The sequence below is a fragment of the Candidatus Accumulibacter necessarius genome (assembly GCF_036625085.1).
On sequence record NZ_JAZKUM010000005.1, the window covers coordinates 401,751 to 515,228 of the forward strand.

The 113,478-nt window shown below is 63.3% G+C and carries 101 protein-coding genes, 1 tRNA gene and 10 pseudogenes (2 of these 112 running past the window's edge); 72 read left to right on the top strand and 40 right to left on the bottom strand.

Features of this window, described 5'->3' with window-relative positions; all coding sequences use genetic code 11:
* From istA to V5B44_RS15720, 3 genes are all read right to left on the bottom strand, one after another.
* Window positions 1-1,369, bottom strand: partial view of an IS21 family transposase gene (istA, locus tag V5B44_RS15710; protein ID WP_332357315.1) — the 5' portion only. The gene continues 107 nt to the left of window position 1, outside the view; 1,369 of the gene's 1,476 nt are visible here — the first part of the coding sequence; its start codon is at window positions 1,367-1,369; its stop codon lies off the left edge, out of view.
* Complete coding sequence (locus V5B44_RS15715; RefSeq protein WP_332357314.1) at window positions 1,366-1,743, bottom strand: hypothetical protein; 378 nt, start codon at window positions 1,741-1,743, stop codon at window positions 1,366-1,368. Before V5B44_RS15715 ends, istA begins: the two co-directional genes overlap by 4 nt.
* Before the next feature lie 923 nt (window positions 1,744-2,666).
* A complete protein-coding gene (locus V5B44_RS15720) occupies window positions 2,667-2,939 on the bottom strand; it encodes a BrnA antitoxin family protein (protein ID WP_332359942.1) in 273 nt (90 codons plus the stop codon).
* A 471-nt stretch (window positions 2,940-3,410) separates the two neighbouring features.
* Here V5B44_RS15720 and V5B44_RS15725 point away from each other — a divergent pair.
* The 6 genes and pseudogenes from V5B44_RS15725 to V5B44_RS15750 form a co-directional block, all read left to right on the top strand.
* Window positions 3,411-4,331: pseudogene (locus V5B44_RS15725) on the top strand (ISAs1 family transposase); the annotation flags it as partial.
* Window positions 4,332-4,887: 556 nt separating this feature from the next.
* Window positions 4,888-6,138, top strand: coding sequence for a group II intron reverse transcriptase/maturase (gene ltrA / locus V5B44_RS15730; protein ID WP_332358461.1), 1,251 nt, complete (start codon window positions 4,888-4,890; stop codon window positions 6,136-6,138).
* 82 nt (window positions 6,139-6,220) lie between these two features.
* A pseudogene (locus V5B44_RS15735) lies at window positions 6,221-6,427 on the top strand (ISAs1 family transposase); the annotation flags it as partial.
* 73 nt (window positions 6,428-6,500) lie between these two features.
* Window positions 6,501-8,123 carry a type IIL restriction-modification enzyme MmeI gene (locus V5B44_RS15740; protein WP_332359943.1) on the top strand — a complete coding sequence of 541 codons (1,623 nt, stop codon included), beginning with the start codon at window positions 6,501-6,503 and terminating at the stop codon, window positions 8,121-8,123.
* Window positions 8,051-8,638, top strand: a complete 588-nt coding sequence (locus V5B44_RS15745) for a DNA methyltransferase (protein WP_332359944.1) — start codon at window positions 8,051-8,053, stop codon at window positions 8,636-8,638. The genes V5B44_RS15740 and V5B44_RS15745 overlap by 73 nt, the downstream gene beginning before the upstream one ends.
* Before the next feature lie 446 nt (window positions 8,639-9,084).
* Window positions 9,085-10,092, top strand: coding sequence for a type IIL restriction-modification enzyme MmeI (locus V5B44_RS15750; RefSeq protein WP_332359945.1), 1,008 nt, complete (start codon window positions 9,085-9,087; stop codon window positions 10,090-10,092).
* Here V5B44_RS15750 and V5B44_RS15755 read toward each other — a convergent pair.
* A complete protein-coding gene (locus V5B44_RS15755; RefSeq protein ID WP_332360070.1) occupies window positions 10,056-10,268 on the bottom strand; it encodes a hypothetical protein in 213 nt (70 codons plus the stop codon). The genes V5B44_RS15750 and V5B44_RS15755 overlap by 37 nt on opposite strands.
* On the opposite strand from V5B44_RS15755, the gene V5B44_RS15760 reads away from it, so the two are divergent.
* The 12 genes and pseudogenes from V5B44_RS15760 (at window position 10,267) to V5B44_RS15820 (ending at window position 23,381) form a co-directional block, all read left to right on the top strand.
* Window positions 10,267-11,361: an efflux RND transporter periplasmic adaptor subunit gene (locus tag V5B44_RS15760; RefSeq protein ID WP_332359946.1), complete on the top strand. Its 1,095-nt coding sequence runs from the start codon at window positions 10,267-10,269 to the stop codon at window positions 11,359-11,361. The two genes, V5B44_RS15755 and V5B44_RS15760, sit on opposite strands and share 2 nt — an antisense overlap.
* A pseudogene (locus V5B44_RS15765) lies at window positions 11,358-14,419 on the top strand (efflux RND transporter permease subunit). The gene V5B44_RS15760 and the pseudogene V5B44_RS15765 overlap by 4 nt, the downstream one beginning before the upstream one ends.
* 72 nt (window positions 14,420-14,491) lie before the next feature.
* Window positions 14,492-14,578, top strand: a pseudogene (locus V5B44_RS15770) (cupin); the annotation flags it as partial.
* Window positions 14,579-14,821: 243 nt separating this feature from the next.
* Window positions 14,822-15,571 carry an aconitase family protein gene (locus V5B44_RS15775; RefSeq protein WP_332359947.1) on the top strand — a complete coding sequence of 250 codons (750 nt, stop codon included), beginning with the start codon at window positions 14,822-14,824 and terminating at the stop codon, window positions 15,569-15,571.
* The gene (locus V5B44_RS26750; RefSeq protein ID WP_434735462.1) at window positions 15,513-16,226 is read left to right on the top strand and encodes an aconitase family protein; all 714 of its coding nucleotides are present in this window, start codon (window positions 15,513-15,515) and stop codon (window positions 16,224-16,226) included. The genes V5B44_RS15775 and V5B44_RS26750 overlap by 59 nt, the downstream gene beginning before the upstream one ends.
* Window position 16,227: 1 nt before the next feature.
* Window positions 16,228-16,807, top strand: a pseudogene (gene leuD, locus V5B44_RS15790) (3-isopropylmalate dehydratase small subunit).
* Window positions 16,808-16,811: 4 nt separating this feature from the next.
* Window positions 16,812-18,367, top strand: a pseudogene (gene cimA, locus V5B44_RS15795) (citramalate synthase).
* A 67-nt stretch (window positions 18,368-18,434) separates the two neighbouring features.
* Window positions 18,435-19,510, top strand: a pseudogene (gene leuB, locus V5B44_RS15800) (3-isopropylmalate dehydrogenase).
* A 668-nt stretch (window positions 19,511-20,178) separates the two neighbouring features.
* On the top strand, window positions 20,179-21,459 hold the full coding sequence (locus V5B44_RS15805) for an NfeD family protein (protein WP_332359948.1): 1,281 nt from the start codon (window positions 20,179-20,181) through the stop codon (window positions 21,457-21,459).
* A 15-nt stretch (window positions 21,460-21,474) separates the two neighbouring features.
* Window positions 21,475-22,431 (top strand): flotillin-like protein FloA, encoded by a 957-nt coding sequence (floA, locus tag V5B44_RS15810; protein WP_434735472.1) that lies wholly within the window; start codon window positions 21,475-21,477, stop codon window positions 22,429-22,431.
* 11 nt (window positions 22,432-22,442) lie between these two features.
* Entirely contained in the window at window positions 22,443-22,802 is a 360-nt protein-coding gene (locus V5B44_RS15815; RefSeq protein ID WP_332359950.1) for a hypothetical protein, read from the top strand.
* A 375-nt stretch (window positions 22,803-23,177) separates the two neighbouring features.
* Entirely contained in the window at window positions 23,178-23,381 is a 204-nt protein-coding gene (locus tag V5B44_RS15820; protein ID WP_332359951.1) for a hypothetical protein, read from the top strand.
* Window positions 23,382-23,500: 119 nt separating this feature from the next.
* On the opposite strand, the gene V5B44_RS15825 is transcribed toward V5B44_RS15820, so the two are convergent.
* The 6 genes from V5B44_RS15825 to V5B44_RS15850 all read right to left on the bottom strand — a co-directional run bounded on the left by V5B44_RS15825 (window position 23,501) and on the right by V5B44_RS15850 (window position 28,789).
* Entirely contained in the window at window positions 23,501-24,259 is a 759-nt protein-coding gene (locus V5B44_RS15825; protein ID WP_332359952.1) for a cytochrome c3 family protein, read from the bottom strand.
* The gene (locus V5B44_RS15830; protein WP_332359953.1) at window positions 24,256-24,834 is read right to left on the bottom strand and encodes a hypothetical protein; all 579 of its coding nucleotides are present in this window, start codon (window positions 24,832-24,834) and stop codon (window positions 24,256-24,258) included. The genes V5B44_RS15825 and V5B44_RS15830 overlap by 4 nt, the downstream gene beginning before the upstream one ends.
* Window positions 24,835-26,109: a 2Fe-2S iron-sulfur cluster-binding protein gene (locus tag V5B44_RS15835; protein WP_332359954.1), complete on the bottom strand. Its 1,275-nt coding sequence runs from the start codon at window positions 26,107-26,109 to the stop codon at window positions 24,835-24,837.
* A 96-nt stretch (window positions 26,110-26,205) separates the two neighbouring features.
* Window positions 26,206-27,609, bottom strand: coding sequence for a sensor histidine kinase (locus V5B44_RS15840; protein ID WP_332359955.1), 1,404 nt, complete (start codon window positions 27,607-27,609; stop codon window positions 26,206-26,208).
* 32 nt (window positions 27,610-27,641) lie between these two features.
* Window positions 27,642-28,304, bottom strand: coding sequence for a response regulator transcription factor (locus V5B44_RS15845; RefSeq protein ID WP_332359956.1), 663 nt, complete (start codon window positions 28,302-28,304; stop codon window positions 27,642-27,644).
* Window positions 28,304-28,789, bottom strand: a complete 486-nt coding sequence (locus V5B44_RS15850) for a PepSY domain-containing protein (RefSeq protein WP_332359957.1) — start codon at window positions 28,787-28,789, stop codon at window positions 28,304-28,306. The genes V5B44_RS15845 and V5B44_RS15850 overlap by 1 nt, the downstream gene beginning before the upstream one ends.
* Before the next feature lie 57 nt (window positions 28,790-28,846).
* Between V5B44_RS15850 and V5B44_RS15855 the strand changes: the two genes are divergently transcribed.
* From V5B44_RS15855 to V5B44_RS15865, 3 genes are all read left to right on the top strand, one after another.
* Complete coding sequence (locus V5B44_RS15855) at window positions 28,847-29,269, top strand: DUF1924 domain-containing protein (protein WP_332359958.1); 423 nt, start codon at window positions 28,847-28,849, stop codon at window positions 29,267-29,269.
* Window positions 29,270-29,295: 26 nt separating this feature from the next.
* Complete coding sequence (locus tag V5B44_RS15860; RefSeq protein ID WP_332359959.1) at window positions 29,296-29,787, top strand: diheme cytochrome c; 492 nt, start codon at window positions 29,296-29,298, stop codon at window positions 29,785-29,787.
* Window positions 29,788-29,992: 205 nt separating this feature from the next.
* A complete protein-coding gene (locus V5B44_RS15865) occupies window positions 29,993-31,312 on the top strand; it encodes a ferredoxin reductase family protein (RefSeq protein ID WP_332359960.1) in 1,320 nt (439 codons plus the stop codon).
* A 184-nt stretch (window positions 31,313-31,496) separates the two neighbouring features.
* Here the strand turns inward: V5B44_RS15865 and V5B44_RS15870 are convergent, their stop codons facing one another.
* The 3 genes from V5B44_RS15870 to V5B44_RS15880 are packed head-to-tail and all read right to left on the bottom strand — an operon-like array spanning window position 31,497 to window position 35,251.
* Complete coding sequence (locus V5B44_RS15870; protein WP_332359961.1) at window positions 31,497-32,789, bottom strand: APC family permease; 1,293 nt, start codon at window positions 32,787-32,789, stop codon at window positions 31,497-31,499.
* On the bottom strand, window positions 32,786-34,045 hold the full coding sequence (locus V5B44_RS15875; protein ID WP_332359962.1) for a protein-L-isoaspartate(D-aspartate) O-methyltransferase: 1,260 nt from the start codon (window positions 34,043-34,045) through the stop codon (window positions 32,786-32,788). The genes V5B44_RS15870 and V5B44_RS15875 overlap by 4 nt, the downstream gene beginning before the upstream one ends.
* Before the next feature lie 33 nt (window positions 34,046-34,078).
* Complete coding sequence (locus V5B44_RS15880; protein WP_332359963.1) at window positions 34,079-35,251, bottom strand: PQQ-dependent sugar dehydrogenase; 1,173 nt, start codon at window positions 35,249-35,251, stop codon at window positions 34,079-34,081.
* 217 nt (window positions 35,252-35,468) lie between these two features.
* Here V5B44_RS15880 and V5B44_RS15885 point away from each other — a divergent pair, with 217 nt between their 5' ends.
* Together V5B44_RS15885 and V5B44_RS15890 are read left to right on the top strand one after the other, a co-directional pair.
* On the top strand, window positions 35,469-35,981 hold the full coding sequence (locus tag V5B44_RS15885) for a phosphatase domain-containing putative toxin (protein ID WP_332359964.1): 513 nt from the start codon (window positions 35,469-35,471) through the stop codon (window positions 35,979-35,981).
* Between the two features lie 117 nt (window positions 35,982-36,098).
* Window positions 36,099-36,389, top strand: a complete 291-nt coding sequence (locus V5B44_RS15890) for a DUF2502 domain-containing protein (RefSeq protein ID WP_332359965.1) — start codon at window positions 36,099-36,101, stop codon at window positions 36,387-36,389.
* A 52-nt stretch (window positions 36,390-36,441) separates the two neighbouring features.
* On the opposite strand, the gene V5B44_RS15895 is transcribed toward V5B44_RS15890, so the two are convergent.
* The 3 genes and pseudogenes from V5B44_RS15895 to V5B44_RS15905 form a co-directional block, all read right to left on the bottom strand.
* The gene (locus V5B44_RS15895) at window positions 36,442-36,897 is read right to left on the bottom strand and encodes a bacteriohemerythrin (protein WP_332359966.1); all 456 of its coding nucleotides are present in this window, start codon (window positions 36,895-36,897) and stop codon (window positions 36,442-36,444) included.
* Window positions 36,898-37,077: 180 nt separating this feature from the next.
* A pseudogene (locus V5B44_RS15900) lies at window positions 37,078-37,269 on the bottom strand (anion transporter); the annotation flags it as partial.
* Window positions 37,235-37,540, bottom strand: a complete 306-nt coding sequence (locus V5B44_RS15905) for a hypothetical protein (RefSeq protein WP_332359969.1) — start codon at window positions 37,538-37,540, stop codon at window positions 37,235-37,237. The pseudogene V5B44_RS15900 and the gene V5B44_RS15905, both read right to left, overlap by 35 nt.
* Before the next feature lie 197 nt (window positions 37,541-37,737).
* On the opposite strand from V5B44_RS15905, the gene V5B44_RS15910 reads away from it, so the two are divergent.
* Window positions 37,738-39,135 carry an aspartate ammonia-lyase gene (locus V5B44_RS15910; protein WP_332359970.1) on the top strand — a complete coding sequence of 466 codons (1,398 nt, stop codon included), beginning with the start codon at window positions 37,738-37,740 and terminating at the stop codon, window positions 39,133-39,135.
* A 106-nt stretch (window positions 39,136-39,241) separates the two neighbouring features.
* Complete coding sequence (locus V5B44_RS15915; protein ID WP_434735473.1) at window positions 39,242-40,555, top strand: anaerobic C4-dicarboxylate transporter family protein; 1,314 nt, start codon at window positions 39,242-39,244, stop codon at window positions 40,553-40,555.
* Between the two features lie 69 nt (window positions 40,556-40,624).
* On the opposite strand, the gene V5B44_RS15920 is transcribed toward V5B44_RS15915, so the two are convergent.
* The 3 genes from V5B44_RS15920 to V5B44_RS15930 form a co-directional block, all read right to left on the bottom strand.
* Window positions 40,625-42,157: a DUF2235 domain-containing protein gene (locus V5B44_RS15920; protein ID WP_332359972.1), complete on the bottom strand. Its 1,533-nt coding sequence runs from the start codon at window positions 42,155-42,157 to the stop codon at window positions 40,625-40,627.
* Between the two features lie 4 nt (window positions 42,158-42,161).
* Entirely contained in the window at window positions 42,162-45,896 is a 3,735-nt protein-coding gene (locus V5B44_RS15925) for an EAL domain-containing protein (protein ID WP_332359973.1), read from the bottom strand.
* A 78-nt stretch (window positions 45,897-45,974) separates the two neighbouring features.
* Entirely contained in the window at window positions 45,975-47,117 is a 1,143-nt protein-coding gene (locus V5B44_RS15930; protein ID WP_332359974.1) for an ABC transporter substrate-binding protein, read from the bottom strand.
* A gap of 317 nt (window positions 47,118-47,434) precedes the next feature.
* Here V5B44_RS15930 and ppk2 point away from each other — a divergent pair, with 317 nt between their 5' ends.
* From ppk2 to V5B44_RS15945, 3 genes are all read left to right on the top strand, one after another.
* A complete protein-coding gene (gene ppk2, locus V5B44_RS15935) occupies window positions 47,435-48,700 on the top strand; it encodes a polyphosphate kinase 2 (RefSeq protein ID WP_332359975.1) in 1,266 nt (421 codons plus the stop codon).
* A 158-nt stretch (window positions 48,701-48,858) separates the two neighbouring features.
* A complete protein-coding gene (locus tag V5B44_RS15940) occupies window positions 48,859-49,464 on the top strand; it encodes an ABC transporter ATP-binding protein (protein WP_434735474.1) in 606 nt (201 codons plus the stop codon).
* A complete protein-coding gene (locus V5B44_RS15945) occupies window positions 49,461-50,261 on the top strand; it encodes an ABC transporter permease (protein ID WP_332359976.1) in 801 nt (266 codons plus the stop codon). The genes V5B44_RS15940 and V5B44_RS15945 overlap by 4 nt, the downstream gene beginning before the upstream one ends.
* A 159-nt stretch (window positions 50,262-50,420) precedes the next feature.
* Here V5B44_RS15945 and V5B44_RS15950 read toward each other — a convergent pair whose 3' ends face one another.
* From V5B44_RS15950 to mutL, 3 genes are all read right to left on the bottom strand, one after another.
* A complete protein-coding gene (locus tag V5B44_RS15950) occupies window positions 50,421-51,224 on the bottom strand; it encodes a PEP-CTERM sorting domain-containing protein (RefSeq protein ID WP_332359977.1) in 804 nt (267 codons plus the stop codon).
* Between the two features lie 145 nt (window positions 51,225-51,369).
* Window positions 51,370-52,362, bottom strand: coding sequence for a tRNA (adenosine(37)-N6)-dimethylallyltransferase MiaA (gene miaA / locus V5B44_RS15955; protein WP_332359978.1), 993 nt, complete (start codon window positions 52,360-52,362; stop codon window positions 51,370-51,372).
* A complete protein-coding gene (mutL, locus tag V5B44_RS15960; protein ID WP_332359979.1) occupies window positions 52,359-54,209 on the bottom strand; it encodes a DNA mismatch repair endonuclease MutL in 1,851 nt (616 codons plus the stop codon). Before mutL ends, miaA begins: the two co-directional genes overlap by 4 nt.
* Before the next feature lie 67 nt (window positions 54,210-54,276).
* Here mutL and V5B44_RS15965 point away from each other — a divergent pair, with 67 nt between their 5' ends.
* Genes V5B44_RS15965 through V5B44_RS15985 form a run of 5 tightly spaced genes read left to right on the top strand, consistent with a single transcriptional unit; the run spans window position 54,277 to window position 59,161 of the window.
* Window positions 54,277-54,912 (top strand): DedA family protein, encoded by a 636-nt coding sequence (locus V5B44_RS15965; RefSeq protein ID WP_332359980.1) that lies wholly within the window; start codon window positions 54,277-54,279, stop codon window positions 54,910-54,912.
* A gap of 3 nt (window positions 54,913-54,915) precedes the next feature.
* A complete protein-coding gene (gene purN, locus V5B44_RS15970; protein WP_332359981.1) occupies window positions 54,916-55,569 on the top strand; it encodes a phosphoribosylglycinamide formyltransferase in 654 nt (217 codons plus the stop codon).
* A gap of 12 nt (window positions 55,570-55,581) precedes the next feature.
* Window positions 55,582-56,604 carry a DUF3108 domain-containing protein gene (locus V5B44_RS15975; protein WP_332359982.1) on the top strand — a complete coding sequence of 341 codons (1,023 nt, stop codon included), beginning with the start codon at window positions 55,582-55,584 and terminating at the stop codon, window positions 56,602-56,604.
* Window positions 56,601-57,863 (top strand): RsmB/NOP family class I SAM-dependent RNA methyltransferase, encoded by a 1,263-nt coding sequence (locus V5B44_RS15980; RefSeq protein ID WP_434735463.1) that lies wholly within the window; start codon window positions 56,601-56,603, stop codon window positions 57,861-57,863. The genes V5B44_RS15975 and V5B44_RS15980 overlap by 4 nt, the downstream gene beginning before the upstream one ends.
* Window positions 57,860-59,161 carry a mechanosensitive ion channel family protein gene (locus V5B44_RS15985; protein ID WP_332359984.1) on the top strand — a complete coding sequence of 434 codons (1,302 nt, stop codon included), beginning with the start codon at window positions 57,860-57,862 and terminating at the stop codon, window positions 59,159-59,161. Before V5B44_RS15980 ends, V5B44_RS15985 begins: the two co-directional genes overlap by 4 nt.
* A 128-nt stretch (window positions 59,162-59,289) precedes the next feature.
* On the opposite strand, the gene V5B44_RS15990 is transcribed toward V5B44_RS15985, so the two are convergent.
* From V5B44_RS15990 to V5B44_RS16005, 4 genes are all read right to left on the bottom strand, one after another.
* Entirely contained in the window at window positions 59,290-59,475 is a 186-nt protein-coding gene (locus V5B44_RS15990) for a hypothetical protein (protein ID WP_332359985.1), read from the bottom strand.
* Window positions 59,476-59,480: 5 nt separating this feature from the next.
* Window positions 59,481-59,639 (bottom strand): hypothetical protein, encoded by a 159-nt coding sequence (locus V5B44_RS15995; RefSeq protein WP_332359986.1) that lies wholly within the window; start codon window positions 59,637-59,639, stop codon window positions 59,481-59,483.
* 77 nt (window positions 59,640-59,716) lie between these two features.
* Window positions 59,717-61,123, bottom strand: a complete 1,407-nt coding sequence (locus V5B44_RS16000) for an ATP-binding protein (protein WP_332359987.1) — start codon at window positions 61,121-61,123, stop codon at window positions 59,717-59,719.
* Complete coding sequence (locus V5B44_RS16005) at window positions 61,110-61,832, bottom strand: winged helix-turn-helix domain-containing protein (protein ID WP_332359988.1); 723 nt, start codon at window positions 61,830-61,832, stop codon at window positions 61,110-61,112. The genes V5B44_RS16000 and V5B44_RS16005 overlap by 14 nt, the downstream gene beginning before the upstream one ends.
* Window positions 61,833-62,008: 176 nt before the next feature.
* On the opposite strand from V5B44_RS16005, the gene V5B44_RS16010 reads away from it, so the two are divergent.
* Together V5B44_RS16010 and V5B44_RS16015 are read left to right on the top strand one after the other, a co-directional pair.
* Window positions 62,009-63,172 carry a DesA family fatty acid desaturase gene (locus V5B44_RS16010; RefSeq protein WP_332359989.1) on the top strand — a complete coding sequence of 388 codons (1,164 nt, stop codon included), beginning with the start codon at window positions 62,009-62,011 and terminating at the stop codon, window positions 63,170-63,172.
* Window positions 63,173-63,181: 9 nt separating this feature from the next.
* A complete protein-coding gene (locus V5B44_RS16015) occupies window positions 63,182-63,703 on the top strand; it encodes a disulfide bond formation protein B (protein ID WP_332359990.1) in 522 nt (173 codons plus the stop codon).
* Window positions 63,704-63,735: 32 nt separating this feature from the next.
* Here the strand turns inward: V5B44_RS16015 and dut are convergent, their stop codons facing one another.
* Together dut and coaBC are read right to left on the bottom strand one after the other, a co-directional pair.
* Window positions 63,736-64,188 carry a dUTP diphosphatase gene (dut, locus tag V5B44_RS16020; protein WP_332359991.1) on the bottom strand — a complete coding sequence of 151 codons (453 nt, stop codon included), beginning with the start codon at window positions 64,186-64,188 and terminating at the stop codon, window positions 63,736-63,738.
* Window positions 64,189-64,196: 8 nt separating this feature from the next.
* Window positions 64,197-65,393, bottom strand: coding sequence for a bifunctional phosphopantothenoylcysteine decarboxylase/phosphopantothenate--cysteine ligase CoaBC (gene coaBC, locus V5B44_RS16025; RefSeq protein ID WP_332359992.1), 1,197 nt, complete (start codon window positions 65,391-65,393; stop codon window positions 64,197-64,199).
* 60 nt (window positions 65,394-65,453) lie between these two features.
* Here coaBC and radC point away from each other — a divergent pair, with 60 nt between their 5' ends.
* Complete coding sequence (radC, locus tag V5B44_RS16030) at window positions 65,454-66,131, top strand: RadC family protein (protein WP_332359993.1); 678 nt, start codon at window positions 65,454-65,456, stop codon at window positions 66,129-66,131.
* A gap of 88 nt (window positions 66,132-66,219) precedes the next feature.
* Here the strand turns inward: radC and V5B44_RS16035 are convergent, their stop codons facing one another.
* A complete protein-coding gene (locus V5B44_RS16035) occupies window positions 66,220-67,104 on the bottom strand; it encodes a hypothetical protein (RefSeq protein WP_332359994.1) in 885 nt (294 codons plus the stop codon).
* A gap of 295 nt (window positions 67,105-67,399) precedes the next feature.
* Here V5B44_RS16035 and rpmB point away from each other — a divergent pair, with 295 nt between their 5' ends.
* The gene (rpmB, locus tag V5B44_RS16040) at window positions 67,400-67,633 is read left to right on the top strand and encodes a 50S ribosomal protein L28 (protein WP_287460652.1); all 234 of its coding nucleotides are present in this window, start codon (window positions 67,400-67,402) and stop codon (window positions 67,631-67,633) included.
* 14 nt (window positions 67,634-67,647) lie between these two features.
* Window positions 67,648-67,803, top strand: coding sequence for a 50S ribosomal protein L33 (gene rpmG / locus V5B44_RS16045; protein WP_015767232.1), 156 nt, complete (start codon window positions 67,648-67,650; stop codon window positions 67,801-67,803).
* An 84-nt stretch (window positions 67,804-67,887) separates the two neighbouring features.
* On the opposite strand, the gene aroG is transcribed toward rpmG, so the two are convergent.
* Window positions 67,888-68,967: a 3-deoxy-7-phosphoheptulonate synthase AroG gene (aroG, locus tag V5B44_RS16050; RefSeq protein ID WP_332359995.1), complete on the bottom strand. Its 1,080-nt coding sequence runs from the start codon at window positions 68,965-68,967 to the stop codon at window positions 67,888-67,890.
* Between the two features lie 66 nt (window positions 68,968-69,033).
* Between aroG and V5B44_RS16055 the strand changes: the two genes are divergently transcribed.
* Both V5B44_RS16055 and V5B44_RS16060 read left to right on the top strand, forming a co-directional pair.
* Window positions 69,034-69,243 (top strand): hypothetical protein, encoded by a 210-nt coding sequence (locus V5B44_RS16055; protein ID WP_332359997.1) that lies wholly within the window; start codon window positions 69,034-69,036, stop codon window positions 69,241-69,243.
* A gap of 86 nt (window positions 69,244-69,329) precedes the next feature.
* A tRNA-Asn gene (locus V5B44_RS16060) sits at window positions 69,330-69,405 on the top strand.
* Between the two features lie 615 nt (window positions 69,406-70,020).
* Here the strand turns inward: V5B44_RS16060 and V5B44_RS16065 are convergent.
* Window positions 70,021-71,670, bottom strand: coding sequence for an IS630 family transposase (locus tag V5B44_RS16065; protein WP_332359998.1), 1,650 nt, complete (start codon window positions 71,668-71,670; stop codon window positions 70,021-70,023).
* A gap of 472 nt (window positions 71,671-72,142) precedes the next feature.
* Window positions 72,143-74,389, bottom strand: coding sequence for an autotransporter domain-containing protein (locus V5B44_RS16070; RefSeq protein WP_332359999.1), 2,247 nt, complete (start codon window positions 74,387-74,389; stop codon window positions 72,143-72,145).
* Window positions 74,390-75,560: 1,171 nt separating this feature from the next.
* Here V5B44_RS16070 and V5B44_RS16075 point away from each other — a divergent pair.
* The 10 genes and pseudogenes from V5B44_RS16075 (at window position 75,561) to purT (ending at window position 88,404) form a co-directional block, all read left to right on the top strand.
* Window positions 75,561-77,015, top strand: coding sequence for an N-6 DNA methylase (locus V5B44_RS16075; protein ID WP_332360000.1), 1,455 nt, complete (start codon window positions 75,561-75,563; stop codon window positions 77,013-77,015).
* On the top strand, window positions 77,012-78,136 hold the full coding sequence (locus V5B44_RS16080) for a restriction endonuclease subunit S (RefSeq protein WP_332360001.1): 1,125 nt from the start codon (window positions 77,012-77,014) through the stop codon (window positions 78,134-78,136). The genes V5B44_RS16075 and V5B44_RS16080 overlap by 4 nt, the downstream gene beginning before the upstream one ends.
* 127 nt (window positions 78,137-78,263) lie before the next feature.
* Window positions 78,264-78,515 carry a type II toxin-antitoxin system Phd/YefM family antitoxin gene (locus V5B44_RS16085; protein WP_332360002.1) on the top strand — a complete coding sequence of 84 codons (252 nt, stop codon included), beginning with the start codon at window positions 78,264-78,266 and terminating at the stop codon, window positions 78,513-78,515.
* 31 nt (window positions 78,516-78,546) lie between these two features.
* Window positions 78,547-78,954 carry a putative toxin-antitoxin system toxin component, PIN family gene (locus V5B44_RS16090; protein WP_332360003.1) on the top strand — a complete coding sequence of 136 codons (408 nt, stop codon included), beginning with the start codon at window positions 78,547-78,549 and terminating at the stop codon, window positions 78,952-78,954.
* A gap of 13 nt (window positions 78,955-78,967) precedes the next feature.
* Window positions 78,968-81,367: an EcoAI/FtnUII family type I restriction enzme subunit R gene (gene hsdR / locus V5B44_RS16095; protein ID WP_332360004.1), complete on the top strand. Its 2,400-nt coding sequence runs from the start codon at window positions 78,968-78,970 to the stop codon at window positions 81,365-81,367.
* A gap of 104 nt (window positions 81,368-81,471) precedes the next feature.
* Window positions 81,472-81,573: pseudogene (locus V5B44_RS16100) on the top strand (IS30 family transposase); the annotation flags it as partial.
* A 377-nt stretch (window positions 81,574-81,950) separates the two neighbouring features.
* Window positions 81,951-82,499: a hypothetical protein gene (locus V5B44_RS16105; protein WP_332360005.1), complete on the top strand. Its 549-nt coding sequence runs from the start codon at window positions 81,951-81,953 to the stop codon at window positions 82,497-82,499.
* Between the two features lie 727 nt (window positions 82,500-83,226).
* Window positions 83,227-85,761 carry a sensor domain-containing protein gene (locus V5B44_RS16110; protein ID WP_332360006.1) on the top strand — a complete coding sequence of 845 codons (2,535 nt, stop codon included), beginning with the start codon at window positions 83,227-83,229 and terminating at the stop codon, window positions 85,759-85,761.
* 696 nt (window positions 85,762-86,457) lie between these two features.
* Window positions 86,458-87,021: a cyclic nucleotide-binding domain-containing protein gene (locus tag V5B44_RS16115; RefSeq protein WP_332360007.1), complete on the top strand. Its 564-nt coding sequence runs from the start codon at window positions 86,458-86,460 to the stop codon at window positions 87,019-87,021.
* 183 nt (window positions 87,022-87,204) lie between these two features.
* A complete protein-coding gene (purT, locus tag V5B44_RS16120) occupies window positions 87,205-88,404 on the top strand; it encodes a formate-dependent phosphoribosylglycinamide formyltransferase (RefSeq protein WP_332360008.1) in 1,200 nt (399 codons plus the stop codon).
* Window positions 88,405-88,462: 58 nt separating this feature from the next.
* Here purT and V5B44_RS16125 read toward each other — a convergent pair whose 3' ends face one another.
* Window positions 88,463-88,825: a hypothetical protein gene (locus V5B44_RS16125; protein ID WP_332360010.1), complete on the bottom strand. Its 363-nt coding sequence runs from the start codon at window positions 88,823-88,825 to the stop codon at window positions 88,463-88,465.
* 221 nt (window positions 88,826-89,046) lie between these two features.
* On the opposite strand from V5B44_RS16125, the gene V5B44_RS16130 reads away from it, so the two are divergent.
* The 3 genes from V5B44_RS16130 (at window position 89,047) to V5B44_RS16140 (ending at window position 90,645) form a co-directional block, all read left to right on the top strand.
* Window positions 89,047-89,628 (top strand): SCO family protein, encoded by a 582-nt coding sequence (locus V5B44_RS16130; protein ID WP_332360011.1) that lies wholly within the window; start codon window positions 89,047-89,049, stop codon window positions 89,626-89,628.
* Window positions 89,629-89,646: 18 nt separating this feature from the next.
* On the top strand, window positions 89,647-90,069 hold the full coding sequence (locus V5B44_RS16135; RefSeq protein WP_332360012.1) for a DUF1318 domain-containing protein: 423 nt from the start codon (window positions 89,647-89,649) through the stop codon (window positions 90,067-90,069).
* 105 nt (window positions 90,070-90,174) lie between these two features.
* On the top strand, window positions 90,175-90,645 hold the full coding sequence (locus V5B44_RS16140; protein ID WP_332360013.1) for a copper chaperone PCu(A)C: 471 nt from the start codon (window positions 90,175-90,177) through the stop codon (window positions 90,643-90,645).
* A 100-nt stretch (window positions 90,646-90,745) separates the two neighbouring features.
* Here V5B44_RS16140 and V5B44_RS16145 read toward each other — a convergent pair whose 3' ends face one another.
* On the bottom strand, window positions 90,746-91,843 hold the full coding sequence (locus tag V5B44_RS16145; RefSeq protein WP_332360014.1) for a calcium/sodium antiporter: 1,098 nt from the start codon (window positions 91,841-91,843) through the stop codon (window positions 90,746-90,748).
* Between the two features lie 191 nt (window positions 91,844-92,034).
* Here V5B44_RS16145 and V5B44_RS16150 point away from each other — a divergent pair, with 191 nt between their 5' ends.
* The 6 genes from V5B44_RS16150 (at window position 92,035) to V5B44_RS16175 (ending at window position 96,936) form a co-directional block, all read left to right on the top strand.
* Window positions 92,035-92,766, top strand: a complete 732-nt coding sequence (locus V5B44_RS16150; protein WP_332360063.1) for a queuosine precursor transporter — start codon at window positions 92,035-92,037, stop codon at window positions 92,764-92,766.
* Window positions 92,767-92,871: 105 nt separating this feature from the next.
* Window positions 92,872-93,222, top strand: coding sequence for a CidA/LrgA family protein (locus V5B44_RS16155; RefSeq protein ID WP_332360015.1), 351 nt, complete (start codon window positions 92,872-92,874; stop codon window positions 93,220-93,222).
* A gap of 1 nt (window position 93,223) precedes the next feature.
* Window positions 93,224-93,943, top strand: coding sequence for an LrgB family protein (locus V5B44_RS16160; protein WP_332360016.1), 720 nt, complete (start codon window positions 93,224-93,226; stop codon window positions 93,941-93,943).
* Window positions 93,944-93,951: 8 nt separating this feature from the next.
* Complete coding sequence (locus V5B44_RS16165; RefSeq protein ID WP_332360017.1) at window positions 93,952-94,851, top strand: DMT family transporter; 900 nt, start codon at window positions 93,952-93,954, stop codon at window positions 94,849-94,851.
* 154 nt (window positions 94,852-95,005) lie between these two features.
* A complete protein-coding gene (locus tag V5B44_RS16170) occupies window positions 95,006-96,355 on the top strand; it encodes a cbb3-type cytochrome c oxidase subunit I (protein WP_332360018.1) in 1,350 nt (449 codons plus the stop codon).
* Entirely contained in the window at window positions 96,352-96,936 is a 585-nt protein-coding gene (locus V5B44_RS16175; RefSeq protein ID WP_332360019.1) for a TlpA family protein disulfide reductase, read from the top strand. Before V5B44_RS16170 ends, V5B44_RS16175 begins: the two co-directional genes overlap by 4 nt.
* 162 nt (window positions 96,937-97,098) lie before the next feature.
* Here the strand turns inward: V5B44_RS16175 and V5B44_RS16180 are convergent, their stop codons facing one another.
* From V5B44_RS16180 to V5B44_RS16190, 3 genes are all read right to left on the bottom strand, one after another.
* Window positions 97,099-99,015 carry an FAD-binding oxidoreductase gene (locus tag V5B44_RS16180; protein ID WP_332360020.1) on the bottom strand — a complete coding sequence of 639 codons (1,917 nt, stop codon included), beginning with the start codon at window positions 99,013-99,015 and terminating at the stop codon, window positions 97,099-97,101.
* A gap of 96 nt (window positions 99,016-99,111) precedes the next feature.
* Window positions 99,112-99,609, bottom strand: coding sequence for a hypothetical protein (locus tag V5B44_RS16185; protein WP_332360021.1), 498 nt, complete (start codon window positions 99,607-99,609; stop codon window positions 99,112-99,114).
* The gene (locus V5B44_RS16190; RefSeq protein ID WP_332360022.1) at window positions 99,602-101,173 is read right to left on the bottom strand and encodes a hydrogenase iron-sulfur subunit; all 1,572 of its coding nucleotides are present in this window, start codon (window positions 101,171-101,173) and stop codon (window positions 99,602-99,604) included. The genes V5B44_RS16185 and V5B44_RS16190 overlap by 8 nt, the downstream gene beginning before the upstream one ends.
* A 237-nt stretch (window positions 101,174-101,410) precedes the next feature.
* On the opposite strand from V5B44_RS16190, the gene V5B44_RS16195 reads away from it, so the two are divergent.
* On the top strand, window positions 101,411-101,686 hold the full coding sequence (locus V5B44_RS16195; RefSeq protein WP_332360023.1) for a hypothetical protein: 276 nt from the start codon (window positions 101,411-101,413) through the stop codon (window positions 101,684-101,686).
* Here V5B44_RS16195 and V5B44_RS16200 read toward each other — a convergent pair.
* Entirely contained in the window at window positions 101,658-101,816 is a 159-nt protein-coding gene (locus tag V5B44_RS16200) for a hypothetical protein (protein WP_332360024.1), read from the bottom strand. The genes V5B44_RS16195 and V5B44_RS16200 overlap by 29 nt on opposite strands.
* A 723-nt stretch (window positions 101,817-102,539) precedes the next feature.
* Between V5B44_RS16200 and V5B44_RS26755 the strand changes: the two are divergent.
* The 4 genes and pseudogenes from V5B44_RS26755 to V5B44_RS16215 all read left to right on the top strand — a co-directional run.
* A pseudogene (locus V5B44_RS26755) lies at window positions 102,540-102,650 on the top strand (transposase family protein); the annotation flags it as partial.
* Complete coding sequence (locus V5B44_RS16205; protein WP_332360064.1) at window positions 102,638-103,204, top strand: ISAs1 family transposase; 567 nt, start codon at window positions 102,638-102,640, stop codon at window positions 103,202-103,204. The pseudogene V5B44_RS26755 and the gene V5B44_RS16205, both read left to right, overlap by 13 nt.
* Before the next feature lie 24 nt (window positions 103,205-103,228).
* Complete coding sequence (locus tag V5B44_RS16210) at window positions 103,229-103,393, top strand: hypothetical protein (RefSeq protein ID WP_332360025.1); 165 nt, start codon at window positions 103,229-103,231, stop codon at window positions 103,391-103,393.
* 481 nt (window positions 103,394-103,874) lie between these two features.
* Window positions 103,875-104,141 carry a hypothetical protein gene (locus V5B44_RS16215; RefSeq protein WP_332360026.1) on the top strand — a complete coding sequence of 89 codons (267 nt, stop codon included), beginning with the start codon at window positions 103,875-103,877 and terminating at the stop codon, window positions 104,139-104,141.
* A gap of 42 nt (window positions 104,142-104,183) precedes the next feature.
* Here V5B44_RS16215 and V5B44_RS16220 read toward each other — a convergent pair whose 3' ends face one another.
* Window positions 104,184-104,369, bottom strand: a complete 186-nt coding sequence (locus V5B44_RS16220; RefSeq protein ID WP_332360027.1) for a hypothetical protein — start codon at window positions 104,367-104,369, stop codon at window positions 104,184-104,186.
* Between the two features lie 59 nt (window positions 104,370-104,428).
* Here V5B44_RS16220 and V5B44_RS16225 point away from each other — a divergent pair, with 59 nt between their 5' ends.
* The 7 genes from V5B44_RS16225 (at window position 104,429) to V5B44_RS16255 (ending at window position 110,343) form a co-directional block, all read left to right on the top strand.
* The gene (locus tag V5B44_RS16225; protein WP_332360028.1) at window positions 104,429-104,863 is read left to right on the top strand and encodes a helix-turn-helix domain-containing protein; all 435 of its coding nucleotides are present in this window, start codon (window positions 104,429-104,431) and stop codon (window positions 104,861-104,863) included.
* Window positions 104,864-105,015: 152 nt separating this feature from the next.
* Entirely contained in the window at window positions 105,016-106,149 is a 1,134-nt protein-coding gene (locus tag V5B44_RS16230; protein ID WP_332360029.1) for an AI-2E family transporter, read from the top strand.
* 4 nt (window positions 106,150-106,153) lie between these two features.
* Window positions 106,154-107,719, top strand: coding sequence for an efflux transporter outer membrane subunit (locus tag V5B44_RS16235; RefSeq protein ID WP_332360030.1), 1,566 nt, complete (start codon window positions 106,154-106,156; stop codon window positions 107,717-107,719).
* On the top strand, window positions 107,716-108,849 hold the full coding sequence (locus tag V5B44_RS16240; protein WP_332360031.1) for an HlyD family secretion protein: 1,134 nt from the start codon (window positions 107,716-107,718) through the stop codon (window positions 108,847-108,849). The genes V5B44_RS16235 and V5B44_RS16240 overlap by 4 nt, the downstream gene beginning before the upstream one ends.
* Window positions 108,850-109,034: 185 nt before the next feature.
* On the top strand, window positions 109,035-109,235 hold the full coding sequence (locus V5B44_RS16245) for a hypothetical protein (RefSeq protein WP_332360032.1): 201 nt from the start codon (window positions 109,035-109,037) through the stop codon (window positions 109,233-109,235).
* A complete protein-coding gene (locus tag V5B44_RS16250) occupies window positions 109,232-109,951 on the top strand; it encodes a hypothetical protein (protein ID WP_332360033.1) in 720 nt (239 codons plus the stop codon). The genes V5B44_RS16245 and V5B44_RS16250 overlap by 4 nt, the downstream gene beginning before the upstream one ends.
* The gene (locus V5B44_RS16255) at window positions 109,903-110,343 is read left to right on the top strand and encodes an ion channel (protein ID WP_332360034.1); all 441 of its coding nucleotides are present in this window, start codon (window positions 109,903-109,905) and stop codon (window positions 110,341-110,343) included. The genes V5B44_RS16250 and V5B44_RS16255 overlap by 49 nt, the downstream gene beginning before the upstream one ends.
* 483 nt (window positions 110,344-110,826) lie before the next feature.
* On the opposite strand, the gene fabI is transcribed toward V5B44_RS16255, so the two are convergent.
* Window positions 110,827-111,627, bottom strand: a complete 801-nt coding sequence (gene fabI, locus V5B44_RS16260; RefSeq protein ID WP_332360035.1) for an enoyl-ACP reductase FabI — start codon at window positions 111,625-111,627, stop codon at window positions 110,827-110,829.
* A gap of 174 nt (window positions 111,628-111,801) precedes the next feature.
* On the opposite strand from fabI, the gene V5B44_RS16265 reads away from it, so the two are divergent.
* On the top strand, window positions 111,802-113,478 hold the 5' portion of the coding sequence (locus tag V5B44_RS16265; protein WP_332360036.1) for an ABC transporter substrate-binding protein. 486 nt of this gene lie beyond the right edge of the window; the window shows 1,677 of its 2,163 coding nt (coding positions 1-1,677); it begins with the start codon at window positions 111,802-111,804; the stop codon falls past the right edge of the window.

The window sequence follows — 113,478 nt, forward strand, 5'->3', positions numbered from 1 at the left end:
CTTCCGGCAACTGGCGCTGGCGAGCCTCGACCAGGTGCGCGATGTACTCGCTGCTAAACGCCTGGAAAGCCAGCGCATCGGCGATTGCCCGCAGCACCGGTGCTTCCCCGTGGATCTCGAGCAGCGCCAGAATCTTCTGCACGTGCGCGTCGGCATGAGCCCGCCGTTCGAGCAAACCGGCGTGATACGCCCTGGCTTCGGCGGATAGCGCCAGAAAGCGCGTCAGCGCGTGTTGCGCCCGCGCATGTCGGCGCTGCGCAAGCAGGGGCTTGGCATGATCCGGGTCCGCCTGCTCCTGATGGCGATCGAAGCAGCGGGCATGCCGTGCGATCAACTGCTCCTCGCGATAAACGCAGAGTCGATCCGGATACGCCTTGAGCACCACGGGACAACCGGCAAAGCGCGCCGGCACCGAATAACGATTGCCCTCGAAGGTCACCCGGAACTGGCGATCGGCGCGCGCCGTCATCACCCTTCCGACATCAAAGGGACGCGGATTCACCGCCTGCAGGAAGGCGCGTTCCTCGGTCCACAGATCGACCGGACGGCGATGCGTCTCCCCATGCACGCGCACATTCGCCACCGTCTCCAGCCACAGCGCCGCCGCCGAGTTGAGCGCCGCGAACTCGGGCAGTTCGCGGCCTTGCAGGAAATTATGCTTGACGTACCCCACGCCGCGTTCGGCACGCCCCTTCTCATTGCCTCGGCAAACATTGCAGGCAACGATCTCGAAGCCGTAGTGGCGGGCGAAATCCAGATAGCGCGGGTTGAACACCGGCGGCTCGCCGCGCCGGTGCTGCACAACCCCGCAGCGCAGGTTGTCGATCATCACTTTCTTCGGGACACCGCCAAAGGCGTTGAAGGCATTGATCTGCGCCCCGAGGAAGAACTCCATCGTCTGCGCCAGGCTGAACTCGACGTACAACTGTCGGCTATAGGCGAGGACCATGACAAAGAACGACAGGCGACGCTGGGCCGAACCCACTGCCAAGGTGCCGAACTCGCCCCAATCGGCTTGTGCACATTCGCCGGGGGCGAAGGAGAGCGTCAGAAACGCTTCGCGTGGACGCGGGCGAACCAGGCGCACGTAGTCCTTGACGATGCTGATCCCGCCGGCGAACCCTTCCTCGCCCAAGCGCTGAAAGACCTGCTGGGCGGATAAGGGGTGCGCTTCCAGCCAGCGCACGATGCGGCCCTTGAACGGATCGAGCTGACTTGCACGTCTGGCGGTTTGCCGAGGGGCATACGGCCGGTCGATCCAGCGCCGGACAGTCTTGATATCGAGACCCAGTTCCTCGGCCAGTTGCGCGGGGGTGAGATGACGGGCCGCACCGTCGCGGATGGCACACCAGGTGGCGTAATCGATCATGGCTGCGCTCCCGTCGATCCCTGCAGTACCGCCCGCAGATGCGCGAAGCGGTCAGCGATCGGCACCGGCGTTTCCAGGCTCAGGACCTGAACCAGCGGCGGCTCAAACGCGATCAGGTCGAGTCCCAGCAGCGCCTTGCGCGCGCGCACCAGACGCGAAAGATCCAGGCCCAGCCGTCGCGCCAGTGCGGCGTCCGAGTAGTAGCTCAGGCCGTCGGCATCACCGACAGTGACCAGGAAGAGATACAGCGCCCAGGCGCTGACCTCAGCCCGCTCGATGTGATGCTCCTGCACCAGCCGGTGGTCGAGCCAGCTGAAATGTGCCGGCAACTCCCGCCGACGTTCCGGAACCAGCAAGCGTTTGCGAATGTTCATGGCGTCCTCCTTCGATATCCTCGCCTAGTTGTAGCAGACGATGGAGGATCGCCGCGATGTCCTCTTGCAACGGGCTATCCCACAAATGGGCAATAAGCCCAATGATTACAGTCGGTTGCCGGCTCAAGACATCTTGTAACGGTGCTGTGACGGGTTCCGGGGCGTTACAAGAAATCATCGAGGATTCAGAGGGTTGGGCCGGCAAGACTTCTTGTAACGCTTCAGAGCTCGGGGGCGGTTGCTCCCCCGTCGGCCCTCGCCGGCTGTAGCCCGGGTGTGCCGCACGCCACACCTGTACCCGGGCGACGGCTTGCGCGCCCATGAAATAGCCCCGATTCTCGGCTTTGGCCAGCCAACGCGCCTGGCTGGCCCGCTTGCTCGCCCCTTGGCACAAGGTGGCCGAGCAATACTGCTGGTGCCGCACGTTCCGCGCGTCCGGTTTGAACGACTTACCGCAATTCAGGCACTTACGCTCCGCTTCTCGACCCATCCCGAACCTCGCGACAGGAATTCATCCCGGCTATGGTGCGGCGTTGCCAAGCAATAACGAAGAAAACCGAAGAAGACGGAGGGAGCGGAAGAAGCGACAGCGGCGATAAGAAAAGCAGGAAGAAGATGCACGGCAACAGGGCGCTTCTTCACCAGATTCAAATCGTCAGGTTCAGACCACTTTCAGGTCGGCGGCGACACCGTCGGCCTGGCCGACAGCTGCGGATCACTCTCACCCTGCAAATCACCGAGCATGAAATCCTGCTGTTCAAAATCGGCAGCCACGACGAGGTGTATGGCTGAAGCGCGTCAGCCGGATGCCGTCTTCGACCAGAACTGAGCGAAAGCCGGGCGCTTCGGGCATTCGCTTTAGGCCAGCCTGCCGTTTCTCTTTCGATGAATTTAGTATACCGTCCCCGAAATTGTGGAGCCGATCAGTGATGTTCCACCTTTTCCTGCAACCACACCTTGATAAGCGACTGATAGGGCACGTCGCGGGCGTTTGCTGCCGCCTTGATCGAGTCGAGCAGATGTTGCGGCAGGCGCAGCGATATTGTCTTTGTCGATGGTTTCAGGTTCGGTAGCACGACGCTTTGGGCCTGTCTCCAGTCCAGATATTCCGTCGAGTCGCTTCCCGTGCTCTCCCAGAAAGCGCGTTCTTCGGCCTCGCTCTGGAACTTGGGCAGCGGTTTAGACTGCTTGCTCATAGATGCTCCTTTCCTTCCGGTAAAAAAAGGGGGCAAAAAAAAGGGGGACAGTATAGTAAATACCTTGAGACTCGAAATGGCCTCGTCCTCGTTTCTGATGGAGGCAACTGTCGGACGAACGTCAGCAACGACTATTGTTGGAAGAAGCTTGTTCGGGCATTCGCTTTGGGCCAGTCTGCCGTGTCTCTTTTGATAAATTTAGTATACCGTCCCCGAAATTGCCGTCCCCGAAATTGCCGTCCCCGAAATTGCGTCCCTGAAATTGACCGTCCCCGAAATTGAGGCGGGACGGTGTTCCTGCAGCGCCGGGCAGTCAATGGTCATGGTGGCAGGTCGAGTGCAGGATCAGGGCAATCGCATGAATGCCATCGTCGTGAACCCTCCGAAATAATCGTTTACGCTCAACGAGTTACAAAGGGGCTGTTCACAGCCCCCTGATTTGTGTAGTTTTCTGTCTTTTTGGGGTTTTCCATGAGGGCAGAAAGCAAGTTCCGGTTGGTCGACGTCTGGGTGGGCGTGCGCGATCCGAGGCAGAGTACGAAGGTCGAGCACGACCTGATCGAGTTGCTGGTGGTTGCAGTCAGTGCGGTCCTGTCAGGGGCCGACACCTTTGTCGAAATCGAGGCTTGGGCGAAAGAGAAGCTGGAGTGGTTGCGGGAGTATCTGAAACTCGAACAGGGCATCCCCTCGCACGACACCTTTGGCCGGGTCTTTGCGGCGATTGATCCCGACGAATTCGGGGCGGCCTTCGTGCGCTGGGTGGGCCAGGTGTTGCCCGTGCTGGCAAACGGCGACGTGGTGGCCATCGACGGCAAGACCAGTCGTCGGTCGGGAAAGGTGGGCGCCACACCCCTTCACCTGGTCAGCGCCTTTGCGGCCCAAGCGGGTGTGGTGCTCGGGCAGCGCGCGACCGCCAAGAAGTCGAACGAGAAGACCGCCATCCCTGAACTGCTGGCGACCTTGGCACTGCAAGGCAGCATCGTCACCATCGATGCGATGGGCACCCAGCCCAACATTGCGCAGGCCATTCGTGACCGCGGCGCGGACTACCTCCTGGCCGTCAAGGACAATCAGCCCAGGCTGGCCGAATCGATCGACGACTTCTTCGGCGCTTTCGTGGCGGCACCAGCCAAGACGCCCCACCAGTTCCACGAAGTCATCAAGAAGGATCATGGCCGGATCGAAGTGCGTCGCTGCTACGTCTTCAACCAGCTGGACTGTCTGCACGCCCCCGAGCGCTGGCCAGACCTGAAATCGTTTGCGGTGATCACCAGCGAACGGACCATCAGGGGGAAAGCGACTTCGACTGAACGGCGCGTGTATCTCAGTAGCTTGCCACCTGACGCTCAGCGCATGAATCAGAGCGTCCGCCAGCACTGGCGTGTCGAGAGTGTGCCGCAGGCACACAGAAAGGAAGTTCGTAATGGACTGACGAACTGTGTAGAAGCTACACGGAAGATGAGGGTAGGTCCCTCGGGGTCGGCTTTCAGGAGCGGGCCTCAAACCACCCCAAGCTGCTGCGGTCAAGAGCCGTGGTGGTGAGCGTTGGGGTCAAAGCGTCGAGGACGTACCTCGAGCAGGTAAGGATCAGAGAGACGAACGAAAGTGAACCTTCGCTGACGCGTCGTAATCCAGAGACTTGTCGTCAAAACCAGGGGCGTTTCTATCTTCTGGGACAAGCTTGCCGGGCACCTGACTACTGGGCAAGCGGCGGCCGGCGTATAGGAGGCGTGAAGCTGATCCAGGCTTTTGTGTGGAACTGCGGGAACCAGTCGTTCCGATGTCAAGGGAGAAGCACAAGTGGCAGAAACCACGAGGCGAGAGTACCGATGCGGAGCACTGGGACGGACCGACCCGTACGAGCGATGAAGGCTGGTAATGCGGCTGGAGCAAAGGGGTCGGATCAAGCGGTTGCACTTGGCGTTCAACTGGCAACAGGAGGAAACGGATGAGTGCAACAAAACCATTTGCCATTGACAAATGGCTGGTGTACGAAGCGTATCAAGCGGTCAAAGCCAATGCGGGATCGGCAGGGGTGGATAAGGAATCGATCGGCGACTTCGAGAAGGATCTGAAGGGTAACCTGTACAAGATCTGGAACCGGATGTCGTCGGGAAGCTACTTTCCGCCGCCGGTCAAAGCGGTTGCCATTCCCAAGAAGAATGGCGGGGAGCGCATATTGGGTGTTCCAACGGTGGCAGATCGTGTGGCGCAGACGGTTGTCAAGCGGGTGATAGAGCCCGGGATTGAAGCCAAGTTTCTACCGGATTCCTACGGTTATCGGCCCGGAAGGTCGGCGCTGGATGCCGTGGGGGTAACGCGGGAACGATGCTGGAAGTATTCTTGGGTTCTAGAGTTTGATATCAAAGGCCTGTTTGACAACATCGACCATGCATTGCTGGAGAAGGCGCTCGAGAAGCACGTGGAGTGTGAATGGGCCATGCTGTATATCAGGCGCTGGCTAACTGCGCCGCTGCAACAGGCGGACGGAACCCGGGTAGAACGTACCCGGGGGACACCGCAAGGCGGCGTCGTCAGTCCGGTGTTGGCCAACCTGTTCCTTCACTACACGTTTGACGTCTGGATGACGAAACACTATCCGGACAACCCCTGGTGCCGGTATGCGGATGATGGGTTGGTCCATTGTCGGACCGAGCAGGAGGCGCAGGCCCTGATGGCGGCGCTCGATGCAAGGTTTGCGCAATGCGCCCTGCAGATGCATCCGGACAAGACCAAGATCGTGTACTGCAAAGACGGTAGTCGCAAGGGGAGGTATCCGGTCACGCAGTTTGATTTCCTCGGATATACCTTCCGGCCAAGGGTGGTGAAGAACAGCAAGCGCAACAGCCTGTTTGTGAGCTTCACCCCGGCGGTCAGCAACAAAGCGATTACGGCGATGCGGGCAACGACACGCAAACTGAGCTACCGAAATCGGACGGAGCTGAGCCTAGCCGACATTTCCCGACTGCACAATCCAGTCCTGAGGGGCTGGCTCGCGTATTACGGAAGATTCTATCGGTCGGCAATGTACCCCGTCTTCAGGCACTTCAACAAGACGTTGGTGGCTTGGGCGATGAGGAAGTACAGACGGCTGAAGGGCCACAAGATACGGGCGAGCAGGTTTCTCGAACAGCTTTCCGAGACGCAGCCGTATCTCTTCGTGCATTGGCAGAAAGGAATGGTCGGTGCGTTTGCTTGATGGGAGCGGTGTGAATCGAGAGGTTCACGCACCGTTCTGTGAGAGGCCGGGGGTGCAACTCCTCCGGCCGACTTGCCACAGTCTGCACTGGTGCATGGACGTGGTCTTTGGCGACGACCAGATGCGGGCCCGTACCGATCATGCCGCTCACAACCTCGCTGTCGTACGCCAGTTCGTCTTGAATCTCATCCGCCTCTCCCCGACCAAGCGCAAGGGCGGTCTCAAGGTTCAGCGCCTCATCGCCGCTACCTCCGATACCTTCCGCGCGGAACTGCTCGGTCTTGTATAAGATTCATGCAATTGCCCTGAGTGCAGGATGGGCAGGGCGCCGTCGCCGGTGTCTCCGTGTCATACTCCCGGGCATGACCGAACCACCTTGCCCGAATGCCATCGCCAGCGCCGCAGCCCTTTCGCTCGATGCCTTCATCAGCCGCTGGCAGGATGCCGACGGGTGCGAACTGGCCAATTACCAGCTCTTCATCACCGACCTCTGCCAGCTGCTGGGTGTGCCGGCGCCCGATCCGGCGCGCGACGACACGCGCGACAACGCCTACGTCTTCGAGCGGCGGGTCACTTTTCGCCATGGCGACGGCAGTGAGTCGACGGGCCGCATTGATTGCTACAAGCGCAGCGCCTACGTCCTCGAAGCCAAGAAGGTCCGACTCGGCGTCGGCAGCAAGGTGTTCGACGACGCGATGCAGCGCGCCCGTGGCCAAGCCGAAGGCTACGCCCGCGCGTTGCCGGCCGAGGAAGGCCGGCCACCCTTCCTGATCGTCATCGACGTCGGGCGGGTGATTGAACTCTACGCCGACTTTACCCGCTCCGGCGCCACCTACACGCCGTTCCCCGACCCGCGCTCGCATCGTATCCGGCTCGCCGATCTGGCCGACGAAGCGATCCGCATCCGCCTGCGAACGCTGTGGCTCGACCCGCTGGCGCTTGACCCGACGCGCGCCTCGGCGAGAGTCACGCGCGACATTGCCGGACACCTGGCGAAGATCGCCAAGACGCTCGAAGGCGTCGGTCACCACCCCGAACTCGTCGCCGGTTTCCTCACCCGTTGCCTGTTCTCGATGTTTGCCGAAGATGTCGGCCTGCTGCCGAAGCAGGATGGCAAGGGCGCGTTCAGCGCGCTGCTCGCCACGCTACAGGCCAACCCGCAGCAGTTCGTGCCGCTGCTCGCCGCCCTCTGGCGCGAGATGGACAGCGGCGGCTTTTCCGTTGTCCTGCGCGCGACGCTGCCGCGCTTCAATGGCAAGCTCTTCAAGCAGCCCGTGGTGATCGCGCTCGACCGCGACCAGATCGGCCTGCTGATCGAAGCCGCGAACGCCGACTGGACGCAGGTCGAACCGGCGATCTTCGGTACCCTGCTCGAACGCGCGCTGTCGACCAGCGAACGCCACGCCCTTGGTGCCCACTACACGCCACGTGCGTACGTCGAGCGGCTGGTGCTGCCGACCGTCGTCGAACCGCTGCGCAGCGACTGGCGCAACGTCCAGGCGGCGGCGCTCCTGCTCGCCAACGAGGGCCGGCTGGATGCTGCGCGCGCCGAGGTCGATGCTTTCCATCACCGCCTGTGCCAAGTGCGCGTGCTCGATCCCGCCTGCGGCTCGGCGAATTTCCTCTACGTCACGCTCGAACACCTGAAGCGCCTCGAAGGCGAGGTGCTCGATCAGCTGCACGCCTTCGGCCGGGCCGCTGGCGGTTCCCAGCAGCGTCTCGAAGCCGAAGGCCTGACCGTCGACCCGCACCAGTTCCTCGGTCTCGAGCTCAACCCGCGCGCCGCGGCGATCGCCGAACTCGTCCTCTGGATCGGTTACCTGCAGTGGCACTTCCGCACCAACGGCAGCGGCCTGCCGCCGCAACCGATCCTCAAGGCAAGGACGTCCGCAACATCGAATGCCGTGACGCCGTGCTGGCCTGCGATGCGGTCGAAACCGTCCTCGACGAGCGCGGCCAACCGGTCAGCCGCTGGGACGGGGTAACGACCAAGCCCCATCCGGTGACCGGCGAACCCGTGCCGGACGAGAATGAGCGCCTGCCGCTGCAGCGCTACCTCAATCCTCGTCAGGCGGAGTGGCCGCAGGCAAACTTCATCGTCGGCAATCCGCCGTTCATCGGTAACAAGCGGATGCGTGATGCGCTCGGTGACGGGTATGTCGAAGCACTGCGCGGCGTGTGGAAAGACATGCCCGAATTGGCCGATCTCGTGATGTTCTGGTGGCATCATGCTGCGCAGTTCGTGGCGACGGGGAAGACGCAGCGCTTTGGCCTGATCACGACCAACAGCCTGACGCAGACCTTCAACCGTCGTGTCGTGCAGGGCGCGCTCGACAAAGGCATTTCGCTGGCTTTCGCCATCCCTGACCATCCGTGGGTTGACAGTGCCGACGGCGCCGCCGTGCGCACCGCCATGACTGTCGGCACAGTGGCCGGTGGCGAAGGCCGGCTGCTGAGCGTGATCGACGAGCGTGAAGGCAAGGCGAAGGGCTGGGAGTGACGCTGCAGGAGCAGGTCGGGCTGCTGCACGCCGACTTGCGGATTGGAGCGAACGTCGCAGCTGCAAGACCTATGCTTGGGAACTTCGGTCTCAGTAGTCGAGGGGTTATCCCCCATGGTGCAGGGATGGTCCTCACCAATGAACAGCGTGCTTCTCTCGAACCGGACGCGCCCGTGCGGCCTTATCGTAACAGAAGAGACCTCACGGACATTCCCCGTGGCGTCTGGGTTGTGAACTGCTTTGGCCTCGGAATTGACGTCATACGTCAGGATTATCCGAAACTGTATCAATGGCTGGCTGATCGGGTAAAACCCGACCGTGACGCGCACCGCGACAAGGACTTGCGAGAGAGATGGTGGCTTCATCGTCGCAACAATGACGAAATGCGCCGCTCTCTTTGCGGGCTTCGACGCTGCATCGCCACTGGCCAAACGGCCGAGCATCGGTTGTTCCAATTCCTCTACGCAGCCATCCTGCCCGACGACAAGCTGATTGCCATTGCGCTCGGCGTGCTCTCGAGCCGCCTGCATGTCGTGTGGGCACTCGCGACTGGGGCAACCCTGGAGGATCGTCCGGTCTACAACAAGACATCTTGTTTCGACGCTTTCCCCTTCCCCACCCCAACCGCCGAACAAACCACCCGCATCCCCGACCTCGCCGAACAACTCGACGCGCACCGCAAGCGCCAGCAGGCCGTGCATCCGGCGCTGACGCTGACCGGCATGTACAACGTGCTCGAAAAGCTCCGCCGCGGCGAGGCGCTCAACGCGAAGGACAAGGCCATCCACGAGCAGGGGCTGGTGAGCGTGTTGAAATCGCTGCACGACGAACTCGACGCCGCCGTGCTCGATGCCTATGGCTGGAGCGACCTGGCGCCGCAGCTGGCTGCACACGCCGACGCGGCGCAGAAGGCGGTCGCTGAGGAAGCGGTGCTCGTCCGCCTGGTCGCGCTCAACGCCGAACGCGCGGCGGAAGAGGCGAAAGGCCACATCCGCTGGCTGCGTCCCGATTACCAGCAGCCGACCGCACAGCCGCGGCAAGCGGACATGGTCCTCGACGACGGCCGGCAGGGTGCGCTCCCCGGCGACGCTGCCGGCGCAGGTCGCGGCAGTCGCCCGTCTGCTCGCCGCTTCGCCGCTGCCGCTCTCCGAGGGCGAACTCGCGGCGCGCTTTACCGGCAAGGGCTCGTGGAAGAAACGCCTGCCGCAGATCGTCGACACGCTGGAAGCGCTGGGCCGCGTGCGCCGGCAGGGCGCGCGGGTGGCTGGCGTCGGCGAGGTGTCAGGAGCGTTGTGACCGGTCTCTCTCGCCACCCCGGAGAGCGTAGCGCGAAACGCCGCCGCAGCGATTCCCTGGCGACCGGCTTGCGGCGCGTCAGCGGGGTCAAGTTCAACATCCCAAGATCGGGCGAAACATGCTACGCTTGGCCAAAGCGTTGGGTGTTGGAAGGGTAGATCTGACCTCGCCAGCGTACCTCGAAGACGGCAACACCCAGGCAGCGTTCGACGGCGGCCTCGACGGCTTCATCGCGGCCAGCCTCAAGCAGGGCGTCTGGGCGATCGGAAAACGCCGGGGAACCATCCGGCGCCGGGGTTTTCAATGCTGACTCTTCGGTCAACAATATCAACATGCTGAAGCCAGCCGCCCACCTCCTCCTCCTCGTACTTGCCCTCGCCGCCTGCGGCGAGGCACCCGCGCCCAAGGCCGCGGCGCTGGCCGGCAAGCCGGCGCTGACGGTGACTGCCGTCGCCCCGCAGAACGAAGACTGGCCTCGCACGCTGGCCGCCAACGGCAACATCGTCGCCTGGCAGGAAGCGGTGATCGGTGCCGAGATCGCCAACTACCGCATCACCGCCGTCGAGGCCGACGTTGGCGACATCGTCAAGAAAGGCCAGGTGCTCGCCCGCATTGCCGACGATACGGTGGCCAGCGAAGCGGCCGAGGCGCGCGCCGCCGTCGCCGAACTGGCGGCGAGCGCCTCCGAGGCCAGCGCCAACGCCGTGCGTGCGAGGGAACTGCGCGAGAAGGGCTTCTACAGCGCCCAGTTGCAAACCCAGTACCAGACCGCCGAGCACACTGCCAGTTCGCGCCTTGCCGCTGCCCGCGCCCGCCAGCAGGCGGCCGAGCTGAAGCTGGGCAAGACGCGCGTGCTGGCCCCTGACGACGGCGTGATCTCGGCACGCGGCGCGACGGTCGGCTCACTGACCGAAGCCGGGCAGGAACTGTTCCGCCTGATCCGCGGCGGGCGCCTGGAATGGCGCGCCGAGGTGCCGGCCGCCGACCTCGCCCGCGTGGCACCGGGCGGAGCGGCGACGCTGACCGGGCCGGATGGCGCGGCGGTGCGTGGCACCGTGCGTCTCGTCGCACCGAGCGTTGACCCGCAGACGCGCAACGGACTGGTTTTCGTCGATATTCCGGCGTCAGCCGCAGCCGTGCGCGCCGGCATGTTCGCGCGCGGCGAGTTCGAGCTGGGACGCGCCCCGGCGCTGACCCTGCCTCAGTCGGCAGTCGTCCTGCGCGACGGTTTCGCCTACGTCTTCCGCCTCGAGGGCGACGGCGAACAGGCGCGCGTCGCCCAGGCCAAGGTAGCGACCGGGCGACGCCTCGGCGAGCGCATCGAGATTGTTTCCGGCCTCGACCCGCAGGCACGCGTGGTGGCCACCGGCGGCGGTTTCCTCGCCGACGGCGACCCGGTGCGTGTCGTCGCGGCCGCCGCGAAATGAACGTTTCGGCCTGGTCGATCCGTAACCCGATTCCGGCGATACTCCTCTTCGTCCTGCTCACGCTGGCCGGCATCTTTGCCTTCCGGGCGATGAAGATCCAGCAGTTCATGGACATCGACCTGCCGACGGTGACCGTCACCGCTACGCTGCCTGGCGCCGCGCCGGCGCAGATGGAGACCGAGGTCGCACGCAAGATCGAGAACTCGGTCGCCACCGTGCAGGGCATCAAGCACATCTATACCAAGGTCCAGGACGGCACGGCGACGGTGACCGTCGAGTTCCGCCTCGAGAAACCGGTGCAGGAGGCGGTCGACGACGTGCGCGATGCCGTCTCGCGCATCCGCTCCGACCTGCCGGGTGACCTGCGCGACCCGGTGATCGGCCGCATCAGTGTGTCCGGGGCGCCGATCCTGACCTATACGGTGGCCTCGCAGCGGATGGACGACGAGGCACTCTCCTGGTTCGTGGACAACACGGTGACCAAGGCCATGCTCGCCGTGCGCGGGGTCGGCGCGGTGGCCCGCGTCGGCGGCGTCACCCGCGAAATACGGGTCGAACTCGATCCGGCCCGCCTGCTGGCGCTCAACGCCACCGCCGCCGACATCTCGCGCCAGTTGCGCCGCATCCAGCAGGAGGCCTCGGGCGGACGCGCCGACGTCGGCGGCATCGAGCAGTCGGTGCGCACCATCGCCACCGTGCAGTCGGCCGAGGAACTGGCGGCGATGGACATCGTGCTCTCGGACGGCCGGCGCGTCCGTCTCGACCAGGTGGCGACGGTGTCCGACACGGTCGGCGAACCGCGCTCGGCGGCGCTGCTCGATGGTCGGCCGGTGGTCGGCTTCGAGATCACGCGCAGCCGCGGTGCCGGCGAGGTCGAGGTGGCGGAGGTGGTGCGCAGCGCGCTTGAAAAGCTGAACGCCGAGCACCCGGACATCACGATTACCGAGGCCTTCAACTTCGTCGACCCGGTGATCGAGAACTACGAAGGGTCGATGGTGCTGCTGATCGAGGGCGCCATTCTCGCCGTCATCGTCGTCTGGCTCTTCCTGCGCGACTGGCGGGCGACCTTCGTTTCGGCCACGGCGCTGCCGCTGTCGGCGATCCCGACCTTCGCGGTGATGTACCTGATGGGCTTCACATTCAATGTGGTGACGGCGTTGTCGCTGTCGCTGGTGGTCGGCATCCTGGTCGATGACGCCATCGTCGAGATCGAGAACATCATGCGCCATCTGCGCATGGGCAAGGCGCCGTTCCAGGCCGCGATGGAGGCGGCCGACGAGATCGGCCTCGCGGTCATCGCCACCACCTTCACGCTGATCGCCGTCTTCCTGCCGACCGCCTTCATGAGCGGGGTGGCCGGCAAGTTCTTCGTCCAGTTCGGGTGGACCGCGGCGATCGCGGTGTTCTTCTCGCTGGTCGTCGCCCGCCTCCTGACGCCGATGATGGCGGCCTACCTGATGAAGCCGGTGGCCGACAAGCCAACGCCCGGCTGGCTGGTGCGCTACGAGGGCTGGGCGGCCTGGTGCCTCAGGCACCGGCTGGCGACGCTGTCCGCCACGGCTGTTTTCTTCTTCGGTTCCTTCGCGCTGGTGCCGCTGCTGCCGACCGGCTTCCTGCCGGCCGACGACCTCTCGCAGACGCAGGTGCACGTGACCCTGCCGCCCGGCGCGACACTCGCCGAGACGGTCGCCGCAGCCGAGCAGGCGCGCGCCATCGTCAATGCCAACCCGTACGTGAAGATGGTCTATACGGCGGTGGGCGGCGGCGCCTCGGGCAGCGACCCCTTCATGCCGCGCGGCGCCGCCGAGGTGCGCAAGGCGACGCTGACGCTGAACCTGACCCCGCGCGGCGAGCGTTCGGGCACCACCAAGCAGGACGTCGAGCGCCAGCTGCGCGAGGCGCTCGCCGTCTTGCCCGGGGTTCAGGTCAAGGTCGGCTTCGGCGGCTCGAGCGGCGAGAAGTACATCCTGGTGCTGGCGAGCGAGGACGGCGCCGTGCTCACCGAACACGCCCGCATCGTCGAGCGCGAGTTGCGCACCCTGCCCGGCATCGGCGCGGTGACCACAACCGCCAGCCTGGTCCGCCCGGAACTGGTCATCCGCCCCGATTTCGCGCGCATGGCCGACCTCGGCATCACCTCGGAGGCCATCGCCGACACGCTGCGCATCGCCACCGCCGGCGACTACGACCAGGGGCTGGCGAAGCTCAACCTCGCCCAGCGCCAGGTGCCCATCGTCGTCAAGCTGCCGCCCGGCGCCCGCCAGGATCTCGCCCTGATCGAACGCATGGCGGTTCCTGGCAAGCACGGGCCGGTGGCCATCGGCAACGTCGCGACGCTGGCCATCGCCGGCGGGCCGGCCGAGATCGACCGCTACGACCGCCTGCGCAACGTCAATTTCGAGATCGAGCTGAATGGCCAGCCGCTCGGCGAGATCGAGCAGCGGGCGCTGGCCCTGCCCAGCCTGAAGAACCTGCCGCCGGGCGTGCTGCAGACCACGATCGGCGACGCCGAATCGATGGCCGAGCTGTTCCAGAGCTTCGGCCTCGCCATGGCGACCGGCGTGCTCTGCATCTACATCGTGCTGGTCCTGCTGTTCAAGGATTTCGTGCAGCCGGTGACCATCCTCGCCGCCCTCGTCCTCTCGATACCCGGCGCCTTCCTTGCGTTGTTCGTGACCGGCAAGGCGATCTCGATGTCGTCGATGATCGGCCTCATCATGCTGATGGGCATCGCCACCAAGAACTCGATCCTGCTCGTCGACTACGTCATCCTCGCCCGCCGCGACCACGGCCTCGACCGCTGGAACGCCTGCTCGACGCGTGCCGCAAGCGGGCGCGGCCGATCGTCATGACCACCATTGCGATGGGTGCCGGCATGCTGCCGATCGCCATCGGCATCGGCACCGACCCGAGCTTCCGCGCGCCGATGGCCATCGTCGTCATCGGCGGCCTGGTCACCTCGACCTTCCTCAGCCTGCTGGTCATCCCGGTCGTCTTCACCTACGTGGACGACGCCATCGTCTGGATCCGCCAGCACCTGCCGAAGCCGCACCGATGAGCGACAACCTGTTCGCCGGCCGGTCCCGGTCGACGCTCGAAAACGGGCAATTTCTGAGATGGTTGTCCAGCCGGCCTGCGCATCGAGCGCAGTGTGTCAACCGGTCAGGCCAGTCCGGAAAGCTTCTGGTACGACCAGCCGGGAGGGGAATGGGTGCTGCAGCCCCGGCAGGACCCCCAGTCGGGCGGTAAACAATGAGGATTCGATCGGTTTCATGAGTGTCGCCTTGCCGGCGCCGGGAGATGTCAGGTGGGGGCGGAAGCCGCCGCAGCGCACGATCCAAGTATCCTCAGTCAGGAAGCCGGCGTCAAACCGGAATTGCCGGCTATCGCCAATCCGGAAACCGTGGGAAAATCCGAATCCGCGCCGACACGCGTAGCGGGTGCCAGGAATGGCAGCCTCATGCCTAAAACACTCTTTGAAAAAGTCTGGGAGTCGCATGTCGTTGCCGAACGACCCGATTCCCCGGCCATCCTGTATATCGACCTCCACCTCGTGCACGAGGTGACTTCGCCGCAGGCCTTTCACCGGCCTGCGTCAGCGCGGTCTGAAGGTCCGTCGTCCGGAGCGTACCGTCGCCACGATGGATCACTCGATCCCGACGACGCCGCTCAGCGTGCCGATCGCCGACCCGCTGGCCGCTGCGCAAATCCGGCAGATGGAGGCAATGCCGCCGAGTTCGGCATCACGCTGCACGGCATGGCCAGCGCCCATCGCGGCATCGTGCATGTCATCGGCCCGGAACTGGGTCTGACCCAGCCGGGCATGACCATCGTCTGCGGCGACAGCCACACCGCCACCCACGGCGCGTTTGGCGCGCTGGCCTTCGGCATCGGCACCAGCGAAGTCGAGCACGTCCTCGCCACCCAGTGCCTGCTGCAGACCCGGCCGAAAACCTGTGAAGTCCGCGTCGATGGCGCTGCCGGCCGGCGTCTCGGCCAAGGACCTGATCCTGGCGCTGATCGCCGCATCGGCGTCGGCGGCGGCACCGGCTACGTCTTTGAATATACCGGCTCCGCCATCCGCGGGCTGACGATGGAGCAGCGCATGACGGTCTGCAACATGTCGATCGAAGCCGGGCGCGCGCGCCGGCATGATTGCCCCCGACGACATCACCTTCGACTATCTCGCCGGCCGCGAACACGCCCCTAAGGGCGCCGAATGGGACCAGGCCGTCGCCCGCTGGCGAACGCTCGCCAGCGATCCGGGCGCGACCTACGACCACACCATCACCCTCGACGCGTCGGCGCTCGAACCGATGATCACCTTCGGCACCAATCCCGGCATGGGCATGGCATCAGCGGGCGGGTCCCTGACCCTGCCAGCCTCGCTGACGCCAACCAGAAGCCGCGCTCGACAAGGCATTGCGCTACATGGGCCTGCAGCCCGGCCAGGCCTTGCTGGGACAGAAAGTCGATGTGGTGTTCATCGGCAGTTGCACCAACTCGCGCATCTCCGACCTGCGCGAGGCGGCCTCGCTGCTGCCGGCCGCAAGGTCGCCGGCAACGTGCGGGTGATGGTCGTCCCGGGTTCGCAGGTGATCAAGCAGCAGGCCGAAGCCGAAGGACTCGATCAGGTGTTCAAGGCGGCCGGCGCCGAATGGCGCGAACCCGGGTGCAGCATGTGCATCGCCATGAACGGCGACCAGCTGCAGCCCGGCCAGTACGCCGTCAGCACCAGCAACCGCAATTTTGAAGGTCGCCAGGGGCAGGGCGGGCGCACTTTCCTCGCCTCGCCGCTGACCGCCGCTGCCAGCGCGTTGGCCGGCGCGGTGGCCGACCCGCGTACCGTCGCAGGAGACCGGTAAGATGGCTCAGTTTACTTCCCTCACCTCCCGGGTTGTCGCGCTGCCGGTCAACGACATCGACACCGACCAGATCATCCCCGCCCGTTTCCTGAAGGCGACCGACAAGATGGGCATGGGCGACAACCTGTTCGCCGACTGGCGTATCGGGGCGATGGTTCGCCGAAACCCGAGTTCGTGCTCAACCAGCCCAGGCGGCGGGCTGCCAGATCCTGCTGGCCGGCGACAATTTCGGCTGTGGCTCCTCGCGCGAGCACGCGCCCTGGGCGCTGACCGGGTTCGGTTTCCGGGCGGTGATCAGCACCTCGTTCGCCGACATTTTCCGCAACAACGCGCTCAAGAACGGCCTGCTGCCGATCATCGTCGATGCGCCGACGCATCAGGCGCTGTTGGCGCTGGCGGAGGAAAATCCCGGGGTCGAACTGACCCTTGACCTGGCGTCGCAGACGCTTTCCTTCCCGGGTGGATCGGTGACCTTTCCGATTGACCCGTTCAACAAGACCTGCCTCCTCAACGGTGTCGACGAACTGGGTTACATCCTGAGCTTCGAAAAGGAAATCGCCGCCTTTGAAGCGCGAAGATAAGCCGATGGCAGCCGTTCAGATTTACGACACCACCCTGCGCGACGGGACCCAGAGCGAAGGCTTCTGCCTTTCCGGTCACAGCAAGATCCGCCTCGCCCAGCGGCTGGACGATCTCGGCGTGGCCTTCATCGAAGGCGGCTGGCCCGGCTCCAATCCCGAAGATGCCGAGTTTTTCGAGCGCGCCCGCGACATCGAGTGGAAAACCGCGCTGATCACCGCCTTTGGTTCCACCTGCCGGGTCAAGGGCGGCCCCGACGAGGATGCCAACATCCAGGCGCTGCTCGGGGCGCGGACACCGGTGTGCACGATTTTCGGCAAGACCTGGACCCTGCATGTCACCGACGTCCTGCTCACCACGCTGGAAGACAACCTGCGCATCATCGAGCAGTCGGTGGCCTGTCTGCGCGCCGCGGGCCGTCGGGTCATTTACGACGCCGAGCATTTCTTCGACGGTTACCGGGCCGATCCGCTGTACGCGCTGGAAACGCTGCAGGCGGCCATTCGCGGCGGCGCCGAGACGGTGGTGCTCTGCGACACCAACGGCGGCACCATGCCCTGGGAAGTCGAAAGCATCATCCGCGAGATGAAGGCGTCGATCACCACCCGTTTGGCATCCACACGCACAACGACGGCGACTGCGCCGTGATCAACGCGCTGACCGCCGTGCGCCAGGGGGCGATTCAGGTGCAGGGCACGATCAATGGCGTCGGCGAACGCTGTGGCAACGCCAATCTGTGCTCGGTCATGGCTAACCTGGAGCTCAAGATGGGCCACCGTGCCTGCCGGAAGGCCGCCTGCACAAATTGTACGAGTTGTCGCATGTGGTCGATGAGGTGGCCAACGTCACCCCCAACGACCACCTGCCTTACGTCGGCCGGAGCGCCTTCGCCCACAAGGGCGGCGTCCATGTGGCGGCCATGCGCCGCTCGGAGCAGTCCTACCAGCATGTGGTTCCGGAGCGCGTCGGCAACAAGATGCGCGTGGTGGTCTCGGCGCTGTCGGGGCGGGCCAACATCCTCAGCAAGGCCGAGGAGCACGGTCTCGATGTCGGCAGCGTGGCGGACGTGGTCGGCGTGCTCAACGATGTCAAGGAACTCGAAGCGCGCGGTTTCTCGTTCGAGGCCGCCGAGGCATCGGTGGCCATGATGCTCAAGCGGCAGCAGCCGGATTACCAGGCGCCGTTCGAGCTGGTCGATTTCCTGGTCAACGTGGAGCATCGCCAGGGACGCGGCATCTTCTCCGAAGCGATGGTCAAGGTGAAGGTCAAGGGTGAGTGCTGCACACCGCCGCCGAGGGCAACGGCCCGGTGAACGCGCTGGATATCGCCCTGCGCAAGGCACTGATCGGGCACTACCCGGAAATCGCCTCCTTCCATCTGGCCGATTACAAGGTCCGTATCCTGGATGGTCGGACGGCACGCATGCCATCACCCGCGTGTTGATCGATACCCGCAGCCCGACCCAGCTCTGGAGTACCGTCGGCGCCAGCGCCAACATCATCGAAGCCTCCTGGCAGGCGCTGGTCGATGCCGTCGAGTACGGACTGTCGGTAGCGCACTGATGGCGCATGCTTCGGATCAATCGTGTACCCGCGCAGCCTGGCTGCGCACCTGTCGAATGGAACAATCATGAAAGCAAATATCGTCTTGCTCCCCGGTGACGGCATCGGTCCCGAAGTGGTCCGCGAGGCCGTTCGCGTTCTCGATGCGATTGCCGGCAAGTACCAGCACCAATGGGTCTATCAGGAATGCCTGATGGGCGGCTGTTCGATCGACCGTTTCGGTTCGTCACTGACCGACGAAACCCTGGCCGATTGCCAGGCGGCGGATGCCGTGCTGCTGGGCGCCGTCGGCGGACCGAAATGGGATGATCCGAACGCCAAGGATCGCCCCGAGCGCGGCCTCCTTGCCTTGCGCAAGGGGCTGGGCGTCTTCGCCAACCTGCGGCCGGTCAAGGTTCACCCGGCGCTGATCGATTCATCGCCGCTCAAGCCGGAAAAACTCGCGGGGTGGATATTCTCGTCATCCGCGAGTTGACCGGCGGCCTGTATTTCGGCTGGCCCAAGGGCCGCGACGTCAAGGATGGCCGCGAGCGCGCCGTCGATACGCTCGAGTATTACGATTACGAAATCCGTCGGGTGGTCGAGCTGGCCTTCGACCTGGCCAAGGGTCGCCAGCGCAAGGTCACCTCGGTGGACAAGGCCAACGTGCTCGAATCTTCGCGGCTATGGCGACAGATTGCCACCCAGATCGGCGCGGCGAATCCGGACGTTGCCCTTGAGCACGTTCTGGTCGATACCGCCGCCATGCGCCTGATCACCGGTCCCGCTTCGATGGATGTGGTGGTGACCGAAAACATGTTCGGCGACATCCTGACCGACGAGGCCTCGGTGCTGGCCGGTTCGATGGGGATGCTGCCCTCGGCCAGTCTCGGCCAGGGCCGCGTTGGCCTCTATGAGCCGATCCATGGTTCGGCCCCCGACATCGCCGGCAAGGGCATTGCCAATCCGATCGGGATGATCCTGTCCACCGCCATGCTGCTGCGCCACTCGCTGGGACTGGAGGCGGAAGCTGCCGCAGTCGAGCAGGCCGTCGATGCCACGATCAGCGCCGGCGCCCGCACCGCCGATCTCGGCGGCAAGCTGAGCACGACGCAGATGGCGGACGAGATCATCAGCCGCCTGCAGGGCCCGGCGGCGTCCTGATCCGGTCGCGGGCTGGCGCTGCCAGCCCGACCCTTGGCCGACCTCTCGCGACGAAGTGCAGGCCAAGGTTCGCCGCGGTCTGCTGCGCGCGCTGACCCCGTCTACTTGCGCCGGAAGACGCCGAGACGATGGCGAACCGGGATCACGGTGGCGGCTTGTCGCTCGACGCCAGCGTCCGCATCGAAGGCGCCGGCCGCCCACGCCTGGAGCGTCTGCTGCGGATGGCGCCCGCCCGGCTGTCGCGCGGGATGTTCGGCGTGAAAGCGGCGCCGAAGATCCGGTCCATGAGAGCACCAAGCCGGATCCTGGCGCCAAAGCCAGCATCAGGGCGATTGCAAAGAAGATTTAGCACAAAAAAACTTTAGCGCTACAACAAGGGAGAGGGGTCAAGAGAGAGGGGTCAAGTCTTTCCTTTTTCCTGGCGGATGACCCAAGGCTCTGAGCGGGGCGGGATTCGGAGAACTTTTCAGGCGCTCCAGGAACAAACCTGGAGAATTGACGCCGCTTGGTGGGCGCTCCTATACTCACTCTGGTGCGGTTGGTTTCCCTATCATTCACGGACGAGATCGATGCCCCGGCCTATTTTGACGCTGGCACTCGGCTTGCTGCTCCTGGCTTGCGGCCTGCTCGGCGATGTCGCTCGTGCGCAGCCGCAGCCACCGCGACAGGTGGTCTACGTGCTGCCCATCGAGGGCGTCATCGATCTCGGGCTGGCGCCTTTCGTGGCGCGCGTGCTGGACGAGGCTACCCAGGCCGGCGCGGCGGCGCTGATTCTGGACATCGACACCTTCGGCGGGCGCGTGGATGCGGCCGTGCAGATCCGCGACACGCTGCTCGATGCAAACATCAGAACGGTGGCCTTCGTCAACAAGCGCGCCATCTCGGCCGGCGCGCTGATCGCGCTGTCCGCCGAGACCATCGCGATGGCCAACGGCGGCACCATCGGTGCGGCCGCGCCGGTGCAGGTCGGCATGCCCGGTGCCCAGGCGCTGCCGGTGCAGGAAAAGACGGCGTCCTACGTGCGCAAGGAATTCGGCGCCACCGCCGAGGCGCGCAAGCGGCCACAGAACCTGGCCGAGGCGATGGTGGATGCCGACGTCGAGGTGGCGGGCATCATCGAAAAGGGCAAGTTGCTGACGCTGACCACTGAAGAGGCGCTGAAGCACAGAGTGGCGGACTTCCGCGCTGACAAGCTGGACGGCGTACTCAAGCAACTGGGCCTGGCCGAAGCGCAGGTGCGCACCGCCTCGCCTCACTGGGCCGAGGAGTTGGTGCGTTTCCTGACGCACCCGGTCGTCAGCTCGCTGCTGATCAGTGTGGGCATGCTGGGCATCATGGTCGAGTTGCGCACGCCGGGCTTCGGCGTGGCTGGGGGCCTGGGCATCGGCAGCCTGGCGCTGTTCTTCTACGGCCACTGGCTGGTGCAGCTGGCGGGCTGGGAGGAACTGCTGCTGGCCGCCGTCGGCCTGGTGTTGCTGGCCATCGAGATCTTCGTCACGCCGGGCTTCGGCGTGGTCGGTGCGCTGGGCATCGCGGCGCTGCTCGGCGGCCTGGCGCTGAGCATGGTCGGGGCCGGCGATACGGCCGCCACGATCGTCGCGGCAGGATCGCGCATCGTCATCTCTCTCGTGGTCGCGCTGCTGGCCGGTCTGGTGCTGCTGCGCTTCTTTCCACGCCTGCCCTTTGCACGGCGGCTGGTGCTTGACGCCAACCTGGGCACCGGCCCAGCGCATGGCTCGGCACCGGAAAGCGACCAGCGCTGGCTGGGTAGGCAAGGCATTGCCGCGTCGATGCTGCGGCCAGCGGGCATCGCGGAGATCGACAACCAGCGCGTCGATGTCGTTGCCGACGGCGTGCTGATCGACGCAGGGGAGCGCATCGAGGTGATGCGCGTCGATGGCAACCGGATTGTCGTGCGCCGCATCGGGCACATCAACAAGGAGAAGTGATCGATGTACGAAATGATCGGGAGTGTGGGCGCGCTGGTGATCGTCGTCGCGGTACTGGCTTTTGTGCTCTATCTGGTGCCGATCCCACTGTGGATCGCTGCCTGGGCCTCGGGCGCGTACGTAGGGCTGTTCACGCTGATCGCGATGCGACTTCGCCGCGTGCCGCCCACCACGATCGTCACCGCGCGCATCAGCGCGGTCAAAGCGGGCATCGACATCTCGCTCAACGACCTGGAGGCGCATTTCCTGGCCGGCGGCAACGTGGTGCGCGTGGTGAATGCGATGATCTCGGCCGACAAGGCCAACATCCCGCTGCCCTTCAAGCGTGCCGCGGCCATCGACCTGGCCGGGCGCAACGTGCTGGAAGCGGTACAGATGTCGGTGCTGCCCAAGGTGATCGAGACACCGCGCATCGCTGCGGTGGCCAAGGACGGGATCCAGCTGATTGTCGTCTCGCGCGTCACGGTGCGCACCAACATCGACCGGCTGGTGGGCGGTGCGGGCGAAGAGACGATCATCGCGCGCGTTGGCGAAGGCATGGTCAGCACCATCGGCTCGGCGCACAGCCACAAGAACGTGCTGGAGAACCCGGACCACATTTCCAAGCACATCCTGTCCAAAGGTCTGGATGCAGGCACGGCCTACGAGATCCTGTCGATCGACATCGCCGACGTGGACGTGGGTGAGAACATCGGCGCCAAGCTGCAGATCGACCAGGCCAATGCCGACAAGCAGATCGCCCAGGCCAAGGCCGAGGAGCGCCGCGCCATGGCCGTCGCGCTCGAGCAGGAGATGCGCGCGCGCGTGGTCGAGGCCGAGGCCGAAGTGCCACGCGCCATGGCCGAGGCCTTCCGCCAGGGCAATCTGGGCGTAATGGACTACTACCGCATGCAGAACCTGCAGGCCGACACCTCTATGCGTGAGGAAATCGCCAACCCCTCGGATGACGCGGCCGGCGGCCGGAAAAAGTAGCGGAGGCTGCGATGAATGGCATTCCGCAGGACCTGATCTTCTTCCTCATCTTCGGTGCGATCGTGCTGTTCCAGATCCTGCGCGCGCAGTGGCGGAGGCGCACGGCGCACCCACCTGCAGCAACCGCAACTGCGCTCCAGGTAGAAGAAGCCGAACCCGAGCCTGCCCCCTGGCTGCAGACGGCGAGCCTGCCTGAAGTGTCGCGCGCGACAACGGAGCGTGCCCGAACGCTGCCGGCGTCTGTGTCTGGTGAGGCGCATCGCTTCTCGCGTTGGGCTCTGCTGGGCAATCGTCGCTCGATGCAGAACGCGATCGTCATTGCGGCCATCCTCCAGCCCTGTCGCGCGAAGCGGCCGCACGAGGTCGAATGACCCAGGGCACCACCTCTGTCTCATGGCCGCACGGACCGGTCCAAGCGGCGCATCTAACGCGCCGGCGCCTCTTCTACGCTTCGCAGCCAGCTATCGGCGGTTCTTGACCGCCACTGCCACGCGCTGGAACGTTCGCGTGAAAGCGACGCCGAAGATCCTGTCCATTAGAGCACCAAGCCGGATCCCGGCGCCAAGGCCACCACCAGGGCAAGTGCAAAGAAAATTTAGCGATATGATTTTTTTGCACTCAACCTCATAGATGGTCGCCCCGGTATGTCAAGCAGTCAGTCGATGATGAGAAGTGTGAGATTGCAGCCATAGGGCATCGCCACCATTTTGGTCAGCGAGTACTTCGTTGAAGGCTTCCTTGCACTCGTGTTGGCAGACTGCCACGGCACGGCCGTGCTTGCCGTGTTGCGCGAGCTGGGCTTCGAGAGACACGCCCGGCCGCTACTGCTGGCCCTCGAGGCCGCGATAGAAAGCCGCGCCGACAAACTGGCCGAACTCGAACCCGAAATCCGCGCCGCCGCGCAGCAAATGTTCGAGCGACTTACTGTCGCGAGGGAGAAGGGAAAGTGATCGACCAAGCGGCTGGCGGGCCGGAGTGCGGCCACTGACCGGGGTCATACTGCATTGCATGGCGATGGCCAGTCATGGCACGCGCGGCCGGCGCCCTGAACACGCGTGGCAGCTTGCCCTCAGTCGTCATGCTCCTTCTTCCTGTCGTTTTTCTCTTCCCGCTTGCCCGACTGCTTCGCGTAGGGGCCGCGAATGTCATGCTCATCGGCATTGCGGTGGCATTCCACGCAATTGCTGTACTCGCGGATACCTTCCTTGATGTGCTCGCGACGGATCTTTTCCGGCGTGTGCTCGTGGCAGCCGTAGCACGTGTAGTTCCGGTAGTCGTTGCGCACGTGGCATGTTGCACAACTGACGTTATGGTCGCGGTCCAGTTCGAACAGCTTGAAGTGATCGAAGGTCGCGGGCTTCCATTTCTCCTGGCTGTGGCACTGGGCGCAATTGCCGGTGATCTGCTGGTGCAGCGAATCTGTCGGTGTCTTGTGGCAGCTTTGACATTGGTCTCGTGTTTCCTTCTGCAGCAGGGCGTGGTTGAAACGCCCCTGCAGCCGGTAGCGCTTGGCGCCGGCATGGTCGCTGTGGCAGGCCATGCAATCCTGATTGATCAGCTTCTGGTGGAAAGGCGTAGTGGTCAGGGGCTGCGTCACCGGCAGCCCGGTCGTGGTCAGGCGGCCGATGTCCGCCGTCTTGTGACAGGAGACACAGCGTGCCGAGTCGGCTCCCGTCAGCGGCGCATGGCAGGCGAAGCAGTCCTCGTTCAACTGCTGGTGGCCTGGGATCAATTTTCCCGGTCCAACCATCAGATGCGGGTAGACGAAAACCAGGATGGCAATGGCGATCAGGTTAACGGCGAGGATGGCCTTGAGGATTGGGTTCATGACCAACCCCAGAACAGGAAGATGCTGAAAATGTGACCGAGCGCCAGGGTGGCGAAGACAATGAAGATCGGGATGTGCACCTTCCGCCACATCTTCATTGCATCGACCGCCACAGCGTCCCAGAAAACCGCCTGCTCCACGTCCGGCAGCGACAGCCCGCGCAATGCGAAGTGCTCGCGCTTGCCCTGCACGTGGCGGCGCGAGCGATCGAGCAGCAACTTGCCAACCATGCCGCTGATTACGTTGACCCCCATCGCCACTGTCGCCAGCCACGGCAGGATGGCGTTGAAATGGATGCCCGCATGGAGTAGAACCATCAGCGAGCCGAGCCAGGTGCCGATCTCGTGCAGGTTGAGCAGCGTCTTCGGATTCCCCGTCGAAATGAACTTGCGCTTGCGCAGCGAATAAACCAGCGAGGCAATGATCAGGATGGTGCCCGGAATGCCGAGATAGCGGCCAACCCAGACCAGATTCAGCCGGTGCAGAAAGTAATCGCCGATCAGGGTCGCGGCTGCCAAAAGCCCGAGCAGCAGGGTGAAGGGCAGTACATGCCGGCGCCAGAGCGAGCTGATCATTCAGGCCTCCAGAATCACGCTGGTTTTAGGGGTGCAAACACAGAGCAGGCAGGTGCCCGCTTCCGGGTCGAAATCCGGCGCCTGCCGATAGGCTACCTCGCCGAGATTGATCCTGGTCTGACAGGTGCCGCAGCCACCGACACGGCAGCCGGAATCGACGGTGATGCCATTAGCCTCGGCGAATTCCAGCAGGCTGCCAGCGGCCGGCCGCCATGGAATCTGTTTCCCCGATTTGGCAAAACTCACGATGATTTCGCTGCCGCTGGCAGTAGCCTCATCAACCGGTGCAGCAACGGCTGCCGAAGACTGGCGCTTGATCGATGCCGGACCGAAGGCCTCGAAGTGGATATGACTGTCTGGAACCCCCCACTCCGCCAGCGCCGGTACCAGGCTTTCCATCATTGGCGTGGGACCGCAGATGTAGTAGCGGTATGGCTTGAGTGGCAACTGCATGCGCAGCAGCGGGACATCGACACGGCCGTTGATCTGGAACTTTTCTTCGGCCAGACCTTCGGGCAAGGGGTCGCTCAGGCAGAAGCGCAACTGGAAGTTCGGGTGTTTCTCTGCCAGCGTCGCAAGTTGCGATTGCATGACCAGTTCGCGGCCATTACGCACACCGTAGAACAGCCACAGTTCCCGCCCCGGCTGCTCGTTCAGGCACCAGTTCAGCATGCTCAGCATGGGCGTAATGCCAATACCCCCGCCGATGAGGACGACGGGCGCGTCGCTGCGGTCGATATGAAAATGGCCGCTCGGCGCACGCACCGACAAGACATCGCCGACGGCGACCTGGTCGTGGAGGAAGCTGGATGAACGCCCCGGCGGGAGATCACTGCCCGGTGGTGCCGGTACGCGCTTGACGGAGATGCGGTAGTAATCCGGCCGTGGCGCATCCGACAGCGAATAACAGCGGACGATTTTCTGTTGCCCACCCGGTACCGGAATGCCGAGGGTGAAGGTGATGAACTGGCCGGGCTTGAATGGCGGCAGCGCCTGTCCATCCTCCGGCACGAGGTAAAAGGAGCAGATCGACTGTGCGACATCTTCGAAGACCTTGCGGTCAACACGGAAGCTGCGGAGCCCGGACCAGCAAGCCACATTGGGTACGAATTCCTCGTCGGGTGTTTCTTCTAGCGCCGGCAGGTTCAATTCATCGGCACGATGCCGCAAGGCCCGATACTCCAGCCAGTGATTCCAGAATCCGATGGCGAGATAGACCGCGATCTGCAGCAGGATAGCTGCCGCGATCCAGAGTGCCAAGGCCAGCGAGGTCATCCCGGTTCCCTCCCTTTTTTCGTGTTTTTCGCCAGCCTACGCCGCTCCGGATCAACTGCAGGCTAACAACCACGGCACGCGCAGGCAGCCGCCGAACTATCGAGCGAGCGGGAGAACAAGGACCGAGCGCAAGCCGCCGAGCGGCGAATCAGCGAGCACGATCTGGCCGCCATACAGGCGTACCAGATCATCGACAATTGCCAGCCCGAGACCTGATCCCGGTACTTGCTCGTCGGCGCGAGCACCCCGACGGATGACGGCATTGCGCTGTTTGACGGCCAAGCCGGCGCCATCGTCGTCAACGACGATGCGTAGCTGATCGTCCTCGCTGCAGGTGCTGATTTCGACCCGATGCGAAGCCCATTTACAGGCGTTATCGAGCAAATTGCCCAGCATTTCCTGCAAATCCTGCGCTTCGCCGCGAAAACTCAGCGACGTCGACGCTGGCATTGCGGTCAACACCAGCTGTCGATCGGCATGGATACGCCGCATGGTCCGCGCCAGCCCCTCGATGATCGGCGATACCGGCGTGCGGGTACCGGGGATACGGGCGCTTGCCGCCGCCTGCGCCCGGGCCAGGTGGTAGTCCACCTGCCTTCTGGCGATGCCGACCTGATCCATCACCAGGCCGGAGAGTTCCCTGTCTTTGGTGTCCGGGCTCTGGGCGGCGTTGAACAGCACGGAGAGTGGTGTTTTCAACGCATGCGCGAGGTTGCCTGCCTGCGTGCGGGCGCGCTCGACGACTTCGGCGTTCTGCGCCAGGACGGTATTGAATTCGGCAACCAGGGGCATGATTTCCGCCGGAAATTCGCCATCCAGCCGCTGCATTTCGCCGCTGCGCACCTTGCCCAGCGCAGCGCGCAGCTTTTGCAGCGGCGCCAGTCCGACAAGAACCTGGACCATGGCGGCAATGACAAGGCCGGCCCCGAGGGCACCAAGCGCCAGCCACAGTGCGCCACTGAAGCGCGAGACCGGTTCGGACATCTGGCGCTCGTCGGCGGCGGCGATCAGGCGAAAGGTGCGTGGCTTGCCATCGGGGGTGTCGTCGATGCGCACGCTGCGTTCGATCACGCCAAGCACGCCGCCTTCCGGGCCGGTGACGCGGTGCCGGTGGAGTTCGCCGTCGGCCGGCGTATCCGCCGGCACGGTGAGTACATGATCCCACATCGAACGCGAGCGCAGCAGCCCGACGCCTGCGGCTGCGCCGCGATTGTTTTCATCATTGTCCTTATCGATGCGGTCGATCTGCCAGTAGCAGCCGGAATAGGGGCGGCTCAGGCGCGGGTCGCTCAGGGGCAGCGCGAGCACCGGGAGTCCGCGTGCATCCAGCGTGAGATTGGCGGTCAGCTGGTCGAGCTGCGTTTGCAGTTCGGCGTAAAACTGGGCTTCCACATGCCGGTGGAAGAGGTTGCTCAAGCCCCAGCCGGCAACGACGATCGATGCGGCGATCCAGACCAGGGTGCCGGACAGCAGGCGCAAGCGCAGCGAGCCTCGTGGCAAGGCAGATGCGCCATCCCTGGTCGCTGCAGCCGTCATTGCGGCGCGCTGAGACGATAACCCAGGCCACGCACGGTCTCGATCAGCCCTGGCGGCAGTTTCTTGCGCAGGCGGGCAATGAAGACCTCGACCGTGTTCGAGTCGCGATCGAAGTCCTGAGCGTAGATGTGCTCGACCAGATCGCTGCGCGAAACAACTTCGTCGCGGTGGTGCATCAGGTAGGTGAGCACCCGGTATTCGTGGCTGGTCAGCGTCAGCGCCTGGCCATCGACCGTGGCGCGGTTATTGCGGGTATCCAGGGTCAGCGGCCCGCAGATCAATTCAGCGCTGGCATGGCCGCCGGCACGGCGGATCAGCGCGCGTAGGCGGGCCAGCAGTTCTTCCATGTGGAAGGGCTTGGTCAGGTAATCGTCGGCGCCGGCGTCGATGCCGGCGACCTTCTCGTGCCAGCCATCGCGCGCCGTGAGGATCAGCACCGGCATCGTGCGACCGGCGCTGCGCCATTTCTTCAGGACGGTGATGCCGTCCATCTGCGGCAGCCCAAGATCGAGAATCACCGCGTCGTAAGGCTCCGTGTCGCCCAGGTAGTGGGCGTCCACCCCGTTTCCGGCAGCATCCACCGCGTAGCCCGCCGCCCCCAGACCGTCGGCCAGCTGTGCCTGCAGGGTTGGTTCGTCTTCAACAATCAGGATGCGCATCAGTGGTCTTCTCCGCCGCGTCGATTTCTTTGCTGTTCCCGTTCGCGCTCATGCCCGCCCGCGGCCTTTTTGCCAATGATGCTTCCATCGCGCGCATCCACCTTGAGTTTCATCAGCGCGCCGCCGCTGCGCAGCAGCTTGATCTTGTATATCCAGCGCTCCTGGCTGCTTTCACGCTCGCGCTCCAGTTCGACATCGACTACCTGCCCCGGATAGTCGCGTTCGACCCGTTCGAGGATGCTGCGCAGCGGCAGTACTTCGCCGGCTTCCACCGCCTGCCGGGCGCGGTCGTGATCCTCACTGGCCATGCTGGCGCCGCTGCCCATGACCAGACACAGCGCAAGAAGCGCACCTGCGGCCATGCCGCGGCAGCGGCAGCGGCCCGAGGGGCGATTGACGATGTTGTCCTGTTTCAGCATGCGCCAGTTATAGCCGGGAATTGATGAACGCAGGATGAACGCCGGGTTCAGCTGGCGTTCAGTCACCTGCCTGCACTATGGCTCCCATACCGCCAAACGCCAAACGAAAGCGACGAGAGACTCATGAGCAGAAAGATCACCGCCCCCCTGTTTGCCGCCAGCCTGGCCCTGATTGCTTCGGGCCCCAGCATCGCCGGGCCGCGCGAGGAACAACTGGACAAGTACGCCAGTGCTGCCAGGGCCGCCAACCCAGCCTTCGCCGGATTCTCCGCTGCGCGCGGCAAGACCTTGCACACCCAGGCCTTCGCCGGCGGCAAGCCGGCTACGCCGGCCTGCACCTCATGCCACGGCAACGACACGCGCGGCGCTGGCCGCAATCCCGCCGGCAAGACCATCGAGGCCATGGCGCTGTCGGCTTCGCCCTCACGTTACACCGACCCGGCGAAAGTCGAGAAGTGGTTCAAACGCAACTGCAACGAAGTGCTCGGTCGGGAATGCACGCCGCTGGAGAAAGGCGACTGGCTGACTTTTGTGATCAGCCAGTGAGCCACCCAACATTCAAGGAGCCGAACATGAAGATGCCCGCCCGCCCTCTGGCCCTCAGCCTGCTCGCCATTGCCTTCTCGGCGCTTGTTCTCGGCAGGGCACAGGCCGGTGGCAGCCACTATTTCCCGCCCGTTGCCGAACCGGTGGTCAGGGAAGAGTGCGGCAGCTGCCACATCGCCTTTGCCCCTTCAATGCTGCCGGCCAGTTCATGGAAGCGGATGATGGGCGAACTCAGAAATCACTTCGGTGACGATGCCACGGTTGATCCCGCGCTGGCAGCAAGGATTACCGAGTATCTGGTCAACCACGCGGCCGATACTGGTGGCCGGCGCTACAGCGACAAGTGGCTGCGCGGCGTGTCGACTACCAGCGCGCCGCTGCGCATCACCGAATTGCCGAAGTGGGTGAAGGAACACCGCAAGGTGCCGGACTGGGAGTGGAAGCACAAGGATGTGCGGACCAAGGCCAACTGTGCCGCCTGCCATACCGACGCCGAACTCGGTTACTACGACGAATGAACGGCATGTTCCATGAACGCCAGACATGCACAGATGCTTCAGGGCGCATTCAGTCAGAGCCTCGCACAATGAACGTGGATTTGTGGGCAGCAGGATGTCCGCCGAATCCAGCAAGCGCCGCTGTCGCGACGATCTCCCGCAGAGCGCCCCGCCAGCGCAACCGTCGGCCAGGTAATCGGCCTGCAACTTTTTCGAGCGAATCGCCATGAAACCACTACTCGCCAGTCTGCTTGCCCTGGTCGCCGCCGTCTGGGGCTGGGACGTGCTCAACACATCGTACCCGGCCAGCGCGCATCCGCTATGGATCAGCCGCCAGGAGGCGCTCTATCTGAGCGGCTATCTGTCGATCGCCCTGATGTCGCTGGCGATGTTCCTGGCTACCCGCCCGACCTGGCTGGAAGCACCGCTGGGCGGGATGGATCGTGTGTACCGCACCCACAAGTGGGCGGGCATTCTCGCGATTTCACTTGCCGCATTGCACTGGCTGATCGAGATGTCCGACGACATCCTGAAATCGACGATTGGCCGCGAGGGGCGCATCCCGAAGGAGAAGTTTGCCGGTCTGCTGAAAGTGCTGCGCGATCTGGCCGAAGACATCGGTGAGTGGGCGATCTACGCCGTGCTGATCATGCTGGTCATCACCCTGTGGAAGAAATTTCCGTACAAGGCGTGGCGTTGCCTGCACCGTGCCATGCCCGTGCTCTATCTGATGCTCGCCTTCCACGCGGCATTGCTGGCCCCCACGCATTACTGGGCGCAGCCGGCAGGCGTGCTGCTTGCCGCGTTGCTGGCCGTCGGGGTGTATGGCGCCTTTCGCTCGCTGCAGGGCGGCATTGGTCGTACGCGTCAAGCGGCCGGCGAGATCCTCGCGGTCGAGCAGCCATCGCCGGACATCACCACCGTACGCTGCCGCCTTGATCGCGGCTGGCGCGGTCACCACCCCGGCCAGTTCGCCTTTGTCACCTTCGACGAAAAAGAGGGGGCACACCCCTTCACCATCGCCAGTGCCGACCAGGGCGATCGGGTGATCCGCTTCGACATCAAGGCCCTCGGCGACTACACCGGCAGCCTTGCCGCTCGCCTGCAAGCAGGACAGGACATGCGTGTCGAAGGCCCCTACGGCCGCTTCGATCTTGCCCGCTGCAATCCGCATGCCCGTCAGATCTGGATCGCGGGCGGCATCGGCGTGACGCCTTTTCTTGCCTGGCTGGAGTCGCTCCAGTCGGCACCGGCACAAGCACCGGAGGCTGACCTGCACTACTGTACCCGTGATCAGGCCAGGGATGCTTTCGTGCCGCGCCTTGAGCGCCTGTGCGCGACGCTGCCCCGCATTCGCCTGCATGTGCATGGTGCACGTCAGGGTGCGAGCCTGACGGCGGAATCGCTGAGCCGTTCGCTTGGCAGCGAGAAGCAGGCCGAGGTCTGGTTCTGCGGTCCCAGCGGGCTCGCCGACGCCCTGCGCAACGGGCTCGACAGGCTCGGCAGGCGACTGCGCTTCCATCAGGAAGCCTTCGAGATGCGCTGAACTGCTTTTCACCGGTGGATGGCTGCATTCCGCATCCGACACCGGAAGCTGCAGTCCGAGAGGAGATTGAATCGACGCAACCGAATGCCCTGCTGCTCCTCGCCGCCGTGTCGCTATCCACGGGCGTTGCCGGAACATCCTTCGCAGCTGGGTCTCGGGAGCAACGAAAGCCCCGGATCTAGTCTCAGTGTCCGGACTGCTCGCCGCGCAGCGCCCGGCCAAGGCGCCAGAGTAGCCAGGCCATGGCGAGGGTGGCCAGGCCCCAGAGACTCTCGACCGGCTGCCGGACGACGGCACTCAAGGCCATCCACAGGACGCCGAGCAGGAAGGTCGCTGGTGCCAGGGGCCAGCCGACGACCCTGAGTTGAGCGCCTTCGCGCAGCCTGATCCGGATCAGGCCGACGACGGTGGCGGCAGCGCAGAGATTCAGGGTGAAGCCGATGTAGGTCAGCAGGCTCTTGAAGCTGGCGCTCCACATCAGCGCCAGCGCCAGCGTGCACTGCATGGCGATCGCCAGCCGCGGCACGCCGGCCTGCGCCCGGAACAGGCGCGGCAGCTCGCCGTCGGTCGCCATGCGGGCATAGACCCGCGACCCGGCGACGGTCATCGCCGAGACCGATGCGGCCAGGACCAGGGCGATCAGCGCCGTCAGGGTATCGGCCCAGAGCGCACCGCCCAGCGCCTGCGCGGCGAGGCGGCCGATCTCCGCCTGGCCGGCGAGTTCCTCCCACGGCGCCGCAAACACGAAGGCAGCGTTCAGAGCCAGGTAGAGACCGGTTACCAAGGCGGTACCGATCAGCAGGGAGCGCGGCAGGTTACGCTCGGCATCACGCACCTCGCCGGCAACATAGACGGCGGCATTCCAGCCGTAGTAGCTGAACGATACCCAGATGAGGCCGACGGCAAAGCCGGCGGCGCTGCTGCTGTCCGGTGTCGGGCGAGTCAGCACCTCGGCCGGCAGGCGCGCCAGGGCGAGGACGGCGAAGGCGCCAATCAGCAGCATCTCGAGCGCAACCGTCAGATTGTGCAGGCGGGCACCGCCCTCCATGCGCAGCGCGTGGATCAGGGCCAAGCCGCATAGCAGCCCGCTGCCCAGCCATTGCGGCGAGCTGCCTGGCAACCAGTCGCGGGTATATTCTCCGAAGGCGAGTGCCGCGGCGGCGAGCGGGGCGGCGAAGCCGACGACGATCGATATCCAGCCCGCCATAGCGCCCGCGGCCGGGTGCAGGGTGCGCGAGAGAAAGAGGTATTCGCCGCCGGACTCGGGCAGTCGACGAGCCAGCGCGCCATAGCAGAGGGCGCCACAGGCGGCCAGCCCGCCGCCGACCAGCCAGGCGAGCAGCACCAGCCAGGGCGACTGCAGATCCGCCAGCAGGAAGCCGCTGGTGGTGAAGACGCCGCTACCGACCATGCTTGCCACCACCAGCGTCGTTGCCGAGAACAGGCCGAGCCGGCGGGTGGCGACCGGGGCGTTCACCTTTTCGTGCCTTCAGCGGCACCGGTCATCGGTACGAAGCGCACCGGCAGGATGGCTTCGCGCTCCAGCCTGTCGCCGCGTTTTCTCAGCAGGAACAGCTTCTGATCATCCCGTTCGCCAACCGGGATGACCATTCGGCCACCCTCCTTGAGCTGGTCGACGAGAGGCTGTGGCACGTGGTCGGGCGCGCAGGTGACGATGATGGCATCGAAAGGCGCCGCCTCGGGCCAGCCCTGGTAACCATCGCCATGGCGCACGCTGACGTTGCGGTAACCGAGTCGCGCCAGATCGCTCGTGGCCCGCTTGGCCAGCGGCTCGACGATCTCGATGCTATAGACCTCGCGCACCAGACCGGACAGGATGGCTGCCTGATAGCCCGACCCGGTGCCGATTTCGAGTACCCGGTCGGTTTCCCGCAGCACCAGCTTCTCGGTCATGAAAGCGACCACGTAGGGCTGGGAAATGGTCTGGCCGTAGCCGATCGGTAGCGGTTGGTCCTCATAGGCGTGCCGCTTCATGGCCGCGGGCACGAACTCGTGCCGTGGTACCGTGGCCATTACCTGCAGGACCGCCGGGTGGGTGATGCCGCGTGACGATGGGATCAGCTGCTGCTCGACCATACGCTTTTGCGCGGCCGCGTAGTCAATGTCGGCAGCTGCCACAGGGGCGCCGGCAACTGGCGCGACCAGTCCCGACAATAGCGTCAGCAGCGCGCCCGTCAGGCCAGCCGCTCGCCGTTCTGTTTTCGGGGAAGGTATGGCTACGGGGCTCGAGGCAGGGTCATGATCGGCGGGCATCAGTTTCTCCGGAGTATTTGAGCAGAGGGGTGGGCCGGTCAGCGGCGGTTGAGCCGGGCAGGGTGCGCAGGCATCCAGGCCCGGCACCTTCTCCGTGCTCGGCACGACGAGCACCGGCAGGCGCCAGGCGAGGCGCGCCTTGCTGCACTGGGCGTCGCCTGGCTGGACCTCACGGCATGGTGACGGGCGTTGGCGGTACACGGCGCAAGTCGCGCAGTGCCCGACCTCGCCCTGCAAAGCCTGGCAGCGCGGTGACGCGGCATTGGTTCCGGCCATGCAGGCGTACCAGGGTGAAAGCTGCTCGACCACGGTTTCGGGCAAGCCAAAGGCATCGGCCTCGGCCCAGTAGAACGATACCCGAAAACTTGCGCAGCAGGCGCCGCAGTCGCGGCAGTCGAAGCGGCTGGCAGCGGCGGTGGGTTCGGCATCGACAATGGCGGCTGGGTGCGTGCCTGGCATCAGTGGCCTCGTGTGTTTGTCGGCATGGATTGCTCAGCGCGCCGGCTCGAGGCGCGCGATGACGCCGCGTGGACTGTCGGTCAACAGGTAGATGAAGCCGTCAGGTCCGTTGCGTACATCACGAATGCGTCCGATGTCTGCCTTGAGCAATTGTTCCTGACGGACGACGCGCGAACCCTCAAGCTTCAAGCGGACCAGCATCTGGTCGCGCAGGGCGCCGACGAAGAGATCGCCACGCCATGCCGGGAAGCGGTCGCCGGTGTAGAAAGCCATTCCCGAGGGCGCAATCGACGGTGTCCATTGGTGCACGGGCTGGGACATGCCGGGCTTTGCCGTTCCCTCGCCGATCTGTGTTCCGGTACCGTAGTTCCTGCCGAAGGTAATCACCGGCCAGCCATAGTTGAGCCCGGCGCGGATGATGTTGATCTCGTCGCCGCCTTGCGGGCCATGTTCGTGCGTCCATAGCTCGCCCGTTTTGGGGTGCAGGGCGGCGCCCTGGATATTGCGGTTGCCGATCGTGAACTTTTCCGGCAGAGCGCCGGGTTGCTGCACAAACGGATTGTCGACCGGGATCCGCCCGTCGTCATGCAGGCGGATCACCGACCCGGCGTGGTCGTCAAGGCGCTGTGCCCGCTGTTGGTCACCGCGATCGCCGAGGGTGATGAACAGAAAGCCCTGCCGATCGAACACCAGGCGCGAGCCGAAGTGGCGTCCGCCGTTCGACTTGGGGAGCATCCGGAACAAAACCTGCACGTCGCCGAGCGTCTTTCCCTTCAGCCGGGCACGCAGCACCTCGGTGCCGTAGCCGCCTTTTCCTTCGGCGACGTAGGAGAGATAGATCCAGCCGTTGTCACGAAATCCGGGGTGCAAGGCCACATCGAGCAGCCCGCCCTGGCCGACCGCGGCGACCGGTGGCAGTCCACGCACGGGTTCCGGATCGAGCCGGCCATCGGCATCGATCAGCCGCAAGCGGCCCGGGCGCTCGCTGACCAGCATTCGTCGGTCAGGCAAAAAGGCGAGGCTCCAGGGGTGTTCGAGACCTTCGGTGAGAATCGTCAGCCGGACGCGCTGCCCTTCGCTTTCGAAAACCTGGGCGAAGGCGGTCAGGGGCCAGAGGGCGCAAAGCAGCAGCCATCCACCAAAGAGCAGCCAATGATCTGGCAGGATGAACTGCGTCGGTAGGTGCTGAGAACGGTCTTCCTGCATGGGGACTCCTCGCCTGAAGCGTGCGCTGCGACCACTTCCAGTGCTGCAGCCGCAAGTATCCGGCGATGATCGCCGGTGTTCAAGTCGGGTAAAATGCGCCAGGAAGAAAATCCGTGCCGGAAGCCGACGGTCTATTGTCTGGACTCGGCTTCAGGGCCATTCTTGCAGCGATCATCACCCATCCATGCATCACCCATCCATGACAGGTCAAACCCATATGAATAGCCATCCCTCTGATTTACTGCCGCTGGACCAGGAAGGTGCAGGATTGATCCTGACTCCGTGCCCGGGAACCAGGGGCGTGCAGACAACGACTGCGCTCGAACAACTCCAGGTGGCCGGCGCCGATGCGCTGATCACGCTGATGCCGGCAGCTGAAATGGCGAGCAATGCGGTGACCGACCTCGGGCAGCTTTGTGCGCAGAGAGGTCTGCAGTGGTTTCATCTGCCGATCGAGGATGAGCATGCCCCCAAGGCGGATTTCGACGCAGTCTGGCAGACACAGCGGCCGGCGGTCCATCGACTGCTGGACGCCGGCAAGAAGATTGCGATCCATTGCAAGGGCGGTTCAGGCCGTACCGGATTGATGGCGGCGCAGATCCTGGTCGAACGTGGCTGGCCAAAAGATGAAGCGACACGCGCTGTCAAGGCGCTGCGACCGAACGCGCTGAGCCTGGCCGTGCATCAGGATTACCTGGCCGGGCTGCCTGCGCCTTCGGCCGGCGGATAAGCGGCGGTCGTGCGCTGGGCGAATTTCTGCGTCACTTAGAGATCAGCGCGTCGAGGGTCCGCCATGCGAGGCGCACATTCTCGACGTCTATGTTTCAGGCAGTATGGGGAGAAACGGATGAAACGATTGCTTGGCTGCCTTTTGCTGGCGGCGGTGCCCGTGCTTGCTCCTGCCGGTGACGTCCAGGTAAACGTGGGCAACATCAGGGTGGAGACCGGCGGTACGACGATCAGCTTTGGCGAACGCGACAGGCGCGGTTACTACTGGGACGGAAGAGTCTGGCGAGACCCCGCTTACTGGGAGAAGCACCATGGCAAGGGGCAGGGCCACGGCAATGGCTACCACTGCCCGCCGGGTCAGGCCAAGAAGGGCAATTGCCGGCCCCACCAGGTCACCCCTTACAGGTGACCGCCTGACTGGCTGATCCGTACACCGCCGCTCCAGCGCGGCAGGTGCCGCATCACGCCTGCGCGGAAAAGCGGGGACGGCCGGCCTGGCGAAGGCTGCTGGAGCGATTGAAGGCGCCGGATTGCAGGATGGAAATGAAGAGCCGGTCGTCCTCGGCGATGTGACGCTCGAACCAGTATTCGCAGTAGCGCAGGAAGGAGTGGGCGTCGCGCGCCTTGCTGCGGACCTCGGTCAAAGCGCGGCGCAGCATGCGAAGAGTGTCCTCGTGGATTTTCGTGTGCTCGGCGAACTCCAGGCCCGCTTCCTCGGCGATCCGCTCTTCCGTGGCGAAATGCATTGCGAAGTATTCGAACAGTGCATCGAACTCATCAATCGGGACGTAGCTGTTTTCGAAACAGGCGGTCTTGAGCGATTCGATACGGTGGAATATTTCCTCGTGCTGAGCATCTATTTCGGGCAAATCGACTAACAGCGCTTCCGGCAGCCAGCCGGCAAAATTGATCTCCATGGCAAGTCTCCTCTGGAAATGACAGGGCCTTTCTTATTATTCACGCAGTATAGAAAGAAGACCTGAAAAATTCCACAGAAATCAAAGTTAAGTCAGGAAAATATCGTTGGAAGCTGTGTTTCCACGTGAGGGGTGGGCAACGGGCAGCGTGCACCTTCGCTTCCTGCCTCGGCGGCCGAGTTAACGAACAAATAGCCAGAGGTAGCCCAGCAGGCCAACGACGCCGAGAAACGGCAAGGACCAGGCGTGGAAGCTCAGCCAGGCACGTCGGTCGCCCAGCAGACGCAGTGCGATCAGATTGGCCAGAGATCCGATCAGGAAGCCGAAGCCGCCAACGTTAACCGCCCAGGCAATCACGCGCCAGTCCTGGCTGCAGCAGCGCCAGATGGCGCTCGCTGTGCATGCGCGTGATGACCTGGTAAGCCACGTGCTGCAGGAAGCCGCTTTCCTCGAGCCCGGTCGTCAGGAGCAGCAGACCGGCGAGCGCGGCAATGGTTGGCCAGTCCACGTGTTGAGGGTAGGTCGCAATCGCGTCGGGGTCGAACAGGCTCAGGCCGAAGCAGAGCAGAACCAGAAGCAGAAGCAGACGATCGCGCTGCAGGTGGGCAGCGATTTCGGCAGGGATCAGCAGCAGGCGTCTCATCGCGGTCTCTCGGGGCTGGGCGCGAATTGTACGTCGGTTATGTGGGCACCGGCCCGGACAGTGCTGCCGGCTTGCTCGCGGGTTGTACGTGGACCATCAACGCAGGAAGCTGCGGTGGTAGCCGTCCACGCGATGGACTAGAATGGTCCGGTGGGCTGCGCAGAACTTCACCTCTTGATCAAACGAAAGGAATGACCATGGCACGCATCGAGAAGGACTTTCTGGGTGAGAAGGAACTGCCGGACAACGCGTATTATGGTGTGCAGACGCTGCGTGGGCGGGAGAACTTTCACATCACCGGCATCCCGATGTCGGCAGAGCCCTATTTCGTCAAGGCCTTCGGCTATGTCAAGAAGGCAGCCGCTTTGGCCAATCGCGATCTCGGCGTGCTCGATGCAAGGGTGGCCGATGCCATTGTCGGCGCCTGCGACCGGCTGATCGCCGGCGAGATGTGCGACCAGTTCGTGACCGATTTCATCCAGGGGGGTGCGGGTACCTCGACCAACATGAACGCCAACGAGGTGATTGCCAACCTGGCGCTGGAAAGTCTCGGCCACCGGAAAGGCGAATACCAGTACGTCAACCCGAATGACCATGTCAATTACGGGCAATCGACCAACGACATCTATCCGACGGCGTTCCGGCTGGCACTGATCCTTCGCCTGGCCAGCTACATGGACGCACTGCGGCGGCTGCAGGATGCCTTCTACGCCAAGGGCAAGACGTTCGAGAAGGTTCTCAAGATGGGCCGCACGCACCTGCAGGATGCGGTTCCGATGTCACTCGGGCAGGAGTTCCACGGCTGGGGTACGACCATCGGCGAGGAAGTCAGCCGTATTGCCGAGGTGCGCCAGTTGCTGCACGAGATCAATCTTGGCGCCACTGCCATCGGCACCTCGGTCACGGCTGCGCCGGGTTACCCCGAACTGGTCACCGGCTACCTGTCCGAACTGACGGGGACCCGATTCATCCTTGCCGGTGACCTGGTCGAGGCGACCTCGGATACCGGCGCCTATGTGCAGTTGTCGGGCGTGCTCAAGCGGACGTCGGCCAAGCTGACGAAGATCTGCAACGACATCCGCCTGCTGGCCTCGGGGCCGCGGTGCGGCTTCAACGAGATCAACCTGCCGCAGATGCAACCCGGCTCATCGATCATGCCGGGCAAGGTCAATCCGGTGATTCCCGAGGTGGTCAACCAGACCAGCTTCCTGGTGATCGGACTCGACCTGACCGTGACTCTGGCCGCGTCGGCCGGGCAGCTGCAGCTCAACGTGATGGAGCCGGTGATCACCTTCGCACTGTTTACCTCGATTTTCACCATGGAGAATGCGGTCAACAGCCTGCGGGTGAACTGCGTTCAGGGGATCAGCGCCAACGTCGAGCACGCGCGGGAGATGGTGCTCAACTCGCTCGGAATCGTCACCGTGCTGAAGCCGACATTGGGTTACAAGCAGTGTGCGGAGATCGCGCGCGAGGGCTACGAAACCGGCAAGTCTCTGCACCAGATCGTGGTCAGCGAGCGCGGACTGATGACGCAGGCGCAGTGGGACGAGGTCTTTTCGTTCGAGAACCTGATCAGTCCGCAGTCTGAGTAGCCGTTTCCTTGCGGCGGTTTCCCGCTGCCTCGAGTTGTCCGGGGGTGGCCCTGATGGTCAGCCCCTCGCTGGTCTTTGCCGGAGAACAGATATCATGAGCATGGCGATCTTCCTGCAGTTCGGGGTGGTCCTCGCGGCGATCTGGATGGGCGCACGCTACAGCGGCGTCGGACTTGGCCTGTGGGGTGCGGTCGGGCTGCTGGTGCTGGTCGTCGGCTTTGGTGTCACGCCGACGTCGCCGCCAATCGACGTGATGCTGATCATCCTGGCGGTGATCATGGCCGCCTCGGTGATGGATGCGGCCGGCGGTATCGATTTCCTGGTCCGCCTGGCTGAACGGATCATTCGCGCCAACCCGAAGTACGTGACGATTGTTGCCCCGCTGACGACCTGGAGTTTCAGCTTCGTCGCCGGCACCGGGCACATCGTCTATCCGCTCTTGCCGGTGATCTACGAAACCGCGCACCAGAGCGGCATCCGTCCCGAGCGGCCGATGGCAATCGCCACCATTGCCTCGCAGCAGGCGATCACGGCCAGCCCGGTGGCGGCAGCGACTGCGGCGATGATCGGGCTGTTTGCCGAGAAGGGAATGACCCAGTGGGGTCTGCCCGAAATCCTGATGATCTGTGTTCCCGCCACACTGACCGGCGTCCTGGTGGCGGCGATCGTCTCGATGTTTCTCGGCAAGGACCTGAAGGACGATCCCGAGTATCAGGCGCGCCTGGAAGCGGGGCAGATTCCGACACCCAAGGCCGCGGCTGATCGGCCCCCCCTGAAGCCGGCGGCCAGACTGTCAGCCTATCTCTTTCTGGCCGGCGTGGCGCTGGTGGTGCTGTTCGGCTTCTTCCCCGAGTTGCGCAGGCTGCCGGGTGCCAAGACCCCGCTCGGCATGCCGATCGTGATCGAAATCGTGATGATGGCGGTGGCGGCGATCATGCTGATGGCGACCCGTGTGAACGTCGACGAAGTGCCGAAGACGGCGACTCTGCGCGCGGGGGTGGTGGCGGTAATCGGGATTTTCGGCCTGGCCTGGCTCGGTGACAGCTTCATCGCCGCGCACAAGGACGTCATCGTTCCGGCCATCGGCCACTGGGCCGAGGCGGCACCGTGGACCTTCGCCTTCGGCCTCTTCTTTGCGTCGGTGCTGCTCTACAGCCAGGCCGCGACGACGCGGGCACTGATGCCGCTCGGCATTGCCCTGGGCATCCCGCCGCAATTCCTGATCGCGATGTTCCCGTCGGTCAATGGCTACTTCTTCATCCCGACCTACGGCTCACTGATTGCCGCGATCAACTTTGACCTTTCGGGAACGACGAAGATCGGCAAGTACGTGCTCAACCATTCCTTCATGATTCCCGGTCTGGTGGCGACCGTGGTGGCGGTCACTACCGGCCTGCTGCTGGCGCGAGTGATGTTCTGACCGCGCAGTCGGCGCAGCAGGCCGGTCATCATCGACCCGGCGAGGGCGCGCCTGCGCGGCCGTTCCGGCTTAGCGGCGGCTGACGCTGAGCGTCACGTGACCCCGGTTGTTGGCGTAGAACTTCCAGGCATCGTTGGCGTAGCAGTAGAGATAGCCCGAGCGCTTCGGCGTCAATCGGAGTCCTTTGCCGATGACGAAAGTCTCGCCTTCGATTGGCGTGCCACTGGCATCCATGTTTGGCTGGTTGGCGATCATGCCGATCAGGGCAAACCATGGGGCATCCTCGCAGCGGCGCGAGCCCCACCAGTCTGCACCGTGCTTGTCGGTCAGTCGCTTGTAGATTTGCTCGGCCTCGCCGAGCGCGTTGCCGAACAGGTAGGCCACTTCGCCGATTTTGAACTTGCCGTCGCGCGCCCCCCCCGGACCACAGGCGATGTTGCTGTCCAGCCATTCACCGCTGGCAGAGAGGTCATAGCTCACCCCGGCTTCAAGATGGAGCCCGCTGGCATTCCAGTGCTGGCGGGCGTATACGGCGACGCTGGCCGAGTCGCCGGCGGCGAGCACGCGGGTTGGCCAGTACGGCGCCTGGGTCAGCGGTGGCACCTGATGCCGCTCCCACACCTGTGGCGCCAGTTCGCTGCCGACGCTGCCTGCAGCGACGCAGGGGGTGGCGCGCGGCAGGGTGCGCAGATGCTTCCAGATGCCTGTCGCCGAGTCATGCAAGAGACCGCGCGGGTCAGGGGCCAGTTGGCTGGCAAGCAATGGATTGATGCGCAGGCCGAGCGCCGTCGCTTCGTCGATCATCCACTGCAGCGCGCCATCGGAGAGGCCGCACTCGGCGTAGCCGCCACCGACGTCGCTGTGCGTGCCGGCAAACCAGAGCTGCAACAGGCTGCCGTCGGCCGGGCGCTGGCCACCGGTCCACAGCGTCGGCGCGAAACTTCCCCGTTGTTCGTCCATCGCCAGCGCATGCCGCCCATGGCGGACCAGGGCGCTTAGTTCGGCGTCGTGAAAGCGGTAGTTGCGTGGGTTGTCGAGCAACTGGTCGAGGAGAACCAGATCATCGGGGACCCCGAGCGAGCCGACGGTATCCCAGACGCCGATCAGGTGAATGCCCACCCTGTCGTCTGGCAGGTCGCCGCGCAGGAAACTGTAGCCGGCACTCCATTTGGCCGGCGCTTCGCGTTTCCGGTAGCCGCGGTCGTAGGCTCGCTGAATCGCATTCCAGGCCTGCTGGTCGCTTTTCCCGCTGAGGTCGAGCAGGCCGCAGCGGGCAACGAAGCCGCCCAGGCTGCGCACGGTGTAGGCGCCGCGGCTGAAGCCGAAGAGGTAGATCAGGTCGCCGCTTTGGTAGTGATCGCACAGCCAGCGGTAAGCGCTGAGGATGTTTCGGGTCAGACCCAGGCCGATGCCACCACCGAGTACTCGTTCGAGGAGCGTGCCCTCCGCACCGACACCCGGGTGGTAGTAGGTGAGCTGCCGATCGTCGGCGACGCAGAGGTTGTGGAGCTTGACGACGTTGGTCGGGCAGGGCAGGACGGCCATCTCCTGCTCCGGGGTGCACCATGTTCCATCACTGCAGACAACGAGATTGCGCGGCATGACTTTATTTTCCATGGGTTGAAAAGGGTGTCGGCAGAAGAGAATGTGGGTTTCCGATCGTGGCCGCCGCCGCGCTGTCAGTCGCTGCAGGTGGCAAGTCGAAGCGGAAGCAGGTGAACTCGGTGGCGGGTCGCGGCCGGCTGAAGAGGTAACCCTGGACTTCCGGGCAACCATGCGACTCAAGGAAGTACAACTGTTCGACGGTCTCGACCCCCTCGGCAATGACCTCCATCTTCAGGCTCTCGGCCATCGCGACGATGGCGCGCACAATCGCTGCATCATTGGCGTCGGTCGTCAGGTCACGCACGAAGGAACGGTCTATCTTGAGGCGGGTGACCGGGAAGCGCTTGAGGTAAGCGAGGCTCGAATAGCCGGTGCCGAAATCGTCGATGGTCATCCGGATGCCGTGTCTTGCAAGCGAGTGCAGCAATGTGATGGCGGTGACCGTATCGGCCATCAGCATGCTCTCGGTGAGTTCGAGTTCGAGGGTCGACGGCGGCAACTGCCATGCGGCCAGGGTGGTGTCGATCTGGTGGCAGAGGTCGGCTTGCTGCAACTGCCGCGCCGACAGGTTCACGCCGACGCGCAGGCTGGTGTGTCCGGCATCCCGCCAGCACCGCGCCTGGCGGCAGGCCGCATTCAGCACCCATTGACCGATGCTGACGATGAGACCGGTTTCCTCGGCGATCGGGATGAAGCGATCGGGCGCTATGAGACCACGCTGCGGGTGGCGCCAGCGGAGCAATGCCTCCATACCGGTGACCTCGCCGCTGCGGCAATTGACCTGCGGTTGGTAGAAAAGCTCGAACTCGTCGCGCTCGATCGCGGAGTGCAGGTCGTGCTCGAGCGAAGCCCGCTCCTGAATCACCAGGTTCATTGCCGGCGTGAAGAACTGGAAATTGTTGCGACCGCGCTCCTTGGCGTGATACATCGCCGTGTCGGCGTTGCGCAGCAGGGTCGCTGCGTCCTCACCGTCATCCGGATAGACGCTGATGCCGATGCTGGGCGTGACGTGCAGCGGCCGTTCGTCGATCAGCTGTGGCGAGGAGACGACTTCTAGCACCTTCCTGGCCAAAGTCGCCGCGCTTGCGACGTCGGTGAGTCCGGGAACAACGAGGATGAACTCGTCGCCCCCGAGCCGTGCAACGGTTTCGGTGTCGCGCAGTACCCCGGTCAGGAGTTCTGCGATGCGTGCGAGCAGACGGTCGCCGGTGTCATGACCGAGCGTGTCGTTGATCAGCTTGAAGCGGTCAAGGTCGAGGAAAAACACCGCCGTGTGGTCCGCGTTGCGCCTGGACCTGGATATTGCCTGCCGGATCCGGTCGTCGAGCAGCATTCGGTTCGGCAGTCTGGTCAACGGATCGTGGTGGGCGAGGAAGTGGATATGCTCTTCGGAGCGCTTGCGTTCGGTGATGTCGTAGAAGCTGCCGATGTAGTGCGTCACTGCGCCGTCCCCGTTCCTGACGGCGGTGATCGTCAGCCAGGCCGGAAAGACCTCGCCATTCTTGCGCCGGTTCCAGATCTCGCCGCGCCAGACGCCGCGGACCGTGATGCAGTTCCACATTTCGCGATAGAAGCCGGCACGCTGGCGCCCGGAGGAAAACAGCTTCGGTGTCTGGCCGATGATTTCGTCGCTGGTATAGCCGGTGATCGCGGTCAGCGCCGGGTTGGTCGAGACGATTCGCTGGTCGGCAGCGGCAATACAGATACCTGAAGTGCTCGCCGAGAATACGCTGGCAGCCAGTCGTTGCGCGTCTTCGGCACGACGTTGATTGACGATTCGCCAGATGTCCTGGCCGATCAGGCGCGCGGTCTCTGTCTCTTGCTGGCTGTATGGCGCTGTTTTGTTGCCGACGCCGAGCAGCATGCGGCCGACACCCCCTTCTATCACCGGCACGCTGATCATGCGCTCGATCCCGGCAATTCCAGTCAGAGCTCTGTCGACGCCTGCCCGAGGCGGATCACAAAGGATGGCCGTGCGCTTCTCCAGGGCCTCGGCCCAGATGCCCTGCAGAGCGACCGTCGCCAGCGGGTCAGCTTGCGCGGCGGGGATACCTCGGCACGCGTCGCGCGACCAGGTGACCGATTCGAAGGTGCGCAGGTCCGCGTTGACGAAACACAAGAACGATGTCTGGCTGCCGGTCAGTCGCTCGGCCACTTCGAGCCCGTGCTGAAGGAACGACGCTTCGTCCATCTGTTCGGCAGCCTTGGGTAACTCGAGCATGGCCAGCGCACGTTCGGCCTGGTGTTTGATTAGCGCTTCGGCCTGCGACCTTGCCTGTTCAAGGCGCTGGCGCTCCGTGATGTCGATGAGGATGCAATGGGTGCGCGCCTGCCCGTGAGGTCCGTGGTGGACGCGGCCGTTGATCAGGACTGTGAGCGCCTTTCCGTCCTTCTGCCGGAGGTGGCACATCAGTTCGTCGATTCGCCCGTCGGCGATGAACTGCGGGAAGGTCTCGACCAGGACCGGTAAGGATCGCTGGTCAAGGAAATCGGTGATCGGGCGACCAATGACCTCGTCGCGGCGGTAAGCCAGCAGCGCCAGCCAGGCGTCATTGACCTCGACCAGCCGGAGGCTTTTCGCATCGATTGACTGATAGGCCAGCGGTGCGTCGCTGAACAGGGCGCGATAGCGCTCCTCGGAGTCGGCCAGCGCGACCTCGCGGTCGAGGATGGCGTTGGCCATGCGGCGCATGCTCAGCGCGAGATTCGCCAGCTCGAGTGCTCGCGACGACGGCAGGGGCGCTGCGTAGTCGCCGTCGGCAATCGCCTGGACGTGGCGGCTGAAGTCGGCTACCCGTCGCACCAGCGCCTGACCATAAAGGTAGGCGCTGAGCAGGGCCAGAGCGAAGGCGGCTGCCACCCCGGCAGCGATGGCCCGCAAGGTCGAGTGCATGGTGGCGAAGGCAGATTCGGTCGGCTGGGCGACCAGCGTCAGCCAGCCGGAGGCGCCAATCGGCGTTACCGTCCCGATGTATTCGCGCCCGGCGAGCGAGAAGTGCCCGGTTTCGAAGCGACCAGCGAGCCCGGCCTGCACCAGCGGCAGGTAGCCAAGGTTTTCCTGGCGCGTAGCCGCACCGGCATCCGGGTGCGCCACGACCTGGCCCAGGCGATCGAGAATGATCGGCAGCACGGTGGCCGCCTCACCGAGTTCGGCAATGTGGTCAGACAGTCGTTCGAGGTCGATTTCGCCCACCAGCGTCCAGTGCTCTGGCGTCGTCAGCGCGGCCTGGCCGCGCAGCGGCACGGTGGCGGCGACGACGATCTTGCCGCGCTGCGACAGATAGCTGTCCGACCAGCGCACGGAGCCGGCAGGCCGCACCGCCCTGACAAAGCCGCGCGCCGAGAAGTCGAGTCCCAACAGCTCGTGGCGACGTTGCCGCCGGTCCAGTGGCAGGCCGACATCGACGACCCGTGCACTGGCATCGAGGACGTAGAGCGCGTCGAGTGGCGCGTGCGCGTGGGTCAGGGTATCGATGATGACGCGAGTGCGCTCGGGGGTGGCGCGGGGCTGGGCTTCGATCTCGGCGGCCACTCGCTCCAGTGCCGCTGCCGAGCCGCGCAGGAAATCGTCAACCTGCCGCGATAGCGCCACCCCGAGGGTTCTGTTGCTGTTCGCGACCTGATCGTTCAGGCGCGGCAGCAAGACGCCAAGCAAGACGGCCACCACGGCCACGATGGCCACTCCGACCACGGCGGAGAGACCCAGCGTGAGCCAGAAGCGAAGAGATCGAGCCATGCCGCGGATACTAATACAAAACGGCACTTGAACTCGTTACCTGTACTCGGCCACTCCCTGGCACTTGATCCGTGAAAGCTAGCGCAGGGACCTGAACTCCCCGTCGCGGATGACTGACAGAAAGGTGTCCCGCCGGGTGTCGCCATGCGCGTCGAAGCGGATCGGCGATTGCGCGCCGGCATACTCGCCGTGGGCAAGGATCGCCTCTTTGAGCGTCTGGCCGCTCGACTGGCCGGCAAGCGCGTCAAGTGCGACATTGGTCGCGTCAAAAGCGGTGAGTCCGGCGAAACCCGGTTCCTGGGCGAAGCGTTGGCGATAGGCGTGGCGGAACGAGAGGTAGGCCGCCGCCTTGCTCTCGCGGTCAACGTACTGGGCGACGACCAGACCCTCCACCGCCTTGCCGCCCAGTTCGAGCAAACGTTCGGTTGCTGCCCACTCGGCCGTGCCAAGGCGGACGGACGCGTTACGCATGCGAATCTGCTGCACGAGCAGGCCGGTGTCGACCGAGTTGGCGATGATCATCACGCCATCAGGTTTCCTGGCGAGGACCTTGGTTGCCAGGGCTGCCAGTGAATCACTCGAATCGAAGCCAAGCTCAGCGACGATGCTGCCCCCCATGGCTGCGAACGCCTTCCGGAAATCCCCAGCCCAGCTCTCGCTGTAGGCCTTGTTGCGCAGATCACAGACCAGCGCTACGCGACGCAGGCCTTGCTCAACGAAGTGGTACTCTGCCGACTTCAAGACATGCGTCGCGGTGGGGGCGACGACGCGGAAAAACTGGTCGTCGATACCGGTCAGTGCATTGGTGGTGACGGTCGGGGCGATCAGCGGGATCCCGGCGGCATTGATCTCGGGCACTACCACCATCGCCATGGCGCTGGTCATCGGCCCGATGATCACCGGGACCTGGCGCGCCAGCAGGCGCGCGACGGCCTGCCTGGCCACCTCGGTGTCCTGCTGGTCATCCTCCGCGATCAACTCGACCCGCCGACCCTTGATCCCGCCCTGCTGGTTGCGCATCTCGACCGCCAGGATGGCGCCGTTGCGACCGCCAATTCCAAGGTCGGCGACACGCCCCGAGAGACCACCGAGGAAGCCGATGCGCAGCGGTTCGGGCGGCGTGCAGGCAATCATGCCGGAGGCGAGTGTGACCAGGATTGCGACCCTCAGCAGCCAGGTGGGCGGGACGCGGATCACCGCAATCGTTATCGGGAGCAGCATGCGAACCTCCAGGAGCAAGTCGTCCAGCCTGGCAGTCGCGGCAGGGCCCGATCGCCACACGGGTCGAGTATAAGCCAGGACGCTGGTCATGACGGGGCGCCTCCTCAGCCTTACCCTACTGAGCATGGTTCTCAACGTCGGCGCTGCTTTTCTCGGGTCAGGCGGGGAAAAGCAAAATAAGCGTGGAAAAGTAGCAGTCAATGGCCTTCAAGCGATTGAAGTGTCTGGCATATCGGCGCTATTATCCTAGATACCGTCGATCGTCGATCCGACGTCAAATTTGTTGTCACAGGACATTCCCCACTGGAGAGAAATAGATGGACAAGAGAACTCCGCCGCCTGCACCAGGCACCGACAGCACTACGGCGGGAGCAGCAGAGCCCACCGATGATGCCGAGTCCCCGGTTGCCAAGCCGGCGGGACGAGCACCGCGGGCACGCGCTTCCGCCTCGACGCGTGCCGCGCAGCCGCGTAGGGCATCGGCGGGTGACGTGGCGCCGGCGCACACGCCCGGTGCGATGGAGGCCTACGACGTCGCCGAAGCGGCCAGTTCGGCGATCGAGCAGAAGAAGGTCGCCCTGCAGGACATCATCGCGCATGCCAAGGTTGGCGACACGGCATCGCTGGCCAAGACGCTTGAAGCCATCATGACCGGCTCGTCGCCCGACGACGCTCAGGCCTTGCGCAAGGCGCTGCTCCAAAAGGAGCCACCGCCCGCAGCGAAGCCGCCGACCAGCCCGGACGACGAACTGGCCAGCGGCTGGCGGGACAACAACTCCTACCCCTATCGCAACCTGATGTCGCGCAAGGCATACGAGAAGCAGAAGTATCGCCTGCAGGTGGAGCTGATCAAGATGCAGAACTGGGTCAAGGAAACCGGGCAGCGCGTAGTCGTGATCTTCGAGGGGCGCGATGCGGCCGGCAAGGGTGGCTCGATCAAGCGCTTCACCGAGAACCTCAACCCGCGTGGTGGGCGCGTCATGGCGCTCGAAAAGCCGACGCAGGAGGAGCGCGGGCAGTGGTATTTCCAGCGGTACGTGCGTCACCTGCCGACTGCCGGCGAGATCGTTTTCTGCGACCGCTCGTGGTACAACCGAGCCGGCGTCGAGCGCGTGATGGGTTTCTGCTCCAACGAGGAGTACCAGGAGTTCATGCGCCAGACGCCGGAAGTCGAACGGACGCTGGTGCGCAGTGGCATTCACCTGATCAAGTTCTGGTTCTCGGTCAGCCGTAAGGAGCAGCGCCGCCGCTTTAAGGAGCGCGAGGTGCACCCGCTCAAGCAGTGGAAACTGTCGCCTATCGACCTCGCCTCGCTCGACAAGTGGGATGACTACACCAAGGCGAAGGAAGCGATGTTCTTCCATACCGACACGGCGGAAACGCCATGGACGGTGGTCAAGTCTGACTGCAAGAAGCGGGCTCGCTTGAACGCCATGCGCTACGTGCTGCACAAGCTGAATTATACGGGCAAGGACATCGAAGCGATCGGGCCAATCGATCCGCTGCTCGTCGGCCGTCCGCACGTGGTTTATGAACCGAGTGGATCCGTCCACCCAGACGTAGACCACTCACCGATCCTTTGATCGGCAGCGAATTTGGGGTCAACCAGGGGCACCGCAAGTGCCCCTTTTTTCTGACGTGACGGCTTTGATCGCGTGTCTGGGCAGGGTTGCCAGGGCAGTCCTGGAGGGGTCCGATGGCCTCGGCTGCAGTGCCCGGGATTGTGGGGATGATGGGAAGCTTGGCTAAGCTGCGGATTGACCAGTTTGTCACTCGCCATGTGGGTCCGATTGAACTCTCCATCGGTGCTGCCGAGTGCGTGTGCATCGAGGGAGCGTCGGGCAGTGGCAAGACGCTGTTGTTGCGCGCCATCGCCGATCTTGACCCCCACGGAGGCGAGGCCTACCTCGACGGAGCGAGCTGCAGCAGCCTGCCGGCCCCGGCCTGGCGTCATTCGGTGGCGCTGGTGCTGGCCGAGAGCCAGTGGTGGTCGGAACGGGTCGGCGACCATTTCGACCAGGGCGTCGATGGGGCCTGGCTGGCGCAACTGGGCCTGCCGGACTCGGCCATGAGCTGGGAGATCGCTCGATGTTCGACCGGGGAAAGACAGCGGTTGGCATTGCTGCGCACACTGATGCAGGCGCCGGTGGCCTTGTTGCTTGATGAACCGACCGGCAATCTCGACCACGAGAGCACCCAGCGGGTTGAGGGGCTGCTGACCAGGTATCAACGGCAGCGGCAGGCGGCATTGCTCTGGGTCAGTCACGATGCCGGCCAGATCGAACGGGTGGCACAACGTCGCTTCATCCTCGATGACGGCCAGTTGGCCGAGAAGCTGCCGCGATGAACGTGGTTCAGCTCTCGCCGGCCGACCTCGGCATCGCCTCGCTGCTGATCCTGGCGCTTGCCGGACTTTCATGGCGCATGCAGATCGGTAGCGAACGACAACTGCTGATTTCGGCGCTGCGCAGCACGGTGCAGCTGTTTCTGATCGGCCTTGTGCTCAAGGTTCTCTTCGACCATGCCCACCCGGCGTGGGTCGCGCTGCTGGCGGCGGTAATGCTCACGGTCGCCGGGCGGGAAGTGATGGTGCGCCAGCGGCGCCGCTTTGTTGGCTGGTGGGGGTTCGGCGTCGGCACCCTGTCAATGTTCGTGTCGTCGTTTGCGGTCACCGTCCTGGCGCTGGTCGTGGTCATCGGCACCGACCCCTGGTACGCGCCGCAGTACGCCGTTCCGCTGCTTGGCATGATCCTCGGCAACACGATGAACGGCATCTCGCTGGGGCTCGACCGTCTGACCCAGGATGCTGCACAGAGACGGCTGGTCATCGAAACCCGTCTGGCGCTCGGCCATGACTGGCGGCGGGCGATTTCCGACAGCCGCCGCGAAGCGATCCGGGTTGGCCTGATTCCGATCATCAACGCCATGTCCGCGGCTGGCATCGTGAGTCTGCCCGGCATGATGACCGGCCAGATTCTCGCCGGCACGCCACCGGTCGAAGCCGTCAAGTACCAGATCCTGGTCATGTTCCTGATCGCTGGCGGCACGGGCTTCGGCACCATGGTGGCGGTCAGCTTTGCCGCCCGACGGCTTTTTGATGAGCGCCAGCGCCTGCGGCTCGACCGCTTGAGCCTGCGGGACTGATCCCCGAAAGCGCCTGTGCTGGCCGGCAAGCGTAGACGACGAATGCCAGGCCGCATCGAACACTGGCCGGGAAGAACGAAAAAGCCCGGCATCAATGCCGGGCTTTTTCCGCTACGCCACCTGCTACGCCCACCGCGAAGGGCGGGCAGCGAGCGGCCTTCAGGCCTTGCGGCGCGACCAGCCGAGACCGGCCAGGCCAAGACCCAGCAAGGCCAGCGAGGCGGGTTCCGGGACGCCGGGGACGATCACTTCGCCGGTCTTGCCGAAACGAACGTTGTCGATGGCAAAACCGGCGGGTTCGGCCCCGACGAGGCTGAACAGCAGACCGGCAATTTTCTCCGATCCATCGTCGGTGACCAGCCCGAGGAATTCAATACCCAGCGCCTCGTTCTTGACGCTGCCCAACTCGACGCCGTTGCGGTCGAAAGCCGTGATGGCGGTGCCGCCAATGGCATTGAAAAAACCACCATCCAGCCCGACACCGGCTTGATCGTTACTGAACAGGATCGCGATCGGGCCATTGAATCTTGGCGAGCCGGAAAGCACCGGAGTGGTGGGGTTAGCGCCATCATCCGTGATAAAGGTATCGGGTGCGGTGGCATCCAGGCTTAGCGGATTGCTGGTGGTGCCGAGTCCCACGACGCAGCCCGTAGCCGCGCCACCGCAGCCGGCGCCCAAGGACTGGCCGTTGAAGAAGCCGTCGAAGGTCACGGTTGGCGAACCCGCGCCGCCGCCGTAGGTGGCGGGAAGATAGGTTGGATTGACGGTACCGCCAAGGAATTCGCTGAAGGTGATCAGGCCGGCTGCGGGTGTAAATGCGCCCACACCAACCTTCAAGATACCGGCGTTGGCCTGGGCCATACCGAGGGCGGCGAGCGATGCGACGAGAACTTTGAGTAAGCTGGACATGGTATGGGTTCCTGTGCTGGTGATGGATAATTGACTACGCTGAACATAAAGCAATACCTATGCCAGTTTTATTAAACGTTATGATTCAATGAATTGATGATTACCATTGCTGCGGGGTGTAAAGAAATCCGACACTCGACACCTTCAAATACACGCATTTCTCTCCCAGTGGAGCGATCGTGCAATCGGCCGCCGATGATCACCGGACCGCCGGCTTGGCCGTTGCGTTCGCCATCGGGTCAAGGATTGGGCCAAGCAGCCGGCTGATCTCGCCTGGCAGGTCAGGGTGCAGACAATCGACGATCTGCGGTTGCAGGGTGTTGCCGATCCAGGTGATCTGCCGCTTGGCGAGCTGGCGGCTGGCGTAGATGCCACGGTCGCGCAGTTCGCCGCGGGGTGCGAGCCCTGCCTGAACGTCCCACACCTGCCGGTAGCCGACGCAGCGCATCGACGGCAGCTCGGCGCGCAGGCGATACTTCTGGCGCAGACCTTCGACTTCGGCTTCGAGCCCGGCGGCGAGCATGTGGGCGAAGCGATCGGCGATGCGCTGGTGCAGGATGGCGCGGTCGGACGGCAGCAGGCCAATCGACAGGAAGCGGTATTGTGGCGCAGGCCTGGCGCCGATGGCGATCAGCGCCGAAAGCGGGCGGCCGGAAAGGCGAAAGACCTCGAACGCGCGCTGGATGCGCTGCGAGTCCATGGGGTGCAGCCGGGCGGCGGTTGCCGGGTCGACCCTGGCGAGTTCGGCGTGCACCGCCGGCCAACCGCGGGCAGCGGCTTCCTGGTCGATCGCCAGACGCGTTGCCCGGTCGGCTGGCGGAAGATCGACGAGGCCTTCGATCAGCGCCTTGAAATACAGCATCGTGCCGCCGACGAGTAGCGGTACCCGGCCGCGGGTCGTGATCTCGGCCATCGCCGCCAGGGCGTCGGCGCGGAAGCGGGCGGCTGAGTAGGTTTCCTCGGGACTGATGAGGTCGATCAGGCGATGAGGAAAGTCGGCCAGTGTCGCCGCATCGGGCTTGGCCGTACCGATATCCATGTCGCGAAAGACCTGCGCCGAGTCAACGCTGACCAGTTCGACGGGAAAACGCCGCGCCAGCTCGATCGCCACCCGCGTCTTGCCGCTGGCAGTGGGCCCCATCAGCAGGATGGCCGGCGGCAGGTGTCCGGCAGGCGTTGTGTTGTCGATCATCGGCCGCGCAGGAAGTGGCGGTCGAGGTCGGCCATGCTCAGTTGGGTCCAGGTCGGACGGCCATGGTTGCAGTGGCCGGAACGTTCGGTTTCTTCCATCTGGCGCAGTAGTCCGTTCATTTCCGCCAGCGACAGCAGGCGCCGGGCACGTACGGCTCCCTGGCAGGCCAGGCTGCTCAGGAATTCGTTGCGCCGGGCGGTCATCAGTTGCGTGACGCCATGCTCGCGCAGCTCGCCGAGCAGCGAGCGGGCCAGCGCGGCGGGATCGGCGGCCAGCAGCAGTGCCGGGATGCTTCTGACGGCCAGTTGCCGGGGTCCCACCGGTGCCAGATCAAATCCAAGCTGCTGCAGCGTCTCGGCGTGTTCTTCGGCAGTGGCGACGTCGATCGCTTCGGCGTTGAACACCGCTGGAATCAGGAGTGCCTGGGTTGCCAATTGCCGTTCGTCGAACGCCCGCTTGAGCTTCTCGTAGAGGATGCGTTCGTGCGCCGCATGCATGTCGACGACGACCAGCCCCTGGGTGTTCTGCGCCAGGATGTAGACGCCGTGCAACTGGGCAAGGGCGTAGCCGAGCGGCGCTACCTCGCTGTCGGCGGTGGCCAGCGTCCCCGGCGATTGGGCGGGCGGCAGCATGGCCGGGGTCTGCGCCGCCTGGACAAAGCTCAGGTAGGCGTCGTTGATGACGGCTTCGCCTGTGCGTAGCGGCGCCTGGTAGGGTAGCCGGTAGCCAAAGGCAGGGCTGCCTGGAATACCTGGCGGCGCGCTGGCCGCATGTTCCGGGGCGAGTGATTTCCTGCCGTCCGGCGCTATCCCCTGGCTGGCAGGCGAGGCGAAGGGCTGCGTCACCAGCGGACCGGACAGGAGGCGCTGAACGGCATGAAAGACAAATTGATGGACTGCGCGCGCATCACGGAAGCGAACCTCGGTCTTTTGCGGGTGCACATTGACGTCGACGGTGGCTGGATCGACCTCCAGGAACAGGCAGTAAGCCGGGTAACGGCTACCGTGCAGCAGGTCCTGGTAAGCCTCGCGCAGCGCGTGGCCGAGCAGCTTGTCGCGTACGAAGCGGCCGTTTACGTAGCAGTACTGGGCATCGCTACGCGCGCGCGAATAGGACGGCAGGGCGCAGTAACCAGAAACTCGCAGGGGGCCGGCCCGGGCCTCGAGCTGGCGCGCCTCGGCGAGAAAGTCGTCGCCAAGGATGGCGCCGGCTCGCCCGCGGGTGTCGCTGCTCACCAGGTGCAGGCTGACGCGGCCGTTATGCGAGAGGGTGAACGCGACTTCGGGATGCGCCAGTGCGATGCGCTTGACCGTCTCGGCACAGTGGGCGAATTCGGTGTTGTCGGACTTGAGGAATTTTCGCCGTGCCGGCGTGTTGTAGTAGAGATCGCGCATTTCGACCACGGTGCCGATTGCCAGTGCCGCCGGCGCCGGTATCGCTCCGGCTTCGCTGCCGAGCCGCCAGGCATGCTGTCCGGCCATTGTGCCGCCCTGCTGACGGCTGGTCAGCGTCAGGCGAGCGACGGCAGCCACCGAAGCCAGCGCCTCGCCACGAAAACCGAGGGTAGCGACCCGTTCGAGATCATCGAGCGAAGTGATCTTCGAGGTCGCATGACGGAGCAGGGCAAGTGCCAGTTCGTCACGCGCGATGCCGCGACCGTCGTCACTGACGCGCATCAGCTTGACGCCACCCTCTTCAAGCTGGATCTGGATCGCCGAGCTGTCGGCATCGAGGGCATTCTCAAGCAGTTCCTTGAGCACTGAAGCCGGCCGATCGACGACCTCGCCCGCGGCGATTTGGCTGATCAGCAGATCGGGCAGGAGATGGATGCTCGCGGTTTCAGGCATCGACTGATTATACCGGCTCGGCTTCCGGTAGAATCGCGCCTTTGCGTCTGCCACCGTCTTGCGGCCCATGGAATACCTGACTGCCTTCATCGACATCATCCTGCATCTGGACAAGCACCTGGCGCTGCTGGTGCAGCAGTACGGGCAGTGGATCTACGTCATTCTTTTCGCGATCATCTTCAGTGAGACCGGTTTTGTGGTGACACCGTTTCTGCCTGGCGATTCGCTGCTCTTCGTGGCTGGGGCGCTGGCCGCGCTGGGGGGCATGGAGATCGGCGTTCTGCTTGCGGTGCTGATCGCCGCTGCGGTCCTCGGCAACATGCTCAACTACCAGATTGGCCGCTACCTCGGACCGAAGGTCTTCCACTGGGAGCAGTCGCGTTTTTTCAACAAGGCGGCACTGCAAAAGACGCATGCCTTTTACGAGAAGCACGGGGGCAAGACCCTGGTCATTTCTCGCTTCCTGCCCCTGTTCCGCACCTTTGCCCCATTCGTGGCGGGGATTGGCGCGATGACCTACGCGAAGTTCAGCTTCTTCAACGTGGTGGGTGGTGTCGGCTGGGTCGGTTCGCTGACGTTGGCGGGCTACTGGTTCGGCAACCTGCCATGGATTCAGCAGAACCTGACCGCGGTGATCTTGGCGATCATCGTCGTTTCGCTGCTGCCGGCGTTCGTCGGCTGGCTGCAGCACCGAAAGGCCTAGTGCATGATCTCGCTGGTGATATTGATCTCCGGGCGCGGCAGCAATATGGCGTCACTGCTGGCGGTGGCGGACGCCGGCGAGCTGCCGGCAAGGATCGTCGGCGTCATCTCCAGCCGGCCTGACGCCCAGGGTCTGCAGACTGCTGCCTTGCGCGGCGTGCCGACGCGCGTCCTGGATTACCGGCTGTTCGCCGAGCGCGCACAATTCGATGCCGCGCTGGCGGCGGCAATCGATGGCTTCGCGCCCGATCTCGTCGTCCTGGCAGGATTCATGCGGATTCTCGGTGGCGACTTCGTGCGCCATTACGAGGGACGGTTGATCAATATCCACCCATCGCTGTTGCCGGCATTCCCTGGCCTGCACACGCACCGTCGGGCGCTGGCCGAGGGGGTCCGGATTCATGGCTGCAGCGTACACTTCGTAACACCGGATCTGGATCACGGACCGATCATTATCCAGGCTGCGGTGCCGGTACTCGACGAAGATGACGAAGCGGCGCTTGCGGCGCGTGTCCTGCTGCAGGAGCACCGGGTTTTTCCGCTGGCTGTCCGCTGGTTTGCCGAAGGTCGCTTGCGTCTGCAGGAAGGGCGCGTCCAGCTGGACGCGCCGCTGTCGGGCGAAGCGGTGCTGATCGCGCCACAGCTCGCTGCCAGGTAGGTTCGCCAGCCGATGCCAGTGGTCCTGATCATCGCCTTTGCTGCCTCGCTGGGCGCACATGCGCTGGCGCTCTTTGGTCCGGACATCGATTTGTCGACCGTCAGCGAGCCGCCACTGCTGGTGGTCGAACTGAAAACGCCACCAGCACCGCCACCCCCGCCGCTGGCGAAACCTGAGGCAAAGGCGGCAGCAGCGAAAGACAGCCCGATCCGGAGCACCGCAAGCCGTCGGCGACCGCCTGCTCCGGCGGCGCCTTTGCCGCTATTGACCGAAGCCGACTCGCCGTTGGCGATCCCTGCGCCCATGCCCTCGCCGGAGCCAATGCTGGAGCACGATACCGAGCAGGACCTGCAGCCTGCAGTACCCTCGTCGCCCCTTGCCGAACCCCTGCCGGTGGCCTCGACGCTGCCGGCACGAGGCCTGATCCGTTATCGCGTCGATCGCGGTGACCAGGGTTTCCAGATCGGTTTTTCGATCCACGAGTGGGAAGCCGCCGACGGTGCCTACCGGATCACCGCAGTCAGCGAAACCACCGGCCTGGTCGCGTTTTTCAAGCCGCTGCGGATCGAGGTCGAGAGTCGCGGCCGGCTGACGGCTGCCGGACTGGTACCCGAACACTTCATGACCCGCCGCGAGGGGCGTGCCACTGGCGAGAGCGCCGAGTTTGACTGGGAGAGCATGCAGTTGCGCATGGGCAATCGGCCAGCGCAGGCATTGAGCCTGGGATCGCAGGACCTGCTGTCCTATCCTTACCAGTTGGGATTGATCGCCGACCTCGCCTCGGGCGGCAGCCTGCCGATTGCAACTGGCAAGAAGTATGCGAACTTTCAACTCGAAGTCGTCGGTGACGAGGACATCGAGATTCCGGCCGGGACCTTTCGCACCCTGCATCTGCGCGTTCCGGGCGTGGCGACGACAGAGATTTGGCTGGCGTACGACCGTGCGCTGCTGCCGGTGAAGATCCAGCACGTCGATCGCAAGGGCAATCTCTACGTGCAGGTGGCGACCGCCATCGAACTCAGCCAGGAGCCATGACCATGCGTTTCAGTGCTGCCCTTTTTCGTCATGCCGAAGCGCTGCTCTCTGAACTGTTGCGCTCGCCCTTTCCTGCCGACCAGGTGGTTAGCCACTATTTTCGCCAGCATCGCGAACTCGGCCATGCCGACCGCGGCTTCGTTGCCGAAGCGGTGTTCGCAGTCCTGCGTCGCAAACGCTCGCTGTCGGCACGTTGCGCCGACGAGGTGACTTCGCGGCGGTTGCTGCTCGCTGCGCTGGCCTGTCTGCAGGGGATGAACCGGCGTGAGCTGGAGGGCGTGTTGAGCGAGTCCGAAGGCAAGTGGCTGGCGCAGGCCAAGGCGGTGAAGATGGAAGAGCTGCCGCCAGCGGTGCGCCTTGATCTGCCCGATTGGCTGTACGCGGAGTTCAGCGCACAGTTCGGCGCTGACGAAGTGGTGCAACTGGCAGCGGGGCTCAACCAGCCGGCGCCGCTTGACCTGCGCGTCAATTCGCTCAAGGCGTCTCGGCAAGGGGTGTTGGCGCGGCTGCTCGCGGACGGACTGGTGGCCGAGTCCTGTACCTATTCGCCGCTTGGCATTCGCCTGGCGGGCAAGCCGGCGTTGTCGAAACATCCGCTGTTCATTGACGGCAGCATCGAAGTGCAGGACGAGGGCAGCCAGTTGCTGGGTTTCCTTCTACAACCCAAACGCGGTGAGATGGTCGCCGACTTTTGCGCCGGTGCCGGTGGCAAGACCTTGTTGCTCGGCGCACTGATGCGCTCGCAGGGCCGGCTCTATGCCTTCGACGTCGCCGAGCGGCGGCTGGCCAGACTGAAGCCGCGGCTGGCGCGCTCGGGTCTGTCGAATGTGCATCCGGTGCGTATCGAGTCCGAGCGGGACACCCGAATCCGACGGCTTGCCGGCAAGGTCGATCGGGTACTGGTTGATGCGCCGTGTTCCGGGCTGGGCACCTTGAGGCGCAATCCGGACATGAAATGGCGGCAGACGCCGGCCAGCGTTGCCGAGCTGTGTGCCCAGCAGGCGGCGATTCTCGCGGCCGCTGCCAGTCTGGTGAAACCGGGCGGGCGGCTTGTGTATGCCACTTGCAGTCTGCTCGAGGCCGAGAACGAGGTCGTGGTCCAGGCTTTCCTGGAACGGCACCCGGAGTTTTCTGCCTGCTCGGCGCAGGAAGTTCTGGCCAGGCAGGAGATCGCGATTGACATTGGCGAGCGTCTGCGGCTCTTTCCGCACCGCCACGGGACTGATGCCTTCTATGCGGCGGTGATGGAGCGAAAATGAACGAACAAGTCGTGTTTGCCTTGTTGCTTGAGCTTTGGCGGGATTTGCAGGATCCGGCCTTTCTCTGGCAGGTCTTCGCGCTGGGCCTGAGTGTTCTCCTTGCCTGGGGTCTGTCGCGCTATGGGGAGCGGCAGGAGTTCGCACAGGCAAGTGCTGATTACGGTGCGCTGCGGGCCTTCAGTACCGGAAGCCTCAAGCGGGTCGCCTTCCCGCTGCTGTCGCTGCTGTTTGTCGTGATTGTGCGGAAGGCGTTCAAGTACTGGCAATTGGGGCCGGTCAGCCTGCTCGATCTGGCGGTGCCGCTCCTGCTTTCGATGGCGCTGGTGCGCGCAGCGATCTATGTCCTGCGCCACGCCTTTTCTCCGAGCAGTTGGCTGGCGTCTTCGGAGCGTTTCATTGCCACCAGCATCTGGCTCTGTCTGGCGCTGTACATCACGGGACTTGCGGCACCACTGATGGAGATGCTCGAACAGGTGAGCTTCCACGCCGGCAGCCAGCGGCTCGACCTGTGGACCCTGTTGACTGGCTTGGTGACGGTGGTCGTCACGGTGTTGGCCGCGCTCTGGCTCTCGGGCGAAATCGAGGGACGGGTACTGGCCAACGAGTCGCTCGACTCCAATCTTCGGGTGGTGCTTGGCCGCCTTGTCAAGGCCGTATTGTCGGTGATTGCGCTCTTGCTTGGTCTGTCGATGGTCGGCATCGACATCACCGCGCTTTCAGTTTTCAGCGGTGCGCTCGCTGTCGGCCTCGGCCTCGGTCTGCAGAAGATTGCCAGCAACTACGTCAGTGGCTTCATCATCCTGCTCGACCGTTCGATCCGCATTGGCCACGTGGTGGCGCTTGACGCAGCGACCTCGGGTGTGGTGACCCAGATCACCGCTCGTTACACGGTCCTGCGCACGTTGACCGGCACGGAGGTGATCATCCCCAACGAGTACCTGGTGTCGAATATCGTGCGCAACGAGTCTTACTCGGACTCACGCGTGCGCGTGGTGGTATCGGTGCAGGTGGCCTACGGTACCGATCTTGAACAAGCCATGCGCCTGATGACGGCGGCGGCGCAGGCACAGGCGCGAGTGCTCGCCGACCCGGCGCCACAGGTACTGTTGGCGGCTTTTGCCGAGAGCGGGATCAATCTCGATCTCGGCTTCTGGATTGCTGACCCGCAGGAGGGTACCGGCGGCGTCCGCTCGGCGATCAACATGGCGATCTGGCGTTCGTTTGCGGAGCATCACATCGAGATTCCGTTTCCACAGCGCGAAGTCCGCCTGATCGGCGGTACGCCGTCAGCGGCTTGACCCTCCGGGCCGGCGGGATTGCGATTCCGTGGACAAAAAAATCCCGCGCCGGGGATGCGCGGGATTGAAAGCCCATCGTGGCGACGGGCGTCAGGGAGGGTCAACCAGTTACCAAAGGTCTTGCGGTTTCAGTGTCGCCTGTCGCGGCTTGCCCGCCAGCAGCGCACACCGTACCAAGCCAGCGCACCAGCAGCGGCGATAACGGATGCTTTGAGCAGTTCCACCTCGCCGGCAGTAAGCACGTCCCAGCCGACGATCCCGAGGAAGATACCGATTCCCTCGGCAAGTGGGATGGGCTGAGGAGGTTCTGCCACGGCGCTCATGTGCCGGCGTGTGCGTGATGTGCTGCCTCGCCGGGGGCGCCGGAAAAATCGTCTGCAGGATCGCCCTGCTGGGCAGCGGCAGCCAGGTCGCTGGCGAAGAAGTGCTGGCGTGTGGTGGCAAGGAAGTACTCGCAGTTCAGTTTGAATTCGCTCATTTCGTTTCCTCGATCATTGCTCTATCAGATGGCCGCAATGATAGGGGCGAGCCGGGCGGGTGTCTTCCGTGATTGCGTCAGCTTTCAGTGACGTTCTGTGACAGTGGCCAACTCAGGGTGAAGCGGGCGCCGCCAAGCGGTGATTCCTCGGCACTGGCCGTGCCGCCGTGCTGTGCCAGCACCAGTCGCGCAATCGCCAGCCCGAGGCCGTAGCCTCCCGTCGAGCGGTCGCGCGAACGATCGAGGCGGGTAAAGGCAGAAAAGACCCGTTCGCGTTCCGCCGGCGGTATGCCGATACCGTCGTCGTCCACATGCACCTGAATTTGATCAGCGACAACCTCCGCGCTCACCCTGATCCGAAGCCGGGCGTACTTGATGGCATTGCGCAGGAGGTTGGTCACGGCATAGGGCATGCTCTTGCGGTCGAGTTCGACCTGCAGCTGTGGCGGCAGGGCGGTGATGTCGACCTGCAGGTCGAAATCGCGCGCCAGCAGGCGGCTGCCCTCGACCTGCTCTTCAAGCCAGGGTCCAAGGTCGACCGCACTAAGCTGCGGCTCAGGCTGCTCGCGCTCGAAGCGGGCATAGGTCAGGCTCGAATCGATCAGGCCATCGAGTTCATCAAGGTCGGACTCCATCATTCGCCACAAGCGCTCGCGCTCGCTGGGGTCATCGGTGTCTGCCAGGATCTCCAGCGCGAAGCGCAGCCGCGCTATGGGGGTGCGCAGTTCATGCGAGATGGCGCTGGACAGATCCTTCTGCGTGGCGATCAGCCGCTGTACGCGTTCCGCCATGCCGTTCAGCGTATCGGCCAGGGGCCTGAAGGCGCTGCTGCGCATCTTCGGCGCGCGCGCCTCGAAAAGGCCCTCGCCCAGCGAACGCGTGGTCTGCCGCATGGCTTCAAGATCCCGCCACACCGGGTGCACCCAGAGCCAGACGACAATCGCCAGGCAGACACCGATCAGGCTCCAGGTCAGCAGACTGATGCGTAGATCCAGCGGCATTCCGCGCTGGTACTCCGGGTTACGTTCCGGCGATAGCGGGCCGACGACCAGTATCTGCGGTGTCTGCTTGAGGCGGTGGTAGATGATGTCGCCCTGCGCGTCAATCGCCAACTCGCCGTTATCGAGCTTCTCTGCTTCTTTGCGCGGCAGCTGGAGTGACCAGCGGTCAACGATTTCTAGCCGGTAGGCGAACTTCCGGTCGAGGGCGGCAATCGTCTTCGGCCACTCCGAACGAGGTTTGCGGAACAGTTCCTCTTCGATCAGGAGGACGGTGCCGCCCATGAAGCGGCTGGTGTAGTCGTCGGTAATGCCCTTGACTGCAGTCGAAATGACGAAGTCGGCGAAGATCGCGATGGCCACGAAGGAGCCCATGACCAGCAGATAGAAGTTGAAGAACAGCCGGGACAGGCTGTATCGCCCTCGCCACGGTGCAGGTTTGTAAGCGCCGAGGATGGCGAGCAGCTTGTTGCTATTGCCAGTCATGCTTGCTGAACAGATAGCCCTTGCCGCGCACGGTCTTGATTCGGGTCGGGTTCTCCGGGTCGTCGCCGAGTTTGCGGCGCAGCCTGGAAATCCGTGCGTCAATCGAGCGGTCCAGCCCGTCGAAGCCGATGCCGCGCAGTTCCTGCAGCAGGTCGTCCCGAGACAGGATGCTGCCGGCGTGGCGGGCAAGCAGCCACAGGAGATCGAATTCAGCGGTGGTCAGGTCGATGGCGTCATCGCCGAGGTGGGTGCTGCGCGTCCCCTGGCTGATGCGAAACCTGCCAAAGGCCAGTTCGGCGGGCTCGCTTGGCGCCGTATTCTCGCCCGTGCTGCTGCCGGAGCTGACCGGCGAGCGCCTCAGCAAGGCCTTGATGCGTGCCAACAGAAGGCGGGGCTGAACCGGCTTGGCAATGTAGTCGTCGGCACCCAGTTCCAGACCCAGGATCTGGTCGAAATCCTCGTCACGTGCGGTGAGCATCAGGATCACCCCGCCGTACTGCGAGCGCACGGCGCGGCAGACCTCGAAGCCGTCCTTGCCCGGGAGCATGACGTCGAGAATGACCAGGTCGGGTCGCTCGGCAAGGATGCGCGCTTCGGCTGTGTTGCCGCGCGGCTCGATGTCAACTGCGAAATCGTTCTTGCACAGGTACTCGGCGGTCAGTTTGGCAAGGCGCTCATCGTCCTCGACCAGCAGTATGCGTGTCTTCATGGCGCAATCATAACGGGTTGTGGGTGTGGGATAAACGTTCGCGGGCAACAAGACGCGAATCGGTCGAGCGGCAGATCGCCGCACCGGCTGCAGCGGAGGCGGCGTGGCTGCAATACGGTTTGGTGGCTGCGGCATATTGTCTTAGAATCTCGTGCTCGCTTTCCTGAGGATGGTCTATGTATGCCGGATTAGTCGATTGGCCCTGGTGGGCTTACGTGTTGATAACACTGGGTTTGACGCATGTCACAATCGCCGCGGTGACCATCTTCTTGCATCGGCATCAGGCGCATCGCGCTCTGGATCTGCACCCGGTGGTCGCACATTTCTTTCGCCTGTGGCTGTGGATGAGTACCGGCATGGTAACCAAGGAATGGGCCGCGATCCATCGCAAGCATCACGCCAAGTGCGAAACCGTGGACGACCCGCACAGTCCGCAGGTGTACGGCATCCACCGAGTTCTCTGGACCGGCGTCTTTCTCTACGTCAGGGAGTCCAGGAACCGCGACACGCTCGAGCGTTACGGCCGGGGTACACCAGACGACTGGATCGAGAATCATCTCTACTCGCCGTGGCACAAGCTTGGCGTGGTGATCATGCTGGCCATCGACCTGGCGATCTTTGGCGTACTGCCAGGCTTGCTGATCTGGGTGACACAGATGGTCTGGATTCCGTTCTGGGCGGCGGGTGTGGTCAATGGTCTTGGGCATTTCTGGGGCTACCGTAATTTCAGTCCGCGCGATGCGAGTACGAACATCAGCCCCTGGGGAATCCTGATCGGCGGCGAGGAACTGCACAACAATCATCACACCTTTCCCACTTCTGCCAAGCTGTCGATCCACTGGTACGAATTTGACGTGGGCTGGCTCTATATCCGCATCCTCACCGCGCTTGGCCTGGCGCAGGTCAAGAAGGTGGCGCCGAGACCCCGTTTGGGCAGCCTGCGTCCGGTAGTCGATTTCGATACCCTGCAAGCGGTCATCACCAACCGCTATGACGTTCTGTCGCAGTACGCGCGGTCGCTGAAACAGGTGTATCGCGAAGAGCTTGGCACCTTGCAGGATGGCAGCCGTTTCAAGGGGCTCAAGTGCTGGCTGGCGGCGGATGCCGGGACCGTCCCGCAGGAACAGCGCGGACGGCTCGAACTGCTGCTCGGCGAGAGCCGTGCCCTGCAAACGGCCTACGCCATGCGCCAGGATCTGGTGGCCGTCTGGGAACGCTCGAATGTCTCCCGCGAGCACCTTCTCAAGACGCTGCAGGATTGGTGCGAGCGTGCCGAGAACTCCGGTGTGCGCCAGTTGCAGGAACTTTCGCTGCGCTTGCGCAGCTACGTGCTGGCCTGATCGGGCAGGATGATGCGCCTGTCGTTGCGTGCCTGTTTTGGCCTGCTGGCGCTGGCGGCGATTGGCCTGACGATCGCCGGATGGTGGATCGGCGAGTGGATGAGGCTGCAGCCATGTCCCTTGTGCATTTTTCAGCGCCTGCTCTATCTCCTGATCGCCCTGTTGGCGCTGGCCGGTATGCTGATGCCCGCCTGGCCTCGTCTCTGGGGACTGCTGCTCGCTCTGACGGCAGCCGGCGGGCTGGCAACTGCGGCCTACCAGAGCTGGCTGCAGTATCTGCCCGATACGAGCATGGAGTGCGGTCTTGGTGATCCGACCCTGATCGAGCAGATCGTCGACTGGTTTGGAATGCGTTGGCCGGCAATGTTCATGGCCACCGGCTTCTGTACGAGCAAGGACTGGCTCTTCCTCGGCTTGTCAATGGCCGTCTGGTCGGGCCTTTGTTTCCTTGCGTTTCTGATCGCTGCGGGCACGCTGCTGGCAGGGCGCGCGAGCGTCAGCAACCCTGCGGTTAGCCTGCCAGAGCGCTGAACACGGCGAGCAACGTGGTGCGGCGGGCCGAATCAGGCGTGGCCGGTGCTGCCGAAACCACCGTCACCGCGTGGGCTGGTGGCAAATTCTTCAACCACGTTGAAGCTCATCTGCAAGACCGGAACCACCACCAGTTGCGCCAGGCGATCGAGCGGCCTGAGCGTGAAGGGCTGCAGGCCGCGGTTCCAGGTCGATACCATGATCTCGCCCTGATAGTCCGAATCGATCAGCCCGACCAGATTGCCGAGGACGATGCCGTGTTTGTGGCCCAGGCCCGAGCGTGGCAGGATCATTGCCGCGAGGCCAGGATCGGCAAGATGAATTGCCATCCCGGTGGGAATGAGCAGCGTTTCCCCCGGCCTGATTTCCACCGGTGCCGCGATGCAGGCCCGCAGGTCGAGTCCGGCAGAGCCGATGGTGGCATAGTGCGGCGGGTTGTCGCGCAGGCGTGGGTCGAGCAGCCGGACGTCTACCTGCAGGTTCATCGGGTTGGTCATTGACGTTGTGCGAGCAGGGTGGCAATGCGGGCGACGAGCTGGCGCGCGAGTTGCAGCTTGGGCGCCGGTGCCAGCGGGTGCTGGCCATCGTCGTCAAACAGAATCAGCGTGTTGTCGTCACCGCCAAAGCCATCGTTGATCAGATTGCCGACGATCAGTGGGATCCTTTTGCTGCGCCGCTTGTTCTCGGCGTATTCATGCAGCTTCTCGCTTTCGGCGGCAAAGCCGACGCACAGCGGCGGCGCTGGCAACGCGGCGACTTCCGCCAGGATGTCCGGATTCTGCACCAGTTCGATCGGCGGTGGCGTGGCCTGAGCGCCTTTCTTGATCTTCTGCGCGACGGGCGTGGCCGGCCGGTAATCGGCGACGGCGGCGACGGCGACGAACACGTCGTTTTCAGCGACCCTGCTGTGCACCGCCGCGTGCATCTGCAGCGCGCTGCCGACATCAATGCGGCGGACTCCCCGCGGGCAGGGCAGGCTGACCGGGCCTGAGACCAGGGTGACCTGTGCTCCCGCTTCGCGCGCGGCGCGGGCAATGGCGTAGCCCATTTTTCCCGTCGACAGGTTGGTGATGCCGCGCACCGGGTCGATCGCTTCAAAGGTCGGGCCAGCCGTCAGCAACACGCGCTTCCCGGCCAGCAACCGGGGCTGGAAGTGGGCGACCATCTCGAGCAGGATCTCTTCCGCTTCGAGCATTCGTCCCAAGCCCGTCTCGCCGCAGGCCTGGTCACCGCAAGCGGGACCCAGGATGTCCACGCCGTCGCTGCGCAGCGTCGCGAGATTGCGGCAGGTCGCCGGGTTTTCCCACATCTGGCGGTTCATTGCCGGCGCGACCAGAAGCCGACAGTCGCGCGCGAGCACCAGGGTGGTCAGCAGGTCGTCCGCCAGCCCATTCGCGAGCTTGGCAAGAAAGTCGGCCGAGGCGGGCGCGACAAGCAGGGCATCGGCTTGCCGCGAGAGATCGATGTGCGCCATGTTGTTGGCCACGCGGGGATCCCACTGGTCGGTGAACACCGGCCGGCCGGAGAGGGCCTGGAAAGTGACCGGCGTGACAAAACGGGTCGCCGCCTCGGTCATCACCACCTGCACCGCGGCACCTTCCCTGACCAGCAGGCGAACCAGTTCGGCCGCCTTGTAGGCAGCGATGCCGCCAGTGACGCCAAGGACGATGTGTTTTCCTGCCAGTTCCATGCGCTCGGCTCTTCGACTTGGTTAGAATGATTGCCGGAACATTCTACTTGAGATTCCGAGATGGCGATCACCGACTGGCCCGAGGACGAGCGACCGCGGGAACGACTGCTTTCCCGTGGGGCGGCATCACTATCAGATGCCGAACTCCTGGCGATTTTCCTGCGCGTCGGTAGCAAGGGCCGGAGCGCCGTCGATCTGGCGCGTGATCTGATCGGCCGCTTTGGCGGCCTCAACCCGATGTTTGCGGCAAGCCTGGCCGAGTTCTCGGAAGTGCCCGGCATGGGACCCGCCAAGTATGTACAGTTGCAGGCAGTCCTTGAACTGGCGCGGCGGTCATTGGCCGAGGAGATGAAACAGCGCAGTACCTTCGCCTCGCCCGGCGCTGTCCGTGACTACCTGCGGCTGCATTTCGCCGGCCTCGAGCACGAGGTCTTCGTGGCGCTGTGGCTGGATGCGCAGAACCGTCTGATCGCCGCAGAAGAGCTGTTTCGCGGCACGCTGACGCAGACCAGTGTCTATCCGCGCGAGGTGGTCAAACGCGCATTGTGGTACAACGCGGCGGCAGTGGTCCTGGCGCACAACCACCCCTCCGGGGTCGCTGAGCCGTCGCGTGCTGACGAGGTGCTGACCAGTGAGCTCAAGCATGTCCTGGCGCTAGTCGAAGTGCGCGTGCTCGATCATTTCATCGTCGCCGCCCAGGCGCCGCCGCTTTCCTTTGCCGAGCGGGGGCTTTTGTAGGCTGGTCGCGGGTGATGCACGCCAAGGCGGCGCCGGAACACTACCGGCCAAGACCAGCACGCGGGGTCGCAGGATGTGCTCGTCGACCCTATTTGGCGGAATCGTCGGCGCCGCCAGCGCTGCTCGGCGGCGGCGATACCTTGTCGCTATAGCGTTTGTAGATCGAGATCTTGTCGCTGGCTTCGATGGCGACTTTGCCAAGACACTGGCCTGGCGCATCCGAGAATTTGTTCAGCTCGCCGATGCTGCAACGATCACCGCCATGCACGCGGATGCCCTTGATGTCGCTGCAGGGTATGCCTCTGAAGCTGATCTCCTGGTGTTGATTGTTGGTCGGTTTCAGACTATGGAAGCCTTTGCTGACGGTTTCATAGAGAATGTCGTCTTTCGTGAAGGCAGAAAACCTCAGAACGATACTGTCGATTCCATCCGCGAGGCCGTTACGCATGCGCAGCCCTATGCGGCAGGAAGCGGCCTTCTCGTCGACAAATGCGACGCTGAGGTGGGCATAACGGTCCTGGCTGCCAGGGGCGTCGGCCTGCTCAATATACTGCCAGGTCATATCGTCCTTGAGTAACACCCGTTTCCCATCGGGAGCAAGCAGTTCCATTTCGGCCTGTGATAGGGCCACGCTCAGCATGAGGAGGCAAGCAAACATGCCTTTAACCGTTGTCTTCATTGTCCTGGCCTGTAATGGAAGATATGGGAAGCAATGACCTCGCGCGGTGATCGGTCGGTCATGGTTCACTTCGTCCAGACTGAAGAGCACCATCCTTTTCCCGATCATCGTTGTGCAGGTGTTTTTCGACTGCGACAGCATTTCGCAAGTATAGGCAAAATAAACGTCAAGGATAGAGGCCAGCCAACGGAGCCGCGACGTGGCCGCTTCTGTGGTCCAGGGGCCCAGCGTTTTCTGACGGATGATGTCGGCGTTTGCTGCCAGCGTTCTGAGCGGGCGGAGCGTCAGCGGCAAGCGCGTGGACCGTCAACAACCACCCGCTGCATGACATGACGAGATAGGTTGCGCAAAGCAACCCGTACAGGAAAACGCCAAGCCCGGCCAGCAGCACGCACGATTCGTGATCATCGAAAGCCGCCTTGATGCCAAGCAGCGCGAACGCGGCAAGCAGCAGAAGATGACCAGCAAGTCTCATTCGATGCGGCGTGACAGCTGTCGGAATCGTTCCAAACAGGAAATCGCTTGAACCCGACCGCCTGCATGGGCTAGAATCGCGGGCTTTCTTCCCCCGACAATTGGAGCAACAGTCATGGCGCGTGTTTGCCAGGTTACGGGCAAGGGCCCGATGGCAGGGAACAATGTTTCCCATGCCAACAATAGAACGAAGCGCCGCTTCCTTCCGAATCTGCAGTATCGCCGCTTCTGGATCGAGAGCGAAAATCGCTGGGTGCGCTTGCGCGTATCGAACGCCGGTTTGCGAACCATTGACAAGAATGGCATCGACGTCGTGCTCGCCGAGTTGCGTGCCCGCGGCGAGATCTGACAAGGAGAGCAGCCATGCGTGACAAGATCAAGCTCGAGTCCACCGCCGGTACCGGACACTTCTACACCACGACCAAGAACAAGAAGACGATGCCGGGCAAGATGGAGATCAAGAAGTACGATCCCAAAGCCCGCAAGCACGTGATCTACAAGGAAATCAAGCTGCGCTGAAGCGCACCGTCACGCGCGGGCGGGGCGGCGGCAGGTAGCCGCCGCCAGGGGTGGAAGCTGCGCGTGCGGGGTTCACGCCCACAATCATTTTGCGGCTTCCACCAGGCGGCGAGCCCGGACCCCTTTGGCGAGCATTTCCAGAACCATCAGCGAATCCTCCCAACCCAGGCAGGCGTCAGTAATACTCTTGCCGTACTCCAGCGGCTGGCCAGGCACGAGGTCCTGACGCCCTTCAACTAGGTGTGATTCGACCATCACGCCAATGATCCTCTCGTCGCCGGCGGCGAGCTGGCTGGCGGTGTCCGTGACGACCTGAATCTGCTGCTTGAATCGCTTGCTGCTGTTGGCGTGCGAAGCATCGACCATCAGGCGGGCAGCGAGGCCAGCGGCGGCGATTTCCTTGCACGCCGCGTCGACATGCGCCGCGTCGTAGTTTGGAACCTTGCCCCCGCGCAGGATGACGTGGCAGTCCTCGTTGCCTCCGGTAGACACGATCGCCGAGTGGCCTGCCTTGGTCACCGACAGAAAATGATGTGGCGATTGAGCGGCCCGAATGGCGTCAATGGCGATGCGTATGTTGCCATCCGTCCCGTTCTTGAAACCGACCGGGCATGACAGACCGGAAGCCAGCTCCCGATGCACCTGTGATTCCGTGGTGCGCGCCCCGATAGCACCCCAGGCAATCAGGTCAGCCGTGTATTGCGGCGTGATCGTATCCAGGAACTCGGTTGCGCAGGGCAGGCCCATGTCGTTGATTTCAAGGAGCAGTCCTCGCGCCAGGCGCAGCCCTTCGTTGATCCGGAAGCTGTTGTCGAGCCGTGGGTCGTTGATCAGGCCCTTCCACCCGACCGTCGTGCGCGGCTTTTCAAAGTACACTCGCATGACGATCAGCAGATCGTTCTCGAAGCGGGGCACTTCCCTCTGCAGTCGCGTCGCGTACTCGATTGCCGAATCCACATCATGAATCGAACAGGGCCCAATCACTGTCAGCAGGCGGTTGTCGGCACCATGCAGGATACGGTGGATGCTCTGGCGCGCGTTATAGGTCGTCAGCGCAGCACGCACGCCGACCGGAAATTCACGGAAAACGTGGGCTGGCGGGACCAGCTCCTTGATTTCCCTGATCCGCACGTCGTCGGTGTTGGGCTTGCTCTGCAAGGTCATCGGGCTTCCTCCTGGCTGCCGGCCTGGGCTGGCCGAGGGCTCGATTCTAATGGAAAGGGGCTGTAGATGGTGCGCTGCAATACCGAGTGCCCGCCGCGCCGCGGTCGACGTCGCGTGGTCCGGGCGAATGCTGGCGTTGCGGCGTGGGTCAGTACCTTCGAGGAGAGCATGCCACCGAACATCGGTGCCGCGATGGGGCTCATCCCCCTCGGCGGCGTTGCCGCTGCTCCGCGTGGGCGCCGAAACGTTTACGACCTCGATCCTGGCTCGCCCTGAAATGCTCCCACGGGCAGCAAGCAAGGGAAATGCCCGAGGAGTGTTGACGAACAGACGTCGAGTGTCTAAACTCCCCGCTCGCATGTTCCTCGATAGCTCAGTCGGTAGAGCGTCGGACTGTTAATCCGTAGGTCCCTGGTTCGAGCCCAGGTCGGGGAGCCAACAAATTTCTGGTAGTACAAGCGCTTAGCCCAGCCCCCGAGGTTGGGCTTTTTGCGTTTTGGGGTCGCGTCCGGGCCTATACCGACCTGGCGGCGCCTCCGGGTGGGGTGGGGCCATCGCGGTCAGGGCTTCTGGGGGTGGCGCGGCGGAGCGATGCTGGGGTTTGGCATCGAGAGTGCGGGTGCTGTAGCCATTGGCGAGGGTAAGGGCACCAAGACCAGAGGTGGGCGAGCTTCCGGGAAGTCAGCGATGGCTCGTCGAGCCAAACCCGCTGGTCGCCCATCGCTGTAGCGATGTTGTCGAAAGCCGTCTCGGACAGACTTACCAATGTGATAGCTTGAGGGATCGCTGTCAGCGTCAACCGGCCCGGTCAAGTGGGTAGAATTCGAGTCAGCTGGTGGGCGGGACGCGGCCAGCAGCAGACGGCGGCGACTTCCCTGCTAAACCGACGCAGAGCTGGAGGGATCAGCGCGTAAGCGGTCATTCGGCTGAGGATGTCACTTCTCTCGCTGAACTGGCCCTTACGCTTCGGAAAGCAGTCAGTGTGTGTCGCCGGATGTCGGTCGGCATCCGGCCAAGAGCTGCCGGTCGAGGTGGTCTTCCAATTTACATAGATCACCGATACTCTGGGTCCTTGCAGTTGTTGCTTGCGTCAAACTCACTCTTGCTACGTTCCATTCCCCATATTTTCTTGCCTGCGCGCTTTGGGTTGGCAAGGAAGTAGCTATTTCGATCTGATACGTAGCGGTCTATCGCCTGCATTACTTCCGACGCTGACGAGTAATCGCTGTTGTGAATGATCGCACGCGCCATTCCACTAAACACTGATTCAATAACATTTAAAAATTGGGCGCCTGCTGGCAATGGTGCCAAATTTATCAGCGGTAAAGCATTTTTTGCCGCAGTTAGATTGTGCTCTTCGATGAATTCTAGTAATTGTTTTGACATGTGCCAAGATGCCGCATCCCATGAGAGATATATCTTGGTCGTTCCTCGATATTCTTGCGTCAGGACTTTGGCCATTCTGATCATTTCAACCGTATTCTTCGCCGTCGAATAGAAATGCGTTAATTTGTTCGTCGAAAGCTCCAAAGCAGCAGTCATAATGATCCAACCCTTTGACTTCTGCCATTGAGGAACCGTCGGTTGTTTCCCTGGTGGTACAAGAACTCGCCCACCCCTTATCTTGATGGAAAAGGGACCATATTCGTCGACAGAAAAGAAACGCTCGTCTGGTTTGAGATTGGCTAACACCTCATGTACGTAGTCCAATTTTTCACGATAGTCTGGGTCGTTACTGGTCAGCACGACCCTCGCCGTTTTCCATCTGAAGCCCGCTTTCTTGATTATTGTTCGAATGACTGAAATGCAGACTGGGAAGCCTCTTTCTTTGAGGACTTTCTTGATATCTGCCATCTTCCATGTAGTGCGATTCAGTCCAGACAAGGACGGAGGTTCATGCAATAGACAAAACACGGCCGTCTTGAGTGCCTCGTCATTGTCCTTGTGAGGGCAAGATTTTCGCTGAAATAGATTTTCCGCTCCTCCTGCATGAAAAGTTTTGAGGTACCTGCAAACGGATGAACTGCTCACTCCGAGAAATGCGGTAATCTGATTGCTTGAGAAACCTTGCTCATTCGCCAGCACCACCAGTGCTTTTTGTCTTTGAAAGTGTGAGCCTGACAAGTTCTCAATCAGTAAATCTCGACCTGCCAACGTGCTGCTGGATGCGTCAGGCACGATACCCCGCATCATGGAATCCACCCACTTATGCCATCGTTCGCCCAGGGCGGATGACTTTGTATTGTGTTTGGGGGATATCGGGCGCATTCCATGGGCCAAAACATAGCGTCGTATCGTCGGATATGACGCCAGTGGTGAGTTGCTGTCGGCCAAGGCAATGCGGACGGCGTTCACATGTCGTTGTAACGGCCAGTCTGGATGCTCCCTATATTGCATCGTCAGCAGTTCTGCAGTACGGGAGTCAATACTGGGGAAGCAACCAAGGTCGCCGCGCGGGCGGTTTCTGAGAGCTGAAATCGGATTGCTGGCAGCACGGGCGATGTAGTACCAGCGTTCAATCGTTGATGCACTAAACCGAACTTCACAGCCCGTAATAGGGTTGCGCCAGTCTTTTTCAGACAGCACCACTAAAACTGATCGCAGTTCGCCGACCGCTGGTGGCGCCGCAAGTATTGGTCCGACGACAGCAAAACGGAGGAGAGCCCATTGATCTCTGGACGAAGGTTTATCGTTCGTATCCATTATCGCGCCCCACATTTTTCAGAGTAATAGCCAACAATGTTACCGTAGGCCTCTGGTGTGCCGCGAGCGTAATGAAAGGCTAGCCGACCTACGCGACCGACTCCTTCGGAGAAATTCGACCGGCAGCAACGGGTCGGCTGCCGACAGCAAGCCACGAAAACGCAGTGGCCGCTTGTGGTCCTGGAGCGGCCAGCTCGATAGGAAACCGCCGAAGCCGAGCATCAACGGCCGGATCAGACTGGAAGCAGTCGTTCAGATTTTTCAGGCCACTGGCAGCCACCGACCCTCTGCGGTCATTTCTGGATTCGATGTTCCAACGGCTGCTATTTGGCGGGTGCAGCCGACCGTCAGAATAGCAAGGAAGAACACCGCCAGGCTACGGCGCTCACCGACGGAGGCCGCGAACTCGACAGGCGGCTTTGCCCCCGGCCGGCGCCCGTGACGCCGGCGCGAGCATGGGAAAAAGTGCCGCTCAGAAGTCGTACCGGTAGCTCGCGTAGGCCCAGTGGGTCGGGCCGTTGGTTTCTGTGCTGGCGTTGAGGATGACGGCGGCGACGCCCGGGCCGACCTTGCCTTCGACACCGACGTTGGCGCGCCCCCAGTTTTCCTTGTAGTCCAGCCCGTTGGTGGCGAAGGTGCCCAGGCCGAGGACGGTGCCCGAGGCACCGGCGCTCTGTGAATCGAAGCGATGCACGTATTCGAGCTTGCCAAGGAGCGCCCACCTTTCATCCAGCGCGTAGGCGGCCTCCGCACCGACGCGGCCTATGGAGGAGTACTCCGTGCGCGCATCCCAGCGCACCGGGAAGCCGCCACCTGTCTCGGTATAGCCGTCGGTGCGTCCGCGGTAACGGCTGAGGCTGCCGTACGGGGTGAGGCGCAGGTGGCCTGCCTGCACGGCATTGAGCCAGTCGAGCCGCAGACGCACGGCACCCGAGCTAGTATCGGGCGAGCCGTCAGACTTCACTGGGGTGCCGGCATTGAGGTAGCCGCGCTTGATGTCGGCATCGCCGGAGTTGTAGTAGCCGGAAGTGGACACGTACAGCGACGAACCGGGGATCGCGGCGACGATTTCAGGCACGACGTAGGTGCCCCTGAAGGTGGACTTGCCATCGTAGGCCATGCCCTGGTCATTGTAGGTTCGCCCGACGGCCACCTTGATCCGGACGGGCTCACTCACCCCGTAGGCCAAACCCACCTCGCCGGCGCCGATGTCACCGTCGCCCGCCGTATTCTTCTGCCGGCCCCAGTCGCCCGCCAGCCACGTGTTAAACCGTCCGGCCGCCGGCAGGCCGCGTAGCGGGCTGCCGTTCAGGCCGTTCAGCACGAGATCGGCCTGGCCAATGACCTGCACCGTCGCGTAGCCAGCGCCCTGCAGGGTGCTGCTGTAATCCAGGACATCGATCAGGCCCGACCCGATCCCACTACCGGGAGGAGGTGTCACGGGAGACGTAACCCGCGCCAGGAAGGCGCGGGCGTTCTTCAGTTCCCCCACCACCACGCTGCCGTTGGCGCTGGTGCCTGTCGCGCTGTCGGTTTCGAGGCCGGGTGCCACCGTCACCCCGTTCGCGGCGAGCCACTGCTCGACGCTCTGCATACCACTGGCCTGCGACCAGCGGAAGGCGCGTGAGGTCGGACCGATGCTAGCCCACCCCACCACCACGTTGCCGTCAGCGGAGACGGCATGGGCATGGGAGTTCACTCCGCCCAGGGTGCCGAGGTCGATCATGCCATCGGCCTGCGTCCAGCGGAAGGCGCGGTATACCTTGTCGGCGTTCAAAGCATCCCCCACTACCACATTGCCATCCGCGGAGACGTCCCAGGCAACGGAGTCGGCCCAGGCATAGGCATACGTTCCGCCCAGGGTGCCGAGGTCGACCATGCCACCGGCCTGCGTCCAACGGAAGGCGCGGTTTCGCGTGTTGGCGTCGCTAGCAGCCCCGACCACCACATTGCCGTCGGCGGAGACGGCCCTGGCATAGGAGTCCGGTCCGCCCAAGGTGCCGAGGTCGGCCATGCCGCCGGCCTGCGTCCAACGGAAGGCGCGGATTTGCCTGTTGGCGTCGCTAGCATCCCCCACCACCACATTGCCGTCCGCGGAGACGGCAAAGGCAGCGGAGTTCCGTCCGCCCACGGTGCCGAGGTCGGCCATGCCACCGGCCTGCGTCCAGAGGAAGGCGTGTGCGGCCGCATTGTTGGCGGTGTTGGCCTGTCCCACCACCACATTGCCGTCCGCGGACACGGCCTTGGCACTGGACCTCGTTCCGCCAAGGGTGCCGAGGTCGGCCATGCCACCGGCCTGCGTCCAGCGGAAGGCGCGGTCTTGCTGGTTGGCGTTGCTAGCATCCCCCACCACCACGTTACCGTCGGCGGAGACGGCGTACGCAACGGAGTACGTTCCGCCCAGGGTGCCGAGGTCGAACATGCCACCGGCCTGCGTCCAGAGGAAGGCGTGTGCGGCCGCATTGTTTGCGGTGTTGGCCTGCCCCACCATCAGGTTGCCGTCGGCGGAGACGTCCCAGGCATCGGAGCTCAGTCCGCCCAGGGTGCCGAGGTCGAAAATCCCGTCGGCGGCATGCCCGATGGTGGGCAGCAGGGCTACCGCCAGGGCCAGGGCAGCCGGCCGCAGGCGTAAGGAATCAGGAATAGGAGAGAGGGCTGGAACTGAATTTCGGGTCGGACGCATGGTCGTTTCTCGAAAAAACCGCGTGTAGAAGAACATCGACCCCGTACGGAGCGTTGCCGGGTTGGGAGCAGGTCGCTGGCTCGATGTCAGTATTGGCGACGGATGCCAGAAAAAGGTGGCGGGGTTACAGCAGTTACTGGGCCGCCGCCATTCCGGGTGTTCTGTATAAGTAGACTTTCCGGCAGCTTCCTGTGTGGAGCGGCCTCACGAATGGCTGCTTTGGATAGCAGGTGAATGGCTGGTCATGGCCGATTGTACGCGTTCAGCACTTAACCAGAAAGCAGGCGTCGGGCCGACAAGTAGCTTGCGTGCCTGAGAAGTCAAGGGGCGAATCCCCGATCGCGAGGTGCCCCCTCGTGGGGCCGTCCAGACCCGTCTCGGCGCAATCGCTGGGCGCGGGATCACCGGCCCCCACCCGCCGCGGTGCCGGAGTCCGGCGGTCGTCCGGCCAGGCGGTTCTGTTGCCGGTCGATCGAAATCAGCGTTATTTCGTTGAAGAGGTTCGAGTTTTCGCGCCAGGAAGGCGAACGCCGCGGACAGGGGTTCGGGATAGGCTCGGTGCGAACCGGTCGGTCGGAAACGTAGAGAAAAAGGGCGTTAAGAATCTTCAGGTTTGCCGCCATAGAAATCGGTGTGAGCTGGACTGTTAATCCGTAGGTCCCTGGTTCGAGCCCAGGTCGGGGAGCCAAAGAAATTTCTTGCCGTACAAGCGCTTAGCCCGTCCGTAAAGGTCGGGCTTTTTGCGTTTTGGGGTTGCGTCCGGGCCTATACCGACCTGGTGGCGCCTCCGGGTGGGGTGGGGCGATCGCGGTCAGGGCTTCTGGGGGTGGCGCGGGCGTTTGCTGCTGGGGTTCAGCATGGAGAGTCCAGGTGCGTGTGCTGTCGGGAACCTGCGGTTGCCGACCGGTCGGCGACATAGGCAAGGGCAACAACACCAGATACGGGCGAGATTCCGGGAAGCCAGCGAGGGCTCGTCGGGCCGAAGCTGCTGGTCACCCCTCGATGTAGCGATACTGCCGCAAGCCGTCACTGACAGCCCTACCAATGTGCTAGTTGGAGGAAACGCTGTCAGCGTCAAGCTGCGCCCCGGGGTTGCTCTGCCGAACGCCCCTCAAGGGTGTCTGTGGAAGCTGGGCGATTCAGTGTTTCGCAAAGGGTGGCCGTTTGAGGCATCATTCCCCTTTGTCATCATCGAAGAACAAGAACAATGTTTGAGCAAGCCTTCAAGAACATCGACGATGTCCTCTGGAAAGAGGCGGGTTGTACCACCGAACTCGATTATACCGAACAGACCTCCTGGCTACTGTTCCTGAAGTACCTCGACAGTCTGGAGCAGGACAAGGCGACCGAGGCGGCGCTCGAAGGACGTTCATACAGTTACATCCTGGACGAACCGTACCGCTGGGAAAGCTGGGCTGCACCCAAGGGGGCTGACGGCAATCTCGACCACAACAAGGCACTGACCGGCGACGACCTGCTCGATTTCGTCGACCGCAAGCTCTTCCCCTACCTGCACGGCTTCAAGCAGCGGGCCATCGGGCCGAATACCATCGAGTACAAGATCGGCGAGATTTTTGCCGAGATCAAGAACAAGATTCACAGTGGCTACAACCTGCGCGAAGTCATCGATCACGTCGATGAACTGCGCTTCCGGTCGCAGAGCGAGAAGCATGAGTTGTCGCACCTCTACGAAGCCAAGATCAAGAACATGGGCAACGCCGGGCGCAATGGCGGCGAGTACTACACCCCGCGCCCGCTGATCCGCGCCATCGTCCAGGTGGTCAAGCCGAAGGTCGGCGAACGCGTCTATGACGGCGCCTGCGGCTCGGCCGGCTTCCTGTGCGAAGCCTACGACTACCTCAAGGCGCAGCCAAACCTCTCGACCAGCGACAGCAAGACGCTCCAGGAGCGCACCTTCTACGGCAAGGAAAAGAAGTCGCTGGCCTACGTGATTGCGATCATGAACATGATCCTGCACGGCATCGAAGCGCCGAATATCATCCACACCAACACGCTGGCCGAGAACCTGTCCGACATCCAGGACAAGGATCGCATGGACGTGATCCTCGCCAATCCGCCCTTCGGCGGCAAGGAGCGCAAGGAAGTGCAGCAGAACTTCCCGATCCGCACCGGCGAGACGGCGTTCCTCTTCCTCCAGCACTTCATCAAGATGCTCAAGGCCGGCGGACGGGCCGGTGTCGTCATCAAGAACACCTTCCTGTCGAACACCGACAACGCCTCGGTCAGCCTGCGCAAGCTGTTGCTGGAATCATGCAGCCTGCACACCGTCCTCGACTGCCCTGGCGGCACGTTCCTGGGGGCGGGCGTGAAGACCGTCGTGCTGTTCTTCGAGAAGGGCGCGCCGACGCGCAAGGTCTGGTACTACCAGCTTGATCCGGGTCGCAACATGGGCAAGACCAACCCGCTCAACGATGCCGATCTCGCCGAATTTATCGAGCTGCAAAAGACCAAGGCCGATACCGAGAAAAGCTGGAGCGTCGATGCCGCAACCATCAACACGGCGACCTACGACCTGTCGGTGAAGAATCCAAACGGCGGCGAGGAAGTCGTCCACCGCAGCCCGCAGGACATCATGGACGAGATCGCCGCGCTGGATGCCGAGAGCGCGGAAGTGTTGGCGAATATCAGGGCGCTGCTATGAGGGCGGGGTGGCAATCAAAGCCGTTCGAGGACTGCATTGATAAGGTCACCTATACGACCAAGATTCAGCGTAAGGACTTCTTGGATGCGGGGGCGTTCCCGGTGGTGTCGCAAGAGGACGCCTTCATCAACGGCTATTGGGACAGCGCGGATGATGTGTTTCTGGTTGAAACTCCGCTAGTGATCTTTGGTGATCACACCAAGGTTCTAAAGTACATCGACTTTGACTTTGTCCTTGGTGCGGATGGCGTCAAGCTGTTGCCGCCGAAAGCGTTTCTGGTTCCGAAGTTCTTCTACTACCAGTTGCAAACTGCACAGCTTGATTCACTTGGGTATGCACGGCATTACAAGCTGCTCAAAGAATTGAAGATCAAGTATCCGGACACAGCCGAACAGCACCGCATCGTCGCCATCCTCGACGAAGTCTTCGACGGTATCGCCACCGCTAAGGCCAACGCCGAAAAGAACCTCCAGAACGCCCGCGCCTTGTTTGAAAGCCACCTGCAATCCGTTTTCACTGAGCGGGGTGACGGGTGGAAGCAAAAAACCTTGGAAGAGATAGCCACTGCATTTGGTCGAGGTAAATCAAGGCATCGCCCGCGAAATGCGCCACATCTCTACGGCGGAAAGTTTCCCTTCGTCCAAACAGGCGACATTCGCAATGCAGATCATGTCATCACTGAGTATTCGCAAACCTACAGCGACGCTGGGTTAACTCAAAGCAAGCTTTGGCCGAAAGGAACAATCTGTATCACCATCGCTGCGAACATTGCGGAAACGGCTATTTTGGGCTTCGATGCGTGCTTTCCCGATAGCGTCATCGGCGTTGTTGCTAACCCCAAGGAAGCTGACGTCGATTTTATCGAGTACCTTCTCCAGTCGTTCAAGGCTCGCATCCAATCGATGGGCAAAGGAAGCGCGCAGGCCAACATCAACATGGGTACGTTTGAAAACGAGAGGTTTCCATTCCCGCCAGTTGCGGAGCAAAAGGCAATCGTGGCTAAACTTGATTCGCTGAATGAAGAAACCCAACGCCTCGAAACCATCTACCAGCAAAAGCTGACCGCCCTCGACGACCTGAAGAAATCCCTCCTGCACCAGGCCTTCAGCGGCCAGTTGTAAAGCGTCGACCTGCTTTCATGGGCGGGCAAGCGGTGACCAATTACCACCGACTGAATCGTTCGATTTGACCGGATCGAACGATTTGTCTATATTGAGATCGTTGCTCTTTCGATGTGAGGACCGATCCATGCAAACCTATACCGCCAATGAAGCCAAGACCCGTTTCGGCGAGTTTCTCGACCGCGTGCAGCGCGAGCCGGTGCGCGTCATGCGCCACGACCGCGTGGTCGGCGTGATGGTCAGCGCCGAGGACTATGAGGCGATGCGCAGGTTCTACGCCGACCGTTTGCGCCAAACCCTGCGTGAGACCGCGGAAGGTGCAGCTGCTGCCGGTTTAACCGAAGAAAAACTGGCTGAACTGCTAGCCGATGAAAGTTAGTCAAGTCACCGCCCAAACTTATGCGCGAGTCGTGATCGATACCAATGTCCTGCTCAGTGCAGCGCTGTCCCCAAATGGAGTCGCCGCTACGCTGGTCGATTGCGTCTTGGAATTCGGTAGCCTGGTGTTTTCCAAGGCTACCTTCGCCGAACTGGAAGCACGTATCTGGTTGCCAAAGTTTGACCGCTACCTGCCCATGGAGCGCCGCCGGCGCGTGCTTCACGAAGCCAGTGCCGGCGCGTTCTGGGTTGGGGTGACAGCCGGGACGGCATCGCGCAGCTATTCCCGTGACAGTGCGGACGATGTATTTATTCATACCGCCATCGAGGCCAAAACAACTCGCTTGATCACGGGCGACAACGATTTGCTGTGTTTGCATCCCTTGGGCGATTTGCAGATATTGTCCCCCCGTGCAGCACTTGAAGAATTAGGCTTTTGACCCAGAAGCCGCCGTGAACGAAGCCGAAACCCGCGCCGAACACATCGACCCCGCCTTGGCAGCTGCTGGCTGGGGCGTCGTTGAAGGCAGTCGCATCCGGCGCGAGTATCCGATCACCCTTGGCCGGCTCGAAGGGGGCGGCAAGCGCGGCAAGCCGCTGACGGCGGACTACGTCCTCGAATACCGCAACATCAAGCTGGCGGTGGTCGAGGCCAAGGCTTGGGATAAGGCGCTCACCGAAGGCGTCGGCCAGGCCAAGGACTACGCCGGCAAGCTGGCGGTACGCTTCACCTACTCGACCAACGGGCAAGGCATCTACGGTATCGACATGGCGACCGGGGCCGAAGGCCAACAGTCGAGTTTCCCGACGCCTGAAGCGCTATGGAGTCTGACCTTCGCCACCGAGAACGCCTGGCGCGACCGCTTCGCCGCAATACCGTTCGAGGACAAGAGCGGTTTCTTCCAGGGGCGTTACTACCAGGATATCGCCATCCAGAAGGTGCTGGATGCCATCGCCGACCAGCAGCAGCGCATCCTGCTCACCCTGGCGACTGGCACGGGGAAGACGTTCATCGCCTTCCAGATCGCCTGGAAGCTGTTCCATAGCCGCTGGAACCTGAACGACTGGAAGAAATCGGGCGATCCGACACGGCGACCGCGCATCCTCTTCCTCGCCGACCGCAACATTCTTGCCGATCAGGCCTTCAACGCCTTCTCGGCCTTCCCCGAAGATGCGCTGGTGCGCATTGCGCCGGAAGACATCAAGAAGAAAGGCAAGGTGCCGAAGAACGGCAGCATCTTCTTCACCATCTTCCAGACCTTCATGAGCGGCCCGCCCAAGGATGGGCATCCGTCACCCTATTTCGGCGAGTACCCGGCGGACTTCTTCGACTTCATCGTCATTGACGAGTGCCACCGAGGCGGAGCCAACGACGAAAGCAACTGGCGCGGCATCCTCGACTACTTCGCTCCCGCCGTGCAGCTTGGCCTGACCGCCACGCCCAAGCGTAAGGACAACGCCGATACCTATCTCTACTTCGGTGAGCCGGTGTTCATCTACTCACTCAAGGACGGGATCAACGACGGTTTCCTGACCCCGTTCCGCGTCAAGCAGTTCGCCTCGACGCTGGACGAGTACGTCTACACCCCCGACGACAAGGTGGTGGAGGGCGAGATCGAGGCGGGCAAGCGCTACGAAGAAGCCGACTTCAACAGGATCATCGAGATCAGGGAACGCGAGAAGGCGCGGGTCAGGCAGTTCATGGCGCAGATCGACCAGCGCGAGAAAACGCTAGTTTTCTGCGCGACACAGGAGCATGCGCTGGCGATCCGCGATGCGATCAACCAGATCAAGACCAGCAGCGATCCCGACTACTGCCAGCGGGTGACGGCCAACGATGGCGCGCGGGGCGAGCAATGGCTGCGCGACTTCCAGGACAACGAGAAGACCATCCCGACCATCCTGACCACGTCGCAGAAGCTATCGACCGGCGTCGATGCGCGGAACGTGCGCAACATTGTGCTGCTGCGTCCGGTCAATTCGATGATCGAGTTCAAGCAGATCATCGGACGTGGCACCCGTCTGTACGACGGCAAGGACTACTTCACCATCTACGACTTCGTGAAGGCGCATCATCACTTCAACGACCCCGACTGGGATGGCGAGCCTGTCGAGCCGGAAACCTGCAAGCAGTGCGGTTGTTATCCCTGCGTCTGCGTCAAGGAGCCTCAGCCTCCCTGTTACCTCTGTGGCAACACGCCCTGCACCTGCCCGCAGGAGCCTTGCGCGGACTGCGGCCAGCGACCCTGTGTCTGCAAGAAGAAGACGAAAGCGAAGGTCAAACTCGCGGACGGTAAGGAACGCAAGATCATGTTCATTTCCGCGACGACCTTCTGGCACCCGGATGGCACGCCGATGTCAGCGCAGCAGTTCCTCGAAGCCCTGTTCGGCAAGCTGCCGGAGTTCTTCGCCGACGAAGACGAACTGCGGGCGCTATGGAGCGATCCGGGAACACGCCGAAAGCTGCTGGACGGCCTGGACGAGAAGGGCTTCGGCAAGGAACAACTGGCCGAGATGCAGAAGGTCATCGACGCCGAGAACAGCGACATCTTCGACGTGCTGGCGTACGTGGCCTATGCCCAGGAACCACTGACCCGAGAGGAACGTGCGGCCAGGGCGAAGGCAGTGATCGATGCCAAGTTCAACTCACGGCAGCAGGCGTTTCTGACTTTCGTGCTGTCGCACTACGTGGAAGAGGGCGTCGAGGAACTGGATCAGGCAAAGCTGACGCCGCTCTTGAAGCTCCGCTATCACGACTCGATGAAGGATGCGCTGGATGACCTTGGGCAGCCGGAGGAGATTCGGCGGGTGTTCAGCGGGTTTCAGAAGTATCTGTATGAAGAACGGGTGTAGGGCGGGCGTGACATTTCCTTCAGGGCAAATAGGCATGACAAGTGTCGAGTGCTGGTCCTTGGCTCCGTCCTCAATCGTATTGATCCGCAACGGCGCCTTTTTTTGTGACTTACGATCAGGGGCGCGAAATGGCACAGTGCGGGCGCCTTTCTGAGATCACGGGTGTCGCGGTCTGCTTCGCGGATCAGCACATCCCTTGGCAGCGCCAGCCGAAAGCCGTCGCTGACAGCCCCGCTAAGGTGATCGTGATTGCTTGAGGGGGCGCTTGCGGCGTCAACCTGCCGTTCAAACGGGTAGAATTCGAGCAGAGGGTGGGCGGGGTCAGCAGCAGACAGGGGCGACCTTCTTGCCAAGCCGGCGGTGATCTGCGGCGTTAAGGCGTAAGCGGCCATTTGGGGGTATCGGTTTTCTTGGCGGACTGGCCCTTATGCTTCGGAAAGCGGTCAGTCGGTGTAGCAGGATGTCGGTCGGCAACCGGCCAATAGCAGACCTATTGAACATAACCGAAAGAGGACACACGTCTGATAAGATGCCATGTAAATAGGTGCGTGTAAGCCAATTTAGGGTTTCGAAAGGGAAATCTATGAGCGACTGGGACTTTCTACACGATATGCACCATGCTGGCCATAGCTCCGAGCAGATAGCTGATGCCGCTGCTTGTGGATATAACCCTTGGGAGTGGGGGCCTGATTATGAGGATGACAAAGAGTTCTCGGTGTTTTGCCCACAGGTCGACCCTGAACTAGAGATGATTTTCGAGAGCTTGGTCGACAACGCAAGGTCTTACCATAAACTTACAGGGCGCTACCTGCAAATTTGGGGCGAACTAGGAGAGCTATATGCTGAAGTCAAATATGGCATCAAGCTCCACAAACCTCATACCAGAGGTTCAGATGGCAAGCTTGGAAACGATTTCGTAGAGGTAAAGACCATCTCTCCTGAAAAAGATGGGGAGCAAGTTCAAGTTAAACGCGCCGGAAATTTCAATAGGCTCTTGGTAATCAAAATCAGCGAGCAGCTTGAGTTTGAGGGGCGCTTCATCAAACGTAAGCTTCTATCAAAGGGCGAAGGAGCTTATGCAAGGGTATCTTGGTCGAATATTCCCCCGACTAATGACGAGCATCAAGCTTGACGGCTCGCCTAACAACGATTCGATTGGGATGCGCCGGGTTCGCGCTTCGTAAGTATCAGGTTCCTGATTGTCTGCTTTTCAAGTCTCGACCGGCCGCAAAGGGTCGGTAGCAGCCGGTAGCCTAAGAAATCCGAATGACTGCTTCCAGTCTGATCCGGCCTTTGATGCTCAGCCTCGGCGGTTTCCCATCGAGCGGGCTGCTTCAGGACCCCAAGCGGCCACTGAGTTTTCGTGGTTTGCTGTCGGCAACCGACCCAGAGCAGACGGTGGGGCTCTTGTCTTGAAGGCGGCCGTTGCTCGCAACCGCCCGCCACACGGAAGCTGGCGTTCGATTTTAGGAGTGCTATTCTTGCCTGACGGGTAGCTTTGAAGGAAGAGCGGCCAGTGTGTGCGGGATGGGGTCCGTCGGCATCCGGTTATCAGGAGACAGTCAAGCCGCTCGTCCATTGCTGACGTTCGCTTGGGGTGATTTCTCCGAAGCCGCCATTCAATCGGCGCCACCGATTCCGTCAGTCTGAACTTCGGTTACGCGGCGGTTTGAGTCATTCGCGATGTCGTAAGCATCAGATTTGATCGGCCGGTGTCAGGGTAGATCTGCCGTTGCGACGACACAGGAAGATCACCCGTATCCAGCTACATTGCGCGAGGAGAAGCGTCAGTCGAAGTACTATGGCAACACTTCACTGCCACACGGAATGTTCGCGGGTGTGATTGTCTGGGTATTTTTATGAGCGAATCAACAGTATCTGAAAACTACGACCTCCGTCTGTATCGATCTCTTTTCGATGCGGCGGGCGACGCAATCATTGTGAGTTCTGTGCAGGGGCTTGCAATCGAGTGTAATCAAGCCACCCTGGAACTGTTTGCCTGTACTCGGGAGCAGATAATTGGCTCTTCTCCGATAAGTTGGTCGCCGGAGTTTCAGCCAGCAGGACGCCGGAGCGATGAAATGGCCGCAGAAGTATTTGCCCGCGCCAAAGCGGGTGAAGTGGTGCGCTTCGAGTGGGAAAACCGGCGTTCTGATGGCAAACCGCTTCCCGTTGATGTCACCGTTCGATTCGCCAGACTTGAAGGCGATGAGAGGTATGTCGTTATTTGTCGGGATCTCACCGAACGTAGGCAAGTGGAGGCTTTACGTCAGGACGCGCTGGATAGGTTCCGACAACTAACCCAACTGGTACCCGGTGTGGTCTATCAATTCCGGTTACGCCCCGATGGCAGCTCGTGCATGCCCTATGTGAGTGGCGCTTTCCGGGAGATGTTCGGGCTCACTGCAAATGAAGTGCGCGAGGACGCGACCAAGGCGCTGATGCGAGCGCATCCGGATGATGTCGAAGGCCTCATGGCCTCGATACAAATGTCGGCTAAAGACATGACACCGTGGCAGCACGAATATCGGCTGAAAGTTGACGATGGCACAGAGCACTGGGTGTTCGGAAATAGCCTGCCTCAGAGGGATGTCGATGGATCGGTACTCTGGCATGGCTTCATTACGGACATCACCGAGCGCAAGCAAGCCGAAGCGGCACTCATCGAAAGCGAGGAACGCTGGAAGTTTGCGCTCGAAGGCGCGGGTGAAGGCGTTTGGGACTGGAACATCCAGACTGGTGACGCGGTGTACTCCAGACGATGGAAAGAAATGCTCGGTTATGCCGAAGGTGAGATCGGGAATAACTCCTCCGAATGGTCGAGCCGTGTCCACCCGGAGGACATGCCCAAGGTGATGGCGGCAATCCAGGCCCATATCGACGGCAAGACACGCTCGGCCGCGATTGAGTTTCGCATGTTCTGCAAGGATGGCACTTGGCTATGGACGCTAGGCCGCGGCATGGTGGTAAGCCGCGATGCCAACGGCAAGCCTTTGCGCCTGGTTGGCACCAACGCCGACGTCACCGAACGCAAGGCGACGGCCGACAAGATCGAACGCTTGGCTTTCTACGACCCGCTCACCGATCTGCCCAACCGGCGGCTCCTGCTCGACCGGCTGGAACAGGCTTTGTCCAGCAGCACCCGCCACCATCGCTACGGCGCCCTGATGCTGCTAGACATGGATGATTTCAAGACGCTCAACGACACGCTGGGGCATGACGTCGGCGACCAGCTTCTGGTAGAGGTGACAAGCCGCCTGCAAGCCGCCGTCCGTGAAGGCGATACCGTCGCGCGTCACGGCGGCGACGAGTTTGTGGTGATACTCGAAGATCTCAGCGAAGACACGCTCGCCGCCACGCAGGCAGAAAACGTTGCCGTGAAGATTCTGCACGTCGTTAGCCAGCCTTACCTGCTCGATCTGACTCTTCGAGAGGGCTTGACGAACAAGCGCAGCTATCACTGCACATCGAGCATTGGCATCACCCTGTTTCGAGGCCACTCCCTCTCGGCCGATGAGTTGATGAGACGCGCTGACACGGCCATGTATCAGGCCAAGGCCGGTGGCCGCAACTCGCTGCGCTTCTTCGATCCGGAGATGCAGGCAGTCGTGGCTGCCCGCGCCACCCTCGATAGCGATCTGCGCGAGGCGGTGCGGGAGGGCCAGTTCTGCCTTTACTACCAACCCCAGGTGGACAGCGCCGGAAACCGAACGGGGGCCGAGGCTCTGGTGCGCTGGCGGCATCCCCGGCGCGGCCTGGTGCCCCCGGTCGAGTTCATTCCCCAGGCCGAGGCAACGGGACTGATCATTCCTATCGGTCGTTGGGTACTTGAAACTGCATGCGCCCAACTGGTGGCCTGGGAAGACCTGCCGAAGATGTCTCATCTCACGGTGGCGGTCAATGTCAGCGCCCGCCAGTTCCGCCATGGGGATTTCGTGGATCAGGTACTGGCGATAATCGACGGCACCGGAGTTAACCCTCAGAAACTGAAACTGGAACTGACCGAGAGCCTGCTGCTGGATGATGTGGAAGACATCATCACCAAGATGACCGTGCTGAAAGCCAGAGGTATCGGCTTCTCACTGGACGACTTTGGCACGGGCTATTCTTCGCTGTCTTATCTGAAACGCTTGCCGCTCGACCAACTCAAGATTGACCAGTCCTTCGTCAGGGATGTGCTGACGGATCCCAACGACGCCGCCATCGCCCGAACCATCGTAGCCCTGGCGCAAAGCATGGGTCTAGCCGTGATCGCCGAGGGCGTAGAAACAGAGGCACAGCGTGAATTTCTTGCCGCCAATGGCTGTACTGCTTACCAGGGCTTCCTGTTTGGCCGGCCAATGCCTCAGGGGGAGTTTTCGCAGCCGACCGGAGCGACTGCAAGGGAAGCGTAAGCCGTCATACACGGTGTGAATGGCAACACAGGGGTTTGGCTCGGTTCCGTCCACCAGCCGCAGAACCTGTGCGTCGGCAACCAGTCTTGAGCGGACCGACAGTTTCCTCAAACGAGCGTCTCTTGATGGCCGATTGTACGCGTTCAGCACTCGACCAGAAAGCACCCGTCGGGGCCGACAAGTAGCTTGCGTGCCTGCGAGTCCGAGGCCGAATCCCCGATCGCGAGGTGGCCCCTCGTGGGGCCGTCCAGAGCCGTCTCGGCGCAATCGCTGGGCGCGGGATCACCGGCCCCCCCACTCGCCGCGGCGCCGGAGTCCGGCGGTCGGCCGGCCAGGCGGTTCTGTTGCCGGTCGATCGAATCAGCGCTATTTCGTTGAAAAGGGTCGAGTTTTCGCCCCAGGAAGGCGAACGCCGATGGCAGGGGTTCGGGATAGGCTCGGTGCGACCCGGTCGGTCGGAAGCGAAGAGAAAAAGGCGTTAAGAATCTTCGGCTTTGGTACAATAGAAATCAGTGTGGGCCCGACTGTTAATCCGTAGGTCCCTGGTTCGAGCCCAGGTCGGGGAGCCAAAGAAATCAAGCGCCAGGCCCCAGTTACCAGCTGGGGCCTTTTTGCTGTTCCAGCAGCGACCTGGCGCCAACGGAAGCGTGGTGAGTGCGGTTCCCTGGCGGGTGTTTTCAGGAGAAGGGACGCGAAGTGGAACTTTCGGGCGACCAGCGCCTGGCGGAACTCGAGTACCTCGGCGACGCGACGCCGTTCGCGTCGCGATTACACGCCATGCTCCCCTACTGGCCTCTCTTCGAGAACCTGAATCTCGCCGAGATCGGACTGCTGAGCCAGTTCCTGCAGGTGTTCCGGGCACAGGTCGGCCAGGAAGTGATCCGGGAGGGCGACGCCGGCGACTTCATGATGTTCGTGATCGAGGGCAGCATCCAGGTGTTCAAACAGGGCAACAACGATGCTCCGCGCCTGATCGCCGTCGTCGGGGCGGGCAAGACGCTTGGCGAGATGTCGCTGATCGACGGTGATCCACGTTCCGCAAGCTGTATTGCCGACCGTGTGACGGTGATGGGCGTGCTGACGCGAGAAAGCCTGGCGAGCATCATTCTCGAACAGCCCATTCTGGGCGCCAAGATCCTGATGGAACTCGTGGTGATGCTCTCGCACAGATTACGCGAGACGAGTTCGCAGTTGCTTGCCTGTCTCGACCGCGAGCGCGTGGAGAACGGTGGCAGCGAAGCCGGCGCCAGTTTCGTTTGAGGCTGCTCGGGAGGGGGCGCCCGGCGCACGATCACTCGCCATTCAGCAGGCGGCTTCATTGGCACGGCATACACCCTGCCATGGCCCGACCGACGCCTGGTCTGGCGCATGACGCCGCTGCCGGCTGTATCGATGGCCTCGCCCGGGCCTTTCGCCCGCTTCACGGAAGAGAAGGAAATTGCCATGAAAATCGGAACCCCCTTGTCCGCCAGCGCCCTGCGCGTGATGTTGCTGGGCGCCGGAGAGCTCGGCAAGGAAGTGATCATTGCGCTGCAGCGCTTCGGCGTCGAAGTGATTGCCGTCGATCGCTACCCAAACGCTCCCGGCCAACAGGTCGCGCACCGCGCGCACGTCATCGACATGACTGACGGCGCCGCGCTGCGCGCGCTGATCGCAGAGGAGAAGCCGCACGTCATCGTGCCCGAAATCGAGGCCATCGCGACCGATATCCTCGTCGAAGTCGAAGCCGATGGCCTGGCCGAGGTCATTCCGACCGCGCGTGCCGCCCGGCTGACGATGAACCGCGAAGGTATCCGCCGCCTCGCCGCCGAGGAACTCGGCCTGCCGACCTCGCCCTATCGCTTTGCCGATTCGCTGCCCGAGCTACAGGCGGCAATCGACAGTGGCATCGGCTATCCCTGCATGGTCAAGCCGGTGATGTCGTCGTCGGGCAAGGGGCAGTCGCTGCTGCGCGGGCCTGGCGACCTGCAGACCGCCTGGGATTACGCAGCGAGTGGCGGGCGCGTTAACCAGGGCCGGGTGATCGTCGAAGGCGTGATTGACTTCGACTACGAAATCACCCTGCTCACCGTGCGCGCCTGCGATGCTGCCGGCGTCGTCCGGACCACGTTTTGCGAGCCGATCGGCCACATTCAGGTCGCCGGTGATTACGTCGAGTCGTGGCAGCCGCAAGCAATGAGCCCGGTTGCACTGGCGAAGTCGCGCCACATCGCCGCTGCCGTCACCGGGAGCCTCGGGGGACGGGGTATTTTCGGCGTCGAGCTGTTCGTCAAGGGCGACCAGGTGTGGTTCTCCGAAGTCAGCCCGCGCCCGCACGACACCGGCCTGGTCACGCTGTGTTCGCAGCACTTCTCGGAATTTGAGTTGCACGCCCGTGCCATCCTCGGCCTGCCGGTGGATACCGGCCTGCGCGAGCCCGGCGCTTCGGCGGTGATCTACGGCGGGCTCGATGAACCGGGCATCGCTTTCGCAGGCGTCGACAACGCGCTGGCCGTGCCGCGCAGCGATCTGCGGCTGTTCGGCAAGCCGGAGTCATTCAGGAAACGCCGGATGGGTGTTGCGGTGGCCAACGGCGAGAATGTGGCACAGGCACGTGAGCGGGCCAAACTGGCAGCGAGTCGGGTGAGGCCGGTGGTCGCTTGATCCGGGTTTGGACGAGACCGCTGTCGCAGTACGAGTTTGCGCGTCAGCCAGGCGTTGGTCAGGCCGGTGGCTCGTTGTCGTTTTCGGGCGTCGAGCGTTCCTGCTTTTCGCGCAGACGCTCGTTCTTGTCGCCGCTGCTCAGGAAGAAGTAACGGCCGGCCAGAACACAGCCCTTCATCCCGGGGTCGCAGTTCAGGTCATTGATCTTGGTGCATATGCCGTTGATTTCGTGCGGGCAGCCCCAGGAGGCCATGGCGTTTCCTCGATGATCGAAGCGGAATGCATGATAAGGCCAGGCCGGCGCATCCGCCAGCGCGATGCGTTGCAGCGCCGGCGCGTGATTGACCAGGACATCGGCAGCCTCGGGCGTGACGGTCGAAATATCGCCGTTCCGCGCCAGCCGACGTGGAATGAGCGACAATGATTAATCTGTATCAAGGCTGCTGAAGGCCCGTGTGCCGATAATGCTTGGCGATGCGTTCTTTTTCGCTGGCGTTGGCCGAAACCGCCTGACGCTGCTCTCGCTCGGCTGGTCTGGCGGCAGCTCCGCCGCGATACGAAGCCAGCGGGCGGCATTCGATTCATCAAGCGTTGCCATCGGAGCCCTCGCTACCGATCATTGACCATCATCCACAGACCACCATGAACCCGCTCCCGACCCTGATCCTGTGTATCGCGCTCCTGTTCGCAGGCTGTTCGCAGCCGCCCAGCTTCAAGTCGACCGATATTTCAGGCGCCGACTGGGGCAAGGAACTTGCCTTGACCGACCATCACGGCCAGCCCCGCCGGCTGGCTGATTTCAAAGGCAAGGCAGTGGTCGTTTTCTTCGGCTACACCCAGTGCCCGGACGTCTGCCCGACGACGCTATCGTCGATGCAGGCGGTGCTGAGTGCGCTCGGCGACGCCGCCGGCCGTGTTCAGGTGCTCTTTGTGACGCTGGATCCGGCGCGCGACAGCGCCCAGCTGCTGGCCGAGTATGTGACCGCCTTTCACCCCAGCTTCATTGGCCTGCACGGTGACGAGGCGACCACCGCAGCGGTCGCCAAGGATTTCAAGGTTTTCTACGCCAGGCAGGCGGGGACGACTCCCGGCAGTTACAGCATCGACCACTCCACGGGCAGCTATGTCTTTGACCCGCAGGGTCGGCTGCGGCTTCTCGTCCGCCACGGTGAAACACCCGACAACGTTGCCGCCGATTTGAAACTGTTGCTGGCGGGCAAGTGATCTTTCAGGAAACCGGACATGAAACGCTTTCTCCTGCTGCTCGCCTTTCTTTCCCTGCCGGTTTTCGCTGCATGCCCGGGCGAGCCGATCAACCTCGACATCGGCACCCCGCCGGTGGTGGTGGTCAAACACAGCCTTGCCCAACGCGCCTCGAGACTCGTTCGCTTCTACGACGCGGGGATCATCGGGCTGGGTTACGACGGCATGGTCAAGATGCGTGACGCCAGCCGGCTTACCTTGCCGCAGCGGCAGATCGCCGAAAAGTTGATCGACAACGAGAACCCGGACCGGAATTCGCTGATCTATGCTCTTGCCGAAGCGCAGGGCGGGCAGGTTTGCGAGCCAGCCGCGCGCGCCGCGCAGGTCAAGCGCTGGAAGGAGCAGTTTCACTCTGGCTGGTGGATCGAGGATGCGCCGGGCAAGTGGAGCATCAAACCCTGAGCGTCTGTGCTTGCCGGCGACCCCGCCAACTGCGGCAACTGGTCGCGGAGAGAAGCGCAAGTGCTCGTTTATAATAGTTTTTCATCAAAGAAGAAGGAGTACGGCTTGAACGCAAGAAAAACGCTAGTGTCCCTGGCGCTGCTCAGCCTTTCGTCGGCCGCTGCGCTCGCCGCTGATGTCGAGGTCAAGGGGCCGTGGGTGCGCGGTACCGTCAGCGGCCAGCAGGCGACCGGCGCCTTCATGGAAATCACCAGCAAGTCGGGAGCGGTGCTGGTCGGTGCCGCCAGTCCGGCCGCCGGGATCACGGAAATTCATGAGATGAAGATGGACGGCGGCGTCATGAGCATGCGCGCCATCCCACGTCTTGAGCTACCGGCCGGCAAACCGGTGCAGCTCGGCCCGGGCGGCTACCATGTGATGCTGATCAACCTCAAGCAGCCGCTGAAGAAGGGCGATTCGGTGCCGCTGACGCTGCAGGTCGAGGGCAAGGACAAGAAGGTCGAAACGATTCAGATCAAGGCCGAGGTGCGCGACCTGACTGCGGCCGCGTCGCCGGCAAGCGAACACAAGCACTGATCGCCGGTTTCATTTCACTCTTCAGCAGCGCCGATCAGCGCAACGCCGGTGGCGATGTCGAGAAACCGGAGCCGCCGGCTGACCGCGATGGGCTCTCCTGTCATCCGATGCCCTGTCGTCTGCGCCACTCGCGCCAGGCGATGACCACCAGCGTCACCGCGGTCAGCGGTAGCACGAAACTCATCATCACGCTGCCGTAAGCCGCGGCCGCGTGGTGCTGCTGCGCGGCGAGCAGCAGATAGGCCGTGTAGGCGGCGTAATAGAACATGAACAGCGCGCCTTCCCAGCGCGAGATGAGGTGGCCGGTGAAGAAGATCGGCAAACAGGCAACGGCGACGGCGATCATCACCGGCAGGTCAAAGTTGAGCATGGCATGGCCCACCGGCAAGGCGTCGGGGGCCAGCAGGCTCGACACGCCGAGAACACCAAGAATGTTGAAGGTATTGCTGCCGATGACGTTGCCGACCGCGATATCACGCTCGCCACGCAGGGTGGCGACCAGCGATGTGGCGACCTCGGGCAGGGAGGTGCCGATGGCGACGATGGTCAGGCCGATGACGACTTCGCTGAGGCCCAGCACCCTGGCGAAAGTCACCGCGGCATCTACCAGCCAGTTGGCACCGAGAATCAGCAGCACCAGACCGCCGGCAATCAGCGCCAGCTGTACGCTCCAGTGACTGTCCCAGGTGGCGGCATTCGGCACATCCGGTTCCGGCGCGAATCCCTGCGCATATTCGTCGTGCGTCGCCCGGCTCTCCCGGCGGCTTTGCCGGATCAGAAACACCGTATAGGCGATCAGCAAGCCGAACAGCAGCGCCCCTTCCAGGCGATCGATGCCGCCATTGATCGCCAGTACGAAGAGCAGCAGCGAGGCGCCGAGCATGATCGGCACTTCCTGGCGGATCAGTTGTGGCGCAACGACCAGCGGTGCAAACAGCGCCGAGAGCCCGAGAATGAAGAGCACGTTGAAGATGTTGCTGCCGACGACGTTGCCCAGCGCGATGTCGACCTGTCCGCCCCAGGCCGAGCGGACCGACACCGCCAGTTCCGGCGCGCTCGTGCCGAAGGCGACGACGGTCAGCCCGACCACCAGCGGTGAGATGCCGAATGACAGCGCCAGTCTGGACGCGCCACGTACCAGTACCTGAGCGCCGGCCACCAGCGCGATCAGGCCGAGAAAGAAAACCACCAGGGTCATGCTCGAATCCTTTTATGTTCAATGTTTGTCGCGAGCCGGGCGCATGCCTCCTGCTGTTTCAGGAGTGGTTACACCCGACACCGGAGTATGCCTTCTATCGACGGCCAACGCGCGGGAAAAACGCTGACGCCCAGAACAGGGAAAGGTTCCGCCCGGCACCGGCAAAGGGTTTCCGTGGTATAAGTGCCGCGATGCATGCGCAGGAACTGCTTTTGACGCCGCCGCACCGCCGCGCCTACCGCTATTTCGACCTGGTGATGGCCGCGTTCGTCGCGGTTTATCTTTGCTCAAACCTCATTGGGCCGGCGAAGGCAGCGCAACTCACCTTACCTTTGCTGGGTCCAGTAACCTTTGGCGCCGGCGTGCTGTTCTTCCCGATTTCCTACATCTTTGGCGACATCCTCACCGAGGTATACGGCTACGCCCGGGCGAGGCGCGTGATCTGGGCGGGATTCGGCGCCATGGCCTTTGCCTCGCTGATGGCCTGGGTCGTCGTTCAGCTGCCGCCGGCACCGGAGTGGCGCAATCAGGCGGCTTACGAGATCGCTTTCGGCTCGACCTGGCGGATCGTGCTTGCGTCACTGATTGCCTTCTTCTGCGGCGAGTTCGTCAATTCCTTCGTGCTGGCGAAGATGAAAATCCTCACTCGCGGTCGCTGGCTGTGGACCCGTACCATCGGCTCGACGATCGTCGGCGAGGGCGTCGATTCGGCGCTGTTCTATCCGCTTGCTTTCTATGACTCGGGGCTGATTCCCAACGCAATCCTGTGGCAGGTGATGCTCTCCCAGTTCGTCGCCAAGGTGATGGTCGAGGTGGTGTTCACGCCGGTCACCTACAAGGTGGTAGCGGCGCTCAAGCGGGCAGAGAACGAGGATTACTACGACCTGCAGACCAACTTCACGCCCTTCAGCCTGAAGACCTGAGGCGTTCGCCCCGCCTTGCAAGCTGCTGCAGGTGTTGCGGCGCGCCGGTGAAAGCCGGCGACGAGCCGCAGTTGCGCTTGCCGTTTCCTGCTAGAGGAGAATTTCATGATCGCTGCACTGACCCAACTGCTCGTTCTGCAACTGGTCGGCGAAGTCATCGCCCGCGGGCTGAACCTGCCGATTCCCGGTCCCGTGATCGGCATGCTGCTCCTGTTCCTGGCCCTGGCGCTACGGCGTGGACCGACGTCCGACCTCCAGTCGACCAGTCAGGGGTTGCTGCAGCACCTTTCGCTGCTGTTCGTACCGGCCGGTACGGGCATCGTCCTGCATCTGCATCGCGTCGCCGACGAATGGCTGCCGCTGCTGCTCTCGCTGCTGTTCAGCACCGTCCTGACGCTGGCGTTGACCGCGCTGGTGATGCGCCTGTGCGCGCGGCGTGCGGTGACCGGAGAGTGACATGACGCCACAGATCAACGAGCTCTGGGTCTATCTCTCGACTTCGCCGCTGCTTGGCCTGACCTTGACGCTGCTGGCCTATCAGGGTGCCTGGTGGATCCATCGCCGCGCCGGCTTCAGCCCCCTGGCCAATCCGGTGCTGCTCGCCGTGGCGGCGCTGGTCGGCCTGCTGGCGGTCACCGATACGCCTTACCAGACCTATTTCGACGGGGCCCAGTTCGTGCACTTCCTGCTCGGGCCGGCAACAGTGGCACTGGCGGTACCCTTGTACATGCAGTTTCAGCGCGTGCGTGCGATGCTCGTACCGGTGATTGTCGGGCTGCTGGTCGGCAGCGTTGTCGCAGCCGCGTCCGCTGTTCTGGTGGCGCGGCTGTTCGGCGCCAGCCTCGCCACGCAGCTTTCCCTGGCCCCGAAGTCGGTGACGACGCCGATCGCCATGGGGATTGCCGAACGCATCGGTGGCATTCCCTCGCTGACGGCAGTGTTGGTCATCAGTACCGGCATTCTCGGCGCCGTCCTTGGTCGCTATCTGTTCGACGCCCTGCGTATCCGTGACCCGGCGATTCGGGGCTTTGCCACCGGCATTACGGCGCACGGCATCGGCACTGCGCGTGCCTTTCAGGAGAGCGAGCAGGCTGGCGCCTTCGCGGCGCTGGCGATGGGCATGAACGGGCTGGCGACCGCACTGCTGCTGCCGGCGCTCCTGCCGCTCCTGCAGTAAGCCGGACCATGCCCTGGCAGCACTGGTCGGCTGAACGCCTGGGGGTCGCCCTCGCGGTATTGGCGGCGCTCGGTTTCTCGTTCAAGGCGATTTTCGTCAAGCTGGCCTACGCGGCCGCACCGGTCGATGCGGTCACGTTGCTGTCACTGCGCATGGTGTTTTCGCTGCCGGTGTTTCTCTGGGTGGGCTTCGTCGCCAGCCGTTCGGCGCCGCCGCTGACCCGCAACGACTGGGCGATGCTGGTGGCGCTGGGCCTGCTCGGCTACTACGGTGCCAGCATCCTCGATTTCCTTGGCCTGCAGTACATCTCGGCTGGTCTCGAGCGCCTGATCCTGTTCACCTACCCGACGCTGACATTGCTGATCGGCGTGCTGTTCATGGGCAAGTCGCTGTCGCGCGGCGAGGTGGTTTCGCTGCTCCTGTCCTACGCCGGTATCGGACTGGCCTTCGCGCATGATCTCGATACCATGGGTGAGACGACCAGTGTACTGATCGGCGCCGCCTTTGTTTTCGCCTCGTCGCTCTCCTACGCACTGTATCTCGCCGGCAGCGGCCCGGCCATCGCGCGGCTCGGGGCAGCGCGCTTCACGGCTTTGGCGATGCTGGTGTCGACGCTGGCGACGCAGGTGCACTTTCTCGCCACGCAGCCACTTTCGGCGTTGCTCCAGCCGCTGCCGGTCTATGCCTACGGTGCGGCGATGGCGCTCTTTTCGACGGTGCTGCCGGTGTTCATGCAGTCAGCGGCGATTCGCCGCATCGGTTCGGGCAAGGCGGTGCTGATCGGCACCCTGGGTCCGATGCTGACGATTCTCTTCGGCTGGTGGTTGCTCTCCGAGCCGATTTCGGCGGCGCAGTTGGCCGGTGCCATGCTGGTGCTGGCGGGGGTGCTGCTGGCCAGCCGACGGTAGCTGGCCAACCAGCGCCCCCTTTGCCGATTGCGCTGCCGGCCCTGCAGCGCTTGCCCGGGACTTGAGGCGATTGCCGCGAGCTTGGCGCCGGCAGCCAGCTCACCGTATACTCACACGATTTTCCTTGCGCGAGGCAGCAGTGGATTCACAGCTAATGACAGCATCTTCCGGCGAGTCGGGGACGCCGGCGATTGCTTCGGGAACACCGGCCACTCTGGCGCGTGCCTGGTTGTGGCTGGGGGTGATGGCGCTGATCGGTTCCGGTCTGCTCGCCGTGCTGCTGGTCCTGTCGCGCACGCCCGGCATTCAGGACGTCTTTCCGCTCAAGGATATGTTCCGTGCGGCGCTGGTGGTGCACGTCGACCTGTCGGTCGCAGTCTGGTTCATGGCCTTTGCCGCGGTGATCTGGTCTGCGGTCGGCGGTTCGGGACTGGCGTGGCTTGGCTGGAGTGGTTTCGGCCTGGCGGCGCTGGGGACGGCGCTGATGACCGTCTCGCCATTCTTTCCGGGCGCCGATCCGGTGCTCAACAACTACATCCCGGTGCTCGAGCAGCCGCTGTTTTTTGCCTCCCTCTGGATCTTCGGCGTCGGCGTGAGCCTGGCCGTGTTGCGCGCCCTGCTCACCACCTGGCCACGACGCCTTCTTGCCGAGCCGTTGCGACTTGGCGCCTTCCTCGGTGCGGTCGCCGCATTCCTGTCGCTGGCTGCCTTTTTCTGGTCGTGGTGGATGGTGCCCTGGGTCGAGGGGGTGATCTATTACGAAGTGCTGTTCTGGGGGGGCGGGCATACGCTGCAGTTTCAACACGCGCTGCTGATGGTCGTTGCCTGGCTATGGATGGCGGCGCATCTCGATCGCCCGTCGATCGCGACGGCACGCGCAGTGTCCTTTCTCTTCCTGGTCGCTGCCGTGCCGCTGCTTGTCGTGCCGGCAATCTACCTGCTGGTGCCGGTTGGCTCACTACCGCATGTGGAGCTGTTCGCCAAGCTCATGATCTGGGGGCATCCGTACATGGCGCCGCTGGTCATCCTCGGCGCCCTCTCGCTGTGGGGCCTGCGCGGCGTCCCGGCGGCGCCGGCCAAGTCGGCGTTCGTGGCTTCCTTCGTCCTTTTTGCCCTGGGTGGCGTGCTGGGTTACCTGATTCACGGGGCGAACGTCGTCATCCCGGCGCACTACCATGGTTCGACGGTCGGCGTGACGCTGGCCTTCATGGGCCTCGCCTACGTGCTGCTGCCGACCCTCGGTTTCGGCCGCGCCGACAGCCGGATGGCGATCTGGCAACCCTACGTCTATGGCGCCGGTCAGTTGATCCATGTGCTGGGCCTGGCCTGGTCTGGCGGCTATGGGGTGCAGCGCAAGGTTGCCGGCGCCGACCAGTTCCTGACGACACTGCCGCAGAAGGTCGGCATGGGCATGATGGGGCTGGGTGGCCTGATCGCAGTCATTGGCGGGCTGATGTTCGTCGTCGTCTGTCTGAAGGCGATGTCGCGGCGCAACGGACGATGAACCGGCAACATGCACTGGGACTGGCGGTGGCGGCCGGTCTGGCCACGCTGGCGACGATCGGCTGGATGGGCTACCGCCTGCTGGAGCAGAACCGCTTGCCGGCCGCCGGCATTCCCCGCGGCCTGATCTCGTCGCAGCAGTTGCCGCCGGAACAGGGGCAGGCGGTGGCCGATGCGATCATGGCGCTGACTCTGCCCGATCTCGAAGGGCGTCCGCAGGCCATCGCCCAGTGGCGGGGCAAGATCCTGGTGGTCAATTACTGGGCCAGCTGGTGTGCTCCGTGCATCGAGGAAATGCCGGCTTTCTCTCGACTGCACGATCGCTATGCGGCACAGGGCGTGCAGTTTGTCGGTATCGGCATCGACGAAGTCGAGAAGCTGCGGACTTTCGCCAGGGCGACACCGGTGGCGTACCCCTTGCTGGTCGGCGATCCGGCCGGCAGCCAGGCGCCGGTTCTGCAGGTCAAGGGCTTGCCGTACACGGTGGTGATCGACCGCAACGGTCGCTTTGACGGCAGCCGCCTCGGCCGCATCGACGAGGTCACGCTCGAGGAGACGCTACGTCGACTCGTTGGGCAGTGAAACCGCGACCGGGCCGGGCGAACGATCATCGAAGTGCCTGCGGTCCCCGATGTCGCGAAAGGGCTCCAGGCGACCAGAAGAAAACCTGCCTTGGCGGGTTTTCTTCGTTCGTGGGATGCGCGGCTTTTCTTCGGGAGCGGCGCCGGCGAGTGACTGCCAGCCTTATCCCTGCCGTGGCTGAAACGCCATCGAGCGTGCCGAGACACTGAAGGCGTCCGAGAAGCAGGCGCCGTCTTCGGCGCCGTGCTGCTTGAGGAAGGGGAAGATCGCTTCGACCATGCGCACCGAGCCACAGGCATAGATTTCGTGCTGCTTGAGTTCCGGGAAGTCCTCGAGAATGGCTTCATGGACCAGGCCGGTGCGTCCGTTCCAGGCGTCGCCCGCCGCCGGCTCTGAGAGAACCGGAATGAAGTGGAAATTCTCGTGCTCGCGCGCCCATTGCGCCGGCAGTTCGGGCAGGTAGAGATCGCTGAGCGTCTTGACGCCCCAGTAGAGATGGATCTGGCGCTTGAGCCCGCGCTTGAAGGCGTCCTCGACCATGCTCTTGACCGGCGCGAAGCCGGTGGCACCGGCGACGAAGACGATCGGCCGCTCGGATTCGCGCAGCATGAAGTCGCCGATCGGCCCCTCGAAGCGCACTTCGTCGCCTTCCTTCATCGCCTCGAAAACGTGCGTCGTGAAGCGGCCGCCGGGCATCAGCCGGATCTGGAGTTCGACGAATTCGGCTTCGTGCGGTGGATTGGCAAACGAGAAGGCGCGCCGTTGCCCGTCCTCAAGAATGATGTTGATATACTGCCCGGCCTTGAACTTTATCTGTTGGCCTGCCGGCAGCTTGAGCAGGACGCGCATGACGTCGTGGGTGAGCTTCTCGAGCTTGACGACGCGGCCGCTGTATTCCTGGAAGCCTTTCGGCGCCGTGCTCGCCTGGTACTCGATCTCGACGTCGTCAAGTGCCGTCGCACAGCACATCAGCACCTTGCCTTGCGCCAGTTCTGCCGCAGACAGTGCGCTCGGCTGGTAAAGGCCGGGGTCGACCTTGCCCTGCAGCACCGTACACTTGCAGACGCCGCAGCCGCCGTTGCGGCACTCGTAGGGCAGGTTGATCTCCTGTCGCAGGCCGGCGTCGAGCAGTGTCTCGTCGAAGCGCGCGCTGACCGTCTTGTGATCGGGGTGGAAGGTGATCGAGGTCAGCGCCTTTGCCGAGCCGCGCCGCTTGGGGGGTAGCCAGGGAATCAGGAAGAGCAGGGCGGTGAGACCGAGCACCCAGTACCAGAGACGCATCGGATCGATGACATAGACGAGCGCCAGCACCGGCAGTTCGAACCAGTCGAATTCGATGTTCGTCGGTACCACCGACATGTCGGCTTCGCCACCCTGGCTGAGAATCGGCTTGACCAGGGCAAGCGCCAGGAACATCAGCGTGACGGCGATGGCGACCGGCCGCGGCGGGTTGATGTGCGCGCGCGGCACGCGCTGGACGTGCACCCACATGATGATGGCGACGACCAGCGGCACACCAATGTGGATGAAGGCGAGCAGCGTGAACAGACGGCTGTTGACGGTTTCGACGTAGAGGAAGTTGCGGATCAGCGTCCCGTTGAACATCGGCAAGATGTCAAACCACTCGGCGGTGGCGATGACGACGAACTGCGCCAGCTTGTCCCATACCAGCATGAAGCCGTTGACGCCGGCGATGTAGACCAGCCACAGCAGCGCCACCCCGGTCAGCCACGAGAACGAGCGGAAGCCGCGATAGCGGTCGTAGGCGAAGTGCCGCAGCATGTGCAGCAGCATGGTCAGGATCATGCCGTCGGTGGCGTAGCGGTGGATGCTGCGCAGGATGCCGCCGGCCCACCACTGGTTGTGCGTGATCCGCTCGACCGAGTCGTAGGCGTCATGGACGCCGGTATCGGCAAAGATGTAGAGGTAGAGACCGGAGCCGACGAGCAACCAGAACTGCCAGAAGCTGATCGTTCCCAGATGGTAGAAGGGGTTGAGCTTGTCGCCGAAAGCCACGTTGAAGATGTTTTCGACGCGCATGAAGAGCCAGCGCAGGATTTGTTGCAGGAGTTTGACCATGGTCGATGTCAGCTCAGGAAATGGGTAGGGCGTGAGTGGCGGCCAGGGGGAGGCGAAGCCAGGAGCCGCCGCCGGATCGTTCAGGGCGGGTGGCGATCATTTGAAGAACAGGCCGCCCCGGTCCGGATTGAAGTCGACCACCATCACCTGCGCCGGGGCGAGGGTGATCTGCTCATCCTTGACGTAATCGAAGCCCGGCTTTCCCAGGTTGTCGTCCATCCTGACCGTCAGCCGGTGGCTACCCGCCTTGACCTCAAAGCGCTTGTACACTGTCGAGACGCCGTCCTTGTAGAGGCCGGTCGGGTGCAGCACGGTGCGGAAGATCGGCTCGCCGTCGAGATCCATTTCGAGACGGATGTCGGAGCGCTCGCGCGGGCAATCCAGCGGGGCGCGCATGTTGGGTGGCATTTTCGCCAGCTCTTCAGGCGTTCGCTTGCGACACTCGCGTTCGCCGAGGTGACTGATCGACAGCTTGATCAAGGCGACGTCGCTCGGGATCTGCTGGTATTTCGGCCAGGTGGCAAAGGTGCCGATGAATGCGGCAAAAGCGCCGTAGAGGATCACCTGGCCGACGATGGCAGCGGGTTTAAGCATGATGGGAAGCGCTCCGCAGATAGGGTGGAAGTCTGTCACTGGCAGCCGGCAGGGCCTCGAGCCGGGCTCTGAATTCGGCCAGTCCTTTGGCCAGCGTCCGGTCGTCGTGGGCCGAGGCGGCAAGCAGTTGCAGGCGCGATGGCGGAACCGTCCTGCGCAGATGCGGTTCACGCTGGCCGAGCAGGCGTTGGCTGGTCCACAGCTCGCCGAGGCGGAAATCGCAGCCACCGTTGCGGCAGGTTGCCACCAGCACCCCGTCGGCACCGCCACGCAGCGCGTATTCGACGAAGGCCGGTGGCAGCATGCCGGTGCAGATCAGCCCGATCACGGCGGTATCGACGGCGGCCAGTGTTCCGGCGTCGGCACCGCGCGTGCAGGCAAAGATGACGATCCTGGTCCGGCCTTCGAGTCTTGCGAGCGCAACTTCGAGTTGTTCGCGCAGCGCATTGACCGGCTGCTGCGGCATGTCGATGCCGGTCACGAGGGTTTCCCGGCGGCGGAAAGGCGTCGAGGAAGGGCAGGAGCCGGCGCAGATGCCGCAGGCAGCGCAAAGGTCGGTATCGACGACGGCAAGCCTGAAACCCGGCCGGCTCGGATGCTGGGTCATCGCGATCGCGGCGTAGGGGCAGTCGGCCAGGCAGCGGTCGCAGCCCGTGCAGTTCGCCGGATCGACGACCGCTGCCGGCTGTGGTCTGGGGTGAGGCAGCAGAGGCAGCGCGAAGAGCAGGGCGGTGACCCCGAACAGCAGCGACCAGACGATCGCCGGCGAGCTGAAGTCCGTCAGCGGATGAAGGAACAGGATGAACCAGTCGAAATCGAGTGCGCCGGGTACGGTCGCCAGGTTCGCCGGCGGGTTGCTGAGGGCTGGTTTGAGCAGCGAGAGGCCGATCAGGATAGCCAGTGTGGCCACCATGGCGCGCCGCGAGGGCAGGTAATCGACATGGCTGATGCGATGCACATGCGCCCAGAGACCAAGGATCAGCAGCAGCGGGACGCCGATGTGGATGAACACCAGCATGGTGAAAAAGCGGTCGCTGATCGAGTCCGGCGACATGAAGTTGCGCGCCGACGGCTCGCTGAAGATCGGCAGCCAGTCGAGCAGTTCAGCAGTGGCGGTGGCCGACAACTGCGCCAACTGGTCCCAGACGATCCAGTAGCCGCCGATGCCTGCCGCGTAGGCAAGCCAGATCAGAGGGATGCCGGTCATCCAAGAATACAGGCGGAAGCCGTGGTAACGCCCGTAACACCATTCGCGAATAAGGTGCAACATCATCACCAGCATGAAGCCATCGGCCGCATAGCGGTGAAGGCTGCGCAGCACGCCGCCAAGGTACCACTGCTCAGTTGAGAGGTAGCCGATCGATCGGTAGACGGCCTCGATGCCGGTGTCGAGCACGGTGTACAGATAGAGGCCAGTGCCGACGACGATCCACAGGAGATACAGACCGATGGCGCCGAGATGGCGCAACGGGTTGTCCGTGCCGCCGAAGGGTACGTCGAGAGCTTCTTCGATGCGCAGAAAAACGCTGCTCGCGCCCTTGCGCAATGCTGTGTGAAAACTCACGTCGCTGGGAATCCTGGACCGGTGCCGGCCGCAATTATTAGTCTTTGATTATATTGACGGCCTCCCTGCGGCGATTTGACACGTGTCAAATCCGAAAAAAGCGTATTTAGAGCCCCCTTTTGCCAAAGCTGTTTTTACGGCTGCCGCCAAGCCTTGGTGCGACTGGGCTTCGCCAGTGATCCGTCAGGGCTGGCCGTGCCGGTTCTCCGCTCCCGCCATCCCGGTTACACTGCCGGCATGACGCCAGAAGAATTCATCGCCCTCTGGAAAAACAACCCGCTCACCGAGCGCGCCGGCGCGCAGGCCTGGTTCGACGACCTTTGCGAACTGCTCGGCATCGCCAAGCCGCGCGACCCTGATAACTACTGCTTCGAGCGCGGCGCCGGCAAGTCCGGCGGCGGCGACGGCTGGGCCGACGTCTGGATGCGCGGGCGCTTTGGCTGGGAGAACAACCCCGGAACTCGCAGATTCAATTCGGGTTCGTTCAAGCGGCAAGCTGTTCAAGCAGCATGATGCGTCCAAGATGGGCCGCTTTGTCATGGTAGCGGCGGTCGGCAGTAATCATGACCGCCTCGTTTTCGAGCGCGGTGGCGTGGTACAGCGTGTCGAACAGGTGGTGTGACAAGCCGATGGCAAGCTCCACGGCGCGACGATAGATCAGTGGCGGTAGTAGTCGGCACTCGGCGCGCCGGCACGCTTGCCACTTCGGCTTTCCAGTGCGCCGGCTGCAGCAGTGAGACTTCCGCCGTCCGTAGTCAAAGAAACACGTCCAGCGCTTGCAGCGCATTGGCTTCATCCGTCGCGTAAGGCAGGAACCATTCGATGGCGACGCTGGCGTCGATCAATCGTGGAGGATCAACAATGATGATATTCGGGGAGCAAGGCGCCGCAAGGACTTTCGGAACCCCGGAATTCCGGGGATAGGGAATTCCGGGGACAGGATTCTGAATTGCAGATTATCAAGTAGCGTCCATACTCCTACTTTGCAGCTTCCGGTTGTGGAACCGGGCAGGTGATCTTTGCGGAGGTATCAACGCATACATTCCTGACAGATCCGTCAGATATGGGTGTTGAGCGGCAGTTGAGCTGTCCTTCGCAGTCTTTGTGCGCGAAACACTCTTCGCACAACTTCTTGGGATTGCTGCAGCCGGCAATCGTCAATCCCAATGCCAAGGCAAGTAACATTTTCATGATCCTGTTCCTCCATTGAGTTGCGTTTACGCATTTCGAGTCAAACCGGCGCGCGATAACGCACTCCGGACAAGTGGTGCCGTCGATGAAGATTGTCCCGGGTAGTCCGGCCTCCTATATTCGAGAAAACGGAATCCGGCGGCGCCGTAAAAAGTGTAGTGCGACGAGATGACCCTTGTCGAGACATTTTTCCGGGCTACCGGACGGACGTAAGGGTCCGGCACAGCGCTACTCGTTGGCGCAGATTCTGGTCATGGCGGTGTGCGCCGTCCTGTGTGGGGCCGACCACTTGAGCGAGCGATTCGGCTGGCCGCTGAAAGGTGGCACGCTATCGCACGACACGTTGGGCGACGTCTTTCGGGTGCTGGATGGTCGCATCTTCGAAACACGCTTTCGGGATTGGATCAATGGGCTGGCCGGTCTGATCGAAGGTGTGGTGGCGATCGATGGGAACACCTTGCGGGGTCGGGGAAGAGAGGAAGCAACGAGCTCTTGCCTATGGTCACGGCGTACACGGTGCAAAGCAGCCTGTGCCTGGCCCAGGAAGGCACTTGCGGCAAGGGACGCGAACTGGCGGCGATGAAGGCGTTGCTTGATGTTCTGGTCTTCAAGGGAGGTGTCGTCACCATGGATGCGCTGGGTTGCCCGATCGCACCGGCCGAGAAGATCGTTGCGCTTGGGGGAGATTACGTGCTGCCGGTCAAGGACAACCAGAAGAACTTGGCCGAGGCCCTTCGGGAGTTCTTTGACGAAGGCGCCAAAGCCGGGTTTGGTCGGCTTACCGTCGAGCGTCTTGAGGACACCGAGAAGGATCATGACCGGAACGAGACCCGTCGTTAGACCTGGATCAATGACGTCACCTGGATGAACAAGCCCATCCGTGCGGCGTGGAAGAAACTCGGTGGTACTGGCATGATCGCGTCGAGGCGGCAGATTGGCAAAGTTGTCAGTATCGACCACCGTTACGCCATCGGTTCCTGCAGTGTGCGGATGGTCGCCCTGTTTGCCAAAGCCTCCGGCAGCCACTGACAGGAGGTGGAAAATGGCTTGCCCTGGACGCTTGACGTGGTCTTCCGCGAGGATCAGTGTCGTGCACGAACGGGACGTTCAGCGCGAAACCTCTCCGTTCCGCGCAAGTTTCTTCTCGCTACCTTCCGTAAGGAAGCGAGTTCCACGATGTGCTTGCGCCGCCGTCGCCTACATGCCGACCGAAACCCGACTACCGCGAGTCTCTCATCGGGCTGGCTTTCTCCGGCGAGGCGAAAGCCGAATCAATTTAAACTGCGTAAGCGATTGCCCTGGGTTGAGATTGACAGCCGTTGAAGCTGCTACCTATACTTTTATCGCCCCCACTGGATTTCCGCGCATTTGGCGACCGTGTGTGGGCTGTGAGCCAAAGTTCTGAAATCAATATTCGCGGAACATCGCGGGTGAGGGAACGGTCCGAAGCCGCGTGCGGTTCGTCAGCGGGCAAAGAGGTAATCTCGTACTCTTGAATGGAGGGAAGATCATGATTGGCAAGAACAAATTTACCGCCGTGGCAATTCTGGCCATTGCCGCTGGCGTGCAGTTGATGCCGGGGCCGGCTTATGCGACCGAGCAGGGTCAGCAACGGCAGGAAGCGAGGGATACCAAGCAGACTGGCCGCCAGGACTCAAGGGAGGAGAAGGCTGCATGCAAGGCGGGAGATGAGAAGAACCGTGCGGAATGTCGGCAGGACAAGCGCGACACCAAGCAGGACTCGCGCGATACCGCTCGGGATATCAAGAAGCAATAGTCTCTTATGACTCAGGTCTTCACATTTCGTGAGCAGATTATGTCACGGGGTAGCGTAGGCGAGTGCCGGGACGATGCTTTGTTGAGTGATTCGACAAGCGGCGGCGATGGTAGAGCGGCCAAGGCGGGTAAGGTAGTAGCGATAGCCATGAACGACCGTCTTGATGAGACCGAACTGGCGCAGGCGCCAAAGCTGGCGGGTGATGCTGGCCGGGGAAATCTGACGCAAGAAGGGGACAAGGTCGGCACGGCGGATGCCGCGGATGTTGAATTCGGGACGTTGGGACGTTGGAGCGCGCGCAGCAGGGCCTGCTGAGTGGCGTCGACGAAGGTAACCATCCCCCGGCAAAGCCGGGGGATGGTTACTTTATTGAACTTGATGGCAAGCGGGAGTTCGCGGTGATTCCCATCGAGTTGTATGAACGCCTATCCGTCGCGCTGGAGGATGCCGACGATGCGGCGCTATTCGACTCCGTGCGGGCTGCCGACGACGGTTTCCGCATTCCGGCCGCTGTCGCCCATGCCTTGCTGGACGGAGAGCAGCCGGTGAAAGTCTGGCGCGAACAGCGCGGCCTGACGCAGGATGCGCTCGCTGCCAAAGCGGGAATCAGCAAGGGATATTTGTGCCAGATCGAAATGTGCAAGCGTGTCGGGGCGCTGAAGACCTTGCGGGCGATTGCTAATGCGCTGGCGATCAGCGTGCCGGACCTCACCACCGCCTGACACGAAATCCCGGCCATTTCCGTGGTCGACCGGCGCCGCCCCGTTTGAAGCGTGGCGCTCCGGCGTGCTACATTGCCAGCGGCCGCCCTGTCGCGGCGCGCCGCTGGCCCCGCTGCCGGCCCCGTTCACTTCCGCCGAGAAGGAGATTCCCGATGACCATCCCCCGCGAGCCCGATCACGAACTGGAAGACCGCCTCGCGCGGCGCCTGCTCGACGTCTTCATCCGCGCCGGCCTGGTGCTGGCGCTGGTGCTGCTGTGCTACCACATCTTCTCGCCGTTCATGACGATGATGCTGTGGGCGCTGATCCTGGCGATCACGATCTACCCGCTGCACCAGATGCTCGCCGCCCGGATTGGCGGCAAACAGGGGCTCGCGTCGACGCTGATCGTGCTGCTCGCCGTCGCCGTCATCATCACGCCGACGGTCATGCTCGGCAGCCATTTCGCCGACTCGGTCCATGATCTGGTCAAGGGCGTGCGCGACAACACGCTCCAGGTGCCGGCGCCGTCCGACAAGGTGGCCTCCTGGCCGGTTGTCGGCAAGAGGGTGCATGCGCTCTGGTCGCAGGCTCACGAGGATCTACCGGCAGTGGTCAAGAGCATGCAGCCCAAGATCGGCGACCTGGCGTCCAAGGCGCTGGGCATCGTCGCCGGCCTCGGCGGCAGCCTGCTGATGTTCGTGTTTTCATTCATCGTCGCCGGCATCATGATGGCCTGGGGCGAATCTGGCGCGCAGGCGATGCTGGAGATATTCGAACGCGTCGTCGGGCTGGCCCGCGGCAAGGAGTTCACCTCGCTGTCGACCGCAACGGTGCGCGCCGTGGCGTCCGGTGTCATCGGCATCGCCTGCATCCAGGCGCTGTTGATCGGCGTCTCGCTGCTGATCGCCGGCGTCCCGTTCGCCGGCGTGCTGGCGGTGATCGTCCTCGTTCTCGGCATCGCGCAGTTGCCGGCACTGCTGGTGACGCTGCCGGCGATCGGCTGGATCTGGGCGAGCGGCGAGTACGCCACCGTCCCCGCCGCCGCCTACAGCGTGCTGCTGTTCGTCGCCGGCTTCGCCGACAACGTCCTGAAGCCCATCATGCTCGGCCGCGGTGTCGATGCGCCGATGCCGGTGATCCTGATCGGCGCCCTCGGCGGCATGGCGACGTCGGGCATCCTCGGCATGTTCATCGGCGCGACGCTGCTGGCGCTGGGCTACCAGATCTTCATGCGCTGGGTGGCCGACAATCCGGAACGGACACGGCAACAGGCCGCCGGCGATTCAGCCTCCACCGCCGCCTGAGCCAATGCAGCGATGCTTCGACGGCGCAACCTGCCCGCGCCTGCCCGCCCTCGCCACCGCACTGCTCGTCGCTGGCTGCGCCGCCGTCGGGCCGGATTTCAAGCGGCCCGAGGTGGCGTCGCTGGCCGACTGGTCGGGCGGCTCGCTGACGGCGCTGGCGGCGGAACAGCGCGGCCGGCCGCGGGCGCAGACCGAGGAATGGTGGCGGAACTTCGACGACCCGGTGCTCGACGCGCTGGTCGCCGAGGCGCAGCGTGCCAACCCGAACGTGCGCACGGCCGGCATGCGCATCATGGAAGCGCGCGCGCAACTGGCGATCGCCGGTAGCCTGCTCTATCCGCAGCAGCAGCAGGTGACCGGCAAGGTGCTGCGCACGGGCACCGAGGCGAGCAGCGGGCCGGACACCGCGCTGACCGCATACAACATCGGCTTCAACGTCGGCTGGGAGATCGACTTCTGGGGCAAGTTCCGGCGCAGCATCGAGGCCGCGGATGCCGGCTACTTCGCCACCATCGCCCAGTACGACGACCTGCAGGTGCTGATCGCAGCGCAGGTCGCAACCCTCTACACCTCGATCCGCACCCTCGAAATGCGGCTGACGATTGCCCGCGAGAACGCCGCGCTGCAGAAGCGCAGCCTGGAGATCACCGAACGGCTTTTCAAGTACGGCAATGACTCCGAACTCGACGTGCAGCAGGCGAAGTCGCAGTACCTGAGTACCCTTGCCTCGATCCCCCAGATCGAGGGCAGCCTGCGCCAGACGCAGAACGCGCTCTCCGTGCTGCTCGCCCGCCCGCCGGGTCCGTTACCGGAAATGGCGGCGGGCCGGGAACGCATTCCGCGGACCGAACTGGCGATCGTCGCCGACATGCCGGCCGAGATGCTGCGCCGCCGCCCCGACGTGCGCGCCGCCGAGATGCAACTGGCGGCGCAGTCGGCGCTGATCGGCGTCAGCGTCGCCGACCTCTACCCCTCGATCGCGCTGCTCGGTTCGCTCGGCGTTTCGACGACGTCGCTGTCCGGGGCGCCACGCAAGTTCGACTGGGCGATCGGCCCCAGCCTGGTGTGGAACGTCTTCGACTTCGGCCGCCTGAGCAACGAGGTGCTGGTGCAGGACGCCCGCTTCCAGCAACTCTACGAACAGTACCAGGGAACGGTGCTGCAGGCGGCGCGCGAGGTCGATGACGCCGCCGTCGGCTTCGTCGCCAACCGCGCACAGGTTCCGTTGCTCGAGGAATCGGTCAAGGCGGCGCAACGCTCGCTTGCCATCGCCACCATCCAGTACCGTGAAGGCATGGCCGGCTTCGAGCGCGTGCTCGATTCGCAGCGGGCACTGTTCAACCAGCAGGAGCGGCTGGTGAACAACCTCGGCAACGTCGCGCAGAGTCTGGTGACGCTGTACAAGGCGATGGGTGGCGGCTGGCAGCAGGCGCGCGGCCGGCCGCTGGTGGACGACGCGACGCGCGAAACGATGGCCGAGCGCAGCGACTGGCGCGACCTGCTGGCGGTGCCGTTGCCGCCGCCCGACGCCGCCCCGCCACAGATCACTCCGGAGAGGGAAGAACGATGACCGAGGAATCGCCCAGCCAGAACCCGTCGACCGCAACCGGCGACGAAGCGCCGCAGCCGGGCAAGGCGACCAAAGTCGGGGCCACGGCCGTGCTGGCGCTGATCGCCGCCAGCCTGCTCTGGTACTTCGCCGCCGACCGGCTGACGCCGCACACCACGCAGGCGCGGGTGCAGGCGTTCGTCGTGCCGGTCGCGGCGGAAGTGGCGGGCAAAGTGCTGGCGGTGCACGTCAGGAACAACGATGAGGTACAGGCGGGGCAGCCGCTGTTCGACATCGATCCCAGCCAGTACCGGATCGCGTTGCAGCGCAGCCGCTCGGACTACGAGTCGGTGCAGCGCTCGGTCAATGCCTCGGCGGCGACTGTCGAGGCGGCACGCGCCTCGCTGCAGGCGGCCCAGGCCAACCACGTCAAGGCTGACAAGGATGCGACGCGGCAGGAAACGCTTTACGCCGAGGACCCCGGCGCCATCTCCGTGCGCCGGCTGGAGGTCGCGCAGGCTACCCGGATCCAGGCGCGTAGCCAGGAAAAGGCCGCCGAGGCCGACCTGCGCAAGGCGCAGGAAGCCGCCGGCGAGAGCGGCGACAACAACGCGCAACTGCGCAGCGCGCGCTCGGCGATCGAGAAGGCCGAGCTGGATCTGGCGCGCACGCAGGTGGTCGCCCCCGGCCGTGGCGTCGTCACCGACCTGCGCACCGATGTCGGCCATTTCGCCCAGGCGGGCGCGGCGGCGATGACGCTGATCGCCATCCACGACCTGTGGATCAACGCCGACCTGACCGAGAACAACCTCGGCAATATCGATCCCGGCGACGAGGTGGCGATCGTCCTCGACGTGCTGCCCGGCGAGGTGCTCAAGGGCCACGTGCGCAGCGTCGGCAGCGGCGTCAGCTCCGGCCAGCAGGCGCCGCCGGGAACGCTGCCGACGATCCAGAACAGCCGCGACTGGCTGCGCCAGGCGCAGCGCTTCCCGGTGGCCATCGAGTTCGACGTGTCCGAAGCCGACCGCCTGCGGAAGGTCCGCATCGGCGGCCAGGCCGAGGTGATGGTCTTCACCGGCGACAACTTCCTGATGAACCTGCTCGGCGCGGGCTACATCCGGCTGATGAGCCTGCTCTCCTACCTCTACTGAGCGACCGATGATCGCCCCGGCGGACAAGGCGGTGCTGCGGCTGGCGGTCGGTCTCGGCCTCGCCGTGCTGGTCGCCTACGGGCGCTGCCGCTGCCGCTGCCCTATGTCGTCTGCCTGATGGCCGTCCTCGTGCTGACCAAGCCGGGCCCGCCGCTGCCGCTGGCAAGGGCGCGGCGATCGCCGCCGTGCTCGCCGCGCTGGTGTCGGTGGGCGTGCTGATGGTGCCGCTGCTCGAGAACTACGCGCTGGCCGGTGTCCTGCTGACCGGCGTCATCCTCTACGGGCTGTTCTTCGCCGGCATCCGCACCGGCAATCCGCTGACCATGGTGCTCGTCGTCGCCTTCACGATGATTCCGGTCGCCGGCGTCGCCGAGCAGGCCTGGTGACCGCCATCGCCGTGACGCTGGCGGCCGGCTTCGCCCTCGGCAGCCTGGTCGGCGGCGTCTCGCACGCCTTCTTCCCCGATCCGCCGCAGCCGGCCGCAAAGAAGGCGCCGCCCGCCATCGACCGCGAGACGGCGAGCTGGATCGCGCTGCGCGGCATGCTGGTGGTGCTGCCGCCCTTCGTGCTGGCGCTGACCGACCCGTCGTCCTACCTGGCGACGATCATGAAGAGCGCCCAGCTCGGCCAGCAGGCGGGTTCGACCGACACGCGCAAGGCCGGCGTGGAACTGGTGGGGTCGACGCTGGCCGCGGCCGGCATCGCGCTGGTCGTCTGGGTCGGCCTGTCGCTGTGGGCCAACCTGTGGATGCTGGTGCTGTGGATGGCGGGCGCCGCGCTGTGGGTCGGCGCACGCCTCTACCGCGTCGTGCCGACCGCGTACCCGCCGGCTTTCTGGAACAACGCGCTGGTGACGACGATCATCCTGCTCGGGCCGGCGATCGAGGACAGCGCCAACGGCAGCGCCGTCCTGCAGGCGTCGGCGGTGCGCGTCGGCACTTTTCGTCGGTGTCTCGCTGTACGCCTGGGCGATGGTCTGGCTGCTCGAACGCTGGCGCACCACGCGCCGCCAGGCGCTGTTCTTCGACCACGGCTGAAAATAGGAGAGAAACGATGCTGCCCAATCTGCTTGTCGGCCTGCCGACCATGCTGCTCTGCCTGATCCTGCAGGTGTTGTTCACCTTCTGGAGCATTCGCTACTACCTGCGCGCATCGGACAGGATCGCCGCCACCGGCGCGCGCGTCCAGGTACGTCCACTTCTTTTCGTGATGCTGATCCTGACCGCCGGCAACCTTCTCCAGATCACGCTGTGGGGCTGCCTGTTCCTGGCGCTGGGCGAGTTCACCGAGTTCTACGAGGCCGTCTACCACTCGGGGGTGAATTTCGCCTCGCTGGGCTATGGCGACATCGTCATGAGCAAGGTCTGGAAACTGCTCGGGCCGCTGGAGGCGGTCAATGGCGTCCTGATGGTGGGCATGAGCGGCGCCGCGCTGGTGGCGGTGCTGCAGCAGCTGATCAAGAAGCAGCAGGAACAGCGCACGCGGACGGACTGAGCGCCGGCGCGGAGCGGGCTTGCTGCATCAGCTGCAGGTCATCGTCCCCGGCTGCCGCGCACGCTCAGTAGCGCACGCCGGCCGATGAATTACAGGGACAGTATACAAAATTGCTCGTTCCAACAGCAGATGGCCGAGGAGCGTCGAGACGGGCGCGGCAAGCAGCGGCTGGAATTTAGTATACTGTCCCCGGAACTATCGTCCCCGGAACTATCGCCCGGCGCGTCGGGGAGGAATGGTCACACCCGCTCCATTCCGACATGGGCAACCAGGCGAGCATGGCAAGCGTTGGCAGCGGTGCGACTTTCTTCCGCGTCGGAGTGAGCATACAAGGGTGGGCAGCTTGAGCGCGTGGCTTGCCGGTGGGCGAGCCCTGCCGGGGGTGTTGTCGACCGGCTGTGAAAAGGCTGCACGGGGATACTGTGGATCCCTTCTGCAAGAGTCCTGTGCGATGGCCGCTTCGCGTGGCGATTGCGCCCCCGTTCAGGCGGGCAGCGGTTCCGGATTCCCCAGCGCCGTTGTATTCAGTCCGCCATCGACGTACATGATCTCGCCGGTGATGCCGCTGGCGAGGTCAGAGAGCATGAAGGCGGCAGCGTTGCCGACTTCGTCGATGGTGATGTTGCGGCGTAGCGGTGCGTTGTGTGCGTTGTAGGCGAGCAGGCGTGAGAAGTTGCCGATGCCGGAAGCGGCCAGCGTCTTGATCGGGCCGGCCGAGATGGCGTTGGCACGGATGCCTTGCGGACCGAGGCAGAAGGCGAGGTAGCGGGTGGCGGCTTCGAGGCTGGCCTTGGCGAGGCCCATGGTGTTGTAGTTCGGCAGAGTGCGTTCGGCGCCAAGGTAGGAAAGCGCGAGCAGGGCAGGGTTGCGGCCTTGCAGCAGCAGCGGCCGGGCGGCCTTGGCCAGCGCCGGGTAGCTGTAGGACGAGACATCATGCGCGATGCGGAAGGCGTCGCGGGTGATGCCGTCGAGAAAGTCGCCTTCGATCGCTTCGCCGGGGGCGTAGGCGATCGAATGCACCAGCCCTTCGAGGCCTTCCCAGTGCTGGCCCAGGTCGGCGAACAACTGCGCGATCTCTGCGTCCTCGGCGACGTCACAGGGAAAGACCAAGGTGCTGTCGAATTCCTTGGCGAACTTGGCGAGGCGATCCTTGAAGCGCTCGCTCTGATAGGTGAAAGCCAGTTGCGCGCCTTCCCGGTGGCAGGCCCTCGCGATGCCGTAGGCGATCGAGTGCTTGGACAGCACCCCGGTGATCAAAATACGCTTGTCGGCAAGGAATCCCATGGGTTCTCCGGTAACTGAAATTGGCTTGTTGGCAGGTTCTTGTTCAGATCAGCTTGACCGCACGATTATAAAGGATTCCACCCGGTCGTCGGCGATCGTCGTCGGGCACCGGCCGTCGGCCCCGGCTCCTTCGGCCGACCCAATCGGGCGGACTTCGCGCTACACTGCCGTCCCATGCCTGTTTTCCGTTTCGCCTTCATCGTCCTGCTGCTCCTGCTCACTGCCTGTGGCAGCGAGCAGAACGATCCCTACCCGCGCGCCGAGCGCGGCAGGAACATCCTGTATTCGGCATTCACCGATCGCCCCAAGCATCTCGACCCGGTGCAATCCTACAGTGAGGACGAAATCACCTTCACGGCGCAGATCTACGAACCGCCACTGCAGTATCACTACCTGAAGCGCCCGTACACGCTGATTCCGCTGACCAGCGATGCCGTACCTGTGCCACGTTATTACAACGAACATGGCCAGGAGTTGCCGGCCGATGCGCCACTGGCGGCGATTGCGCACAGCGTCTACGATATTCGTATTCGCCCGGGGATCCGCTATCAGCCGCACCCGGCTTTTGCCGTCGATGCCGCTGGCCAGCCGCTGTATCGGGATCTCGATCGCGAGGAGCTGCGCGGGATTGAGAAGATCACCGATTTCCCGCAAACCGGCACGCGCGAACTGATTGCCGACGACTATATCTACCAGATAAAGCGACTGGCGCATCCGCGCCTGCATTCGCCGATCTTCAGCATGATGGCCGAGCGCATCGTTGGCCTGCGCGAGCTCGGCGCTGCCTTGCAGGCAGAGGCCAGCGCCCTGCCGTCCGGCGCCTGGCTGGATCTCGATCGTCTGCCGTTGGCCGGCGCCAGCCGCATCGATCGCTACACCTATCGCATCAGGCTGCGCGGCAAGTATCCGCAGTTCGTCTATTGGCTGGCGATGCCCTTCTTCGCACCGGTGCCACGCGAGGTCGACCGTTTCTACCATCAGCCCGGGATGGCCGGGAAGAACCTGACACTCGACTGGTATCCGGTGGGCACTGGTCCCTTCATGCTGACGCAGAACGACCCCAACAGCCGCATGATTCTCGACCGCAATCCGAACTTCCACGGCGAGACCTATCCCTGTCATGGCGAGCCCGAAGACGGGGCGGCCGGCTTGCTGGCCGATTGCGGCAAGCCGCTGCCGTTCATTGAGCAGGCGATCTATTCGCGCGAGAAGGAGAGCATTCCCTATTGGAACAAGTTCCTGCAGGGCTACTACGATGCCTCCGGCATCTCCTCGGACAGCTTCGACCAGGCGGTGCGCCTCGGAGTTGGCGGCGACGTACAGTTGACCGACGAGATGCGCGACAAGGGCATCCGTTTGCTGACCAGCGTGCGGGCGTCGATCTTCTACATGGGCTTCAACATGCTCGACCCGGTGGTTGGTGGCCTCGCCGAGCAGCCGACGAAGCTGCGGCAGGCGTTGTCTATGGTCATCGATCAGGAGGAATTCATCTCGATCTTCATGAACGGCCGCGGCATTGCGGCGACCAGTCCGCTGCCGCCGGGGATCTTCGGCTATCTCGAAGGCAAGGAGGGCAGCAACCCGGTGGTCTACGACTGGGTCGACGGGCGGCCGCAGCGCAAGCCGGTGGCAGAGGCGAAGAAGCTGCTCGCCGAGGCTGGCTGGCCGAATGGTCGCCATGCCACCAGCGGTGAGCCGCTGGTCCTGAATCTCGACACGACCACCGGCGGCATGGGGGAAAAGTCGCGCCTGGACTGGCTGACGCGGCAGTTCGCCAAGCTCGACATCCAGCTCGTGGTGCGGTCGACCGACTTCAACCGCTTTCAGGAGAAGGTGCGCAAGGGGGCGGTG

Excerpts from the sequence above, each read along its gene's own strand:
- V5B44_RS15930 (WP_332359974.1), bottom strand. The coding sequence starts at position 47,117 with ATGCTGCTCCCGATAACGATTGCGGTGATCCGCGTCCCGCCCACCTGG.
- V5B44_RS16210 (WP_332360025.1), top strand. The coding sequence starts at position 103,229 with ATGAACAAGCCCATCCGTGCGGCGTGGAAGAAACTCGGTGGTACTGGC.
- V5B44_RS15740 (WP_332359943.1), top strand. The coding sequence starts at position 6,501 with ATGACCGAACCACCTTGCCCGAATGCCATCGCCAGCGCCGCAGCCCTT.
- V5B44_RS15865 (WP_332359960.1), top strand. The coding sequence starts at position 29,993 with ATGAAACCACTACTCGCCAGTCTGCTTGCCCTGGTCGCCGCCGTCTGG.
- V5B44_RS15775 (WP_332359947.1), top strand. The coding sequence starts at position 14,822 with ATGCCTAAAACACTCTTTGAAAAAGTCTGGGAGTCGCATGTCGTTGCC.
- ppk2 (WP_332359975.1), top strand. The coding sequence starts at position 47,435 with ATGGACAAGAGAACTCCGCCGCCTGCACCAGGCACCGACAGCACTACG.
- V5B44_RS15890 (WP_332359965.1), top strand. The coding sequence starts at position 36,099 with ATGAAACGATTGCTTGGCTGCCTTTTGCTGGCGGCGGTGCCCGTGCTT.
- dut (WP_332359991.1), bottom strand. The coding sequence starts at position 64,188 with ATGAACCTGCAGGTAGACGTCCGGCTGCTCGACCCACGCCTGCGCGAC.
- V5B44_RS16145 (WP_332360014.1), bottom strand. The coding sequence starts at position 91,843 with ATGACCCTGGTGGTTTTCTTTCTCGGCCTGATCGCGCTGGTGGCCGGC.
- aroG (WP_332359995.1), bottom strand. The coding sequence starts at position 68,967 with ATGACCTTGCAGAGCAAGCCCAACACCGACGACGTGCGGATCAGGGAA.
- purT (WP_332360008.1), top strand. The coding sequence starts at position 87,205 with ATGAAAATCGGAACCCCCTTGTCCGCCAGCGCCCTGCGCGTGATGTTG.
- V5B44_RS16170 (WP_332360018.1), top strand. The coding sequence starts at position 95,006 with ATGACAGCATCTTCCGGCGAGTCGGGGACGCCGGCGATTGCTTCGGGA.
- coaBC (WP_332359992.1), bottom strand. The coding sequence starts at position 65,393 with ATGGAACTGGCAGGAAAACACATCGTCCTTGGCGTCACTGGCGGCATC.
- V5B44_RS16010 (WP_332359989.1), top strand. The coding sequence starts at position 62,009 with ATGTATGCCGGATTAGTCGATTGGCCCTGGTGGGCTTACGTGTTGATA.
- V5B44_RS15855 (WP_332359958.1), top strand. The coding sequence starts at position 28,847 with ATGAGCAGAAAGATCACCGCCCCCCTGTTTGCCGCCAGCCTGGCCCTG.
- V5B44_RS16175 (WP_332360019.1), top strand. The coding sequence starts at position 96,352 with ATGAACCGGCAACATGCACTGGGACTGGCGGTGGCGGCCGGTCTGGCC.
- V5B44_RS16070 (WP_332359999.1), bottom strand. The coding sequence starts at position 74,389 with ATGTTCTTCTACACGCGGTTTTTTCGAGAAACGACCATGCGTCCGACC.
- V5B44_RS15860 (WP_332359959.1), top strand. The coding sequence starts at position 29,296 with ATGAAGATGCCCGCCCGCCCTCTGGCCCTCAGCCTGCTCGCCATTGCC.
- V5B44_RS15835 (WP_332359954.1), bottom strand. The coding sequence starts at position 26,109 with ATGACCTCGCTGGCCTTGGCACTCTGGATCGCGGCAGCTATCCTGCTG.
- V5B44_RS15995 (WP_332359986.1), bottom strand. The coding sequence starts at position 59,639 with ATGAGCGAATTCAAACTGAACTGCGAGTACTTCCTTGCCACCACACGC.
- V5B44_RS15755 (WP_332360070.1), bottom strand. The coding sequence starts at position 10,268 with ATGTTGATATTGTTGACCGAAGAGTCAGCATTGAAAACCCCGGCGCCG.
- V5B44_RS15920 (WP_332359972.1), bottom strand. The coding sequence starts at position 42,157 with ATGCCGCGCAATCTCGTTGTCTGCAGTGATGGAACATGGTGCACCCCG.
- V5B44_RS16215 (WP_332360026.1), top strand. The coding sequence starts at position 103,875 with ATGATTGGCAAGAACAAATTTACCGCCGTGGCAATTCTGGCCATTGCC.
- rpmG (WP_015767232.1), top strand. The coding sequence starts at position 67,648 with ATGCGTGACAAGATCAAGCTCGAGTCCACCGCCGGTACCGGACACTTC.
- V5B44_RS16105 (WP_332360005.1), top strand. The coding sequence starts at position 81,951 with ATGAGCGACTGGGACTTTCTACACGATATGCACCATGCTGGCCATAGC.
- V5B44_RS16055 (WP_332359997.1), top strand. The coding sequence starts at position 69,034 with ATGGTGCGCTGCAATACCGAGTGCCCGCCGCGCCGCGGTCGACGTCGC.
- purN (WP_332359981.1), top strand. The coding sequence starts at position 54,916 with ATGATCTCGCTGGTGATATTGATCTCCGGGCGCGGCAGCAATATGGCG.
- V5B44_RS15845 (WP_332359956.1), bottom strand. The coding sequence starts at position 28,304 with ATGCGCATCCTGATTGTTGAAGACGAACCAACCCTGCAGGCACAGCTG.
- V5B44_RS16195 (WP_332360023.1), top strand. The coding sequence starts at position 101,411 with ATGACGCCAGAAGAATTCATCGCCCTCTGGAAAAACAACCCGCTCACC.
- fabI (WP_332360035.1), bottom strand. The coding sequence starts at position 111,627 with ATGGGATTCCTTGCCGACAAGCGTATTTTGATCACCGGGGTGCTGTCC.
- mutL (WP_332359979.1), bottom strand. The coding sequence starts at position 54,209 with ATGCCTGAAACCGCGAGCATCCATCTCCTGCCCGATCTGCTGATCAGC.
- V5B44_RS16075 (WP_332360000.1), top strand. The coding sequence starts at position 75,561 with ATGTTTGAGCAAGCCTTCAAGAACATCGACGATGTCCTCTGGAAAGAG.
- V5B44_RS16080 (WP_332360001.1), top strand. The coding sequence starts at position 77,012 with ATGAGGGCGGGGTGGCAATCAAAGCCGTTCGAGGACTGCATTGATAAG.
- V5B44_RS16235 (WP_332360030.1), top strand. The coding sequence starts at position 106,154 with ATGCAGCGATGCTTCGACGGCGCAACCTGCCCGCGCCTGCCCGCCCTC.
- V5B44_RS15715 (WP_332357314.1), bottom strand. The coding sequence starts at position 1,743 with ATGAACATTCGCAAACGCTTGCTGGTTCCGGAACGTCGGCGGGAGTTG.
- V5B44_RS16155 (WP_332360015.1), top strand. The coding sequence starts at position 92,872 with ATGATCGCTGCACTGACCCAACTGCTCGTTCTGCAACTGGTCGGCGAA.
- V5B44_RS16240 (WP_332360031.1), top strand. The coding sequence starts at position 107,716 with ATGACCGAGGAATCGCCCAGCCAGAACCCGTCGACCGCAACCGGCGAC.
- ltrA (WP_332358461.1), top strand. The coding sequence starts at position 4,888 with ATGAGTGCAACAAAACCATTTGCCATTGACAAATGGCTGGTGTACGAA.
- V5B44_RS16255 (WP_332360034.1), top strand. The coding sequence starts at position 109,903 with ATGCTGCCCAATCTGCTTGTCGGCCTGCCGACCATGCTGCTCTGCCTG.
- V5B44_RS15830 (WP_332359953.1), bottom strand. The coding sequence starts at position 24,834 with ATGATCAGCTCGCTCTGGCGCCGGCATGTACTGCCCTTCACCCTGCTG.
- rpmB (WP_287460652.1), top strand. The coding sequence starts at position 67,400 with ATGGCGCGTGTTTGCCAGGTTACGGGCAAGGGCCCGATGGCAGGGAAC.
- V5B44_RS16150 (WP_332360063.1), top strand. The coding sequence starts at position 92,035 with ATGCATGCGCAGGAACTGCTTTTGACGCCGCCGCACCGCCGCGCCTAC.
- V5B44_RS15815 (WP_332359950.1), top strand. The coding sequence starts at position 22,443 with ATGAATGGCATTCCGCAGGACCTGATCTTCTTCCTCATCTTCGGTGCG.
- V5B44_RS15945 (WP_332359976.1), top strand. The coding sequence starts at position 49,461 with ATGAACGTGGTTCAGCTCTCGCCGGCCGACCTCGGCATCGCCTCGCTG.
- V5B44_RS16005 (WP_332359988.1), bottom strand. The coding sequence starts at position 61,832 with ATGAAGACACGCATACTGCTGGTCGAGGACGATGAGCGCCTTGCCAAA.
- V5B44_RS15905 (WP_332359969.1), bottom strand. The coding sequence starts at position 37,540 with ATGAGACGCCTGCTGCTGATCCCTGCCGAAATCGCTGCCCACCTGCAG.
- V5B44_RS26750 (WP_434735462.1), top strand. The coding sequence starts at position 15,513 with ATGATTGCCCCCGACGACATCACCTTCGACTATCTCGCCGGCCGCGAA.
- miaA (WP_332359978.1), bottom strand. The coding sequence starts at position 52,362 with ATGATCGACAACACAACGCCTGCCGGACACCTGCCGCCGGCCATCCTG.
- V5B44_RS16185 (WP_332360021.1), bottom strand. The coding sequence starts at position 99,609 with ATGCTTAAACCCGCTGCCATCGTCGGCCAGGTGATCCTCTACGGCGCT.
- V5B44_RS15880 (WP_332359963.1), bottom strand. The coding sequence starts at position 35,251 with ATGCAGGAAGACCGTTCTCAGCACCTACCGACGCAGTTCATCCTGCCA.
- V5B44_RS15965 (WP_332359980.1), top strand. The coding sequence starts at position 54,277 with ATGGAATACCTGACTGCCTTCATCGACATCATCCTGCATCTGGACAAG.
- V5B44_RS15895 (WP_332359966.1), bottom strand. The coding sequence starts at position 36,897 with ATGGAGATCAATTTTGCCGGCTGGCTGCCGGAAGCGCTGTTAGTCGAT.
- radC (WP_332359993.1), top strand. The coding sequence starts at position 65,454 with ATGGCGATCACCGACTGGCCCGAGGACGAGCGACCGCGGGAACGACTG.
- V5B44_RS16015 (WP_332359990.1), top strand. The coding sequence starts at position 63,182 with ATGATGCGCCTGTCGTTGCGTGCCTGTTTTGGCCTGCTGGCGCTGGCG.
- V5B44_RS15980 (WP_434735463.1), top strand. The coding sequence starts at position 56,601 with ATGACCATGCGTTTCAGTGCTGCCCTTTTTCGTCATGCCGAAGCGCTG.
- V5B44_RS15760 (WP_332359946.1), top strand. The coding sequence starts at position 10,267 with ATGCTGAAGCCAGCCGCCCACCTCCTCCTCCTCGTACTTGCCCTCGCC.
- V5B44_RS15985 (WP_332359984.1), top strand. The coding sequence starts at position 57,860 with ATGAACGAACAAGTCGTGTTTGCCTTGTTGCTTGAGCTTTGGCGGGAT.
- V5B44_RS16160 (WP_332360016.1), top strand. The coding sequence starts at position 93,224 with ATGACGCCACAGATCAACGAGCTCTGGGTCTATCTCTCGACTTCGCCG.
- V5B44_RS16230 (WP_332360029.1), top strand. The coding sequence starts at position 105,016 with ATGACCATCCCCCGCGAGCCCGATCACGAACTGGAAGACCGCCTCGCG.
- V5B44_RS15875 (WP_332359962.1), bottom strand. The coding sequence starts at position 34,045 with ATGCCAGGCACGCACCCAGCCGCCATTGTCGATGCCGAACCCACCGCC.
- V5B44_RS15885 (WP_332359964.1), top strand. The coding sequence starts at position 35,469 with ATGAATAGCCATCCCTCTGATTTACTGCCGCTGGACCAGGAAGGTGCA.
- V5B44_RS15925 (WP_332359973.1), bottom strand. The coding sequence starts at position 45,896 with ATGGCTCGATCTCTTCGCTTCTGGCTCACGCTGGGTCTCTCCGCCGTG.
- V5B44_RS16135 (WP_332360012.1), top strand. The coding sequence starts at position 89,647 with ATGAAACGCTTTCTCCTGCTGCTCGCCTTTCTTTCCCTGCCGGTTTTC.
- V5B44_RS16000 (WP_332359987.1), bottom strand. The coding sequence starts at position 61,123 with ATGACTGGCAATAGCAACAAGCTGCTCGCCATCCTCGGCGCTTACAAA.
- V5B44_RS16085 (WP_332360002.1), top strand. The coding sequence starts at position 78,264 with ATGCAAACCTATACCGCCAATGAAGCCAAGACCCGTTTCGGCGAGTTT.
- V5B44_RS15825 (WP_332359952.1), bottom strand. The coding sequence starts at position 24,259 with ATGAACCCAATCCTCAAGGCCATCCTCGCCGTTAACCTGATCGCCATT.
- V5B44_RS16110 (WP_332360006.1), top strand. The coding sequence starts at position 83,227 with ATGAGCGAATCAACAGTATCTGAAAACTACGACCTCCGTCTGTATCGA.
- V5B44_RS16180 (WP_332360020.1), bottom strand. The coding sequence starts at position 99,015 with ATGGTCAAACTCCTGCAACAAATCCTGCGCTGGCTCTTCATGCGCGTC.
- V5B44_RS16065 (WP_332359998.1), bottom strand. The coding sequence starts at position 71,670 with ATGGATACGAACGATAAACCTTCGTCCAGAGATCAATGGGCTCTCCTC.
- V5B44_RS15720 (WP_332359942.1), bottom strand. The coding sequence starts at position 2,939 with ATGAGCAAGCAGTCTAAACCGCTGCCCAAGTTCCAGAGCGAGGCCGAA.
- V5B44_RS15910 (WP_332359970.1), top strand. The coding sequence starts at position 37,738 with ATGGCACGCATCGAGAAGGACTTTCTGGGTGAGAAGGAACTGCCGGAC.
- V5B44_RS15975 (WP_332359982.1), top strand. The coding sequence starts at position 55,582 with ATGCCAGTGGTCCTGATCATCGCCTTTGCTGCCTCGCTGGGCGCACAT.
- V5B44_RS16130 (WP_332360011.1), top strand. The coding sequence starts at position 89,047 with ATGAACCCGCTCCCGACCCTGATCCTGTGTATCGCGCTCCTGTTCGCA.
- V5B44_RS16165 (WP_332360017.1), top strand. The coding sequence starts at position 93,952 with ATGCCCTGGCAGCACTGGTCGGCTGAACGCCTGGGGGTCGCCCTCGCG.